103 protein-coding genes (1 of these 103 running past the window's edge) are annotated in these 115,343 nt (G+C 56.4%); 38 read left to right on the top strand and 65 right to left on the bottom strand.

The window, feature by feature from the left end:
- A protein-coding gene (locus tag AC2FH8_RS08185) for an ATP-binding protein (RefSeq protein WP_496689289.1) crosses the window boundary here: on the bottom strand, positions 1-110 show its 5' portion. Its footprint begins 1,054 nt before the window's first position; 110 of the gene's 1,164 nt are visible here — the first part of the coding sequence; it begins with the start codon at positions 108-110; its stop codon lies off the left edge, out of view.
- Between the two features lie 335 nt (positions 111-445).
- On the opposite strand from AC2FH8_RS08185, the gene speD reads away from it, so the two are divergent.
- Positions 446-847 (top strand): adenosylmethionine decarboxylase, encoded by a 402-nt coding sequence (gene speD / locus AC2FH8_RS08180; RefSeq protein ID WP_281995110.1) that lies wholly within the window; start codon positions 446-448, stop codon positions 845-847.
- On the opposite strand, the gene AC2FH8_RS08175 is transcribed toward speD, so the two are convergent.
- Genes AC2FH8_RS08175 through AC2FH8_RS08155 form a run of 5 tightly spaced genes read right to left on the bottom strand, consistent with a single transcriptional unit; the run spans position 818 to position 4,573 of the window.
- Positions 818-2,359, bottom strand: coding sequence for a polyamine aminopropyltransferase (locus AC2FH8_RS08175; protein WP_496689286.1), 1,542 nt, complete (start codon positions 2,357-2,359; stop codon positions 818-820). The two genes, speD and AC2FH8_RS08175, sit on opposite strands and share 30 nt — an antisense overlap.
- A complete protein-coding gene (locus tag AC2FH8_RS08170; RefSeq protein WP_142636390.1) occupies positions 2,356-2,580 on the bottom strand; it encodes a DUF350 domain-containing protein in 225 nt (74 codons plus the stop codon). The genes AC2FH8_RS08175 and AC2FH8_RS08170 overlap by 4 nt, the downstream gene beginning before the upstream one ends.
- Positions 2,581-2,590: 10 nt before the next feature.
- On the bottom strand, positions 2,591-2,755 hold the full coding sequence (locus AC2FH8_RS08165) for a hypothetical protein (protein WP_496689284.1): 165 nt from the start codon (positions 2,753-2,755) through the stop codon (positions 2,591-2,593).
- Position 2,756: 1 nt separating this feature from the next.
- Positions 2,757-4,058, bottom strand: coding sequence for a DUF4178 domain-containing protein (locus tag AC2FH8_RS08160; protein ID WP_496689282.1), 1,302 nt, complete (start codon positions 4,056-4,058; stop codon positions 2,757-2,759).
- Positions 4,055-4,573: a DUF4178 domain-containing protein gene (locus tag AC2FH8_RS08155; RefSeq protein WP_496689280.1), complete on the bottom strand. Its 519-nt coding sequence runs from the start codon at positions 4,571-4,573 to the stop codon at positions 4,055-4,057. Before AC2FH8_RS08155 ends, AC2FH8_RS08160 begins: the two co-directional genes overlap by 4 nt.
- 25 nt (positions 4,574-4,598) lie before the next feature.
- Here AC2FH8_RS08155 and AC2FH8_RS08150 point away from each other — a divergent pair, with 25 nt between their 5' ends.
- Positions 4,599-4,844, top strand: a complete 246-nt coding sequence (locus tag AC2FH8_RS08150; RefSeq protein WP_496689278.1) for a hypothetical protein — start codon at positions 4,599-4,601, stop codon at positions 4,842-4,844.
- Here the strand turns inward: AC2FH8_RS08150 and arcC are convergent.
- From arcC to AC2FH8_RS08125, 5 genes are read right to left on the bottom strand one after another with little or no spacing between them, the layout of a single operon-like run.
- Positions 4,841-5,773, bottom strand: coding sequence for a carbamate kinase (gene arcC / locus AC2FH8_RS08145; protein ID WP_496689276.1), 933 nt, complete (start codon positions 5,771-5,773; stop codon positions 4,841-4,843). The genes AC2FH8_RS08150 and arcC overlap by 4 nt on opposite strands.
- A gap of 3 nt (positions 5,774-5,776) precedes the next feature.
- Positions 5,777-6,778 (bottom strand): ornithine carbamoyltransferase, encoded by a 1,002-nt coding sequence (gene argF, locus AC2FH8_RS08140; RefSeq protein ID WP_281995114.1) that lies wholly within the window; start codon positions 6,776-6,778, stop codon positions 5,777-5,779.
- Between the two features lie 29 nt (positions 6,779-6,807).
- Positions 6,808-8,037 (bottom strand): arginine deiminase, encoded by a 1,230-nt coding sequence (locus AC2FH8_RS08135; protein ID WP_142636397.1) that lies wholly within the window; start codon positions 8,035-8,037, stop codon positions 6,808-6,810.
- Positions 8,034-9,371: an amino acid permease gene (locus AC2FH8_RS08130; protein WP_496689273.1), complete on the bottom strand. Its 1,338-nt coding sequence runs from the start codon at positions 9,369-9,371 to the stop codon at positions 8,034-8,036. Before AC2FH8_RS08130 ends, AC2FH8_RS08135 begins: the two co-directional genes overlap by 4 nt.
- Positions 9,372-9,380: 9 nt before the next feature.
- Positions 9,381-10,787 carry a YfcC family protein gene (locus AC2FH8_RS08125; RefSeq protein ID WP_496689271.1) on the bottom strand — a complete coding sequence of 469 codons (1,407 nt, stop codon included), beginning with the start codon at positions 10,785-10,787 and terminating at the stop codon, positions 9,381-9,383.
- 426 nt (positions 10,788-11,213) lie between these two features.
- Between AC2FH8_RS08125 and AC2FH8_RS08120 the strand changes: the two genes are divergently transcribed.
- On the top strand, positions 11,214-12,953 hold the full coding sequence (locus AC2FH8_RS08120; RefSeq protein ID WP_416383920.1) for a type I secretion system permease/ATPase: 1,740 nt from the start codon (positions 11,214-11,216) through the stop codon (positions 12,951-12,953).
- The gene (locus tag AC2FH8_RS08115; protein ID WP_281995115.1) at positions 12,953-14,269 is read left to right on the top strand and encodes an HlyD family type I secretion periplasmic adaptor subunit; all 1,317 of its coding nucleotides are present in this window, start codon (positions 12,953-12,955) and stop codon (positions 14,267-14,269) included. The genes AC2FH8_RS08120 and AC2FH8_RS08115 overlap by 1 nt, the downstream gene beginning before the upstream one ends.
- Positions 14,270-14,281: 12 nt before the next feature.
- On the opposite strand, the gene AC2FH8_RS08110 is transcribed toward AC2FH8_RS08115, so the two are convergent.
- On the bottom strand, positions 14,282-16,333 hold the full coding sequence (locus AC2FH8_RS08110; protein WP_496689268.1) for a beta-propeller fold lactonase family protein: 2,052 nt from the start codon (positions 16,331-16,333) through the stop codon (positions 14,282-14,284).
- Positions 16,334-16,545: 212 nt separating this feature from the next.
- Between AC2FH8_RS08110 and AC2FH8_RS08105 the strand changes: the two genes are divergently transcribed.
- The 5 genes from AC2FH8_RS08105 to AC2FH8_RS08085 all read left to right on the top strand — a co-directional run bounded on the left by AC2FH8_RS08105 (position 16,546) and on the right by AC2FH8_RS08085 (position 26,030).
- Positions 16,546-20,376 carry a beta strand repeat-containing protein gene (locus AC2FH8_RS08105; protein WP_496689266.1) on the top strand — a complete coding sequence of 1,277 codons (3,831 nt, stop codon included), beginning with the start codon at positions 16,546-16,548 and terminating at the stop codon, positions 20,374-20,376.
- A gap of 60 nt (positions 20,377-20,436) precedes the next feature.
- Complete coding sequence (locus AC2FH8_RS08100; protein WP_496689264.1) at positions 20,437-21,231, top strand: SapC family protein; 795 nt, start codon at positions 20,437-20,439, stop codon at positions 21,229-21,231.
- Positions 21,232-21,368: 137 nt separating this feature from the next.
- Positions 21,369-22,592, top strand: coding sequence for a TolC family protein (locus tag AC2FH8_RS08095; RefSeq protein WP_496689262.1), 1,224 nt, complete (start codon positions 21,369-21,371; stop codon positions 22,590-22,592).
- Entirely contained in the window at positions 22,589-24,736 is a 2,148-nt protein-coding gene (locus AC2FH8_RS08090; protein WP_496689260.1) for a type I secretion system permease/ATPase, read from the top strand. The genes AC2FH8_RS08095 and AC2FH8_RS08090 overlap by 4 nt, the downstream gene beginning before the upstream one ends.
- Positions 24,720-26,030 (top strand): HlyD family type I secretion periplasmic adaptor subunit, encoded by a 1,311-nt coding sequence (locus AC2FH8_RS08085; RefSeq protein WP_496689258.1) that lies wholly within the window; start codon positions 24,720-24,722, stop codon positions 26,028-26,030. The genes AC2FH8_RS08090 and AC2FH8_RS08085 overlap by 17 nt, the downstream gene beginning before the upstream one ends.
- Positions 26,031-26,107: 77 nt before the next feature.
- Here the strand turns inward: AC2FH8_RS08085 and AC2FH8_RS08080 are convergent, their stop codons facing one another.
- The 7 genes from AC2FH8_RS08080 to AC2FH8_RS08050 form a co-directional block, all read right to left on the bottom strand.
- Positions 26,108-27,874, bottom strand: coding sequence for an ABC transporter ATP-binding protein (locus tag AC2FH8_RS08080; protein ID WP_281972885.1), 1,767 nt, complete (start codon positions 27,872-27,874; stop codon positions 26,108-26,110).
- Positions 27,875-28,126: 252 nt separating this feature from the next.
- Positions 28,127-28,828 carry a response regulator transcription factor gene (locus AC2FH8_RS08075; protein ID WP_142636417.1) on the bottom strand — a complete coding sequence of 234 codons (702 nt, stop codon included), beginning with the start codon at positions 28,826-28,828 and terminating at the stop codon, positions 28,127-28,129.
- Positions 28,828-30,693, bottom strand: a complete 1,866-nt coding sequence (locus AC2FH8_RS08070) for a PAS-domain containing protein (RefSeq protein ID WP_496689255.1) — start codon at positions 30,691-30,693, stop codon at positions 28,828-28,830. Before AC2FH8_RS08070 ends, AC2FH8_RS08075 begins: the two co-directional genes overlap by 1 nt.
- A 104-nt stretch (positions 30,694-30,797) precedes the next feature.
- The gene (locus AC2FH8_RS08065) at positions 30,798-32,330 is read right to left on the bottom strand and encodes a sulfatase-like hydrolase/transferase (protein WP_281995124.1); all 1,533 of its coding nucleotides are present in this window, start codon (positions 32,328-32,330) and stop codon (positions 30,798-30,800) included.
- Positions 32,331-32,402: 72 nt separating this feature from the next.
- Positions 32,403-34,238, bottom strand: coding sequence for a carbamoyltransferase family protein (locus AC2FH8_RS08060; protein WP_142636420.1), 1,836 nt, complete (start codon positions 34,236-34,238; stop codon positions 32,403-32,405).
- 4 nt (positions 34,239-34,242) lie between these two features.
- The gene (locus AC2FH8_RS08055; RefSeq protein ID WP_142636421.1) at positions 34,243-34,392 is read right to left on the bottom strand and encodes a DUF5989 family protein; all 150 of its coding nucleotides are present in this window, start codon (positions 34,390-34,392) and stop codon (positions 34,243-34,245) included.
- Between the two features lie 16 nt (positions 34,393-34,408).
- Positions 34,409-34,813 carry an SxtJ family membrane protein gene (locus AC2FH8_RS08050; RefSeq protein WP_496689252.1) on the bottom strand — a complete coding sequence of 135 codons (405 nt, stop codon included), beginning with the start codon at positions 34,811-34,813 and terminating at the stop codon, positions 34,409-34,411.
- Between the two features lie 191 nt (positions 34,814-35,004).
- Here AC2FH8_RS08050 and AC2FH8_RS08045 point away from each other — a divergent pair, with 191 nt between their 5' ends.
- The 4 genes from AC2FH8_RS08045 to AC2FH8_RS08030 are packed head-to-tail and all read left to right on the top strand — an operon-like array spanning position 35,005 to position 38,915.
- The gene (locus tag AC2FH8_RS08045; protein ID WP_496689250.1) at positions 35,005-36,129 is read left to right on the top strand and encodes an MlaE family lipid ABC transporter permease subunit; all 1,125 of its coding nucleotides are present in this window, start codon (positions 35,005-35,007) and stop codon (positions 36,127-36,129) included.
- A 1-nt stretch (position 36,130) separates the two neighbouring features.
- Positions 36,131-36,946, top strand: coding sequence for an ABC transporter ATP-binding protein (locus AC2FH8_RS08040; RefSeq protein ID WP_281972879.1), 816 nt, complete (start codon positions 36,131-36,133; stop codon positions 36,944-36,946).
- A 5-nt stretch (positions 36,947-36,951) separates the two neighbouring features.
- Positions 36,952-38,268, top strand: a complete 1,317-nt coding sequence (locus AC2FH8_RS08035; RefSeq protein WP_271949005.1) for an MlaD family protein — start codon at positions 36,952-36,954, stop codon at positions 38,266-38,268.
- 14 nt (positions 38,269-38,282) lie between these two features.
- Positions 38,283-38,915, top strand: a complete 633-nt coding sequence (locus AC2FH8_RS08030) for an ABC-type transport auxiliary lipoprotein family protein (RefSeq protein WP_246097221.1) — start codon at positions 38,283-38,285, stop codon at positions 38,913-38,915.
- A gap of 19 nt (positions 38,916-38,934) precedes the next feature.
- On the opposite strand, the gene AC2FH8_RS08025 is transcribed toward AC2FH8_RS08030, so the two are convergent.
- The 3 genes from AC2FH8_RS08025 to AC2FH8_RS08015 form a co-directional block, all read right to left on the bottom strand.
- Positions 38,935-40,872, bottom strand: a complete 1,938-nt coding sequence (locus AC2FH8_RS08025; RefSeq protein ID WP_496689246.1) for a vWA domain-containing protein — start codon at positions 40,870-40,872, stop codon at positions 38,935-38,937.
- The gene (locus AC2FH8_RS08020) at positions 40,869-41,408 is read right to left on the bottom strand and encodes an RNA polymerase sigma factor (RefSeq protein WP_142639814.1); all 540 of its coding nucleotides are present in this window, start codon (positions 41,406-41,408) and stop codon (positions 40,869-40,871) included. Before AC2FH8_RS08020 ends, AC2FH8_RS08025 begins: the two co-directional genes overlap by 4 nt.
- A 61-nt stretch (positions 41,409-41,469) precedes the next feature.
- A complete protein-coding gene (locus tag AC2FH8_RS08015; protein WP_142639816.1) occupies positions 41,470-43,050 on the bottom strand; it encodes an FMN-binding glutamate synthase family protein in 1,581 nt (526 codons plus the stop codon).
- Between the two features lie 87 nt (positions 43,051-43,137).
- On the opposite strand from AC2FH8_RS08015, the gene AC2FH8_RS08010 reads away from it, so the two are divergent.
- Together AC2FH8_RS08010 and AC2FH8_RS08005 are read left to right on the top strand one after the other, a co-directional pair.
- A complete protein-coding gene (locus tag AC2FH8_RS08010) occupies positions 43,138-43,635 on the top strand; it encodes a fluoride efflux transporter FluC (protein ID WP_281995129.1) in 498 nt (165 codons plus the stop codon).
- A complete protein-coding gene (locus tag AC2FH8_RS08005; protein ID WP_281972876.1) occupies positions 43,632-43,994 on the top strand; it encodes a fluoride efflux transporter FluC in 363 nt (120 codons plus the stop codon). Before AC2FH8_RS08010 ends, AC2FH8_RS08005 begins: the two co-directional genes overlap by 4 nt.
- Positions 43,995-44,010: 16 nt before the next feature.
- On the opposite strand, the gene AC2FH8_RS08000 is transcribed toward AC2FH8_RS08005, so the two are convergent.
- From AC2FH8_RS08000 to AC2FH8_RS07985, 4 genes are read right to left on the bottom strand one after another with little or no spacing between them, the layout of a single operon-like run.
- Positions 44,011-44,319 (bottom strand): cytochrome o ubiquinol oxidase subunit IV, encoded by a 309-nt coding sequence (locus AC2FH8_RS08000; protein WP_496676890.1) that lies wholly within the window; start codon positions 44,317-44,319, stop codon positions 44,011-44,013.
- Positions 44,320-44,329: 10 nt separating this feature from the next.
- The gene (locus AC2FH8_RS07995; protein WP_142639822.1) at positions 44,330-44,962 is read right to left on the bottom strand and encodes a cytochrome c oxidase subunit 3; all 633 of its coding nucleotides are present in this window, start codon (positions 44,960-44,962) and stop codon (positions 44,330-44,332) included.
- A complete protein-coding gene (locus AC2FH8_RS07990; protein WP_281995131.1) occupies positions 44,959-47,049 on the bottom strand; it encodes a cbb3-type cytochrome c oxidase subunit I in 2,091 nt (696 codons plus the stop codon). Before AC2FH8_RS07990 ends, AC2FH8_RS07995 begins: the two co-directional genes overlap by 4 nt.
- The gene (locus AC2FH8_RS07985) at positions 47,046-48,008 is read right to left on the bottom strand and encodes a cytochrome ubiquinol oxidase subunit II family protein (RefSeq protein ID WP_496689242.1); all 963 of its coding nucleotides are present in this window, start codon (positions 48,006-48,008) and stop codon (positions 47,046-47,048) included. The genes AC2FH8_RS07990 and AC2FH8_RS07985 overlap by 4 nt, the downstream gene beginning before the upstream one ends.
- A gap of 183 nt (positions 48,009-48,191) precedes the next feature.
- Between AC2FH8_RS07985 and AC2FH8_RS07980 the strand changes: the two genes are divergently transcribed.
- The 8 genes from AC2FH8_RS07980 (at position 48,192) to AC2FH8_RS07945 (ending at position 59,185) form a co-directional block, all read left to right on the top strand.
- Positions 48,192-49,427 (top strand): lytic murein transglycosylase, encoded by a 1,236-nt coding sequence (locus AC2FH8_RS07980; RefSeq protein WP_496689240.1) that lies wholly within the window; start codon positions 48,192-48,194, stop codon positions 49,425-49,427.
- Positions 49,428-49,828: 401 nt separating this feature from the next.
- Entirely contained in the window at positions 49,829-51,457 is a 1,629-nt protein-coding gene (locus AC2FH8_RS07975; RefSeq protein ID WP_142639830.1) for a peptide ABC transporter substrate-binding protein, read from the top strand.
- A gap of 65 nt (positions 51,458-51,522) precedes the next feature.
- The gene (oppB, locus tag AC2FH8_RS07970) at positions 51,523-52,446 is read left to right on the top strand and encodes an oligopeptide ABC transporter permease OppB (RefSeq protein ID WP_142639832.1); all 924 of its coding nucleotides are present in this window, start codon (positions 51,523-51,525) and stop codon (positions 52,444-52,446) included.
- A 10-nt stretch (positions 52,447-52,456) separates the two neighbouring features.
- Positions 52,457-53,386 (top strand): ABC transporter permease subunit, encoded by a 930-nt coding sequence (locus AC2FH8_RS07965; RefSeq protein ID WP_142639834.1) that lies wholly within the window; start codon positions 52,457-52,459, stop codon positions 53,384-53,386.
- 1 nt (position 53,387) lies between these two features.
- Positions 53,388-55,193 (top strand): ABC transporter ATP-binding protein, encoded by a 1,806-nt coding sequence (locus AC2FH8_RS07960; RefSeq protein WP_496689237.1) that lies wholly within the window; start codon positions 53,388-53,390, stop codon positions 55,191-55,193.
- Between the two features lie 311 nt (positions 55,194-55,504).
- The gene (galU, locus tag AC2FH8_RS07955; protein WP_281995135.1) at positions 55,505-56,398 is read left to right on the top strand and encodes a UTP--glucose-1-phosphate uridylyltransferase GalU; all 894 of its coding nucleotides are present in this window, start codon (positions 55,505-55,507) and stop codon (positions 56,396-56,398) included.
- 66 nt (positions 56,399-56,464) lie between these two features.
- Positions 56,465-57,901 carry a mannose-1-phosphate guanylyltransferase/mannose-6-phosphate isomerase gene (locus AC2FH8_RS07950; protein ID WP_142639840.1) on the top strand — a complete coding sequence of 479 codons (1,437 nt, stop codon included), beginning with the start codon at positions 56,465-56,467 and terminating at the stop codon, positions 57,899-57,901.
- A 207-nt stretch (positions 57,902-58,108) separates the two neighbouring features.
- Positions 58,109-59,185, top strand: a complete 1,077-nt coding sequence (locus AC2FH8_RS07945; RefSeq protein WP_496689235.1) for a DUF2793 domain-containing protein — start codon at positions 58,109-58,111, stop codon at positions 59,183-59,185.
- Positions 59,186-59,217: 32 nt separating this feature from the next.
- On the opposite strand, the gene fcl is transcribed toward AC2FH8_RS07945, so the two are convergent.
- Together fcl and gmd are read right to left on the bottom strand one after the other, a co-directional pair.
- Positions 59,218-60,195 (bottom strand): GDP-L-fucose synthase, encoded by a 978-nt coding sequence (fcl, locus tag AC2FH8_RS07940; RefSeq protein WP_496689233.1) that lies wholly within the window; start codon positions 60,193-60,195, stop codon positions 59,218-59,220.
- Between the two features lie 10 nt (positions 60,196-60,205).
- A complete protein-coding gene (gene gmd / locus AC2FH8_RS07935; RefSeq protein WP_142639846.1) occupies positions 60,206-61,330 on the bottom strand; it encodes a GDP-mannose 4,6-dehydratase in 1,125 nt (374 codons plus the stop codon).
- Between the two features lie 160 nt (positions 61,331-61,490).
- Here gmd and AC2FH8_RS07930 point away from each other — a divergent pair, with 160 nt between their 5' ends.
- Complete coding sequence (locus AC2FH8_RS07930; protein WP_496689231.1) at positions 61,491-62,795, top strand: UDP-glucose dehydrogenase family protein; 1,305 nt, start codon at positions 61,491-61,493, stop codon at positions 62,793-62,795.
- A 59-nt stretch (positions 62,796-62,854) separates the two neighbouring features.
- Here AC2FH8_RS07930 and AC2FH8_RS07925 read toward each other — a convergent pair whose 3' ends face one another.
- The 4 genes from AC2FH8_RS07925 to AC2FH8_RS07910 form a co-directional block, all read right to left on the bottom strand.
- Positions 62,855-64,138 carry a TRAP transporter large permease gene (locus AC2FH8_RS07925; protein ID WP_496689479.1) on the bottom strand — a complete coding sequence of 428 codons (1,284 nt, stop codon included), beginning with the start codon at positions 64,136-64,138 and terminating at the stop codon, positions 62,855-62,857.
- 61 nt (positions 64,139-64,199) lie between these two features.
- The gene (locus AC2FH8_RS07920) at positions 64,200-64,736 is read right to left on the bottom strand and encodes a TRAP transporter small permease (RefSeq protein WP_271949035.1); all 537 of its coding nucleotides are present in this window, start codon (positions 64,734-64,736) and stop codon (positions 64,200-64,202) included.
- A gap of 92 nt (positions 64,737-64,828) precedes the next feature.
- Positions 64,829-65,881: a TRAP transporter substrate-binding protein gene (locus tag AC2FH8_RS07915; protein WP_496689229.1), complete on the bottom strand. Its 1,053-nt coding sequence runs from the start codon at positions 65,879-65,881 to the stop codon at positions 64,829-64,831.
- Between the two features lie 23 nt (positions 65,882-65,904).
- The gene (locus AC2FH8_RS07910) at positions 65,905-66,978 is read right to left on the bottom strand and encodes a pyridoxal-phosphate dependent enzyme (protein ID WP_496689227.1); all 1,074 of its coding nucleotides are present in this window, start codon (positions 66,976-66,978) and stop codon (positions 65,905-65,907) included.
- Positions 66,979-67,079: 101 nt separating this feature from the next.
- On the opposite strand from AC2FH8_RS07910, the gene AC2FH8_RS07905 reads away from it, so the two are divergent.
- From AC2FH8_RS07905 to AC2FH8_RS07890, 4 genes are all read left to right on the top strand, one after another.
- A complete protein-coding gene (locus AC2FH8_RS07905; protein ID WP_271949042.1) occupies positions 67,080-67,544 on the top strand; it encodes an Lrp/AsnC family transcriptional regulator in 465 nt (154 codons plus the stop codon).
- A 105-nt stretch (positions 67,545-67,649) separates the two neighbouring features.
- A complete protein-coding gene (locus tag AC2FH8_RS07900; protein ID WP_496689225.1) occupies positions 67,650-68,804 on the top strand; it encodes an amidohydrolase in 1,155 nt (384 codons plus the stop codon).
- Positions 68,801-69,964 carry a M24 family metallopeptidase gene (locus AC2FH8_RS07895; protein WP_496689223.1) on the top strand — a complete coding sequence of 388 codons (1,164 nt, stop codon included), beginning with the start codon at positions 68,801-68,803 and terminating at the stop codon, positions 69,962-69,964. Before AC2FH8_RS07900 ends, AC2FH8_RS07895 begins: the two co-directional genes overlap by 4 nt.
- A gap of 8 nt (positions 69,965-69,972) precedes the next feature.
- Complete coding sequence (locus tag AC2FH8_RS07890) at positions 69,973-70,713, top strand: maleate cis-trans isomerase family protein (RefSeq protein ID WP_142639862.1); 741 nt, start codon at positions 69,973-69,975, stop codon at positions 70,711-70,713.
- Between the two features lie 33 nt (positions 70,714-70,746).
- Here the strand turns inward: AC2FH8_RS07890 and AC2FH8_RS07885 are convergent, their stop codons facing one another.
- The 14 genes from AC2FH8_RS07885 to AC2FH8_RS07820 form a co-directional block, all read right to left on the bottom strand.
- Positions 70,747-71,508: a Phenylacetic acid catabolic protein gene (locus tag AC2FH8_RS07885; RefSeq protein WP_271949049.1), complete on the bottom strand. Its 762-nt coding sequence runs from the start codon at positions 71,506-71,508 to the stop codon at positions 70,747-70,749.
- A gap of 13 nt (positions 71,509-71,521) precedes the next feature.
- On the bottom strand, positions 71,522-72,595 hold the full coding sequence (locus AC2FH8_RS07880; RefSeq protein WP_496689221.1) for a 2Fe-2S iron-sulfur cluster-binding protein: 1,074 nt from the start codon (positions 72,593-72,595) through the stop codon (positions 71,522-71,524).
- Positions 72,596-72,608: 13 nt separating this feature from the next.
- The gene (gene paaD / locus AC2FH8_RS07875) at positions 72,609-73,070 is read right to left on the bottom strand and encodes a 1,2-phenylacetyl-CoA epoxidase subunit PaaD (protein WP_496689219.1); all 462 of its coding nucleotides are present in this window, start codon (positions 73,068-73,070) and stop codon (positions 72,609-72,611) included.
- Between the two features lie 5 nt (positions 73,071-73,075).
- Positions 73,076-73,834 (bottom strand): 1,2-phenylacetyl-CoA epoxidase subunit PaaC, encoded by a 759-nt coding sequence (gene paaC / locus AC2FH8_RS07870; protein ID WP_496689217.1) that lies wholly within the window; start codon positions 73,832-73,834, stop codon positions 73,076-73,078.
- On the bottom strand, positions 73,834-74,118 hold the full coding sequence (gene paaB / locus AC2FH8_RS07865) for a 1,2-phenylacetyl-CoA epoxidase subunit PaaB (RefSeq protein WP_142639870.1): 285 nt from the start codon (positions 74,116-74,118) through the stop codon (positions 73,834-73,836). The genes paaC and paaB overlap by 1 nt, the downstream gene beginning before the upstream one ends.
- Before the next feature lie 23 nt (positions 74,119-74,141).
- Positions 74,142-75,119 carry a 1,2-phenylacetyl-CoA epoxidase subunit PaaA gene (gene paaA, locus AC2FH8_RS07860; RefSeq protein ID WP_496689215.1) on the bottom strand — a complete coding sequence of 326 codons (978 nt, stop codon included), beginning with the start codon at positions 75,117-75,119 and terminating at the stop codon, positions 74,142-74,144.
- Between the two features lie 15 nt (positions 75,120-75,134).
- On the bottom strand, positions 75,135-76,337 hold the full coding sequence (gene pcaF, locus AC2FH8_RS07855) for a 3-oxoadipyl-CoA thiolase (RefSeq protein ID WP_282021795.1): 1,203 nt from the start codon (positions 76,335-76,337) through the stop codon (positions 75,135-75,137).
- A 202-nt stretch (positions 76,338-76,539) separates the two neighbouring features.
- The gene (locus tag AC2FH8_RS07850) at positions 76,540-77,355 is read right to left on the bottom strand and encodes a PaaX family transcriptional regulator C-terminal domain-containing protein (RefSeq protein ID WP_496689213.1); all 816 of its coding nucleotides are present in this window, start codon (positions 77,353-77,355) and stop codon (positions 76,540-76,542) included.
- 49 nt (positions 77,356-77,404) lie between these two features.
- Positions 77,405-79,435 (bottom strand): phenylacetic acid degradation bifunctional protein PaaZ, encoded by a 2,031-nt coding sequence (gene paaZ, locus AC2FH8_RS07845; RefSeq protein WP_496689211.1) that lies wholly within the window; start codon positions 79,433-79,435, stop codon positions 77,405-77,407.
- Between the two features lie 106 nt (positions 79,436-79,541).
- Positions 79,542-80,729, bottom strand: coding sequence for a cytochrome P450 (locus tag AC2FH8_RS07840; protein ID WP_496689210.1), 1,188 nt, complete (start codon positions 80,727-80,729; stop codon positions 79,542-79,544).
- A complete protein-coding gene (locus AC2FH8_RS07835) occupies positions 80,729-82,081 on the bottom strand; it encodes a TRAP transporter large permease (RefSeq protein WP_281972857.1) in 1,353 nt (450 codons plus the stop codon). The genes AC2FH8_RS07840 and AC2FH8_RS07835 overlap by 1 nt, the downstream gene beginning before the upstream one ends.
- Positions 82,078-82,584: a TRAP transporter small permease gene (locus tag AC2FH8_RS07830; RefSeq protein WP_496689208.1), complete on the bottom strand. Its 507-nt coding sequence runs from the start codon at positions 82,582-82,584 to the stop codon at positions 82,078-82,080. The genes AC2FH8_RS07835 and AC2FH8_RS07830 overlap by 4 nt, the downstream gene beginning before the upstream one ends.
- 57 nt (positions 82,585-82,641) lie before the next feature.
- The gene (locus tag AC2FH8_RS07825; protein WP_271949076.1) at positions 82,642-83,661 is read right to left on the bottom strand and encodes a TRAP transporter substrate-binding protein; all 1,020 of its coding nucleotides are present in this window, start codon (positions 83,659-83,661) and stop codon (positions 82,642-82,644) included.
- A gap of 69 nt (positions 83,662-83,730) precedes the next feature.
- A complete protein-coding gene (locus AC2FH8_RS07820) occupies positions 83,731-85,764 on the bottom strand; it encodes an FAD-dependent oxidoreductase (RefSeq protein ID WP_496689206.1) in 2,034 nt (677 codons plus the stop codon).
- 103 nt (positions 85,765-85,867) lie between these two features.
- Between AC2FH8_RS07820 and paaG the strand changes: the two genes are divergently transcribed.
- Genes paaG through AC2FH8_RS07800 form a run of 4 tightly spaced genes read left to right on the top strand, consistent with a single transcriptional unit; the run spans position 85,868 to position 89,016 of the window.
- The gene (paaG, locus tag AC2FH8_RS07815; RefSeq protein ID WP_496689204.1) at positions 85,868-86,653 is read left to right on the top strand and encodes a 2-(1,2-epoxy-1,2-dihydrophenyl)acetyl-CoA isomerase PaaG; all 786 of its coding nucleotides are present in this window, start codon (positions 85,868-85,870) and stop codon (positions 86,651-86,653) included.
- A gap of 2 nt (positions 86,654-86,655) precedes the next feature.
- A complete protein-coding gene (gene paaI, locus AC2FH8_RS07810; RefSeq protein ID WP_142639944.1) occupies positions 86,656-87,081 on the top strand; it encodes a hydroxyphenylacetyl-CoA thioesterase PaaI in 426 nt (141 codons plus the stop codon).
- A gap of 24 nt (positions 87,082-87,105) precedes the next feature.
- Entirely contained in the window at positions 87,106-88,416 is a 1,311-nt protein-coding gene (gene paaK / locus AC2FH8_RS07805) for a phenylacetate--CoA ligase PaaK (protein WP_142639891.1), read from the top strand.
- Between the two features lie 3 nt (positions 88,417-88,419).
- Entirely contained in the window at positions 88,420-89,016 is a 597-nt protein-coding gene (locus AC2FH8_RS07800; protein WP_496689202.1) for a TetR/AcrR family transcriptional regulator, read from the top strand.
- Between the two features lie 116 nt (positions 89,017-89,132).
- On the opposite strand, the gene AC2FH8_RS07795 is transcribed toward AC2FH8_RS07800, so the two are convergent.
- Positions 89,133-91,112, bottom strand: coding sequence for a bifunctional 2',3'-cyclic-nucleotide 2'-phosphodiesterase/3'-nucleotidase (locus tag AC2FH8_RS07795; RefSeq protein ID WP_496689200.1), 1,980 nt, complete (start codon positions 91,110-91,112; stop codon positions 89,133-89,135).
- Positions 91,113-91,351: 239 nt separating this feature from the next.
- Positions 91,352-92,257, bottom strand: a complete 906-nt coding sequence (locus AC2FH8_RS07790) for a LysR substrate-binding domain-containing protein (RefSeq protein ID WP_281972852.1) — start codon at positions 92,255-92,257, stop codon at positions 91,352-91,354.
- 181 nt (positions 92,258-92,438) lie between these two features.
- On the opposite strand from AC2FH8_RS07790, the gene ugpB reads away from it, so the two are divergent.
- The 5 genes from ugpB to AC2FH8_RS07765 are packed head-to-tail and all read left to right on the top strand — an operon-like array spanning position 92,439 to position 97,539.
- A complete protein-coding gene (ugpB, locus tag AC2FH8_RS07785; RefSeq protein ID WP_496689198.1) occupies positions 92,439-93,749 on the top strand; it encodes a sn-glycerol-3-phosphate ABC transporter substrate-binding protein UgpB in 1,311 nt (436 codons plus the stop codon).
- 57 nt (positions 93,750-93,806) lie between these two features.
- Complete coding sequence (gene ugpA / locus AC2FH8_RS07780; RefSeq protein ID WP_142639899.1) at positions 93,807-94,688, top strand: sn-glycerol-3-phosphate ABC transporter permease UgpA; 882 nt, start codon at positions 93,807-93,809, stop codon at positions 94,686-94,688.
- A 20-nt stretch (positions 94,689-94,708) separates the two neighbouring features.
- Positions 94,709-95,545, top strand: a complete 837-nt coding sequence (gene ugpE / locus AC2FH8_RS07775; protein WP_271949133.1) for a sn-glycerol-3-phosphate ABC transporter permease UgpE — start codon at positions 94,709-94,711, stop codon at positions 95,543-95,545.
- A gap of 3 nt (positions 95,546-95,548) precedes the next feature.
- Positions 95,549-96,604: a sn-glycerol-3-phosphate ABC transporter ATP-binding protein UgpC gene (gene ugpC / locus AC2FH8_RS07770; protein ID WP_496689196.1), complete on the top strand. Its 1,056-nt coding sequence runs from the start codon at positions 95,549-95,551 to the stop codon at positions 96,602-96,604.
- Entirely contained in the window at positions 96,604-97,539 is a 936-nt protein-coding gene (locus tag AC2FH8_RS07765; RefSeq protein WP_496689194.1) for a glycerophosphodiester phosphodiesterase family protein, read from the top strand. Before ugpC ends, AC2FH8_RS07765 begins: the two co-directional genes overlap by 1 nt.
- A gap of 111 nt (positions 97,540-97,650) precedes the next feature.
- On the opposite strand, the gene AC2FH8_RS07760 is transcribed toward AC2FH8_RS07765, so the two are convergent.
- From AC2FH8_RS07760 to AC2FH8_RS07690, 15 genes are all read right to left on the bottom strand, one after another.
- Positions 97,651-98,346 (bottom strand): RraA family protein, encoded by a 696-nt coding sequence (locus tag AC2FH8_RS07760; protein WP_496689192.1) that lies wholly within the window; start codon positions 98,344-98,346, stop codon positions 97,651-97,653.
- Complete coding sequence (locus AC2FH8_RS07755; RefSeq protein WP_496689190.1) at positions 98,343-99,038, bottom strand: alpha/beta fold hydrolase; 696 nt, start codon at positions 99,036-99,038, stop codon at positions 98,343-98,345. Before AC2FH8_RS07755 ends, AC2FH8_RS07760 begins: the two co-directional genes overlap by 4 nt.
- Complete coding sequence (locus AC2FH8_RS07750) at positions 99,035-100,159, bottom strand: cobalamin-independent methionine synthase II family protein (protein ID WP_496689188.1); 1,125 nt, start codon at positions 100,157-100,159, stop codon at positions 99,035-99,037. The genes AC2FH8_RS07755 and AC2FH8_RS07750 overlap by 4 nt, the downstream gene beginning before the upstream one ends.
- A gap of 58 nt (positions 100,160-100,217) precedes the next feature.
- Positions 100,218-101,180 (bottom strand): cupin domain-containing protein, encoded by a 963-nt coding sequence (locus AC2FH8_RS07745; protein ID WP_496689186.1) that lies wholly within the window; start codon positions 101,178-101,180, stop codon positions 100,218-100,220.
- 151 nt (positions 101,181-101,331) lie between these two features.
- On the bottom strand, positions 101,332-102,306 hold the full coding sequence (locus tag AC2FH8_RS07740) for a nuclear transport factor 2 family protein (RefSeq protein WP_496689184.1): 975 nt from the start codon (positions 102,304-102,306) through the stop codon (positions 101,332-101,334).
- A complete protein-coding gene (locus AC2FH8_RS07735) occupies positions 102,303-103,322 on the bottom strand; it encodes a LacI family DNA-binding transcriptional regulator (RefSeq protein WP_496689182.1) in 1,020 nt (339 codons plus the stop codon). The genes AC2FH8_RS07740 and AC2FH8_RS07735 overlap by 4 nt, the downstream gene beginning before the upstream one ends.
- Positions 103,322-104,089, bottom strand: coding sequence for an SDR family NAD(P)-dependent oxidoreductase (locus AC2FH8_RS07730; RefSeq protein WP_271949099.1), 768 nt, complete (start codon positions 104,087-104,089; stop codon positions 103,322-103,324). Before AC2FH8_RS07730 ends, AC2FH8_RS07735 begins: the two co-directional genes overlap by 1 nt.
- Before the next feature lies 1 nt (position 104,090).
- Positions 104,091-105,155 (bottom strand): ester cyclase, encoded by a 1,065-nt coding sequence (locus tag AC2FH8_RS07725; protein ID WP_496689180.1) that lies wholly within the window; start codon positions 105,153-105,155, stop codon positions 104,091-104,093.
- 79 nt (positions 105,156-105,234) lie between these two features.
- A complete protein-coding gene (hisD, locus tag AC2FH8_RS07720; RefSeq protein ID WP_496689178.1) occupies positions 105,235-106,575 on the bottom strand; it encodes a histidinol dehydrogenase in 1,341 nt (446 codons plus the stop codon).
- Between the two features lie 11 nt (positions 106,576-106,586).
- Complete coding sequence (locus AC2FH8_RS07715; RefSeq protein ID WP_142639920.1) at positions 106,587-107,117, bottom strand: ester cyclase; 531 nt, start codon at positions 107,115-107,117, stop codon at positions 106,587-106,589.
- Positions 107,118-107,249: 132 nt separating this feature from the next.
- Complete coding sequence (locus tag AC2FH8_RS07710; RefSeq protein ID WP_496676809.1) at positions 107,250-108,239, bottom strand: nuclear transport factor 2 family protein; 990 nt, start codon at positions 108,237-108,239, stop codon at positions 107,250-107,252.
- A 178-nt stretch (positions 108,240-108,417) separates the two neighbouring features.
- The gene (locus tag AC2FH8_RS07705) at positions 108,418-109,299 is read right to left on the bottom strand and encodes a carbohydrate ABC transporter permease (RefSeq protein WP_496676806.1); all 882 of its coding nucleotides are present in this window, start codon (positions 109,297-109,299) and stop codon (positions 108,418-108,420) included.
- 1 nt (position 109,300) lies between these two features.
- A complete protein-coding gene (locus AC2FH8_RS07700; protein WP_496689176.1) occupies positions 109,301-110,329 on the bottom strand; it encodes a carbohydrate ABC transporter permease in 1,029 nt (342 codons plus the stop codon).
- Between the two features lie 65 nt (positions 110,330-110,394).
- Positions 110,395-111,621, bottom strand: coding sequence for an ABC transporter substrate-binding protein (locus AC2FH8_RS07695; protein ID WP_271949112.1), 1,227 nt, complete (start codon positions 111,619-111,621; stop codon positions 110,395-110,397).
- A gap of 83 nt (positions 111,622-111,704) precedes the next feature.
- Complete coding sequence (locus tag AC2FH8_RS07690; RefSeq protein WP_142639930.1) at positions 111,705-112,754, bottom strand: ABC transporter ATP-binding protein; 1,050 nt, start codon at positions 112,752-112,754, stop codon at positions 111,705-111,707.
- 158 nt (positions 112,755-112,912) lie between these two features.
- Here AC2FH8_RS07690 and AC2FH8_RS07685 point away from each other — a divergent pair, with 158 nt between their 5' ends.
- Positions 112,913-113,914 carry an ester cyclase gene (locus tag AC2FH8_RS07685; RefSeq protein WP_142639932.1) on the top strand — a complete coding sequence of 334 codons (1,002 nt, stop codon included), beginning with the start codon at positions 112,913-112,915 and terminating at the stop codon, positions 113,912-113,914.
- 201 nt (positions 113,915-114,115) lie between these two features.
- Here AC2FH8_RS07685 and AC2FH8_RS07680 read toward each other — a convergent pair whose 3' ends face one another.
- Entirely contained in the window at positions 114,116-114,850 is a 735-nt protein-coding gene (locus AC2FH8_RS07680; RefSeq protein WP_496689173.1) for a DUF3726 domain-containing protein, read from the bottom strand.
- Complete coding sequence (locus AC2FH8_RS07675) at positions 114,847-115,224, bottom strand: hypothetical protein (RefSeq protein ID WP_282027217.1); 378 nt, start codon at positions 115,222-115,224, stop codon at positions 114,847-114,849. Before AC2FH8_RS07675 ends, AC2FH8_RS07680 begins: the two co-directional genes overlap by 4 nt.
- Positions 115,225-115,343 lie beyond the last annotated feature (119 nt).

Genomic DNA, 115,343 nt, shown 5'->3' with positions numbered 1-115,343 from the left:
ATATCCTGCGCGAGGGTTGTCTTCCCAACTTGCCGCGGCCCAAGCAGGACTACGCCCGCCTGGTTCTCGAGAGAGTCTTCAACTGACTTTCTATCACCGCGCTTGATCATACCTTGTATTTATTCCATTTGGTGGAAGATTTACAATGATAAAATTCCAAATTACTGTCCAGTGAAACCCTATCGTCTCGGCCCTTCACCCCAAAACCATAACACGCAAGTCTGGACCTTAGGTCGAGCATAATCGTGGAAAGCTGCGTCCCATTTGATCAAGAGAAAATTCAACCTGAGTACGTTCTTCTTTCTTAACTATTAAATTCGAAGAGTCCTCTTTGCGTCCCTCAATTTCATTTCCATTGCCCTGAAGGGCGAAGCCAACTAGGTACTTGCCGCGCACAAACCCCTAAGAATCTGCGAAAAATCAAATCGTAGAAAGGACCAGGATCATGACCATACCGGCAATCAAAAACGCTGACACAGGCACGCTGGCTGGCTCGGGAATGCATATTCTGGTCGATCATTACGGCAGCCTATACCTAACCGACGTAATGCGCATCGAAGAGGCACTGACCCGCGCGGCGCGGGAGGCTGGCGCAACGATACTGTCGGGCAAGTTCCACAAATTTGGCGGGCATGGCGGTGTGACCGGAGTGTTGTTGCTGGCAGAATCCCATATCTCGATCCACACTTGGCCGGAAAATGATTATGCCGCCATCGACATCTTCATGTGTGGCACAACGCAACCGGACAAAGCGGTCGCATATCTTGAGAAGCACCTGCGCCCTGCCCGAGTTGAAATTACGCGCGTCAACCGCGGTTTACCGGAACCAGTAGTCCCAACCGTCTAAGTAATATCCCATCAATGCGTGCGATTGCAGTGTATTAGGTTCGGCATCGACCCGGTCGGTATCACCGCCAAAAATCTGTGCCGCGCGCCAAACATCATCGTCGAGATAGCTCAACCCATCCGGCAGTTCGATTCTACGGTCGGTCAATGGTTCAAATGTAGCCAGAACAAACCCCCATTCGCCGAAGCTCGGCACGTAGCTGTGATAGGGAACCGCCTGCAGTCCCCGCCCGGGCCTTTGCGGATTGCGGCTGCTCTCGATCGTTTCGGCCACCGACCAAAAGGCCTGCCGAGCAAAGAACGGTGATCCGGCCTGGGTGACAAAGACCCCCTGCCCGCTTAGCCGTTCGGCCAGCAAGCCGTAGAATTGCTTGGTGTATAACCGGGACAAGGCGATGGATTTGGGGTCTGGCAGATCAATGATCACCACGTCGTAAATCTGGGTTTCCCGCTCCAGAAACCTCCAGGCGTCTTCGTTGACAACCGTCACGCGCGGGTCGCTGAGAGCATTGTCGTTCAGCTTGGACAGATCTGGATGGTCGCGAAACAACTGCGTCACACGCGGATCAAGATCCACCAGCGTCACGGATTGCACCTCGGGATAGCGCAGCACCTCGCGCGCGGCCATGCCGTCTCCACCCCCAAGGATCAGGATGTCACGCGCGCGTGGTGCAAGGGCCATGGCCGGATGCACAAGTGGCTCGTGATAGCGGTGTTCGTCAAGGGAATCGAACTGGATCGAATGATCCAGAAACAGGCGCACCCGGTCGCGGTACCGGGTGACGGTGATCTGCTGATACGGCGTGGCCTCGGACAGGATGACATCATCCTCGAACAGCTCAGCCTCGGTGACCGAGACCAGCCGCTCGGACTGCCACAACGCGCCCAGTGTTGCCACAAAGGCCACCGCCCAAACCGCAACCTGGACTCGCGTGGCCCATTCCCGAAATACCAGCAGGGACAGGCCTGCGACGGCGAGGTTCAGCCCTCCGAAGGCCAGGCTGGCAGACATCAACCCCAGATATGGGATTACCAGCAGTGGAAAGGCCAGCGAGGCGACCAGCGCACCGATGTAGTCGACGCTCAGCACGTTTTCGAAACGGAATTTCAGCGCCCCAATCTGTTCCAGAACGCGGGCGATTAAAGGGATTTCCATCCCCGACAGGATACCAATGGCAATCAAGGCGCCGTAAAGCGGCAAGGCCACCTGCCCCATCCACGCGTAGTTCAGAAACAGCACCGGCGCCAAAAACCCGCCGACAATGCCCAGTAGGATCTGCGCCCAGACAAATCCGGAAAACGCATCCGAGACAAAGCGCGATAGCCAGGCCCCGACCCCCATTGCTGACAGAAAGATACCAATCACCAACGAGAACTGGCGGACGGAGTCCCCCAGCAGATAACTCGAAAGAGTGGCTGCAATCAGCTCATAGATCAGACCGGCGACAGCCACCAGAAAGGTGGCCAGCAACAACCACGCGGCACGCGCCTCAACCGCGCGGGGCTGGGTCATGACAGGATGACGGCCGCGATGATGATGGACACCGCCACAAATAGCAGCCCGATCAGGATCGCCAACGCGATATTCTGATCTTTTTCAATCTCGTGCACGACCGAGAAGGGCGTCATCCAGTCGATCACCTTCCACACGACCCACATCAGCGTCACGCCCAGAAGGGTGTAAAAGATTGTGCTGATGATCTCTGCAATCTGAATTGCTGCTATATAGTCCATTGATTCCTCACTATTTTATCCGATTTGACCGATAGTACCCGCCGCCACCGCTGCCGACCCGAACCGAAGTGTCCAAGTCACGGCTTTCGGCCCAATACCCATGCCACGAGACATAACCTGTGGCAGCCACGGCCAGGGTCGAAATGACGATGAAAATGATCCTGAAAGCTGTCACTCTAATTCTCATCTACCCAATCAGTTCCCGACCACCGGGCGCGTTGATGAATCCATTTGCGCCCGAACTGGAACAGGAACAGCGCTCCAAAAACCCCGGCCAGCGCAAATGCCCAGAGACCACTGGACAGTCCGGTTTTGACACTGACCTGCAACTGGCTGAACGGCTGCCCGGGCACATGATCTGCGCCCTGTCCGTTCCAAAGCCCCTGCTCTGGCACGTCCAGTGCCAATGTGTAATCACCCGTGCGATCTGGCCGAAACGTCAGGCTCGCAAATTTGCTGCCTTCACGCCATGTGCCGTCCGAGTCGCGACCGGTGTAATATTCGATTGTTCGACCCGCCTGGAACACCGGCTCTCCGTCCGGATCAAGCATCTCGATGTCCAGATAGATCCAACTGTTTTCAACATTGCCCGAAAAGGTAACGTTCGTCAGTTGGCTATTGGCTTCAAGCGGGATTGTGATCTCGGCGGGGAAGTCGCCACGTTTTAGCGCCTGACGCTCTATCGCCCTCTCACCTGATCGTTGAGAGAAGGAGACCGCCATCACAAGACAGAGGATCGTAAACACGAATGATACGACCAGCAAAAATCTATAGTTTGGGCCCTCGATGAAAGGTTGCAGCGGATGCACCCGATGTGGGTTCAGGTTCAATGAAACCCCAAAAGCTGCTTCGGCCTGCTGTTTCGAAACATAGAACAAGCGATAGGTCTCACGCTCGGACCCAGTGGTTGAAAACCCCAGCATCGCCGTATCAGACATCGCTGAAATCGTCGTTGTCTTTTCGCCCAGTGAAGGCGTCCAGGTGAATTCGCCCTCGACATAGGTGACCGCGCTTGTGGTGGTCTCGTAATACACAAAGCGCCCATCCTCGGTCGTCACAGAGGGAGGAGATTCCGCTGTCTCAACCCACCGCTCCGACATCCAGGCCGATCCGCGATAGCGTCTGGAAAACACCAGATGCCCCGCCTCAAGCGTTAGCCAGGCATAGCCGTGAGTTGGCGAATAGAGCTGATGGTCTATCCATTGATAGACCCGTCCGCCCCAGCGCTCGGCATGTTCGATCAGACCAATTATGGTGAACTCGGCACCATACAACGACCCACTCATCCCAATCGAAAGCGGGGTTTCCGGGCGTTTCTGATCCTTGAACTGGCGTAGAGTCCGGTAGTTGTTCTGTGCATCCAGCTCGGCCCCGCAATACGAACAGATCTGCACGATCACCCGGCCACCGCCCAGTACATCCAGACCGGCGCCGCAGCAGGTGCAGTTGATCGAAAGAAGACTTGGATCTCGGGTCATGGCTGCCGCTGAACCTTCACGTCAAATGCGTCATACCACCGACCGTAGAACCAGATCGCATGACCGGGCCAGAATTCGCCGGACAACAAAGCCTCGTCCCCGGCGGAAGCGTTCACGAATTCATGGCTTTCCCCGACCTGAAGCACCTCATCGAACTGTCCGCATAGGGCGATGCATTCGGCATGTTCAACTTCGGTAACCGTGAATGTGGCCGCGTCAAAATCCAGCGTTTCGCCCAGCTTGAACGGAGGCATGAATTTCGGCGTGTACTTTCCGGTCAAGCGTTTCTGCCGAACGACATCTCCCTCATCGAGCGATATCCAGCAGGTGCGGCCATCACCATCGACACCGCAGAACTCATCCCAGAACCCCCGCCCGTAGGAATAGCGCGCATGACCAAGAATCAATGTCGACGTTCGACCCAGTTGCACTTGATCGCCTATCCCGAACAAAAGCGGTGCATCGTGCATCTCACCCTGCTGGCCCGCCGATTGAACCTGGACATCATTGATCATCAACGTCGTACCGCAGGACGCACAGGTGGCAACCTTTATCCCTTTCAGCGCAATCGGGGTTTGCGCACCGCAGTTTGGACAGTTCAAAGTCTTCATGCTTTCAAGTCGCGCAAAGAAAATGAAAGTTCAAGCCGTTATTGGTTCTGGAGAATACACGTCCGGTGCCGCCTTGCCCTTGTTGCCAGAATTCAAACAGAACCACTTAGGTGGAACTGAACATGCTGGCGGTTCTGTTAGAGGTGCCGTCAGCCCCAGCAATCATCTGAGTTAGTCGTGAAATAGGGTTTCAGCTGCGTCTTTGCTTATGGTTGTGCCCTTCCTGCCCGCAACGATATCCGCCAGATCGGCCAGTGCGCCGATGGCTGCAGATTTGCCGGTAAGCCGCGCAAACTGGGCGGCGGCCTCGACCTTTGGGCCCATCGAACCGGCGGCGAAATTGAACTTGGCCATGGCATCTGGTGAGGCGGCTTTTATGCCACGCTGAGTATCGGTACCCCAGTCCAGATAGGCACAATCAGCATCCGTTGCCGAAATGAACAAATCGGCCCCGACCTCTCGGGCCAGCAGCTCCGAGGCCAGATCCTTGTCGATCACCGCTTCTATCCCCTCCAGATAACCCGGAGAAGTATAGGCCGTGGGAATGCCCCCGCCACCGGCACAGATCACCACGGTTTGCCGTTCCAGCAGCCATTTAATCGGCCTGATTTGAAAAATCCGTTTCGGCAGCGGAGAGGCAACAACCCGTCGCCATTTGTCACCATCCGCACGAATTTGCCAGCCCTTGTCGGCGGCCAATCGTTCTGCCTCGGGTTTGTCATATACCGGACCGATGAATTTTGTGGGGTCGTCAAAGGCGGGATCCTTGGCATCGACCTCAATCATGGTCAGCAGCGTGGCCAGAGGCGTCTCGGGCGGCAGACGGTTGCCCAGCTCCTGCTCGATCATGTACCCGATCATGCCCTCGGTTTCCGCCCCAAGCACGTCCAGCGGATAGGCCTCATCCGGTTTATAGGCGTTGCCCTGTAGGGCCAGTAATCCCACCTGAGGGCCATTCCCGTGGGTCACAATCAACTCGTTCCCCTCGGCAATGGTGGCCAGCGCCTGCGCGGCGATGGCCGTGTTTTCACGCTGGTTCTCGGCGGTCAGGGCCTGACCCCGCCGCAGCAGCGCATTGCCCCCAAGGGCGACGACGATGCGCATGACTCAGGCCCCCAGAGTGGCGACCAGAACGGCCTTGATTGTGTGCATTCGGTTTTCGGCCTGTTCAAACTGAATACCGGCGGGGCTTTCGAATACCTCTTCGGTGACCTCCATTTCGGTGATGCCGAATTTCTCGTGGATGTCTTCGCCCACTTTTGTCTCGGTATTGTGGAAGGCGGGCAGGCAATGCATGAATTTGACGTTTGGATTGTTTGCCGCTGCCATTAACGCGCTGTTGACCTGATAGGGGGTCAGCTGCTTGATCCGGCTGTCCCAGACCTCTGGTGCTTCGCCCATCGAGACCCAGACATCGGTGTGGATGAAATCCACGCCATCCACGGCGGCCGCAGGATCATCGGTGATGGTCAGCGTCGCGCCGTAACGCGAGGCGGCTTCTTCCGCCGGACCGCGGAATTCGTCGGACGGCCACAGATCACGTGGGGCGGCGATGCGGACGTCCATCCCCATCATGCAGCCCGCGATCATCAGCGAATGGCCCATATTGGACCGCCCGTCGCCCACATAGGCGTATTTGATGTCATGCAGGGGCTTTTCTCCATATTCCTGCATGGTCAGCAGATCGGCCAGCATCTGGGTCGGGTGGAACTCATCGGTCAGCCCGTTATAGACCGGCACGCCCGCATTGGCGGCCAGTGTTTCCGCCAGTTCCTGCCCAAAACCGCGATATTCAATGCCGTCGAACATGCGGCCCAGCACGCGGGCAGTGTCCTTCATGCTTTCCTTATGCCCGATCTGTGACCCCGAGGGCCCAAGATAGGTGACACCGGCACCCTGATCCATCGCGGCCACTTCAAAGGCGCACATGGTCCGGGTCGAGGATTTTTCGAAGATCAGGCAGATGTTCTTGCCTTTTAGATGCTGGATTTCAGACCCCGCATATTTTGCGCGCTTCAGATCGCGCGACAGGTCCAGCAAATAACGCAGCTCGCGCTGGTCGAAATCGAGCAGTTTCAGGAAGCTGCGGCCCTTGATGTTAAATGCCATTGGTCAATCTCCTTTTTCAGTAATCGGGTTCAATAATCCACGGGGTCACGCCAGATCGGGCAGGTCATGCAATGCCCGCCGCCTCGTCCACGCCCCAGTTCCGAGCCCGAGATCGTGATCACCTCGACCCCCGCCTTGCGCAGCAGCGTGTTGGTATAGGTGTTGCGGTCATAAGCGACGACCACGCCGGGCTCTAACGCCACCACGTTGTTGCCGTCGTCCCACTGCTCGCGTTCCTGATTGAATGCGTCTCCGCCGGTCTGCACGATGTTCAGAGATTTGATCCCCAGACATTCGGCGGCCACATCGAACAGATGTTTGTCATCGCGCCGGAAGTCGATCGTGTCCTCTTTGTTTCCGGGGCGCAGGCTGATGCACTGGATGTCGTTACAGACATCAACATAGGCAGTCGCGGTCTCGCGGTCGCAATGGCTGAACACTGTATCCAGATGCATAGCCGCGCGGCTGCGGGGCATCTGACAGGCAACAACCCTCTCCGCCGCGCCTTTGGCAAACAGAGCGCGGGCAACCTGACCAACCGCCTGCGGACTGGTACGTTCGCCCATGCCGATCAACACACTGCCATTGCCCCAGGGCATGACATCACCGCCTTCGACCGTGGCCGCGCCGTGATCCTTGTCTGGGTCACCCCACCAGATCTCGAAATCTGCGTCGCGGAACTCTGGGTGGAACTTGTAGATCGCGGTCACCAACAGGGTTTCGGGGCGCCGCGCCGGCCAGTACATCGGGTTGACCGTCACTCCGCCATAGATCCAGCAACTGTTGTCACGAGTGAACTGCGTATTTGGAATCGGTGGGATCACAAAGCCCAGTGGCCCCAGATAGCTGCCGAACATACCTGAGGGTTTGAACGGCATATCTTCGACCGCGATGCCGCCGATCAGATATCTGGCCAGATCCTTGGCCGCCATCTCATCCAACCAGCCGCGCAGCTCATTCAGCATACCGACGCCCACCTGATTTTCGGTAATGCGGCGGTCCAGAACCCAATTACGGGCTCCCTTGTCCTTCAGCGTTTCTGCAAGCAGCGTCTGGAATTCTAGAACCTGAACCCCGCGATCCTCCATCTTCATGCGGAAATCGGCATGGTCAGAGCGGGCTTTGTGCACCCAAAGGACATCGTCATAAAGCAACTCTGCCGCATTGCCAGGGGTCAGGCGGGAATGGGCCAGACCCGGTTCGCAGACCATCACCTTTCGAAGTTTCCCAATCTCGGAATGTGCGCCAAATCCAGTCATGATATCTCCTTTGATGTAATCGCGCCGGACTGCCAACGCAGCCAGACATGGATGGGCAACCCAGCCAACAGCAAAAGGACGCCCCAGAAAACGACGTCTTTTCCAGCGCCGAAGATCGCCCAGAATGAATAGACAAAACCGAGACCCGCCAGCACAAAGGCCTGCGGTGGCAGGCGGGTGCGTTCTTTGCGTTTTGCGCGGATCATAATCTCGGCACCTGCGCACAGCAGGTAGGGAACCAGCGTGGATAGGGTGGCCAACAGAATGATGAATTCAAACTGTTCAGCCAGGGATCGGGTATAGTTCATAGCGATCAGAGCGCTGGCGAGCAGGCTTGAGGAGATCAGGCCAAATGTCGGCGTACCAGTCCGTGACACCCGGGCAAAACCGGCCGGGAACAACCCGTCACGCGCCGCGCCCAGTGGCACTTGCCCGGTCAGCAGCACAAATCCGTTGAGCGTGCCGAAGGTCGAAACGCAGGCCCCGACCGCGATGAATACCGCACCGCCAAACCCCCACATCACATGCGCAACATCCGCCAGCGGTGCGTTGCTTCCGGCCAGCGTGCCGGATGGTACTACCCCAAGCGCCACATAGGTCGTGGCGATATAGACCAATGCGGCAACACAGGTTCCGACAATCGTCGCAAGAGGGATCGTTTTGGTAGGGTTCCTGACATCGCCCGCCGGAACCGTTGCGGATTCGAGCCCCACAAATGCCCAAAGCGTCAACGCCGCGCAGGCCGAGATCGCCGATATGTTCGACATACCGCTGAGGTTAACCGGCCGGAAGTTTTCAGGTTGGACATGAGCCAGGCCCAGCAGGATCAGCACCAGCAGCGGGGACAGCTTCATCACCGTGGTCACCACTTGCACAATCCCGGCCTGCCGAACGCCGCGCAGATTGACCCAGGTGAGCAGCCAAATCGCACCAAGTGAGACCGCCAATCCCGCGAGCGCAGTTTCCCCGATGGCGGGTACCATAAAGCTGAGATAGCCAGCAAAGGCGACGGCAACGGCGGCATTCCCAGACCACAGCGCGATCCAATAGCCCCAAGCAATCAGGAAACCGGCAAAATCACCAAAGCCCTCGCGCGCATAAGCGTATGGCCCGCCGGTATTGGAAGACAATCGCGCCAGCCGTCCAAAGATCAGGGCCAGCACAATCGCGCCACCTGCGGTCAGAACCCATCCCGCCATCGAGATTGGCCCGAACACGGCCAGAGAAGAGGGCAGCAGGAAAATACCGGACCCGATCATATTGCCCACCACCAGCGCGGTGCACATCCAGAACCCAAGGGTTCCTTTGGGTTTAGATCGGGTGTCGGTGGGCATAATGCGACCTCATGCCAACGCGGAAAGGCTGAGCCCGGCCATGATGATGACGATCAGGATCAGTAAAAGCGGCCACATGAACCTGAGCCAGCGTTCATAGGGCACACGCCCCAGGGCAAGCCCGCCCATGACCACCGCAAAGGTGGGGTTAATCAGGTTCACCAAACCGCTGGCTGACTGATAGGCCGTCACGACCAAGGACCGTTCTACGCCGGAAAAGTCTGCTAGCGGCGCCATGATCGGCATGGTCAGAACCGCCAAGCCCGAGGATGACGGGACGAGGAAGGACAACAGCCCCTGCAAGGCGAACATCGCATTGATAAAGGCCACTTTGCCCAAACCATCCACGGCACCTTCGGCCCAATACAAAATGGTATCGGTGATGTTTCCTGCGTCCATGACCACTACGATCCCGCGCGCGATCCCGATCACCAGCGCAACCCCCAGCAAATCCCGGGCACCGTCAACGAAGGTCGAGGTGAATTCCTCTTCCCCGATCCGTGCGATCAATCCCACGATTATCGAGGACACAATGAACAGGCCGGACATCTCGGCCATCCACCAGCCTCCTGCCGCGACACCCCAGATCATCACGCCAAAGCTGGCCGCAAAGATCAAAAGGATCAGCCCATGCATACCCGTAAAGGTCGGAGCTTCACCGCCCGTGCGGCCACCTTTGAGGAAATGCGCCTCATTGCTTTCGCGCTTGTCGGCAACGAAGGACAGATCCGGATCGGCTTTGACCTTGGCTGCATATCGCATGACAAAAACCACACAAGCCAACCAGCATGCCAGCAACAGCGCAAAGCGCAGCATTATGCCATTGGTGAAGGGCACCCCCGCCGCATCCGAGGCGATGACTGTGGCAAACGGGTTAATCGTCGATCCCAGCGTGCCAACCCCCGCCCCCAGCATGATGATGGCCACACCCACTACCGCGTCATAGCGCGCGGCAATCATCACTGGGATGATCAGCGCGTAAAAAGCCAGTGACTCTTCGGCCATGCCATAGATTGTGCCCCCCGCAGCAAAGAAGGCCATCAAGATGGGGATCATCCATTTCTCGCGCCCCTTCAGACGCACCATTGCGCGCGCAATCCCGGCGTCAATCGCCCCGGTTCGCGTTACAACTCCCAAAAAACCGCCAATCACCAGCACAAAAAGTGCAACATCAATCGCCCGCGCTTCATAACTGACAGGGTCATAGAACCCCCCGATAGGGGCCAGTACGACATCATAGAACCCCTGCGGATTGGGCTCGACAACCTGATAGCTGCCCGGTACCGGAACATCGCGTCCCAGGGCTTCGTTAGCGACGCGGTCATATTGGCCAGCGGGAACAAACCAGGTTGCAATGGCGACCAGTGCTATCAACGCAAACAGAATTGTATATGCAGTTGGAAACTTGAGCTTCATGTCATCAAACTCCTAAAAGAGCTGAGATTGGGTTTCGAAACTTCCGGTCTCTTCATACAGTCTCAATATGAGATTTCTAAGGATGAATGACCCCGAGGCGACCTGAACGGTTCTACATGAACGCCATTCGCTGGCGCTGCGCATTGACCTGCATCAATAGAATTCAGGCTGACGCCGGATTCAGGTTCGTCAGTTTTTGCTTTCCTACAGATCGTAAGTTGCTCATCTGAGTGCAGCGGTTAGCACCTTGCGATCCATCGCCCCAGTCTGGCAGAAACCCGCTTGAGACTGTGGTGATCATGTTGACATATCAGCCCATTTCCCTGAACCGGTAAGTCGCACATTTGCATTAGGCTTACCAAAGGCTAATGTGCAAGAAATTAAGGCGCAAATGCCCGTATCGAACAGTAACCCAAGGCTAACAACGTGAGCTCTGAAATTCCCAGGTCCCTGCCTGCCAGACATGAGTTGCGCAAGGTGCGCAACAAGGGGCTGTCATTTCTGGCACTGGCCTTCCTGTTCAGCATCTTTGTCAACCTGCTGATGCTGACGGGGCCTTTATTCATGCTGCAGGTTTATGACCGGGTCCTTGCCTCTCGGGCGGTTGAAACCCTCACGGCGCTGTTTCTGATTGTCGCTCTATTATATAGCCTTATGGCCATGCTGGATTTTGCGCGAGGACGTATCGTTGCGCGGTTCGGAGCGAGGTTCCAGTCGCAACTGGACGAGCGGGTGTTCGAGGCAACGCTGCGAAAATCTCTTGTTCCGCAGGCCCGTGCAGCCCCAGCCACTGCCTTGCGCGACCTTGAGGCAATCCAGAACCTGTGTTCCTCACCTGTTTTGCTGGCCGTAATGGATATCCCCTGGACACCGGTTTTTCTGGCAGCAATCTTCCTATTCCACCCGATGCTTGGATGGCTTGCGGTTGCGGGTGGCGCGATCCTGATTGTCATCGCTCTGCTTAATCAGGCGCTCACTCATAGAAAGGTTGCCGCTGCACAGCAGGCCTCGGCGCGGGCAGGCTCATTCTCGGAACATGCCAGACAAGCCGCAGAAGTTGTCCGCTCGCAAGGAATGCAGCACGACATCTCGCAACGCTGGCTGACCCAGAGGACCGATGCGCTGAGACAGACCATCTCGGCCAGCGATTGGACCGGAAGCTTTACCTCATTAACCAAGTCGATGCGGCTGTTCTTGCAATCTGCCATGCTGGCATTGGGAGCTTTGCTGGTTTTAAGAAACGAACTGTCCCCTGGGGCAATGATTGCAGGGTCCATCCTGCTTGGGCGCGCATTGGCCCCGGTCGAGCAGGCGGTGGGCCAATGGGCATTGGTGGAGCGTGCGCGATCTGCGTGGATTTCACTGAACCGATTCCTGGACACCACCCCGCCCGAGCCGGACCGGACCAAATTGCCTGTACCAGATGCGCGCCTGATCGCCAAAGGACTGACCGTTGTACCACCCGGCGCCGATTTACCGACACTCAGGAACGTTTCACTGAAACTAGAACCGGGCAAAGCTTTGGGCGTGATCGGCAAAAGCGGGTCAGGAAAATCCACGCTTGCCAAGGCCCTGTTAGGATTGTGGAAACCGGCCGTTGGCGAAATCAGGCTTGGAGGCGCTACACTGGATCAATACGGGACTGATGATTTGGGCCAACACATCGGCTATCTGCCGCAGGAAGTCACTTTGTTCAACGGAACAGTGACCGAAAACATCGCCCGGATGTCCCAAAACCCGGATTCGGAAGCGGTCATCGCTGCAGCCAAGAAAGCCAAGGCTCATGACCTGATCCTGACATTGGAAAAGGGGTACGACACGTTTCTGGAAGGCAATGACAGTCAACTGTCGGGTGGCCAAAAGCAACGTATTGCTCTGGCGCGCGCTTTGTATGGAGATCCTGTCCTGCTGATCCTGGACGAGCCGAACTCGGCTCTGGATGCTGATGGCACTGAGGCATTGAACACCGCTATCCGAGAACTGAAGGCCGCGGGCAAATCAGCCATCATCATGACGCACCGACCACAGGCCATTTCGGAATGCGACGATCTTGCTGTTGTTGAAAATGGCCAGGTCGTGAAATCCGGCAGCCGCGATGAGGTGCTAAGCGCCATGGTTCAGAACGCAAATGCGATCAAAAAAGGTCTGGCACGGGTGGGTGAGTAATGCAAAAGCCCAATCATAATGATACGCGCCCTGTTTGGCGCATTACATTTCCTGCTCTGGTCGGGTTGCTCGCACTGGCTATTTTAATCGGCGGGTTGGGCTTTTGGGCGGTGCAGACCAGGCTGGCAGGCGCCATTGTATCGCAGGGCGTCATCGAAGTTCAAAGCAACCGCCAGGTAGTCGAGCATCCAGACGGTGGCGTGGTCGGCGAGATTTTTGTGCGCGACGGTGATTCCGTCACCGGCGGCGACATTCTGTTACGTCTGGATGACACGTTTCTGACCTCTGAAAAGACCATCGTTGAGGCGCAGCTGTTTGAATTACTCGTCCGAAAGGCACGGCTTCAGGCCGAACGCGATGGCACTGATCTGACTGTTTTGACATCCGCGCTGAACGACGTACAGAAACAAGAAGACATTGACCCTGAGCTGATCGCCGGCCAGCAACGCCTGTTCGAGGCACGTCTGAATACCCTAAATCAGCAGACTCAGCAGTTGAGCAAGCAACGCATTCAGATAGAAAGCGAGATCGAGGGCACCTTGGCGCAACTGGTCTCGCTGCGCCGTCAGGTCGATCTGATACAGGAGGAGCTGCAGGACCAGCAAAGCCTGCTTCAACGCGGCCTGACACAAGCCAGTCGGGTATCCGCCTTGCAACGCGAAGAAGCCAGCCTGACAGGTGAAATAGGCAGGCTCGAAGCGGCTGCCGCGCGGCTCAAAGGCCAAATCGCGGCAACCGAGATCAAGATTGTAGAACTGCAGGCGACACGCCGCGAAGAAGCAATCACCGCCCTACGCGATGCGCAATCGAAAATCGCGGAACTGTCTGAACGCAGGCTCTCGCTGGCTGTTCGTCTATCGCGGCTGGATATTAGAGCGCCGGTTTCCGGTACAGTCTATGGAAGCCAGGTATTTGCACTGCATTCGGTTGTACAGCCGGCAGAACCGATGATGTATGTCGTACCACAGGAAATTCCTCTGCTGATTGCCGCTCGCGTAGATGCGATTCATGTGGACCAAGTGTATATTGGGCAGCCCGCCCTCCTGCGATTTCCCGCCTTCAACCAACGCGAAACCCCCGAAATCGAAGGGCATGTTGTCACGATTTCTGCCGATACGTTCACTGATGAGAACACCGGACACACATTTTATCGCGCTGAAATGTTACCTGATGCCAACCAGATCGAGCGCCTGAACGGGCAACGCCTTGTACCCGGCATGCCAGTCGAAGCGATGATCAAGACGGACGAGCGATCCCCGTTTTCATATCTGATAAAACCGATGGCCGATTACTTTAACAGGGCCTTCCGGGAATAGATTCCGTCGTCTTTAAACCGCTTCGAGATTGCCCAACAGGATCGAAGTCATGTCAGTCGTGATCACTCCGTCTACCGCGACGACATCGACACCGGTTTCGTAGGTCACGTTTGAACTTGTGATCCCCGACAAATCAGCGTCTGCGTCCAGAAACACCCACTCTGCCTCATGCGCTGTGGGCAATCCGACGGCGATCTGCAAGATAGCCAGCGCATCCAGAGCGTTGATGAGGCCATCTTGATTGATATCGGCTGCAATTAGGTCTTCCGGTGCTGCCTGCCCCCATGTCGGGTCCAGTCCCACTGAAAGCCGCAAGACCTGCAATGCGTCCAAGGCCGTGATCTCGCCGGTCCCAGCCGAATAGGACTTTATGATATCCAGTTCACCGATAAATGTGCCCGAAGGCAGATCCAGATCGAACCTCCCTTCATCGTCGGCTTGGACACTAACCGTGCCGCCTCCGTCCGGGGTGAAACGTATTTCAGCGTTTGACAGACCGGGATTTGCAGCTTGTGAATCAATGGTAATATTCCCTTGAATGCCTGCCGAACTGTCCGGGTCGAGCCCGCCCAAACCGTTCAAATCCACCGGAATATGGTCTGGCCCGCCAAATCCGGCGCCAAAGACATCTGAACTGGTCAGCGGAGCACCTGACGCCGAAAACACCTGAACCACATTATCCAGATACCCGATCTGCGCACCTTGCGCGGTGGACGTAAAAGTGAGCTGTCCAGGTGAGCGCAGGAATGGATAGTCAAACAGATCCAGCCTGTCCGATCCGACTTCAAAATCGGTAATCGTTGTCATCGCGCTTCCGGTCTGCATCACAAAGATATCAGACCCGGAACCGCCGGTCATCGTAGTGGCCCCAATCCCCGCTATCAGGATGTCATCGCCGCCGCCGCCAAGTAGAGAGGCATCAAGGATGCTGCCACTGAGCATATCGTTCTGCGCGGTTCCAGTGACTGTCCCATAACCGTCCGCTACGATACCCGGGTCAGCGACCGAAAAAGTAAGCTGCGTCAACCCGGCCTCTTCTTGTGAGGCGGCAAAGATCTGAATGTCGTCCCCGACATGGGCCACGCTGAGCGATTCGACATTTTGCAGCCCGGTGCTCAACGTATCGGCAAAACTGTCCAGATAGACCAGTTGACCATCCGGTGTCAGGGTAAACAGTGTCACCCCATCATCGCCTCCCCCGGCCACGACAAACACCTGACCATTCACTTCGACCACGGCCAGGTCCTGAGCCGATTCAAAGCGGGTATTCAGTGTATCCAGCACATGATCGGTGGGTATCAACCGGCCATCACCAGACAGCTCCATGACGCTGATCGTGTTGCTTTCGCTGCCAGCAACGATGACCCAGGAATGGCCATGCGCCTGCGCAATTTCGACGGCCGTTGGGGCGCCAATGCCCAAGGTCGCGACCCCATCGCCGGAATCTGCGAGGCTCAAGGTTCCCGCGCTGCTGTCCACCAAATAGGTCGTTATCGAATTGCTGGTAGCGTCGGTTGCGACGACAAAATGATCCGACCCAGACTGAGCGGTCTGGATCGAGTCGGCCTGACCTGCAACGGCCCCTGCAAAGGTCAGTGAGCCATCTGAGCCGACCGTATAGGTCGAAATCAACCCGCTGCCCTCTTGCGCCACGGCCAGAATGTCGACCGATCCAAAGGAAACCTGCACTAAGGCCGAATAGCCACCCCCACCGCTCAGGGTCCCGGTTTCCTGTAATTCTCCGATAGATCCGTCTGGAAGGATTTCGTAGCTGACAAGGCCGGCTGCGGACCTGACATCCAGAACGATGTGATCGCCCCCCAACAGAGAAACCGTTACCCCGGAACGTCCAACTGTGCCCGAGATTGTACCACTGAAATATTCTATGTCTTGCTGCTGGGGAACCGCGCCTTCGACGAGGTGCCATACAACAATGCCCCCTCCCTGTCCGGTCAGGCTGTACAGATACGTTTCCCCGTTAAACGTTTCTAAAGCCGTATCGCCGATACCTGAAGCGAGCGCTGCGCTCCCTGTTGCAACTACTCCGCCGAACTGAAGCATCATACCAAATCACCCCACGCCAAAATCTGGCTCTTGAACAGGATGATCTGATGCCCGGTCCAATACCAAAGCGGGATTGTGGTGAAAACGAGGAGTTCGGTTTCAGTTTAACACAATTTTTTCTGGTCCGACCGCATGAACATCCGATGGGCAACACACATGAACAAAACGTCGCTGCCCATGATTTCAGCGCGGAAACAGCATGTGAGGGCAAGATGACCAAAACACCTGATATGACACGCAATCCTGCAAGTATCCGGCCCGATGCGGGTCAGCGGCAACAGATACGCAAGTGGATCGACAACAAAATGCGCCGCTGGGTCGGGCGCGGCATCGCAGGCAGCCTAAGTTCGGCCTTGCTTGCCCTTCCTGCGTTGGCACAGGCCACGACCGAAGAACTGGGCACCTTCCAATTCGCTGATGCGATTCCCGGCGTTAACAGCGCAAAGCTACTGGCAAATGGCGATGTTCTTCTCAAACTGGAAGATGGGCGCACGATTTTGGTCTCGGCAGAGAATGTTCATATCCTGGACGGCGGCTCCATCATGATTGCCGAAGATGCGGCGGCGGAAGTCGCGCAATTCGCACTGGCCGCCGAAGCCGGGGGAGCCGCAGCAGCCGCTGGCGGCGTTAGCGGCGCCGGTGCTGTTTTGGGGGGCCTTGGTCTGGCGGGTGCAGCCGCAGCAGGAGGAGGTGGCGGCGGTGGCGGTGGAGATGACGAAGCTCCGGCGCCCGCTCCAAATTTCCAGAGCCTGAACCTTGCTGGTCTGCAAGCGAACGCATTGAACAGCGCCAGCGCAAACCTGATGGCACCGACCGGAACCACAACGGTCGAGGTGACAATCGGGTCACTGACCAAGACGGCAACGCCCAATCCAGATGGCAGTTGGAGTATTTCCCTTACGGCGGTTGAGGCGGCTAGCCTTCCTCAAGGTGTGACAACAGTCACCGTTCGCAACCTGGATGGAACGGGTGAGGAAGTATCGGTCGAAACGGTAAGATTCGATGTGGACACTCTTCCACCGACGGTCAGCATTACGGGCTTTTCGGACGGGGCCATTCTGAATGCCGCCGAGCAAGCGACTGATCTTACAATCTCGGGCACTTCTGACGCCGAGAGAGGTCAAACAGTAACGGTATCTGTAAACGGGCAGACTTATGCTGGGACAGTGAATGGCGGCGGCCACTGGAGTGTTACCGTGCCGGCCACAGACCTGGCCGCCCTCCCTGACGGGGTGACCGTTTCAGTGACTGCCGATGTCGACGACCGCGCAGGAAATCCGGCGATACAGACAAGCGCAAGCTTTGACACAGACTTTAGCGCTCCAACGATCACGCTTGATCCGGTCTCTGGCGGCTCGATCGGCCTGGGGGACATTAGCTCTGATCTGGTTGTGTCCGGGTCAACGTCCGCCACAGACGGTCAGACGGTCACTGTGACGTTCGATGGCCAAGCATATATCGGCACCGTGTCAGGCGGTACTTGGAGTGTCACCATACCCAGCGGCGACCTCGGCTCGCTTTCCACCGGAATTCCAGCCACGGTAAGTGTTGTCGTAGATGATGTGGCAGGAAACCCATCGGTACCGGTCACCGCCTCGGTTCCGGTCGATCTGACGGGACCCTCGGTGAATATCGCGCCATTGTCAGTTGGCGCGGTCATCAACGCTGCCGAAACCGCCTCCGACCTGACCATCAGTGGCACAACAGGAAATGTTCAGGACGGCCAGGTGGTGACAGTCACCCTGGATGGACAAACCTACACCGGTTCAGTCAGCGGCGGCAGTTGGAGCGTCACCGTCCCTGCAAGCGATCTTGCATCGCTGGCAGATGGGGGCGATTTCACGATCACGGCGGATGTGCTTGACACAGACGGCCTATCTGCACCGCAGGCAAGTGTCCCGCTTTCGAAAGATGCCACCGCGCCGACTGTAAGCATCGACAACTTTTCCGACGGCGCTGTCATGAATGCAGCCGAACAGGGCACTGATCTGACAATCTCTGGAACAACGAACGCTGAGGATGGTCAAACCGTAACCGTTTCCATGAATGGGCAGGACTACACCGCAACCGCCTCTGGCGGTACCTGGTCGGCGACCGTCCCGGCGATAGATCTTGCTGCCCTGTCCGATGCAGCAACCGTCAATGTTACCGCAGATGTCTCGGACGCGGCTGGAAACCCTGCCCTGCAGGCCAGCGGCAGTTTCACAACGGATTTCACAGCACCGGCGGTCTCTATCACCGGGTTGTCGGATGGGGCTGTCATGAACGCCGCGGAACAAGGAACCGACCTTACAGTGTCCGGAACCTCTGATACGGCAGATGGCACGGTTGTGACCGTAGAAATCGTTCGGCAGGACGGCACAGTTGACGTCACCGGCACGGCGACCGTAACGGGCGGGTCCTGGACCTATACCGCCTCAGCCGCGGATTTGGCCGGACTTCAGGATAGCGAAACCTACGATGTCGAGGCATCTGCTTCGGATGCGGCTGGGAACACAACAGCGACATCAACCAGTTTTGACACAGACTATACAGCACCAGCGGTCACCATCGACCCTCTTTCGGTCGGGTCAGAGCTGGATGTATCCGAAAAAGATAGTGACCTGACGATCACCGGGACTACGGATGCCGCCGATGGGGAAACGGTTACAGTCACACTGAACGGGCAGTCCTATACAGGCACCGCCTCAAGTGGCACCTGGTCAGCAATCGTTCCGTCCGGTGACTTGGGAGCGTTGGCAGACAGCACAACCTTCCAGGTTTCAGCGACGGTTACGGATTCCGCCGGCAACATCTCTACCGCCGCCGCCACCCCGTTAGCCACGGATTTCCGGCCTGTCCTGACAATCAATGACACCGGAACAAACGGTGCCGTTTCATTGAATGACGCCCAAAATTCAGGAGTCGTTGTCTCTGGCACGTCAATAGGCCTTGCCGCAGGCGAGGCTGTAGATGTGACGTTGAATTCCATGTCAGTCGGAACCGCTACGGTCGGTGCCGACGGAACCTGGACACTGTTGGTAAGTGTTGCGACCTTTGCATCAGTCGAGGCGGGGGATGATCTGGACTTTGGCGCAGAGGTATCTGTGGCAGGTGGCCCTGATCCTTTGCCAGTTACGGATGAAAACACGGCCCATGAACCTGCAGCCTATGTGATCACTGAAGCCGGACAAAGTGGATCAACAGTCACATTTGAAATCTACGCAGACCCTGATACGGATCTGTCCAGCGGTCTGGCGATCACAGCCGAACTGGGTTTCGATCCCTCAGTGGTGACGTTTGACACCGGATCAGATGTCGAGAATGGGGCATTCGATTTGTTCCTGACGAACCCGGTGAGTGGATCAGCCGTCAGTTTTGCTGGCGCGGCGACCACCTATTCCGACCTGTCCCAACCCATCGTCACATTCACGATGACAGTTCTAGATGCCTCTGAACCGATTGTTCTGACGTTGACGACTCCGGATGGTGGTCCATCGGTGCTGCAGATCGGGACGTCAGGCGACGACACATTGATTGCAACCAACATCGACAACGTCATTCGTGGCCAGGACGGCGATGACACAGTGGATGTCTCAGGTGCTGGTCGGGACATTGTCGTGTTCGAGCCGGACCCAACAGCAAATGGCGTTGATACGATCACTGGCTTCACGACTGGACCCGCGACTGACACCGCTGATGCGATCATGTTCAGTGGATTGGATGTCGACAGCCTGCGCGGCGACGGAACAGGTGTGGAAACGCTTTCAGTAGGGGATGCACTAGGCGCGGACACCGGAGTGGTTGGTTTGACGACAGAGCTGAGCGATCTGACTGCTCAAACCATCGAGACCGCGGTCGAAAGCCTTACCGGCGCCGAAGCAGGTGACGAGATCTATGTCCTGGCTACGGATGGAACTGACAGTGTGCTAGTCAAGGTCGACTATTCCGCATCCGATGCGGCGACAGTCGAAACGGTGGCCCATTTCACCGGATTGGATGACCTCAGCGGGCTTACTGCTGACAATATTCTGCATACCGATCCAACCGGGGCCAGTGCCTGACGCTCGACTACACTGCCACCCTGCACGGGTGGCAGTATTCTCGATATTCAAGAGGTTGCCATGGCACAGAATGGCCTAGTTCCAATCAATTTCAACCGTCACAGTCATCAGTATTGGAAGCGTTTCACATCTTATGACTTTGCAGCTGAACGCACCGAGAGCGTGATCGTGGAAGAAGAGGTGCTCCAGATTGCAGCCACTTTTCCGATTGTGTTTCGCAGGACCGGCCCAGAAATTGAACCGATTGCTGTATATTCACTTCTTGCTGGTGAACCCTCGCCATTTGTTTCAACAGAAGGGCGTTGGCTGGCCAGCTATATTCCGTCCGAACTGCGCAGCCACCCCTTTTCGTGCCGCCGAATGGATAACGGCAGCACCTTTCAGCTGGTGGTAGATGAAGGTTCAGGCCTGTTGACCGAAGAGTGCTCTGACAATCCCTTTTTTTCAACTCCGGATACGCTCGGCACTGAATTGAAAGAAGTTCAAAACTTCTTGAAAGCGTGCGCAACCTCTCAGATTAGAACAACCGAAATTTGCAAGATGATAGACGCATTTGGGCTGTTTGAGCCCCTGAGCGGCAATTTGGAATTCGGCTCTGCACATAACTGGTTGCAAATCAACTCTGCACGCCTGGAACAGCTATCGGCAAAACGCAAATTGGAACTGGTCGAAACAAAAGGCTTACGCCTGATCTATGGCCATCAGGCTTCATTATCCAATCTCAGATGGCTTTTTCAGGCGCAAAAGCAGATTTCCCAGGCCGGTGCATCTGTAAAATACACCGAAAATTCAGAACTTACCGGTTTCATGAATGCACTCGCCCAAGCCCAAACCGATGACGTAATCTGGCCCTAATGAAGTGTGAATGACAAATGCCCACATGCGGTCGCTTTTTGAGTTTTCTGATTTCTGCTCTCTCTTTCAACATAGTATCGGCCTGTACCCAACCACCTGACATTGCCGGTGTCGAGGCTTCTTTTTCAACCGGGGCCGTGGGTTTCCGCACACATGAACCATCTCAGAAACTGACCACCAGTTCCTTTGGCAAGCGCGTACGGCACGCTGTCGAGACCAGCCCCAACCTCGCGCGATCTATGTCCGCGCTGGATGTGGCGGTAGCCAATCACGACGCGGCAAAAGGGGCCTTTCTTCCGCAGGTTTCACTTGGAATCAACGCCAGATCCGAGCGGGTAGACTCGGACACAGCCGACGTGACCCCTTATCTGCGGATCTCACAGCTCGTTTATGACGGGGGGGCCGCATCCGGTGATTTGACTGCTGCAAAAGCACGGGTTTTTGAAAGTCGCGGCGGCCAGTTATCAACAGCCTCGGCAACCGCTCTGGCTGCGATTGAGGTCTATATAGTGGTCTTGGATTTACGGAAAATCCTGGATATTTCGGTGAAAAATGTGGAAGTCCACCAACAGCTCGTTCAACAAATTTCCGAGAGGGCTGCATTAGGCGCTGGTTCGAACGCCGATGTATTGACAGCGCGGTCGCGGATGGCCGATGCACGGACGCGACTGGCGGATGCAAAAGCCAGAGTGGACCTCGCCGATGCCCGTTTTCGTGAAGTTTTTGGCAGCCCGTCAGGTGATCTGCAACCCCCAGTCAAAGCGCCGACGATCTCACAATCGGATCATAGTATCGTAACGGGAAGCCTGCAGATTCGACGTTCGGAAGCGGCCCTGCTTGCCGCCAAGGCAGAACGTGCTGCCGCTTTGGCACGCCGTCAACCCGGCGTGAATGTTTCGGCATTTGCGGATCGCGATGATAGCAATGACGCAAATTTCGGGGTCGATCTGTCCTTCAATTATGAGCTGGACTCTACTGGACAGCGCCGTGCCGCCATCACCGCGGCTGAAGCCAAAGTTCGCGAAGCGGAATTCGTTCATCAATCCCTAACGCGAGAAATACAAAGAGAGCTGGACACAATTCGCGCTGACCAAATTGCTGGAGCACAACGGCTTAGAGAGGCGCGAATAGCTGCGCAGGCGAATGCTGACAGTGTTGCAGCGGCGCGCGCGCAATTCACAATCGGACGACGCAGTCTGATCGAAATCCTAGACGCACAGCGCGACTATGTGAATGCGCAGGAGAGACTTATCCTAGCCGAACAGAACTATTTCCTGACAGATTACGCAATCCTTAGTTTGACTGGTGACATCCTGGATCTCCTTGGCATTTCAATCAGTTCCGTTGAGGGTTCTCAATGAAACAATTGACACCTGCCTTCGCAACGCCCGAGTTATCGTGCTTTGAAAAATGCCTGATGCACGCTGCGGCCCATCTTGACTGTCCAATCACGTTTGCCGGGATCCTCGCGGCCCAAACAGGCTCGAACGGAGAGCTTACAATCCGCGATTCATTGGAACTGGCACGGCGTGTTGGGGTCCAGGCGGGATACGGAAGAAGGGCTTTGTCAGCTTTTGACAACACTTTGGTTCCTGCGTTGTTGATTCTTGAAGGGGGAAGATCCGTTGTGTTTCATGGCCGAACCTCAAATGGTCGGGTTCTGATCTATGATCCGGAGGTTGGCACGGAAATAGGTCAAATTCAGCAAACCGATCTATCAGAAGTCTATACAGGGTTTGCGATCCTGCTGCGGCGCAATCACCGTGAGGATTTAGCCACGGGGCCCAGTTCTGCTTCGGGCCACTGGTTTTGGTCTGCTATGGCGGAAAATCGTTGGTCTTACACTCAGGTTGCGCTTGCGGCGGCGTTGGCAAATCTGCTTGGTCTATCTACCTCGGTCTTTATCATGGTCGTCTATGACCGTGTTTTGCCAAACGAAGCCACAGAATCTCTGATTGCTTTGACAGCAGGTGTTGGGATCGCGCTGCTTTTTGATTTCGTGCTCAAACTCCTGCGGGCAGGATTCATAGATCGGGCTGGCCAGAAAGCAGATATTTCGATGGGCCGTAGAGTCTTTGACCAGGTCCTCAACATTCGCATGAAGGCGCGCACAGGTTCGACAGGGGCCATGGCCAGCACCATTCGTGAATTTGAAACACTCCGTGAGTTTTTCACATCCGCCACCTTGGTGGCAGTCGTAGATCTACCCTTCATAGCATTGTTTGTCTTTGTCATTTACTTGGTCGGTGGCCCACTTGCACTTGTTCCAGCTCTGGCTGTGCCTGTCGTTTTGCTAGCAGGCATCATCGTGCAACCTATACTTTCTCGTCTTGCCGAGAAAAGCTTCATCGATGGTCAATCCAAGCAATCGGTTCTGGTCGAAACTGTATCCGGGTTGGAGACCATAAAAACGACAGCGGCGGCCCGGCCAATGAGGTCGCGGTGGGAGGCTGCCATACAGCTTCAGTCATCACATGGCGCGCGCAGCAGGGCAGTGACTCAATTTGCCTTGAATCTGACCGGATTTACCCAACAGGCCGCCCAGGTCCTTATCGTTTTCTACGGTGTTTTTCTTGTGATGGATGGTCAGGCAAGCATGGGCGCGCTTGTTGCTTCGGTCATGTTGACCGGGCGGGCTCTTGCGCCACTTGGGCAACTGGCACAGACCCTGACACGGGTTAATCAGGCCCGAAATGCCTATCAAAACCTTAATGCCTTAATGCAGGCCGACAGTGAACGCCCCGAAGGGCGGAGCTGGATCAGTCGCGATCGCTTTGAAGGGAGATTAACCTTCGAAAATATCCAGTTTGCTTATCCCGAAAAACACGACAACGTCTTGTCCGGTGTTTCATTCACCATCTCGCCCGGAGAGAAGGTTGCAATCCTTGGTCCGATCGGCTCGGGGAAAAGCACGGTCGCGCGGCTAATGCTTGGCTTGTACGATCCAGACGCCGGGTCTGTTCAATTGGATGGGGTCGATATCAGACAAATTGATCCAGGTGATTTGCGGCGCAATATCGGCTCTGTTCTGCAAGATATTTGGCTGTTTTCCGGGTCAATCCGCGACAATATCAAAAGCGGCGCAATCAGGCCAAGGGATGAGGACCTGATTTGGGCGGGGCAAGTCGCTGGGGTCGAGGATTTTGTCTCTCGCCATCCCGGAGGCTATGACCAAAATCTGGCAGAGCGCGGTGAGGGATTGTCAGGGGGACAACGGCAGGCCATCGCCTTGGCCAGAGCCTTGATTGGTAAACCTCCGGTTCTTCTTCTGGACGAGCCAACAAGTGCCATGGACGTCAAAACCGAAGCTGAGGTCATACAGCGGCTCAAAAAGGCGACCCCCGACACAACTATGCTGATCGTAACCCATCGAACCAGCCTATTGGAACTTGTCGATAGGGTTATCGTCATAGAGGGCGGCAAAGTACGGGTAGATGGACCAAAAAGCATACTGTCACAGCATTCCGGAAAGCAACGGAGGCATCTGAATGTCGCAGCATCATGACCTAGCCTCGCTTGCGCGGGAAATGCGAGGCGGGTCACCGGTCAGGAGTTCATTGCTTCTCTTGGTAATCCTGACTTTCCTGGCGACAGCAGCGTTTTGGGCCCATTTCACTGAACTTGATGATGTCACCCGTGTAGAAGGCCGCATCGTGCCGTCGGCGGATGTTCAGATGATTGAAGCTACGGAGTCCGGCATTCTGCAGTCATTGAATGTCCGAGAAGGCGAGGTTGTTGAAAAGGGGAAGTTGCTGATGGAGTTCGATACCACCCAAATCGACAGCAAGCTCAGCCAAGAGGAACAGCGTGCATATGGCTTGAGAGCCCGATCTCAGCGCCTGCAAGCAGAGATAGACGAGACCGAGCTGACATTTGATACGATCCTGGTCCAAGGTGCGCCGACTGTTGTTCAGTCTGAGACAGCTCTGTTTCAAGGCCGGCGATCAGAGTTGCAGGCAGAAATCTCAATTCTGATGAGCCAACGGGAACAACGGTTAAGAGAATACGAAGAAGGGCTTGTCGATACGGTGACCGCGTCCGAGACTTTGAAAGTTCTGGCCGAGGAACGGGCAATCATTACCCCCCTAGTAGAACAGCAGATGGAACCCGCCACGACACTATTGTCATTGCGACGCAGCGAGGCTGAGTGGCAAGGCCGCCGGACCAGGGCTGAAGCCGCTACCAACCGTCTGAAGACAGGATTGGAGGAAATTGATGATCGGGTTCGGGCGACACAAAGCAGGTTTCGAAGTGCGGCTTTGACCGAACTTGCATTGGCAACTGCGGAACTGGCTACTCTGGAACCATCACTGCCAGCCTTACGAAACAGAGCGGAACAGGCACAAATCAGGTCGCCGGTACGCGGCATCGTAAATCGCATTCACCGCACGACCATAGGCGGTATGGCACGGAGCGGTGAGGAACTGATCGAAATTGTACCGCTGGATGAGTCTTTGTTGGTCGAAGCCTATGTCCGCCCCGAAGACATCGCATTTCTGCACCCTGAACAGTTGGTTCGGATCAAGATTACTGCCTATGATTTTGCTCGATACGGGGCCTTGGACGGGCAAATTATCCGTATCGGGGCTGATACCGTGACGCGATCTGAGCGGGACGATGAAGAAGTTTTTGTCGTGGAAATCCGGACCAACCACTCGATGTTGGATGGGAACGGAGTAGCGGTTGAAATTATTCCCGGCATGATTGCCGATGTGGATATTCTTGCGGGCAAGAAAACCGTTTTGGACTACCTGCTGCAGCCGATTGTCAAAGTCAAAGATCAGGCTCTTCGTGAGTAGTAATTGACCGGGCCAACGCCCATTACTTCTCGATGCCGTTCAGAATCTATGTGGGGCCCCGCCCATTCGGACTGAGCTTAGGATCCCGGAAGCTTGAATTGCTGGTCAAACAGTTGGCGGAACGTCCCGTTATGTTCGATTAGCGCATCAAGGTTGCCTTGTTCGATAACTTCACCGTCTTGAACAACCATAATGGTATCTGCCTGAAGCACAGTTGAAAGCCGGTGTGCGATTACAATGGTTGTTACATTCTCGGTCAACTTGTCCAGCGCAGCCTTAACAAGCGCCTCAGATTCCGCATCCAAAGCACTGGTGGCTTCATCCAAAAGCAAAATCTCGGCATTGCGTAGAATTGCCCGCGCGATCGCCAGACGCTGTTTTTGACCTCCAGAAAGAAACGCGCCGTTTTCGCCTACCTGCGTATCGTACCCATTTGGCAGTTGTGAGATGAACACATCAGCATGGGCAGCCTTTGCGGCCTCAATCACCTCTTCATCGGTGGCACCAGGTCGCGCAAAACGAAGGTTCTCCATCACGGTTGTCGAGAACAGGAACGTGTCTTGGCCCACATAGGAGATCTTCCGGCGCAAAGAGGCAAAACTTACATCGACAAGGTTTTGGCCATCGATTTCGACCTTGCCCTGATCGGGATCATAAAACCGCATGATCAACCCAAAAATCGTGGACTTGCCACCACCGGACTGACCCACCAGAGCTGTCGTCTTGCCTGCCTCGAAGGTCAGGTTCATATCTCGGATTACTTTTTGCTCACCCTGATAGCCGAACGTCACGTTGTTTAGACGGATTTCACCCGGGCCGGATTTCAGCTTTTCAGGGTTCACGCTTTCGACCATCGGGTCTTCCTGATCGAGCAGCTCGAACATCATCCCCACTGGTACCAGGGCCGTTTCAATCACGACCCGCATTTTTGACAGGCGTTTGGCGGGTTCATAAGCCATCAAAAGGGCTGTGATGAATGACATCAGCTGACCTGCCGAAGTCGGTTCGCCGCCGGTAATATCAAGGGTACTGATGATCAGAACACCCGCAATCGCGACACCGGCCAGAAGCTCCATCAACGGGCTGGCAATCGACTGCAATCTGGAAATTGAGTTCGCCCGTTTTTCAACCGACCTGATCGCCCCATTCATACGGTCAGTCATGTTGTCTTCCAAAGCAAAGACCTTGATGACCCGAATGCCCGCAGATGTTTCCTGCAGAACCTTGATGATTTCAGACAGCGCCTTCATTTCTGACTGCATGATCGACCGCACACCTTTGAGGATGTAACGCACACTCAAAAGCGCAACGGGACCCACAAAGAAGAACAGAATTGACAGTACAGGTTCCTGGTAAATCATCACGAAGATGAGGCCGACCAATGTCAGGGCATCGCGCACGAAGCTGGTCACCATGACGTCGATAAGCCGACGCGCGGCCTGAGCGCCATGAGTTACGCGCATAAGAAGGTTGGACGATTCTGTTTCAGCAAAGAAACCAACACCGCGTTTCAGCAGCTTATTGTAAAGCCTTTCCTGTTGCACCGCGATGATCCGGTTGCCCGCACGCGCCAGAAAGATCGACTGGATATAAGAGGCGACAGCCTTACTCAAAAACAAGCCGACGACCGCTGCGGCAATCAGGTAGACTTGCGACTTCATCTCTGGCGTGGTCATCGCATTTACGATGTTCTCCATCATCCAGGCGGTTCCGGCCGTTGTTGCGGCGACAACGATCATCGCCAGCATGGCAACACCGTACAACCAACCCTGCTTCCGGAGACTTTCACTCAAAAGTCGACCGAGATGGCTGGATCGCCAGTTCGCTAAGGTCTCTTTGATCATTTTACGCTCCAAAACCTTTTCGAATTCGATATCTGATCACGTTTCAACCCAAGTTAGCCTTAGCCAAAGAACCGCGCGGTTGTGTTAGTTATGCCTGACTGTGCCGAGAATCCAGAGCCTGCCGACAGATTATCAACACGCGACCGACAATAACGGGGTGGCGACCGCAATATCTACGTTAGCGCCCCTACGTTCCGACAGCTTATGAGCCCGTTTCACACCGAATGCTAGGTGCACCCAGCTTCGTCATCATCATCGCCAGGCGACGTCGCCCAAAAAAATGTACCCTGCCCCATAGATGGTTTTAATCAATCGCGGGTTCTTGGGGTCCTCGCCCAGTTTTGTTCGCAATCGGGATATTCGCACGTCCATGGCCCGGTCAAAGCTGTCGCCCGCGCCTCCCCCGAGCGCCTCTTGCATCTGCGACCGGCTGATCAATCGTTTAGGACTATCTAGAAACAGACGTAACACCTCGGCCTCGGCGTGGCTGAACGGCGTTTCTGATCCGGAACCGTCTTCAAGAACATAGCGGTCGAAATACGCGGTCCAGCCGTTGAATTCTGCGATCTCTGACTGAGGCGCTGGTGCCCGCGATGATCGAAGCCGCGCCCGGATACGAGCGACCACTTCGGCTGGATCAAAGGGTTTGGTGATGTAATCATCCGCGCCAAGCTCCAATCCGGTGACACGATCCTGTACCTGTGCCCGCCCCGAAATAATGATGACTGCGGCACCTTGTTCCAAAGCCAGGCGATGAACAAGAGCCAAGCCGTCTGTGTCCGGCAAAGACAGGTCGACTAGACACACATCGGGCACCACTCTTTTCAACGATGCTTCAAATTCACGAGCACGGGAAAAACTTTGAGTGCGGAACCCCGCCTCTTCCAGTGTGTCGGTCAGGATACGACGTATCTCAGGCTCATCATCTAAGATGGTTACCAGCGGTTGGTTCATCATGCGGCCTCATTTCGGATTAAGGCAGTAAGCTGCGCTTGTGTGAACGGTTTGCGCAGAACTGGTGCCAAAGCCAGTGCCTGACGATGCAGCGGGTCGGAATAAGGCAGCGATGTCATTAGAATACACGGCAAGTCTGGGTTCACTTTCTGCAAAAGGTCAAGCCCCGTCTCTGGTCCTTCCAGCCGAATGTCGGACAATATCAATGCAATGTCTTCGATCTGGTTCACCAATGAAAGCGCCTCATCGGTTGAGGTCGCCTCAATCACGGTGAACCCCATCTCCACAAGCATATCACGGAAATTCCGACGAAGTTGGCTGCTGTCTTCAACCAACAGAACCAGCCCTTCCAGCGCAGGCGGCGCGGCGCGGTATGGTAACCGAAGAACCACCATGGCGCCGCTTGGTGTATTGCGCAGGCTCAGATTTCCGCCGGTCAATTTGACCGTATCGTAAACCATGGGCAAACCCAAACCCGATCCCTTATCACCCTTTGTGGTGAAGAAAGGATTGAGTGCTTTTCCAAGCGCTTCTTCCGAAAAGCCCGGCCCTGTGTCCGAGACGGAAATCTCGATCCAGGTTCCACCAATCGTATGCGCGCTGATCGTGATCTGACCTGTTTCTCCGCACGCATCTCGCGCATTCAGCACCAGATTCAGGATGGCGTCCTGCATCATCCCCTGATCCAACATAAGTGCCACATCCGGCAATGTATTCACGACCGAAAGCCCCATGCCACGCGGCAGTGACGGCGTGGCGAGAATACGCAAATCCTCGAGCAGAGCACGCATATCCGTGGCTTTGGGTTGCGGCGTTCGGTTGCCGGTCATGCCTGCTATGCGGTTCAGCAACTGCCCGCCGCGTTTAGCAGTCTGGCGCGTGGCGGCCACCAGCTTTTGTGCGCCTTCCGGCAGGTCCATTTTATCAAGCTTGGCCTGCATCCCCAGTATAATTGTCAGCAAGTTTGAGAAATCATGCGCAAGACCGCTTGTCATTTGCGCCGCCATTTCCCGGCGGCGTGTTTGTTGCAGGGCCACACGGGCTTGCGTTTCTTCAGTGATGTCAACTGACATCACATAGACACCGCCTTCGCTGTCGGGCGTGAACGAAACACGGATTCGACGTGAATCCTGACCCTCTGTGAATTCAAATACCGTGGCTTCCCCGTCGTAGGCACGGTTCAGGTTCTGTTCGATCCGCGCAAATGCGGCCGGTCCCAAAGCGTCAGAAATATGCATCCCAAGAATTTCAGAGGGACGGCCGGGCAAAACCGAACTGAGCTTGCGATTGGAATAATCGTACCGCCCATCGGCATCCAGATGCGCAATATGCGCTGGCATCATTTCGGTTGTCATCCGGGTACGGGCTTCGATTTCGGTTAACTGACGTTTTGCCTCTTCCAAAGCCGAAATGGTCGACGCTAGCTTTCTGTTGGTCGCTGCCAATTCCTCGGCCCGGGTCAACAATTCGTCCGACAATTCTTCGGAACGCGCCCGCAATAGCGCTTCGGCCTGTTTGGTATCTGTGATGTCGGTATAGACCGTTACCCATCCGCCGTTGGGCAGCGGTGCACCCTCGACCGAGATCACCTGCCCATTCGCCCTGACGCGCTCAATATAGTGCGGTTCAAATGTGAGGGCTTGACTGACCCTATGTGCGACGATGTCCTCGACATCCTGATCATGGCCATACTCGCCGATGCTCGCCAGAAAATGTATTGTGTCACGGAACAACGCACCCGGCCGGACCAGATCATCCGGAAGGTCGAACATCACCTGAAAAGGCCGGTTGCAAAGCACCAGCCGCAACTGACTGTCGTAGATCGACAACGCCTGACCGATCAGATTCAGCCCAGCTGTCGTCATTGCCTTTATCTGGTTATCTGTGATGTTCAATCTGCCCCCTCTCTGAAGCTATGCGTAACATCAGATTGATCGCAGGTGTAGCAGAGACAGGGCAACATTCCCGACTAATGCCTGAGCTTGGATTTTGGCCCCTCTTTGGTGATGGAATGCAGGGAAAGCGTATGGTCCATATTTCGCATACGGTGCCGCAGCATCTCGCGCCCCAACCTGGCCAGGTCTGTTGCGTATTCCGGGTTGCTCGCCACGTTTTCCATTTCGCCGCGACGCAGGTGGTCAAACAAAAGCGGTGGCAGGTTTGCCGCAAACTCGACCAGCGTAAAACGTTCGTCACGCAAGATGGACAGGCATGAATCGCTACTGCCCGTTCCCAATTCCTGTTGCCAAAGGGTTGGATTTTCCGGCTCGGCAAAGTCAAGCTCGCTGAAAGAAAAGCTTCGCCAATCCTTGGGTCCCTGCCCCTGCAGAAACGGCATCAAAGACCGCCCATCCATAGAATTCGGGATACTCTGGCCCACCCAATCCAAAATGGTTGGCGTGATGTCAATCGACTCGGTCGGTGCCGTCACCACGGCTCCGGCCTGCGCCTGATTGCCTGGCATCCGGACCAGTAAAGGCGTGTGATAAGCTGCGTCATAGACGGTCATCTTACCCCAGCTATGTCGATCACCCAGCATTTCACCGTGGTCAGCTGTGATTACGATCAATGTCTCATCATATTGATTGCTGTCCTTGAGAAACTGGACAACGCGGCCGATATGATAATCGACCTCTGTTGCAAGGCCCAGATAAACAGAGCGCAGCGCCTGAATATTGGCCGTGGAGGGTTGCACCTCATCAAAACCCAAAACGAAATCCGAAGCCGAATACCGAGCCATCGTTGGTCCAAAAAACGGGTGTATTGCCAGTTCATCTTCTGGGCTGACATGACCAACCGGCCGCGGCAACGCGACGGGATCGTACATATCGTTATAGGGAGCGGGTGCGACCAAAGGAGGATGAGGCCGGATATAGGTCAGATGCGCAAACCAGCTTTGGTCGCCGAAGGCCGCGATACTGTCCAGAAAAGCGTTGGTCAAAAAGGCGGTGTCGCTGTCTTCGGCGCGGTACACCGCCGGGTCGTTCAATTTGGATGGCTCACCTGAGGTTGAAACAGGTTTGTGCAGATCCCAGTATGAGTCGAACCTGTAACCTTTTTTCAGCAAGTCAGCGCGCCAGGGATAAGATTCTTCAAGCCGCATTTCCACGACCTCTTCAAACCCCTCCATGGGACGTTCGTAAGATTTCAGGATCGGGTCATTGGCATCGTAAACCCGTGGGTCAGCCGAGGTGTCGGTATACCCGTAGAGCAAGGGCAGATATCCCGCCTTACGAATCTCGGTTGCGATGTTTGGCGTGTCGTGCCGCAAAGGCGTTCCATTGCGAACCGATCTATGATTCATCGCATATTGCCCGGTCAGGATGGACGCACGCGACGGGCCACAAGGGTTAGTAACCGAGAAATGGCGCTGAAACGTGACGGCCTCGTCCATAAAAGCGCGCAAATTAGGCAAATTGACATGCTCGGCCAGCGCGCCGGTCAGACAATCTGCCCGAAGCTGGTCAATCACGACAAACAAGACATTTCCGCGCTGCCGCATTCCCTGCCCCCGATTCCACCAAATAGGTCTCAGGGGCAGACTGTGTCGCGGTTCCGCTGCTTGCGCAACAGATTAGTCCAGCTCGTATTTTGTCTCGTAATTCTCCCTAAGCGCGGGATCCTGATCTTCCTTACGCAACAGGCAGTTCCCGATGGACAGGACCTCGATATCCGTTCCCATGAAACAGCGGAACGCATCGGTGGGCGTGCACACAATCGGTTCGCCGCGCACATTGAATGAAGTGTTCACCACCAAAGAGCATCCGGTCAGTTCTTTAAACTTTGAAATCAGCGCGTGATAGGCTGGGTTGGTCTCTTGGTGAACTGTCTGGATACGGGCAGAATAATCAACATGGGTCACAGCAGGGATGTCAGATCGTTTGACGTTCAGCTTTTCAATCCCGAACAGAGCGTCTTCTTCCTCGGTCATCTTGCGCCGGATTTTTTCCTGCACATCCGCCACGATCAACATGTAAGGGCTATCGCCATCCAGCTCGAACCAATCGGCTACGTCTTCGCGCAGAACAGATGGGGCAAATGGGCGGAAACTTTCGCGATACTTGACCTTCAGGTTCAGCGTTTTCTGCATCGAAGCTGACCGTGGATCGCCCAGAATGGAGCGGGCACCCAACGCACGCGGACCGAATTCCATCCGCCCCTGAAACCAACCAACAGCCTTACCGTCAGCCAGCGCCTGCGCCGTCTGGTCAATCAACTCACCATTTTCATAGGTGGAAAACTTCGCACCGGCCGCCGCCAGTTCTTGCGCTATGTCGTCATCTTCATAACGCGGACCAAGATAGGCCCCCAGCATCTGATCACCCGAGGTCACTTGCCGCGGCTGCGCTAGCTCTTGATGCCAGGCCGCATAGGCAGCACCCAGCGCCCCGCCCGCATCACCCGCTGCGGGCTGCACCCAAACATTGTCGAAGGCGCCATCGCGAAGAATTTTGCCATTCGCGACACAGTTCAGAGCAACGCCTCCGGCCATGCAGAGGTTGCGTATACCATGCTCTTTCGCCAGGTCCCGAGTGATCCGCAGCATGATCTCTTCGGTCACGGCCTGAACCGAGGCGGCAATATCCATGTGGAACTGCGTCAGCTGGTCGGTTTCGGCTTTTCGAACCGGTTGGTCGAACAGCTCTTCCATCGCTTTGCTCGTCATGGTCAGACCAGCTGTATAATTGAAATACTTCTGGTTCAGGCGGAACGAACCGTCCTCTTTCAGGTCGACAAGATGCTCAAGGATCAGATCCTTGTATTTGGGGTCGCCATAGGGCGCCAAGCCCATGACCTTGTATTCACCAGAATTCACCTTGAACCCGGTGTAATAGGTGAATGCAGAATACAGCAGACCCAGCGAATGCGGGAAATGCAGCTCTTTCACCATGGTCAGCTCGTTACCGCGACCAATACCCACGGTGGTGGTTGCCCATTCTCCGACTCCATCGACAGTCAGCACGACCGCGTCTTCGAAGGGCGAAGGATAGAACGCACTGGCCGCGTGACTGATGTGGTGCTCGGCGAACAGCAGTTTTTCGAGATCGAATTCCGGGTCGATTTTGCGAAGCTGCTTTGCAAGCAGATCCTTGAGAAACAGCTTCTCTCGCAGCCAGACCGGCATTGCCATGCGGAAGGAATTGAACCCGCGTGGCGCCACCGCAATGTAAGTCTCGATCAACCGTTCGAATTTTAGAAACGGTTTGTCGTAGAAAACCACATTGTCGACGTCTTCAAGCGCAACCCCCGATTCGGCCAGCACGTAATTGATGGCTTCTACCGGAAATCCGGGGTCGTGTTTGCGCCGTGTAAAACGCTCTTCCTGCGCGGCCGCAACGATCTTGCCGTCGCAAAGCAACGCCGCTGCGCTGTCGTGATACAGCGCCGAAATACCTAAAATGTATGCCATGTGATCAGAACAACGTGTAGACGAAAGGTGCAATCGCCGAGCCTTGGCTCAACACGATCAATCCACCAAACACACCCAAAACGATCAGAATGGGCAACAGCCAGAATTTCTTTCTGACTTTCATAAATGACCAGAGCTCGGATACGAATGTCACGCCTGGTACTCCCTTGTTAAAATTGCTGTTTCATGCTGCCGGGCTGCTCTTCACGAACAATCCAGTAGCTATCTGATGAACTGTCCAGTTTCTGTGACAGCAGGTCTTTTCCCAACAGGCGCGTAACCAGCCCAAACGGGACAAACGTAGTGATAAACACCAAAAACATAACGATTGGGGCCACAATCGCACCCAAAAGCATGCCGAGTTTGAACCAAAGCCGGTTCGGCACCTTCAGAGTAGCGGGTGCAAAAACTGTCAAAGCCAGAATAACCCCAGCGATAACCATTGGGATCAGGCGCACCGACCCTCCGCCCCACAAGGGCCAAAGAGCGATAATTAAGAAGACAGCGGTGAAGACGTAACCAAAGCCCCGTTCGGACCCGATTTCGACTTCTACCTTCGCGTGATGATCAGACATTGAACACAACCAAAATAACCAAACAAAAAACCTGCGCAAAGAATAACACTACTGGTTGCCGAAACAAGCCTTTTGCAAGCTCACACCATCATTCTTGCGATGAATGCCATCTTGCATCGCCTGATGGCTAAATACTTGAAGCGTGACAAAAACCCGTTGCAGCACCATGCAGATTCACATCAGATACCCCCATGACCCCGCCTACATTCACAACTGACCTGGATACGGATCAGGTTCACCTGCAGATATCGGGTGATCTTCACACCCAATCGCTGGATATGGTTGAGCGTGAATTCGCGAATTTCCATCCCAACGGCGGAACGGTCATAGTTGATTTGACAGGCGTTAAGGCACTCGACACTGGCGGGGCTTGGCTGATTGCCAGCCTTGTCCGCAAGGTGAAGTCCAGCGGCGGGCAGGTCGAGCTGCACGGTGCAACCGCCGCGCATTCCGCGCTGATCGAAACGGTTTCCCGCAACATGCCGGACGAATCCGCCCCTGATCCCGGAAAGCCAGATTTTCTGGATTGGGTGGCACGTGTCGGCGAGCGTACAGTTGGTGGCTGGAAAGACAGCTTGTCGTTGCTTGAGTTTCTGGGCCTGACGCTACATCGGCTGGTCCGCACAATCTTGATACCGCGGCGTCTGCGGCGGGCTGCGCTGGTATCGCAGATGGAAGAAACCGGTTTGAAAGCGATTCCGATCGTTGCCCTTATGGGTTTTCTGATCGGCGTTGTACTAGCATTTCAGGGGGCCACGCAGCTCAAACAGTTCGGGGCCGAGATATTCGTGGTCGAATTGATCTCGATCTCTGTGCTCCGTGAGCTGGGCATTTTGTTGACGGCAATCATTGTTGCGGGTCGCTCGGGATCTGCCTTTACAGCTTCCATCGGCTCGATGAAGGTGCAAGAAGAAATAGATGCCATGCGGACGCTGGGCCTGGATCCGATCGAGGTTCTGGTCATTCCACGCGTTGTGGCGTTGCTGATCATGCTGCCAATCCTAGGGTTCATCGCCGATATCGCCGCCTTGATTGGCGGCGGACTTATGAGCTGGATCGACCTTGGAGTCAGCCCCGGAATGTTCGTGACCCGCCTCAAGGAAAACACCGGCATCTGGCAATTTGCCATCGGTATGATCAAGGCACCTTTCTTTGCGCTGGTCATCGGTATCATCGCCTGTTGGCAGGCCTTACAGGTCAAAGGATCGGCACAAAGTGTTGGGCAAAGAACCACCGCGTCCGTGGTCCAGGCGATCTTCTTGGTGATCGCGCTGGATGCCATGTTCTCGATCTTTTTCTCGGTACTGGGGGTCTGAAATGGACGGTGTAGCCCACGAACAGATGCCGATTGGCGACACCCAGCGCGAGGCGGTGATACGGGTCCGCAATCTGACCAACCGGTTCGGGCCGCAGGTCGTGCACCAGGATCTGAATTTGGATGTCTGGCGGGGCGAAGTACTGGGCATTGTCGGCGGCTCGGGCACGGGTAAATCCGTCTTGCTCCGCACCATCGTCGGCCTGAACAAACCAGCCGCGGGAAGCATCGAAGTTCTGGGCGTCGACGTCCTGAACGGCCCCGAACAAGAGAGGCGGCGCATCGAACGCCGCTGGGGCGTCGCCTTTCAGGACGGCGCGCTTTTCTCGTCGCTCACCGTGTTGCAGAATGTCGTAGCCCCCCTGCGCGAGCATACAGGAATAAGTGAAAGCCTTATGTCGGCGCTTGGCGGTCTGAAAATCAGCTTGGTCGGACTGCCGCAGCTGAGCTGTGGCAAATTCCCGTCTGAACTGTCGGGCGGGATGCGCAAACGTGCCGCTTTGGCGCGCGCGCTGGCACTGGACCCTGAGATCGTATTTCTTGATGAACCAACGGCCGGTTTGGATCCCATCGGCGCCGCTGCTTATGACGACCTGATTGGCGAACTTCAGCAAGCGCTGGGTCTGACTGTGTTTATGGTCACGCACGATCTGGATAGCCTTTATGCGATTTGCAACAGGATCGCAGTTCTTGCAGAAAAACGTGTTCTGGTTGATGGTCCGATTGAAGAGATGACCAAAGTCGATCATCCTTGGGTACAAGAATATTTCACCGGCCCCCGGGCGCGCGCAGCACAAAAAAAGGGTCAGGACAGGTAACACCCATGGAAACCCGAGCAAATTATATCCTGATCGGTGCATTCACCCTGGCTGGAATACTGGGTGCGTTTGGCTTTTTTCTATGGCTGGCCAAATTCGAGGTTTCCCGGCAATACGCCTATTACAATGTACTGTTCGACAATGTTTCCGGCCTGTCTGCGGCAGGTGGCGTCAGTTACAACGGACTGCCAGTCGGGCAGGTAATCTCCCTTAACTTGGATGACGAGCACCCATCCAAAGTGCGCGTCCGCATTGAAGTAGACGCAAGTATCCCGGTGACCGAGGATACCGTCGCCCAGTTACAATCGCTTGGGGTCACTGGGGTCAGCTATGTGGAACTGACCGGAGGTTCGGCATCGGCCAAACGACTAGAGCAGGACAGCCTTATCAAAAGCAAACGCAGCACCATCCAGTCCTTGTTCGAAGGTGCCCCTAAACTGTTGGAAAAGGCAATTACGCTGATCGAGGATATCGACAAGGTGGTGGATGACAAGAACCGCCAGCAGGTATCTCAGATTCTGGAGAACGTATCTTCGGCCACCGGAAGGCTGGACAAAACCCTTGCAGATTTCGAAAACTTGTCCTCAGATTTGGGTGGCGCAGCGAAGGAAATTTCAGCCTTCTCAAAACGCCTCGAAAAATTGGCAGACACCGCAGAAACAACACTGGAAGCCGGAACAAATACATTAAATAGCCTGAAAACCGCATCCGACACGGCTGTATCGGCCCTAGACAGCGCAAAAGATACTTTTGACGCAGCAGATCGCATCATGCAGCAGGATCTGCAGCCCTTCATCGAACGGGCCTCGACCCTGGCAGACCACCTTACGGTCCTGACCGAAGATGGGCGCGTCGCGCTAGCCACGGTTTCCGAGACCTTCGTGAACGCAAACAAAACGCTCGGCTCCGTCACTGGTGCGATGGAAACAGCAAAGGGCACTTTGACCTCAGCTGAACGCGCATTTGACTCGGCCAATGAGGTGATCAACAAAGATATCGGCGTCGTCATGGATGATGTCCGCAATGCCGCCAACCAAGTGGCGTCCACGGTGACGAAAGTGACAGACAGGCTTGATGATATTTCAGCCGACATCCTCAGCGCGTCCAAATCGGCCTCGGAACTTTTGGGAACGATCGACGGCATCGTTCAGGACAATCGCCGTCAACTGTCCGATTTCATGCGGGTTGGCCTGCCACAATTCACCCGTTTCATAGAAGAATCCCAACGACTGGTGATCAGCCTCGATCGTCTGGTGGACAAAGTTGAACGCGACCCCGCCCGTTTCCTTCTTGGGACCCAAGCATCAGAGTATCGTCAATGATCAGGCATTTGATAATGACCGCAGTTTTGGCGTCTTTGGGGGCGTGTACTGGACTGGAAACGCTGCGGCAGGCCTCAGAACCCAATGATCTCTATCTGCTGACACCCAAAAGCACGTTTTCTTCTTCGCTGCCACGCATCCAGAAACAGATCGTGGTCCAAGAGCCAACCGCGACTGCCGCGGTAAATACCGATCAAATTGCAGTTCAGCCGACACCTTTGCAAGTTCAATATCTGCCGCGTGCCAGATGGGTGGATCGAGCGCCGCTGATCGTCCAGGCGCTTTTGGTCGAAAGCTATGAAAACAGCGGACGGGTATCTGCCGTGGGTCGTTCGACCGTGGGGCTTCGTCCGGATTATGTGATTGTTCCCGATCTACGCGAGTTTCAGGGCATTGTCGTTAACCAGGATGGTGAAAGCTCGACCGTACGCGTCGAAGTCCGCATGAATATCAAGATCGTGGACGAGTTCGACGACAAAATCATCGCATCGAATTCGTTCCAAGAGAACGTAATTGCCAAAAGTAACCAGACCGAAGATCTGGTTACTGCCTTTGACGTTGCTCTGGGTAAAACCATGCGGGATGCTGTCGAATGGAGCATTCGTAGAATTAGTACCCATACAGCCAACAACCCTAGGTCATTCTAGTTACTCCCAAGCCCGGGCCTTACTCAGCCAGCGTCTGGGCCAGACGCATCAAGGTGACAGCTTCAGCCCGATATCCGAAAGAATCCTCACCTCGGGACAGCGTGGCCAGATCAATGGCATCCGCATAGGACCAGCCGCCAAGATATCCTCCGCCCCGAAGCAACTGACCAAATCCTGCAATCGCATAGGAAAAGCGGATGTCATCCGTGACTGTCCCTTGTCCGGGTAAAATAGGCTGCTCCATCAGATTGCTTTGATCTTCACCAGGAAGCTTGTAACGCATTTTGAAGAAACCAATTTCCACTGAATCATCCGATATGGATTGTTCAGCATACCGCAACGGGCCGTTTCTGATCGCATCGGAACCAACTGGCGTCACCTCGTAGATCGCCGTTACGGTGTGACCTGCTCCAATATCACCAGCATCCACTTTGTCATTTGAAAAGTCCTCGCGCTGCAGGGATCGGGTTTCATAACCGATCAGACGGTATTCAGCGATCTGTGACGGGTTGAACTCGACCTGGATTTTGACGTCGTTGGCGATGGGAAAAAGCGCCCCGGTAAGTTGATCGACCAATACTTTTTGCGCCTCAACCAGCGTATCGATATATGCCGCCTGCCCGTTTCCGTTCTGGGCCAGAGCCTGCATGGTGGCATCGTCCAGATTGCCTCGGCCAAAACCCAGAACGCTTAGGAATGTACCACTGTCGCGCTTGCGGGCGATAAAATCCTTCAGGGCATCAGGGTCTGACAGACCCACATTGAAATCGCCATCGGTGGCCAGAATTACGCGGGTCACCTCACCGTCCGCAGCCATACCTTCTGCCACTTGATAGGCTTGCTGCAACCCGGCCTGCCCCGCTGTCGAGCCACCGGCTTCGAGCCTGTCGAGGGCTGAGAGAATGGACATCTTTTCGGCTGCCGCGGTCGGTGGCAAAACCTGCCCGGCACTTCCCGCATAGGTGACGATCGAAACCTGATCTTCCGGACTGAGTTCAGACAGCATCAACCTGAAAGACTGTTTCAGCAGCGGCAATTTGTTAGCATCCTGCATTGAGCCCGATGTGTCGATCAGGAAAACCAAGTTCAATGGAGGACGGTCTTCGATCTGGGGCATGACCCCTTGGATGCCGACATGAACAAGCTGCGTCCCCTCATTCCAAGGCGTCGGTGTCACGGTGATCGTAGAACGGAACGGTTCCACCCCATCAGGCGCTGGGTAGGAATAGGGGAAATAGTTCACCATCTCTTCAACCCGCGCCGCATCCTTGGGCGGCAGATAGCCATTCATCAAAGACGACCGAACAATGGCGTAAGAGGCGGTATCTACATCAATCGAAAAAGTCGAAACAGGTTCGTCCGTCGTGATCTTCAGCGAGTTGCTGTCCGCGTTCGCGAAAGTTTCGGTATTCTGTTCCGGCGCGGGAACAGTCTCATGTTGAATGTCAAATTTCCCGACCGCCGATGCCGGCGCGCTCTGTAAAAGGTCCGCAGCCCCTAGCTGCGCAACGGCCCCCTGCCTCTTGGCGGAAGGTGCGATTGTTTCTTCAATCACAACAGGCGCCTCAACAACTGGTTCTTCGAGATTGGCCTCGGGCATATCCGCCACCAATAGGTCAGACTCCTGCCGTGCGTCGGCGCGGTCCTCGGACCAGGGCAGCGGCGCAACAACCTCGTCGCGCGTCTGCGGCAAGATCACTATCAGAGCCACAGCAGCAACTGCGGTGGTAGCGGTCAGGGCACCGCGATAAGAGAGGGCATTCAACATGGCTTTCGCTCCTTCTGTCAGGCGGGCTATGAGGCCGCGCTTGACAGTGGGACGTCGCGCAGAGGTCGATCCTTGGATATTATCGAATTTTTTTTGCGCCTGGCTCAGATTTTCAATCCGTCGCGACACATCCGGGGTCGGCGTGGCGGCGTCCATCAGCATCTTCAGCTTGTCCAGTTCATCGGTCATTGTGCCAGTTCCTCTTGCCGCAAGGCGCGCAACCGTTTGCGGATATCTGACATCCTCCAGGATACTGTCCCTTCGGAAACACCCAGCACCTCTGCAGCTTCTGCATGGGTCATCTCATCCTCGAGGGTCAGGGCCAGAGTGTCTTGCAAGTCCTGCGGCAGGGACCGCATGGCCCGTTGCAACCAATCGACAGCCTCGGCCGTTTCCTGCACCTCGGCCCGGCGCATCTGTTCCACATCCCCCCAGCCGTGGGCCGCCCGCGTGTGACGGGTCGCGCGACGGCGTGCATCCTCGGCTGCATTGACAACAACACGGTACAACCATGTCGTAAACCGGGCTTCGGCACGAAAACCTACGATCTTTGACGGCAAGGCGGCGCATATATCCTGCGTCAGATCTTCGGCCTGATCCGCGCGTCCTGTCAGTCGAAAAGCCAACCGAAAGACCCTGTCGTAGTGGCGTGCCAATAGCGTGGCAAACGCATCAGCGTCCCCTGCAGCAGCGGCCTTTGCCAGATTCTCATCCGATGTTTTCATGCGCATCACAATGGGTAAGACGAACCAAAAACATCAATCCTTGGCAATGCACACAAAAAAATCAGAAATGATGCGCCGATGCGCGATTCCAGTCCTCTGCATATTCATCCGGAAGCGGAGCCTTCAGCAAAGCGCCTTCTTCAAGATGCAAATAGAGTTCAGCATAAGAGCGATCTCTTTCATCTGCAGTACGCCGAAGGATGTCCGAAGGGTGAAGTTCGGAGACCTTTTCCTTGCCCATGGCGCCCAGCAGCTCACGAAAGCTCTCTAAAGTCGCGTCGTGATAGCGATGTACCCGTTGTCTTTTTTGCGGAACATTCACAGCGCGGCCTCGGACCGGATCCTGTGTGGCCACGCCGGACGGGCATCGGTTTGTGTTGCAGTGAAGCGCCTGAATGCATCCCACTGCAAACATCATTGCCCTTGCCGCATTACACATATCGGCCCCAAGCGCGCATTTCTCGATGATGTCATAGCCTGTGGCGACTTTGCCCGAGCAAATTATGCGGATCTTATCGCGCAAACCCACACCGCGTAGACAGTTATTCACGAAAATCAACGCCTCGTTCAAAGGCATGCCCAACCGGTTGGTGAATTCTACAGGGGCCGCGCCCGTGCCGCCTTCGGCACCATCAATGGTGATAAAATCAGGCAGGATGCCTGTTTCCAGCATGGCTTTGCATATCGCTAAGAACTCGGACGGACGACCAATGCACAACTTAAACCCAATAGGTTTGCCACCGGACATCTCGCGCAGATTCTGAACGAAATTCATCAATCCGGTAGGTCCGTCAAATGCGGAATGAATTGGCGGAGAGATCACGTCCTGATGCAGGGGAACTCCGCGTATCTGCGCAATCTCTTCATCCACCTTCGCCGCAGGCAACACCCCCCCGTGCGAGGGCTTGGCCCCTTGCGACAGCTTGATTTCAATCGCCTTGACGACCTCGTTCCTGGCTCTTTCGGTGAATTTGTCTTTGTCGAACCCGCCATCCGGTGCGCGGCATCCGAAATACCCAGTGCCAATCTGCCAGATGATATCGCCACCTTCGGCCAGATGGTGCGGCGACAGACCACCCTCACCCGTATTATGCGCAAAACCTCCATCCTTTGCCCCACCATTCAATGCTCGGATTGCATTGGCGCTGAGGGCACCAAAGCTCATCGCTGAAACGTTCAGGCGCGAGGCACTATAGGGTTGGGAACATTGCGGCCCGCCCAGCATCACCCGTTCTTCGCTTTCGGGCACATGTTTGGGCGCAAGCGAGTGATTGGCCCTGTGGTATCCAACGGTTTGGATGTCGTATTGGGTACCAAATGCCTGGGTATCAACCTGCCCTTTGGCACGGGAATAAACCAGGCTGCGAATGATGCGATTATAGGGACGGCCGTTTTCGTTGGTTTCAACAAAATATTGCCGTATCTCTGGGCTGACAAATTCCAGCATGTACCGGAAATGCCCCAGAACCGGATAGTTGTTCAGCACGTTATGCCTTGTGGTCAGGATATCATATAGCCCGACCACCGCGTATGGGATCAGGAAAAGCAGCAGCCAATGGGCCGGGGGCCAGAAAAACCCGGCCACGATTGTCAGTGGCAGGCACACGAGGCTCAACACGTAATAGAGTCTGCGTATAATCATTCGTGCTCTCCTACTGTGGCTGTTAGCTGAGTCACCGTGGTACAAATTCGCGATTGCACGCAAGCCTTTACGCCCGAAATCACGTAAATGGTGAAACTTGTGATCCGCCATGCGCAGTTGATCCCGGCCGCGCCAATCGGTATCCCGGATGGCAGGGCAACGCGGGCAGGATCATTGGCTGTGAAAAAATCGCAAACAGCATGGGCCACGGCTCTCATGTTCTGTGCCGTTTTCGCGGGTGGCGCGGCTGGGTCACTGGTCAGAGAAGCGTTGTCGCTCGGGATCTCGGGCCTGCCGATCCTGACCGAGACTTTTGGAATCAATATAGCCGCATGCTTTGTGCTTGGCTTGTTATACGCCATCCGACACCGGGTACATGCGCACGTCCTGCATCTGGGCGCGGTTGGGTTTTGTGGCGGTTTATCTACGTTTTCCTCATTTGTTGCGGAATTGGAACGTCTGGCAGAGGTCAGTTTCGGGCTTGCCCTAACCGCAGCGGGTTTGGAAATTGTGGCGGGTCTTTTTGCGGCGATTTTGGGTGAAACCTCCGGGCGTCGCTTTTCCCCGCGGAGGTCGTCAGAGTGAGCGATCTCTACCTGCATGCAATGTTTGGTTTAGGCGGCGGTCTGGGCGCGGTTCTGCGGCACTGGATCGCCATTCGAATTCGCCATGACCTGCCCGTGGCAACGCTGATCGTGAACGTCTTTGGCAGTCTGTTGCTTGGGCTTTGGGTCGGGTATCTGGGTGGACCGACGGGCGTCAGCCAGGAGGAACAGCGCCTGGTGTTCGGCTTTTGTGGCGGCTTCACCACTTTCTCCAGCTTTGCCTACCAGTCCCTGGAACTGCGGCGCGAACGTACAATCGCTACGGCGGCGGGCAATATCGTGCTGAGCCTCTTGCTGTGTTGGGGCGCGCTGTGGCTTGGGCTGATGGCGATGCGCTGATCCGGTGCAGCCCGACCTACATCGGATAGGTATGCATCCGCACCGCCAGATTCCCCATTATCCAGACCGTCCCAACAATGATGATCAATAGAACCATCGTGGAAAACAGGACTAGGTCCAGGTCCTCGCGGCTGCTGCGTCGACGGTCGATATGCAGGAAATACACCAGTTGAACAATCAACTGCGCAAGCCCCAACAAACCGATCGACAAATAAACGCCCTTGGTCTCGATCCCGAACGTATATGCAATGGTAAAGACCGCCAGTGTCAGCAGCAGCGATCCGCCATAGCCAATCACATATCGGCGGCGTTCACGTCGGTGCATTTCGCTGCGCCTATCCATAGGTCAGCCCTCCGAAATAGACGATCGTGATTATGCCGATCCAGATGAGGTCGAGAAAATGCCAGAACAGGGCCAGACGAACCACCCGTGACATCAGAACGTCGGTTAGACCAAACACACGCAGCTGAATACCCAGAACGATCAACCACAGGCACCCCGCAGCAACATGCAGCCCGTGCAGCGGCACTAGCCCGTAAAACGCTGACAGAAACCCGCTGCGCTGTGGAATGCCACCCTTTTCCGCCATAGCCAGAAAGTCACGTATCTCAAGTACCAGAAAGCTGAGGCCCAGAACCAGAGTTACCGCGAACCAAAGCACGATACGGGGCCGTGGCAGGTTGTATTTCAACGCCAGCATCGCAAGGCCCACTGTAAGGCTGCTGGTCAACAGGATCAGGGTTTGGGCAAAAATGCTGGTCAGGTCGAACAGCTCATGCGGACCGGGCCCACCCGCCTGCGCGTCGATCATGGTGATATAGATCGCGAACATCAGGCCGAAATAGACCAGATCGCTCATCAGAAAGACCCAGAACCCAAAGGTGACCACTTCGCTGGCCTTGTCGGCTCCCGGATGCCGTCGGCCCAAGTTTAGGCCCGGATAGCTGTGTGTCGGCGCGCGTTTCATGTAGTGGCCTCCAGATCGGGACGGGCTAGGCCGCGGTTCTCGGGCGCGTATTCATGATCGCGATTGACCGGAACCGATGCGCGCACAAGATCAAGCCAGGCTTCATGCTCTTTGCGGACCTGCTCGGCCGGAATAAACTCTTCGGTGTCGGTTCTGAAAGTCCAGGCGATGAAGGCCGCCAACATCGCGGCTGTCGTCGCAATAGCCAGCCACCAGATCCACCAGACCAGCGCAAACATCCAGATACCGCTGAGCACGCACAGACCGAACCCGATCGCCGTATTGCGTGGCATGAGGATATCTTCATAGGCATCAAGGGACGGATAGGCGTTGCCGCGCTCTTTTGCGGCGGCAAAATCATCCCGGTCGGTCACATGCGGAATGATTGCAAAGTTATACGGAGGCGGCGGTGCCGGAATTGACCATTCCAGCGTGCGCCCATCCCAAGGGTCGCCAACCGGCACGCGGGTTTTTTCCCGGTCTCGAATGCTGACCCACAGCTGGACAATGATCGACAGAAGCGCTGCGAGAATGACCAAAGACCCAAGCACGGCGGCGATCATATAGGGGTGAAAGCTGGGATCTTCCCAACTGTAAGATCGACGTGGCATCCCCATCAGGCCGACAAAATAAAGCGGTAGGAAGGTCAACATAAACCCAACGGTCCACAACGCGACAGATATCCGTCCCCAGCCTTCGCTCAGGCGGAAGCCAAAGGCTTTGGGGAACCAATAGTTGTATCCCGCAAGCAGGCCAAACAGGACGCCAGGCAGCAGCACATTGTGAAAATGCGCGACCAGGAACAGGGTGTTATGCACCTGATAGTCGATGGTCGGATTGGCCAGGATGACGCCCGACAACCCTCCGATCACGAACAGCATCAGGAAAGACAACCCATAGAGCATCGGGACCGAGAACCGGATACGCCCGCGAAACAGCGTGGCCATCCAATCATAGACTTTCACGCCAGTCGGTATGGCGATCAGCATGGTGGCAATCCCAAACACCGCATTGATCAGCGCGCTTTGGCCCATGGTGAAAAAGTGGTGCAGCCAGACCGTGAAGGACAGCACCGCAATCGACATCGTTGCAATCACCAAGGAGTTGTACCCGTACAGGCGCTTGGCCGAGAAGGTCGCAAAAACCTCGGAATAGATACCATAGGCGGGAAGGACCAACAGATAGACCTCGGGATGTCCGAACAGCCAGAACAGGTTGGCATAGTTCATCATGTTGCCGCCAAGGTCATTTGTGAAAAAGTGGAAATCCAAGTACCGGTCTGCGGCCAGCATCAGCGCCGCAACACCCAGCGGCGGCATGGCAAAGACAATCAGGATCGAGCTGCAGATGATCGTCCAGCAATACATCGGCAACCGCATGAACTGCATCCCCGGCGCGCGCATCTTGTAGATCGTAACGGCAAAGTTGATCCCGGTCAGAGTCGTTCCGATCCCCGATACGACGATGGCCCAAATCCAATAATCCGGCCCAACGCCGGGATTGAAGGCCGCACCGGTAAAGGGTGGGTAGGCCGTCCAGCCCCCGGTCGAGAACTCTCCGACCACCAGGGAAACCATCAGCATCATGCCCGAGGACACGGTCAGGCCTAGGCTGATCTGGTTCATCACCGGGAATGCCACGTCGCGGGCGCCGATCATCAGCGGGATCAGGAAATTGGCGGCGCCGAACACAAACGGAACGGCGACGAAGAAGATCATGATCGTGCCATGGGTACTGAAAAGCTCGGCGAAATGCTCGGCTTCCAGAAAGCCTTCGCCCGGCCCTGCGGCTTGTTGGGCGCGCATGACGACACCTTCCAGAACCCCCCGCGCCAACATCACGATGGCAAAGACGATATACATGATGCCGATCTTCTTGTGGTCGGCGCTGGTCAGCCAGTCACGCCACAGCGGCCCCCACAGACGAAACCATGTCAGCAGCCCCACAACGGCAATGGCGCCCACAATCACGATCCCAGCGGCAGCATTTGCCACGATCTCATTTGCGTTGGGCGACTGGATCAACCCGGTGATCGGAAAAGCATCCCAGTTTAGACGGCCGAAAAAACCAGTCTCGACATCGGTCATTGTGTTTTCTCCTGACCATACTCGGCAGTGCCCGGTTGCTGATCGGCAGACAAGGGTGTGGCCCCGTCATAGCGGTGCAGGATCGACTGAAACAGATCACCATCGGCTAGTGTGAAATACAGCGCATCAGTCGGCATCTGATCATTGCCCAACATGGCCTGCACCTCATCCCGATCGGTTCGCATGGCGAGGGTTCGGTATGTTTCAGCGCTCAACGGAATCCCGTTTGTCCGGACCTTTTCGGCCCAGTCGTTGAAGTCCTGGGGCTCCATGGCAATCGCTTTGAATTTCTGCTTGGTAAAGCCACGCCCGTTATATTGCGTGTTCTCGCCCTGCATCGTTTCGGGCCTATCGGCGACAAGGTGCAGTTTGGTCGTCATCCCCGGCATGGCATAGATCTGTCCGGCCAGCGCCGGGATCATAAAGGACTGCATCACCGTATCCGTTGTCAGTGTGACAGCGACCTGTTGGTTAACGGGGAGGCCCATCTCACCCACGCTGGCGATACCAAGATCGGGGTAGATGAACAGCCATTTCCAGTCGAGACCAACAACCTGCACATTCAGCGCCGGGTCTTCCCCGAACGAAGTCGCGTAGGGGTCCAGCCGATGGGTGGCTTTCCACAGATAAAACGAGAGGATGGCCACGATAACAACCGGGATACCCCACATGAGGAATTCCAACCGGGCAGAAAAATCCCATTCCGGTCGATAATCTGCCTGCCCCTCCTTTCGCCTTCGATACCGTATGGCAATCAAAGGCACCAGGATCAGAACCGGAACAACTGCGACCAATATCAGAACAGTTGCCCGTAAAAGGTGGCTTTTCTGAAGGGCGGCGACGGGTCCTTGAGGGTCCAAGAAATTGTTGCTGGCTTCGGCAACCGGCACAAAGCCAAGACCTGCTATGGCGGCAGACAGGACAACCAAGGATGCAAAAGACGGTCTGGAATATGTCACGCCTGTTCATCCTCATTTCAAAATTTATTGGGACAACTATCGGCAGAGTCCTGAATTTTCACAAGGATTTTTACACAGCTCTGCCTGTTTCCCGAGATTTGATCTTGCCACCCGGATCACAGCGGCAGAAACGCCGTTCTGGTAGGTTGACTTAAAGCAGATCGCAGGTGAGATCATAGGACAATGCGTTGGTTAATCCTTACTCTTGGACTTTGCTACCTGTCGACAAGTGCGACAGCACAGGATCGTGCGGCGACCGAGGCTCAGTTTCAGTCATGGCTGAAATACACGGTCTGGGCGCGGGCGAAATCCGAGGGTGTTTCAAAACGCACGATGAACAGGGCCTTCAACGGCGTCACGCTGAACTGGAAACTGCCAGACCTGGTTCCTCCGGGTACGGCAACAGCGGTTCCCAAGGAACAAAAGCAGGCCGAGTTCGGATCACCCGGGCGCTATTTCAACGCTGGTTCGGTTCAGGGGGCCACTTCTGTCGGACGCAAGATGGCCCGGCGCTATAACACGACACTGAAACAGGTAGAATCCGATACCGGAGTACCAGCGCGCGTCATTCTGGCGATCTGGGGCCGCGAAAGCGGATATGGGCAGGTGGCTATCCGGCATAATGCGTTTCAGGTTCTGGGCACCAAAGGTTTCATGAGCACCCGCTCAGAATATTTCACGTCAGAGCTTATCGCCGCGCTCAAGATTGCAGAGGCTGGCCACATACCGCCGGATCAAATGAAAAGCAGTTGGGCGGGTGCGCTTGGGCAACCGCAGTTCATGCCATCGAACTACCTGACTTATGCGGCCGATGGAAATGGCGACGGGCGCGCGGATATCTGGACCTCGGCCGAGGACACAATTTCATCGATCGGAAACTACCTCGACCAACATGGCTGGGTCTCGGGTCGTGATTGGGGGTTCGAAGTAACTGTCCCGTCTTCGGTTTCCTGCACCCTTGAAGGGCCGGATCAGGGCCGTCCTATTCGCGACTGGGCCGGGTTGGGGATCACCCGTGTATCTGGCAAGCCGTTTCCAAAACAAGAAATGCAGGGACAAGGGTTTTTGATGATGCCCGCCGGGCGCAATGGCCCTGCCTTCATTGTCACCCCCAATTTTTATGTCCTGAAGGAATACAACAAAAGCGATCTCTACGCCCTGTTCGTCGGCCATGTTGGGGATAGGATAGAATATGGCGTCCAGGATTTCCGCGGCCGGTGGGACAAAGTCGGCGGTCTTTACCGATCGGATATAGCAGCCATGCAGCGCGCATTGGAACAGATGGGCCATGACGTCGGCGGCGCTGACGGCCTGCCGGGCTTTCGAACACGCCGCTCTATCGGGCGCTGGCAAGAGGCCACCAATCAGTCCGCCACATGCTTTCCTCAGACTCATATGGTCCGGGCACTGACCCAATAGCGATTCGCGCCAATTTTTGGAAAGCCGCAAAAGCGGACCTTGCGTCAACGCTCAACCGCTTACTCAAGAGCTTCACAAAAATGTCAAGAAACCATAGCGTATCATTATAATATTTCCATTCTCCCGTGGAATTTTTTAGATTTCGGCCGCACCTGGCCATTTTGCACGCAAAGGCTTTAACCTTTTTTGAAATAGTGCCACGTTCTGCATCAGTGAAAGGCGACTTTCGCAACTACGTTTCCGACAGCAAACCGAAAGACTGCGACGCGGTGTTCATTGCGATCTGAAAAAGCAAAATTCGAACAAGTCCCGGTCTATCTGAGTCGGACAATCATGGTGGTCAGCGACCATCCTGAACGGATGTGCGTACCTTGCCACCACACAAATGGGAGTAGAAAGATATGAACAAATACATTCGGACATCTCTGGCGGGGCTACTGACCTCGACCATGATCACCGGCGCTGCATTTGCCGCCGGCACCCATCCCGAAACCGGCGAGGCGCTGGCGGATGATCAAACCTTCACCTATCGCGTTCTGGATGAGCACAGTTCGGTTGACCCGCAGGTTGTTGAAGACGTTACCGGTGCGGAAATTGTCCGCGACCTGTTCGAAGGCCTGATGAACCAGGACGAAGACGGCAATTTGGTGCCCGGCGTCGCAACCGGCTATACCACAAACGATACCAAGGACGTTTACACATTTACACTGCGTGATAACGCCAAATGGTCCAATGGTGATCCGGTCACGGCAGGCGATTTCGTTTTTGCATGGAAACGTGCCGTCGATCCCGCTCTGTCCTCGCCCTATGCGTGGTTCATGGAGCTGATGTCGATCGAAAATGCGGCCGAAATCATTGCTGGTGAGAAGCCCGTGGACGAACTGGGCGTAACCGCCATCGACGACCACACTCTTGAGGTCAAGCTGAGCGCAGCACTGCCTTATTTCGCGCAAATGACCACCCATTCCACCACCTTCCCTGCCCCGCAGAAGGTGATCGAAGAGTTCGGCGACGCCTGGACTAAGCCGGAAAACATCGTCTCGAACGGCGCCTATGTTCTGACCGAACACCTGCCACAGGAACGCTCGGTCCGTGAGCGCAACGAGATGTATTGGGATAACGACAATACGATTGTCGAAAAAGTCGTGGCCCTTGTCATCAACGACGAAAACGTAGCCCTGACCCGTTACCTCGCAGGCGAGCTGGACCGCACTGAAGTACCTGCTGGTCAGTTCCCGCGCCTACAGAAAGAGCACCCCGAAGAGGCCATCAGCTTCCCGCGCCTGTGCAACTATTACTATACATTCAACCTGTCTGACAGCGGACCGGAAGAATTCAAGAACCCAAATGTACGTCAAGCCCTGTCTCTTGCAGTTGACCGCGACATCATCACCAAGAACGTCAAAGCCGGTGGAGAGCCGCCCGCATATACGTTCGCACCCGAAGCAACCGCTGGGTTCACCGTCCCTGAAGTCGAAATGGCTTCGATGACGCAAGCCGAGCGTGACGAGCTGGCCAAGGAGCTGCTGGCCGAGGCCGGATTTGGCCCCGACAACCCGCTGAGCTTTGACATGGTCTACAACACATCAGAGGCCCATAAGAAAGTCGCAGTGGCACTGAGCCAGATGTGGAAACAGAAACTGGGCGTACAGGTCGAGTTGGCCAACATGGAATGGAAAGTGTTCCTGGAAGAGCGTGGCAACCAAAACTTCGATCTGGCCCGTGGCGCCTGGTGTGGCGACTATAACGAAGCCTCGACCTTCCTGGACCTGTTGCAATCGGATTCCGGCTATAACGACGGCAAGTACAACAACTCCAAGGTTGACGAATTGCTGACCCAGGCCAAGACAGCAGATGACGCAGCACCACTGTATACCGAGGTTGAGCGGATCATTGCACAAGAGACTCCGGTTATCCCGATCTATCACTATGCTGGCGTCTACATGATGGACAGCGATGTCGGCAACTGGCCGGTCAAGAACGTAGAGCAGAACTGGTACTCCAAGAACCTCTACAAGATCGCCGAATAACCTTCCTTAGACCACGCTTTGCCCCGAGGATCACCCCGGGGCAAAGCCAATAATGGGGGCATGAAATGCTTGCCTATATCATCCGGCGATTGCTGATCGCCGTTCCAACGATCCTGTTGCTGATCGTTGCCTGTTTTTTTCTGATGCACTACGCGCCCGGCGGGCCGTTTACCTCGGAACGGCCATTGCCGCCGCAGGTGCTGGCCAATATCGAGGCGCGCTATGGTCTTGACCAGCCGCTGTGGAAACAGCTTTGGGACTATCTGTACAACATTGTCGTGCATTTCGATTTCGGCCCGTCCTTCAAGTTCAAAGACCGGGACGTCAATGATATCATTTCGCAAGGCTTCCCGATCTCGCTCACTTACGGGTCATTGTCATTCCTGCTGGCGAGTGTCGTAGGTATTGGCCTTGGGATCGCCGCGGCCATCCGACACAACAGCTGGATCGACTATTTTGCCGTAGGTCTGGGGATCGCTGCGCAGGCGCTGCCGAACTTCATCATGGGCCCGATCCTGATCCTGACCTTCACTTTGTGGCTGGGATGGTTGCCGGGTGGTGGCTGGAACGGCGGTCAGTGGCAATATCTGATCATGCCGGTCATCGCATTGGCCACGTCCTATATGGGGTCGATCGCGCGGATTACCCGTTCGTCGATGCTGGAAGTTCTGAACTCGAACTTCATCCGCACGGCCCGGGCCAAGGGTTTGCCTACCAGGACCGTAATCTGGCGCCATGCGTTGAAGCCCACGCTGCTGCCGGTGGTGTCCTATCTGGGCCCGGTCTTTGTCTATGTTCTGACCGGATCGGTTTTTGTCGACATCTATTTCTCGACCGGTGGTCTGGGGCAGGCTTATGTCGGCTCGGCCCTGTCGCGTGACTATGCGGTGCTGCTGGGGGTCACGATCTTGTACGGCACGCTTACAGTGATCGTGAACCTGCTGACCGACTTGGCATATGCCTGGTTCGATCCGAAAATCCGGTACTAAGGGGCACAAAATGCTAGGAAAATCACAAAAAGCCGCCCATCTGGCCGAGGACATCACCGATTTCACGGCCGTTCAGGGGCGTTCCCTCTGGCAGGATGCGCGGATGCGGTTTGTCCGCAACAAAGCCGCAATGGCGAGCGTATTCATATTGCTGATGATCGTTCTGTTCACAATCTTCGGCCCATATTTCGCCGTTTGGAGCAATGAGGAAATCGACTGGAACGTGATGGGTGACATCCGTGGCATGGGAATGCCGTCGATCGAGACCGGGCACTTCTTTGGCGTCGACGATCTGGGGCGCGACCTTTACAGCCGGGTCATTCAGGCCACAACAACATCGTTGTTGGTGGGGCTTGTCGGGGCGGCCACCGCGTTGATTGTTGGCACCTGCTATGGCATCGCCGCCGGGTATATTGGCGGGCGCCTTGACGGCGCGATGATGCGGTTCGTCGATATCCTTCTGGCCATTCCGACAACTCTGATCATCATTCTGTTGCTTGTAGTGGCCGGTCGGTCGTTCTTTACCCTGTTCATCGCATTGGGCGCGGTTGGTTGGCTGACCATGTCACGGATCGTCAGAGGGCAGACTCTGGCCCTGAAAAACCGCGAATTCATCGAGGCCGCGCGTGCCGCCGGTGTCAGCGAATTCACCATCATGTATCGCCATATCCTGCCCAACCTGCTGGGTGTGGTAATCGTCTATGCTTCGCTTCTGGTGCCCGAGATGATCCTGACCGAAAGCTTTATCTCGTTCCTCGGACTTGGCATCTCGGAGCCCTATACCTCGCTAGGCCGTCTGATCGCTGAAGGGGCAGGCACAATGGGGTACGGAACCCTCTGGCAGCTGATGTTCCCTCTGACATTCTATGTCGCCATTATCATCACGATGTTCTTCATCGGCGATGGGCTGCGTGACGCTCTGGACCCAAAGGATCGCTGATATGAGCCTGTTCTCTGTTAAGGACCTAAGCGTCCAGTTCGACACCCCCGATGGTGTGGTCGAGGCCGTCAAAGGCATCAGCTTTGACATTAATCCGGGCGAATGCCTTGGTATTGTGGGCGAAAGCGGGTCCGGCAAAAGCCAGACTTTCATGGCCGCGATGGGGCTGTTGCCTTCAGCGGGTCGTGCAATCGGTTCGGCCACACTGAATGGCAAGGAAATCCTGAATCTGCCGATCAACAAGCTGAACCAGATCCGGGGCGATGACGTCGGCATGATCTTTCAGGATCCGCTGACCGCCCTGACCCCGCATCTGCGGATCGGGCAGCAAATGCGTGAGGTTCTGCAGGTTCACGAAGGGTTGCAGGGTTCGGCCGCTCGGGCGCGCTGTCTGGAGTGGTTGGATCGGGTCCGCATCCCCGAGGCAAACCGTCGTCTGGATCAATACCCGCACGAATTGTCGGGGGGCATGCGCCAACGTGTCATGATCGCCATGTCGATGTTGTGCAGCCCAAAGCTGCTGATCGCAGATGAGCCAACCACCGCGCTGGATGTGACGGTCCAGGCCGACATTCTGGACTTGATGGTGCACCTGCAAAAAGACGAAGGCACTGCCATTGCGCTGATCACGCATGACATGGGCGTGGTGGCACGGATGTGTGACCGCATTCAGGTCATGCGTCTGGGTCAGTTTGTTGAGGCCGGGGACACACGCGAGATCTTCCGCGCGCCGCAGCATGAATACACCCGCACCCTGCTTGAAGCGATGCCGCGCATTGATGCCGGTGACGCGCCAAAAGCTCTGGAAGAAACCGACGCACCTTTGCTTAGGGTCGATGACGTGAAGGTGCATTTCCCGATCCACGTGTCGGGCGGGTTGTTCGGGCGCAAGGTACCGCTGAAAGCTGTGGACGGCGTCAGCTTTGACATCCGCAAGGGCGAGACGCTGGGCGTTGTGGGTGAATCCGGCTGTGGCAAATCCACACTGGCGCGGGCGGTTCTGCAGCTGATCGAACCCAGCGGTGGCAATGTCAGCTGGTTGGGCCATCCGATAGTCGGGCTAAAGCGGGCCGAGCTGAACAAGTACCGCAAGGACCTGCAGATTGTGTTCCAGGATCCGCTGGCCAGCCTCGATCCGCGAATGACCATCTCGGCCTCTATCGCCGAACCGCTGAAAACCTATCGCCCGGATCTGACAGAGCGTGAGCGCAAGAAAATGGTCGGCGAAATGATGGAGCGGGTTGGCCTGCAGGCCAACATGATCAACCGCTATCCGCACGAGCTGTCCGGTGGGCAGAACCAGCGGGTCGGGATCGCGCGGGCGATGATCAACAAGCCCAAGCTGATCATTTGTGACGAGGCGGTCTCGGCTCTGGACGTGTCGATCCAGGCCCAGATCGTAGAGCTTTTGAAAGAGCTGCAGCAGGAATTCGGGCTGTCGATGATTTTCATCAGCCACGACCTGTCCGTGGTACGGACAGTGTCAAACCGGATCATGGTACTGTATCTGGGGCGCATCGTCGAATTGGGAGATGGAGGGGTGATCTGTTCGCAGCCTCTGCACCCCTATACCAAATCGCTGATCTCGGCGGTCCCGATCCCCGATCCGGATGTGGAACGGCAACGCCAGCGCCTCAAATTACCGGGAGAGCTGCCTTCGCCGATGGACCCGAAAGCGGCGCTCAGGTTCTTGCCCAGCCGGCTATCGGCCGGTCAGAACGATTATGTTCCACAGCTCAACGAGGTCGCACCGAACCATTTCGTAGCCGAGCATGATCCGCTTGAGACAATCCTGGCGAACACATAAATCCCCTGTCCCCGAGGCCGCATGAACAGCCTCGGGGACAGGTTCGGCTTTGCACGACTTCATGACGATTCTTGGCGTATTCTTGTCAATGAATGGGCGAAGGGCCGGATTGTACAACAAAACACCGGTAAATGACGGGTTTCAAAGGCATCAAACGGCGGTTCGTTTTGACTTCCCCTACCCCCGGTGGCACCTTCCTGTCAGATTTTAGACTGCGGCCGCGATGTCATTGATTGTTCTGACTGCGCAGCCTAATAGGAAACCCCGGCCTGCCCTACGCGGTCGGGCAAGAATTGAATTTGAGAGGTAACATGGTACGCAAGGTCACCAAGGCGATTTTCCCCGTTGCGGGATTGGGCACGCGTTTTCTCCCAGCGACAAAATCCGTCCCCAAAGAGATCATGACACTGGTTGACCGTCCTTTGGTTCAATACGCAATCGACGAAGCCCGCGCCGCAGGTATTACCGAATTCATCTTTGTAACTTCGCGTGGCAAATCTGCGCTGGAAGATTACTTTGATCACAACCTCGTTCTGGAACAAGAGCTCAAGGCCAAGGGCAAGGATGACCTGCTTGAAGCGCTGAATGCAACGAATATGGAAAGCGGCGCCATCGCCTATATCCGCCAGCACAAGGCGCTTGGTCTGGGCCATGCGGTCTGGTGCGCCCGCCGGCTGATCGGCGACGAGCCATTTGCCGTAATGTTGCCGGATGACGTCATTGCTGCTGATAAACCCTGTCTGCAGCAGATGGTCGAAGCCTATGAGGAAACCGGCGGCAACATGGTCGCAACGATGGAAGTGCCAAACGAAAAAACCAGTTCCTATGGCGTTCTGGATGTAGGCGAAAACGTCGGCTCCGTGGTACGCGCCAGAGGAATGGTTGAAAAGCCCAAGCCGGAAGAAGCCCCCTCGAACCTGGCCGTTATCGGTCGGTATATTCTGGGGCCGTCAGTGCTGTACAATCTCAACCAAAAGAAAACGGGCAGTGGCGGTGAGATTCAGCTGACCGATGCTATCGCAGAAGACATCTGTAACGGTGTGCCCGTGTTTGGCTATAAATTCGACGGCCAGCGATTTGATTGCGGCTCGAAAGCCGGGTTCCTCCAGGCAACTGTTGCCTTTGCGCTGGCCCGTAGCGATCTGCGTGATGACCTGAGCCAATATCTGAACGAGATAGTCGCCGCCGGGAAGGCCGCTCAATAGCGCCCGCAACCTTCAGCATGTCGTTTCTAAAGTGACAAAGTCCAAGAACCTTCGAGGCAAGCCGCAATGACCACCATCCATCCCATCATACTCTGCGGAGGGTCCGGCACCCGACTGTGGCCCCTGTCGCGCAAAAGTTACCCCAAGCAGTTCGTCCCTCTGATCGGTGATTCAAGCCTGCTTCAGGATTGTGCTGAACGAATGCAGGGACCCAAGGACGCGCCTTATGCCAAGCCGCTGATCCTTACCAATGATGCATTCCGTTTTGTGGTTCCGGAACAACTGGGCGCGATTGGCATAGATCCGGGCCCCATTCTGATCGAACCCGAAGGGCGCAACACAGCACCAGCGGTTCTGGCCGCCGCGTTGTATCTGGCCGCCAGCAACCCGGATGCGATCATGCTTGTCGCCCCATCGGACCATGTCATCCCGGACAAAGCTGCTTTTCATCAGGCAGTTACCGAAGGCGCGCGCGCGATTTCGGATCGTGGGGATCTCGTCACTTTCGGGATCACTCCGGACCGGCCGGAAACCGGCTATGGATATCTCAAGCTCAGCCATGCCCCAGATACGGGCAACACCGCAATTGCGCTGGACCGTTTTGTCGAAAAGCCTGATCTGCAGAATGCCCAAGCCATGATCGCCGATGGCAGCTATCTTTGGAATTCGGGGATATTTCTGTTCGCGGTCAAAGACATAATTGCTGCATTCAAAGAACATGCGTCCGCACTGCTGGACCCGGTCGGCAAGGCCGTCCGTGAGGCAAAGGCCGACCTCGGGTTTCTGCGCCTCGATCCCCAAGCCTGGGGCACGGTCGAGGATATCTCGATCGACTACGCGGTCATGGAGAAAGCCCGCAATCTGAGCGTTGTTCCTTACGCCTCTGGCTGGTCGGATGTCGGCAGCTGGTCGGCAGTTCAAGAGCTGAGCAATCCAGACGCCGATGGCGTTGCCACCACGGGCCAGGTTACCACCATTGACTGCCGGAACGTATTGGTGCGTTCAGAAACCCCCACGCAAGAAGTTGTTGCGATGGGTCTGGAAAACATGATTGCGGTCGCCATGCCCGATGCGGTTTTGGTGGCCAGCATGGACAAGGCTCAGGACGTCAAACAGGCGGTTGCGGCCCTGAAGGCCAAAGGCGCCAAACAAGCGGAATCGCTGCCGGTCGATCATCGCCCTTGGGGCTGGTTCGAAAGCCTGGTCATCGGGGATCGGTTCCAGGTCAAACGCATACACGTTCACCCCGGCGCCTCACTAAGCCTGCAATCTCATCACCACCGGTCTGAACACTGGATCGTTGTACAGGGCACGGCAAAAGTTACGATCGACGAAGATGTGCGCCTGATCTCTGAAAACCAGTCTGTCTACATCCCGCTCGGTGCCGTTCATCGGATGGAGAATCCGGGCAAGGTGCCGATGGTTCTGATCGAGGTCCAGACCGGGTCTTATCTGGGTGAGGACGACATCATCCGGTACGAGGATGTGTACGCCCGCAGCTAACCTTTCACGGTGATTGGTAAACTTAAGGGCAGCTTCGGCTGTCCTTTTTCGTTGAATCCAGACCTTTGGCTACGCCCCATGGAATCCTCCAAACGTTAGGAAATGATTATTCGAACGTTCGGTCAGATCAGAACGGATTCATCCTGGGCACGGCAATGTAGCGCGCAATGCAATAGTCGGACCGACAGCTACAGGAGGACGCCACCCGTGTCACAAAACTCACCCAGATTGGATTTACCTTTCCTGCAACCTTCGCAGGCCCAGAAACACGTCACCCATAACGAGGCGCTGCGTGCTCTGGACCTGATTGTCCAGCTGAGCGTAGCGTCGACAAACGCCTCGGTCCCGCCTGCGGTGCCGGAACAGGGCGAGATTCACGCGCTTGGCGCCAACCCTACCGGGGATTGGGCCGCGCAACCGGGCGCCCTTGCGGCCTGGTTGGATGACGCATGGCATTTTGTGACCCCGGGAATCGGCTGGCGGGCCTGGGATGAACAGGCCAACCGGTTTAAGATCTGGGACGGCGCAGACTGGTCCGAACCTCAGGTCGCGACCCAGAACCTGGACGGGTTGGGCATCGCAACCGGGTATGACAGCACCAATCGGCTATCGGTCCGGTCGCCTGCGACGTTGCTCAGCCATGACGGGGCGGGGCACCAGTTGAAGATCAACAAGGCAGCGGCCGGGGATACCGCCTCGCTTTTGTTCCAGTCAAACTGGGTCGGTCATGCGGAGATGGGATTGTCCGGCAACACCGGTTTTTCCATCAAAGTCTCGGCTGATGGCGGATCCTGGACCGAGGCGCTGAGCTTTGACCCAGCCACCGGAACAGCCTCAGGCTCTGCCATTCAAAACGATGCCGAAGACATCACCGCAGGTCGCCTGATGCGGGCCGACTATGGCTACTGCCCCGGAAACCTGCTGGGCTCTGTGTCAGAAACCGCCGGGGTGCCAACCGGCGCGGTCGTCGAACGCGGATCAACCGCCAATGGCGAATACGTCCGGTTTGCGGATGGTACACAAATCTGCACGGGCGTTCTGACGGCCACCGATTGCGTGAACGCCGAAGGATCGCTGTATTCCAGCGCCGAGACCACCTGGAGCTTTCCCGCAGCCTTTGCGTCCGGAACCTCACCCTCGGTCGGTGGCAGTGGCGGCGCGACAAGCCGGTTTATAGGTTTGGGCGCGGCCACTGAAACACAAGTGCCCTTTAAGGTTCTATCGGCATCCTCGGACACAAGCAGCCTGTCCCCAACGGTAATCGCAACCGGTCGCTGGTTCTGAGCTTTAGACCGTCCGGAGCTATGCCCAGGCGGTCATTTGGCGCGCAAATCGGTGTCTGCCTGATCCAGGAACCACGCATAGGTCTCGCGGATACCGTCTTCGAGACCGACGCGTGCGCGCCACCCCATATCGGCCAGTCGGGACACATCCATCAACTTGCGCAGTGTCCCGTCAGGCTTGCTGACATCCTGAGTGATCTTACCCGTGAATCCGGTTGTTCCGGCCACCAGGGCCGCCAGCTCAGCGATTGAGATATCTTCGCCGCATCCCACATTGATATGGCTCAGCATCGGCTGGGTATTCGCATCGTAGATATCGCGCGGTAAGTCGAGCACAAACAAGGACGCCTCGGCCATATCATCGACATGCAAAAACTCGCGCCGCGGTTTTCCTGTGCCCCAGATCACCACTTCTTCCAGCCCGTCGCGCTGTGCCTCGTGGAATCTGCGGATCAGGGCCGGCAGGACATGGCTGTTTTCGGGGTGAAAATTGTCTCCGGGTCCGTAAAGATTGGTTGGCATAACCGACCGGTAATCGACGCCATGTTGGCGATTATAGCTTTCACACAGCTTGATCCCGGCGATCTTTGCAACGGCATAGGGTTCGTTGGTGGGTTCCAGCACGCCGGTCAGCAAAGCGTCTTCACGCATGGGCTGAGGCACAGCCCGTGGGTAAATGCACGAGCTGCCCAGTTGCAGCAAATGCTTTACCCCCGCTGCAAAAGCCTGATGGATCACGTTGCATTCAATCATCAGGTTTTCGTAAATGAAATCTGCGGGGTAGGTGTTATTTGCGTGAATCCCACCAACCTTGGCCGCGGCTAGGATCACCATATCCGGACGCTCAGTCTGCATAAAATCACGCACGGCGGGTTGGTCGGTCAGATCCAGTTCGGAATGCCTGCGCGTGATCAACTCCAGCGCTTCGCCTTCGTCCTTGCGGTTTTGCAAACGGCGCAGGATTGCGCCGCCAACCATACCACGATGCCCGGCAACATAGATCTTACGCATGAGGGCCTCCTCAGCCGTTTTCCAGGCTCATTGGCAGCTCAAACCCGTGCTCTTTCAAAAGCGCGTGACGTTTGGCCGTCTTCAGGTCTTCGGTCACCATCTCAGCGCACATTTCCTGCACGGTCAGTTCTGGTACCCAACCCAGTTTGTTCTTGGCGTTTGAGGGATCGCCCAGAAGGGTTTCGACCTCGGCCGGGCGAAAATATTGTGGGTCTATCCGCATTACGACGTCACCGGGTTTCAATCCCGGGGCTTTGTCCCCCTCGATCGAGACGACAGTCGCGGTTTCGTCAACGCCTGACCCGGTGAATTCCAGTGAAACGCCAAGCTCGGCTGCCGACCATTCAATGAACTGACGTACCGAATACTGAACCCCGGTCGCAATCACGAAATCCTCGGGATTGTCCTGCTGCAGCATCAGCCATTGCATCCGCACATAGTCCTTCGCGTGACCCCAATCCCGCAGACTGTCGATATTGCCCATGTACAGGCAACTTTCCAATCCTTGCGCAATATTTGCCAAACCGCGTGTGATCTTGCGGGTAACAAAAGTTTCGCCCCGGCGCGGGCTTTCGTGGTTAAACAGGATCCCGTTGCAGGCATACATGCCATAGGCCTCACGGTAATTGACCGTGATCCAGTAAGAATAGAGTTTGGCAACCGCATAAGGTGACCGTGGGTGGAACGGGGTGGTTTCGCGTTGCGGGGTCTCTTGCACCAGACCGTAGAGTTCCGAGGTCGAGGCCTGATAGAAGCGTGTCTTTTTCTCGAGCCCGAGAAAACGTATCGCTTCCAGCAAACGCAAAGTACCAATGGCATCCACATCCGCAGTGTATTCCGGGGATTCAAAACTGACGGCCACATGGGACTGTGCGCCTAGGTTATAGACCTCGTCCGGCTGCACTTCGCGAATGATTCGCGTCAGGTTAGACGTATCGCTCAGATCTCCATAGTGCAGGTGCAGTTTGGGATTGGGAACGTGTGGATCCTGATAGATGTGATCGATGCGTTGCGTGTTGAATGAGGACGCCCTACGCTTAATGCCGTGAACTTCATAACCTTTTTCCAACAAAAACTCGGCCAGATACGATCCGTCTTGTCCGGTAATCCCGGTGATTAATGCCGTTTTTGTCATAGTTCCGCCCTACGAAAACAAATGTGTATGATTGCCGACCCAAAAACAGCAAGAATCCCCGGAATGCAACCCAAGCACGCTGACAGGCATTGAAACCGGCGGAACTTTCTTCGAATGTGTGCGCGCCAAAGGCGGTATTTGTTAAGAAGGGTATTTTAGTATGCGTATTGCGATGATCGGAACCGGCTATGTAGGTTTGGTGTCCGGGGTATGTTTTTCCGATTTCGGCCATGATGTCATTTGCGTCGACAAGGCCGAACAGAAAATTGAGATGCTGCAGGCTGGCGAAGTCCCGATATATGAGCCCGGGCTTGACGTCCTGATGGCCAAAAACGTAGCCGCTGGTCGGCTCAGCTTTTCCACGGACCTGGCCGCAGCAGTGGATGGTGCGGATGCTGTTTTTATTGCCGTGGGCACGCCCACGCGTCGCGGGGACGGTCACGCCGATCTGACTTATGTGATGGCCGCCGCAGAAGAAATTGCGCATGCGATTACGTGCTACACTGTGGTGGTAACCAAATCGACCGTTCCAGTTGGCACCAATCGCAAGGTGCATCAGGTCATTTCTGCCGCCAACCCGAAGGCCGAATTCGACGTCGCCTCGAACCCTGAATTCCTGCGCGAAGGGGCCGCCATTGATGATTTCATGCGCCCGGATCGTGTGGTTGTCGGCGTTGAATCAGACCGCGCCGCCGATGTAATGGCGGAAATATACCGCCCGCTTTACCTGCGGGACTTCCCGATCCTGACCACTGATCTGGAAAGCGCAGAGATGATCAAATACGCCGCTAACGCGTTTCTTGCGACCAAGATCACCTTTATAAATGAGATCGCAGGCCTGTGCGAACGTGTTGGCGGCGACGTGAAAGAGGTCGCCCGAGGCATCGGTCTGGATGGGCGCATTGGCAATAAATTCCTACATGCAGGTCCGGGATATGGCGGATCGTGCTTTCCAAAAGACACCGCCGCTCTGGCCCGGATCGGTCAGGAACATGCCCACCCGATGCAGATCACCGAAACCGTCATCCGGGTGAATGACGAGGTCAAGAAACGGATGATCCAGAAAATCCGAGATGTCTGCGACGACAGTTTCAATGGAAAAACGATCGCTGTTCTGGGCGTGACCTTCAAACCCAATACCGACGATATGCGTGATGCGCCCTCGTTAACTATCGTGCCTGCACTGATCGGTGGTGGGGCAACGGTGCGGGTTGTCGACCCTCAGGGGCGTTCCGAAGGTGAGGCCCTGCTGCCCGGCGTCGAATGGTGCGAAGACCCCTATGCTGCTGCTGCTGATGCGGATGTCGTTGTGCTGTTGACCGAATGGAACGAGTTCCGTGCGCTCAATCTGAGCGAACTAGCTGGCACGATGAAATCCCCCCGAATGGTCGATCTGCGCAATATCTATTCCGAACCCGCCGTCAAGAAATCCGGCTTCGATAGTTACGTCGGTATTGGGCGCTGATCTTCGGATCAAGTTTGGATGGCCGATTCAAAACAACCGGCCATCCGTCATTCATTTTGTCAAAACGCCGCCAGATCCCTGAGGAACAGCGCGATACCTGGGAAGTAGATCAGCATAGCCGTCATCAGCGCCAGGATCGCGAAGAACGGCAAAGTGCCCCGGATCACCTCAAGATAAGGTCTGTTGAAAATCGCGATTGCGGTGAAGATATCGCAGCCAAACGGCGGTGTTGCTGATCCGATGGCCATCTGCAGCGTCACCATAACCCCGACAAGAACCGGATCAATCCCCGAGGCATCCACGATCGGAACGAAGATTGGCGTAAGGATGACAAGCACGACCAGCGAGTCGACGAACATACATCCCACGAAGAAGCACAGCGCTATGATGAACAGGATGTATTCCTGCGACGCGCCTTCCAGGTTCAGCGGCTCTAACAGGCCCTGTGGAATCTGTTCGAAGGAAATATACCAGGAAAACGCCTGACCGATCCCGACAAGGATGAACACAACCGCCGTAATCAATCCTGTGCTGAGAGCGGAATCCAAAACGTCGTTGAGTTTCAGTTCCCTATAAATCACGCATTCGACGATCAGCGCATAAAGCACCGAAAACGAGGCTGCTTCGGTCGGGGTCACTGCGCCGGTGTAGATACCGCCGACGATCAGGACCGGGAAACCAAGCGGCAGTATGGCCTTGCGAAACGCTGCGCGCCGCTCGGCACCTGATTTCTTTGGCACCCGCGCGATCAGATCGCCCTGCAGGACGCTGTAGAAATAGCAATAGACCGAAAACATCAGCGCCAGAACAACGCCCGGACCAATTCCTGCAATGAACAGCTCGCCCACGCTGGTATTGGCCAGCGTGCCGTACAGGATCATCCCGATGCTTGGAGGGATGAGGAAGGCGATGTCGCTGGCATTGATGATCAACGCCATGACAAAACTGTCCTTGTAACCGGCCTTCAGCAGCTTTGGCCGCATGATCTGACCAATCGAAACCACGGTCGCCTGAGTCGAACCCGAAACCGAGCCGAACAATGTGCAACTGATGCAGGCCGTGATCGGCAATCCGGCCCGGCGGTGACCGACAAAGGCTTCGATCAGCCCCAGCAGATTATTGGCCGTATGACCTCTCGCCATGATATCGGCGGCGAATATGAACATCGGCACAGCGATCAGCGCGTTTGGCGAAATGCCGGTGACCATCTGCTGGATGATGACGCCAGTATCGCTTTGCGAGAAATGAACAAGGCCAATCAGCGTGGCAACCGCTAGCGGAACAACCATCGGGTAGCTGAGGAACAGCAGAACCACCATCACCATGACCAGAGCAAAGGTGATGACATAGATATCCAGCTCACCAGCTATGACATCGCCAAGGAAATCAAGGAATCCGGGCATCTCAGACTCCTACATCCACTGCGTCATTGTCCTCGACCTCGTACGAGTGCCAGATGCCGACATGAGTGACATTCATGATGAATGCGATCAGATATTGCAGGCTGGCCATAAACAGGCCGACCGGGATCACAGAGTAGATGATATAGACCGGAAACTGCAGCGCCGGGCTCAGACGGTTCAGCTCTTTGATCTCAAGCACGTAGAACACGGACTTGTAGGCCAAAAAGGCCAGCAGCATGCTGGTCGTGATCGAAATCAGCGTCAGGATCACTTTCTTGGACCGACGGGACAGCGTGTCATAAACCGCCGTCATCCGAATGTTCCGACCTTTCCGAACCGCATAGGCAAATCCAAAAAAGGTCACGCTGACAATCAGAAACTGGTTCAGCTCTTCCGAGAAGAACAGGCTTTTGCCAAAGGCGTAGCGGCCAATGGCGTTAGCGGTCGAATTCACCATCATCAACAATATGGCCAGAATGATAACGAATTTCTCGATGAACTCGGTGCCCCTACTCAGGGCGACCAATGCGCTTTTCATGATTTTCCCTCCCTCGGTCCGCCAGTCAGCGTTCCGTAAATGAAAGACGCGACGTCTGAATGAGACGCCGCGCCTTTCAGTGATGTCAGCTTTTATTGCGACGCATTGCTCACCTCGTTAAGCAGGCCGTCGAGGATCTTCTGGGCTTGCGCGCGCGCCGCAGGTTTCTCGGCGTCGTCATAGGCGTTTTCGACCACATCGAAGAATGTTTCATGCAATGTGGCGCTTTGGGCTTCAAAGACAGCGCGCTCGTCCTCGGTCAGGACAATGACCTGCAGATCGGGGCGCTCTGCCTTGATCTTTTCCATGTTTTCCAAGTTGATCTTGATCTGATAGTCATGCGCGGCCTGCTCACCCTTGGCGATAGCGTTCTTGACCATTTCCTGCTGATCTGCAGGCAGGCCGTTGAACCAATCGCTGTTGGTGGAAACAGTGCCGACGTAAGGAAGCTGACCCGGGAAGATTAGGTAATCCTGAACCTCATGCCACTTGGCGTTGTAGATGAAATAGATCGGGTTCACCATGCCATCGACGGTCTTCAACTGCAGCGCGCCATAGACCTCGCCCCAGGACAAAGGCGTCGGGTTGGCGCCAAACGCCTTGAAGGTTTCCACCGGAATGGTCGAAGTGAAGGTACGGATTTTCTGGCCTTCAAAATCCGCCGGGCTGCGGATCGCCTTGTTGGCACCCCAGGCCATGTCACCTTCCGAGATCATGGTGAGCAGCTTCAGGTTCACCTTCTCGAATTTCTCGCTGAGGTCTTCATAGATGGTCGGGCTGGTGGTCAGAACTTCGCGGATCACGTCGATATCACCGCCCAGAACATAGGGCAGATCAAGAACCTGCGCCTCGGGCACATAAGACCCCAGGTGACCGGTCCCCACCGATACGAACTGGACCGTACCCTTAGATGTCAGCTCGACAATATCGTTCTCGGTACCCAACTGACCATAGTAGTAGATGCGCACTTTGATGTCGCCATCAGACTGCTCTTTGACACTTTCGGCGAAGGCCTGTGCAAAGATATCCTGTACGTCGCCTTTGTCCTCTTCCGAGGCGAATTTCCAGGTGTCCGCAAAGGCAGCAGTCGACAGACCTGCCGCGAAAACCGCCGAGGTTATCAGCTTGCTAAAAATGGATGTCATTCTGTTAGTCCTTTCTTGCCCGCTCATGCGAGCCCTTCTGAGATGATGACAAGAGGACGTAAATCCTGCGTCCTCGCCTGCTGGTTGGCTCTCTTGCACAGGGCGCCGTAACCGGCCGCGCCTGACGGCGTGGTCGCGATTCCAAGTGCTGTGACAGCTTCTGCGGCTGCCTGGCCTTCTTCTTCGGAAAGGGTTTCGTAGCTCACGCCGCAGCGCTCGAGCACATCCCAGGCCACGATCGACGGTGCCTTGCAGTCAAGCCGACCCATATTCGAATCCGGCCCATCGCTGCGGGTGGCCCGTCCGGCCAAGTGACTGGCCCGCAAACAGGACGCAGCGCCGGGTTCGACAACGATCAGTTCAGGCTGTTCCGCCCAGTTCAGACGGATCATATGCGACATTGCGGCGGCCAACCCACCGACACCGGCCTGCAGATAGACATGCGTAGGCCACTGCCCCGAAGCCTCGAACCGGGCGCGCAACTCTTCGGCGATGACGCAATAGCCCTCCATCACCAGTTTCGGAATCTCGGTGTAACCAGGCCAGGTTCCGTCGGCCAAAAGCGTGGCACCGGTGGTTTTGGCGTCAGCAATAGCGGCGGCGACGCTTTCGTCATAAACATCGCCCGAACGGACAACCTCGGCACCGAAGGTTCTAAGACGGTCGCCGAACCCTTGTGGTACGGTCTGCGCCAGATGAATTCGCGCCTTTGCACCCATCGCCCGCGCCCCAGCCGCAACGCCCATTCCGTGGTTGCCTGCACTTGCGCAGACGAATGTGTGGCCAGATGCGAATTCTCGAAAAGCGGCATCCTTCATCCGCGTGAGGGAGAGCGTTTCACCGGTATTCTCGAGCCATGCATCCTCGAGAAGGCGTGCAACCGCATAGGGCGCCCCCAAAGCTTTGAACGCGCCAAGCCCCATACGCTCTGTCTCGTTCTTGACCAGAATGCTCTGACCATCAGGCCCCGTGATTTCAATCAGCGGCGATACAGCGTAGGTCTCTTGCCCCTGAAAAAACTCCTGCGCACGGACGAAATCCGGGGCGAAGCTTAGGTCGTCGGTCGCTGTCATGTATTTTTCATCCGCTTTTTCCATGTGCAGAGATTGTGCATGACCGACCTATTTCTATTTATCGTATTTGACCCTAATCTCGATAATATGTTTCAAACCTGCCTCTTCCATCGCGAGGATTTTTCATGAACCAACAACTTGATGATGCAGACACGATAATCCTCAGAACCCTGCAAAGGGATTGTCGAATCGGGCTGGAACAGCTGGCGCAAGAATGCAGTCTTTCTGTTCCCTCGGTGCAGCGGCGGCTCAAGCGGTTGCGAGATTCCGGGCTGATCCTGAAAGAGGTCGCGGTGCTCAACCCGTCGCGCTTTGACTATAAGATGACCTTCATTGTTCTGGTCGAACTTGACCGGGAATCGCTTCAGCAACTCGATCTGTTCCGAAAACGCGCCAGGAACGAGCCGCAAGTTCAGCAATGCTATTATGTGACCGGTGATGCCGACTTTGTTCTTATCTGCGTCGCGCAGGACATGGAGGATTTCGAGGACCTGACCCATCGCTTGTTTTTCGATAACTCGAACGTCCGCAGATTTCGCACATCCGTCGCGATGGACCGTACAAAGATTGGTCTGGAACTTCCGATCTGAACTTGGCGCTTTTGTGCAATTTTTTCTGCTTTAGGGCCGGAAATTTGATGCGAAACACGCAGCCCTATCCTGTAGAACCGATGCAACTCACACGCGGATGAAGAAATGAGCGATTTAGAAAACCGTATGATCGCGCTTCGGCGGGATTTGCACAGGCACCCGGAACTGGGCTTTCAAGAGAAGCGAACTAAGTCGGTTGTCGCTGAACGGCTGCGCGCCCTTGGGATCGAAGTGCACGAAGGCGCAGGCGTTGTCGGTGTGCTTCGATCCGGCGGTGGCAACAAAGCCATTGGCCTGCGTGCTGACATGGATGCGCTTCCAATCACCGAAACCTCGTCCCATGACTATGTCTCTACCTCACCCGGTGTGATGCATGCTTGTGGCCACGATGGACATACAACCATGCTGCTTGGGGCGGCAGAGCGTCTGGCGAAAGAACCTACCTTTGACGGTACGGTTGTTTTTCTATTCCAGCCAAACGAAGAGCACGGCCTGGGCGCGCGCGCGATGATCGACGACGGTGTGCTAGAGCAATTTCCGGTCGAAGAAATCTATGCAATCCACAATTTGCCAGGCGCTCCAACCGGTCAGATTTCGACCCGCACCGGTATTATCTGTAACAGTGAAACCCTGTTCGAGATCACGGTTAAAGGCCAGGGCGGTCATGCCTCGATGCCACAAACCGGCGTTGATGCAATTACCGTAGGGTCCGAGATTGTAGTGGCATTGCAGACCGTGGTGGCACGAAAGCTTGCGCCCGCCTCTGGCGCGGTAGTGTCCGTGACCGAATTCCTGACGGACGGCCAGCGAAATGTCTTGCCGGGCAACGTCACTCTCAAAGGAGATTTCCGCGCCAGATCGCCCGAGGACCGCAGCGCCATCGAAGGGTTCATGCGCCAGATCGCCGAGGGGATTGCGGCGGCGCATGGCATTCAGGCCTCGGTCAGCTTTGACACGCAGTTCGTCGAGACCATCAACGCTGCCAGCCCGGCCCAAGCGGTCTATCGTGCCGCCGAGGCCGCTGGGTGTGACCTGATCAAGGATCGGCAGCCGATGAGTTTTTCAGAGGATTTCGCCCAGTTTTCGACCGCCGTACCAGGATGTTTCCTTTTGCTGGGCAATGGCGAGACCGGGCCACATGGCCAACCGCTTCATGCTTCTGACTATGATTTCAATGATGAACTGCTGCCGATCGGAGCTGAATTCTGGGTCCGATTGGTTCAGGACCGGTTGCCCCTGCGAAAGGATCAAAAGTCATGAACGCCCCACGACGTGGTTTTGACCAACAAGAATTCGCAACGCGTACCGCAGCGGCGCAGACAAAGATGGCCGAAACCGGTATGGCGGGCATATTGCTGACAACTGAACCGGATGTGCGCTATTTCAGCGGGTTCCACACGCTGTTTTGGCAAAGCCCGACCCGCCCATGGTTCCTGTTCATCCCGGCATCCGGCAAGCCCATCGCAATCATCCCTGAGATCGGCGCAGACCTTATGCGGCGAACCTGGGTCACAGATATCCGCACCTGGGGCGCACCTGCACCAAAGGATGACGGTATCGGGCTGTTGACCGATCTGCTGGCGCCGCTTGCCAGCCGCGGCGAGACTGTCGGCCTGATGAAGGGCCACGAAACCCATTTACGGATGCCGCTTGGCGATTATGAGCGGCTGTTGGTGGGCCTGAATGGGCTAAAGATCACTGACGCGACCGAGATCGTCCGGGGCTTGCGAATGGTGAAATCCGAGGCCGAGATCGAAAAACTCACCTATATCTGCGCCATCGGGTCGCGCACATTTGAGCAGGTGCCCGAAATCGCCCGCGAAGGGCAGCCGCTTGAGGATGTGTTCCGCTCCTTTCGGCGCGAAGGGCTGGCGCAGGGTGCCGATGATGTTCCGTATTTGGTCGGCGGTGCGGATACGGGCGGCTATCACGACGTCATCTCGCCCCCGTCCCGCCGACCACTGGCGCGCGGCGATGTGCTGATGCTCGACACCGGTTCCAACTGGGACGGGTATTTTTGCGACTTCGATCGGAATTGGGCCATTGGCCGCGCCGATGACGCCTCACGCCATGCATATGATGTTCTTTGGCGTGCGACTGAGGCCGGGATGGCCGCAGCTCGCCCCGGAGCGACTTGCCGAGAATTGTTTCAAGCGATGCAGAAGGTGATCACGGAGCTCGACGATCAGGGTGGTGACGTCGGCAGGCTGGGTCATGGGCTTGGCATGCAGCTGACCGAATGGCCCTCGCACACCAGTTGGGATACAACCGAGATCGCCGAAAATATGGTACTGACCCTTGAACCATCGCTTGGCTATGGCGACGGTCGGGTCATGGTGCACGAAGAGAACATCGTCATACGTGCAAGTGGGGCGGAGCTTTTGACCAAACGCGCCGCGCCTGAACTACCAATCATCTGAGGCCAATCATGAAGCTTGATTTCGAAACAGACGAAGGCATTGGCACCCGCGCCAATCTGGGTGTGATTGTTCTTGAGACTGACGAGACGTTAGAGAACGAATTCTCTCGGATCATGTGCCTAGCTGGTGTCGCGCTCTATCACAGCCGGATTCCGATGGTGCCCGAAATCCGACCCGACACATTGGCACGGATGGAACAGGACTTGCCTGCGACGGCACGGCTTTTGCCACCATCGCTCAGCTTTGATGCAATCGGATTTGGCTGTACCTCGGCCTCGACCGTGATCGGGTCCGAGAATGTGGCCAAGGTGATAAAGACGGTCTGCCCGGATGCACGTGTGACAGATCCGTTGGCGGCAATCATCGCTGCCGGTCAGCATTTAGGAGCCCGACGATTGGGCTTCGTCACCCCCTATATTCCCGAAGTTTCCGCTGGGATGCGCACAAAGCTGGAACAGGCCGGTTTCGAAATCGCAGGTTTCGGGTCGTTCGAGGAAGGAAATGATCGCGTTGTTGCGCGGATCACAGAAGGGTCGATCCTTGACGCTATTGAAAAGGTCGCGGCTCAAGCGCCCTGCGATGCTGTCATTGTCTCTTGCACGAACCTGCGATGCCTTGACGTCATTGTTCAGGCAGAAGAAAAGATCGGGATTCCAGTCATTTCCAGTAATCAGGCGCTTGCCTGGCATATGCTTCGATTGGCCGGCATTGAGGACCTCAACCCTCAGTTCGGACGGCTCTTTGGATAGAGCGAGAAGGGTGTCCGCCTAGGGCGCTTTCGTTCAAGCAGGCGATTTGAGGCCAAGCGTTGCCAGAGTTGCAGCCATTGTCTGGCCCCAACGGTCCTGCAATGCGCTGTTTGTGTTGCGACGCAGGCCCATTGATTTCAACAGCTCGAACCGTTTCGGGTCATCGCCGCCGAAGGACACCGCAACCCGAGGCCACCAGTAAGTGACCGAGTTCTGCATGTCGTCCGCCGCACCGTTCTCGATCAGTTTGACCGCCCCTTCCAACGCCAGCTCGCCATGATGTGCCTCGACCGGGGCGATGGATCGGAAGGCTTCGGCCAGAGGCTGATACGAGATGGTGGAATACTCGGCCAGTTGTTCGGCCACCGCGCGGCTCATCAGCAGGTTCATGACCACAGCGTCTGTCCAGCCGGACAGCGGATAGTTGAACACCGCCAGACGCATGTCATGCTCGGACCGGGTGGCCCCTATATCCGCATCTCGCGACAAGCGCATGGTCCAAGGATGGTGATTGGCATAGCGTTCGGTATCTGCGCCAAATTCGCCCATGATGCTGAGAACACAATTTGCGTGGTCTGACTTTTCCAGCACGATCTTTGCGGCGGCGATCCGTTCCTTGATCCCCGGCCCCTGATTGATGATGTCGGCAAACCCGGCAGCCCCAGCCAGTTCGCTGTCGACAAATGTCGCCATCAGCTTCATCAGCTCGGCCCGATAGCGAGGCGGCACGTTCGATGGGTTGGTCAGAACACCGCCTGCGGCCAGATAGCTGTCGAGTGTCATTGAATCGGACATATCTGCCCCCTTTCTACCGGTCGTAATCGACGACCACGCGGTCTGTTACCGGATAGGCCTGGCAGCTTAGCACATAGCCTTTTTCCACTTCGTAATCTTCCAGCGCGTGATTGGCGAGCATCTCGACCTCACCTTCAAGCACCTTGCAGCGGCAGGTCGAACAGACACCCGCCTTGCAGGCAAACGGGGCATCCATAGCGTTTGCCAGGGCCGCCTCAAGGATGGATTGGTCCTTGGGTATGGTCACGGTCTGAGTGGATCCATCCAGCGTGATCGACGCGCTGCTTTGATTGCCCTGCGTACCCGTTTCTGCCGAAACGGGCTTAGCCTTGGCCCGTCCGGGCTGGGCGCTGGCGAACAGTTCAAACTTGATCTGGCTGTCATCCAGTCCGTGTTCGCGCAATGCGGCGGCAATGCCCAGCATCATCGGTTCCGGGCCGCAGATAAATGCGGTGTCGACATGGTCGATATCGACCCAATGTTTGAACAGCTGCGCGCATTTTTCCTGGGTCACCAAACCGGTGAACAGCTCGATCTCTTGTGAATCCGTCTCAAGAACGTGGATCACGTTGAGGCGACCCATATAGAGGTTCTTGAGGTCTTCGAGATCCTCGCGGAACATGATCGTGTTGATGCCCTTATTGGCATAGATAAGGGTAAAGCGTGATTGCGGTTCCTGTGCGAGGGTCGTTTTGAGGATCGACAGCACCGGCGTAATCCCCGAGCCCCCTGCAAAGCCCAGATATTGCTTTTCCGCACCCGCATCTATCGGAGTATGAAAGCTGCCCATCGGCGGCATGGCCTCGACGATGTCGCCGATATTCAGTTCAGTATTCGCCCATCCGGAAAAGGCGCCGCCTTCAACGCGTTTGATGCCAACCTGCAGCACGCCTTCATCCTTGCCCGCGCAGATCGAGTAGGACCGGCGCAGTTCTTCGCCCTCAAATTCGCGACGAAATGTCAGATATTGACCGGCGGTGAAATCGAACTGATCTGCAGTGCCGTTCACAGGTTCCAGTGTCACCACCACCGCATCGCGAGTGGTTTTGTGGATATCTGTGACTTTCAGGTCGTGGAAACGTGCCATCCGGTGGTCCTCCTCAGATGCACTTGAAATAGTCAAATGGTTCCAGGCAGTCGGTGCATCGCCAATGCGCCTTGCAAGGCGTCGAACCGAACTGGCTGACCTTCTCGACCGCTTTGCTGCCGCAGCGTGGACAGCGATCCGGGCCGCCTGCCGGTTGCGGCGGGGCAATGCCAAAGTCTTCCAACCGGGCGCGGCCCTTTTCGCTGAGCCAGTCGGTGGTCCAGGCCGGGGCGATGCTGGTTTCGATCTGCACGTCACTGATCCCGCGATCGTGCAAGGCGGTTTCGATATCCAGGCTGATAATGGATGTTGCCGGACAGCCGGAATAGGTTGGAGTGACCGTCACCTTCAACGTCTCGTCCTGCCACTGCACATCGCGCACAATGCCAAGATCGACCACCGAAATCACCGGAATTTCAGGGTCAGGAACAGCATCCAGCCATTCCCAGATTTGTTTGGTCGATGCCCGATCCATCGGCGTTACCAGCTTGCTTCGGGATAGGCGCGTTGCAGCCACTGCATCTGTGTCAACAGATGACCCAGATGTTCCGTATGCATCCGCCCGTCACGCCCACCTTTATGGGCAAACGCGCCTTCCGGGATCGTCAAGGTCGCCTCGGACAGGATCCGCTGCACTAAAGCGTCAAACTCCGCGCGCAGATCCGCGGGGTTCGGCGCAATGCCCGCCGCGACCATCTCGACGTCAACTTCGTCGCTGGTGAACATCTCACCGACATACGGCCACAGGTAGTCCAGAGCCGACTGCATCCGGGCGTGGCTTTCCGCTGTTCCGTCCCCCAGACCAACCACCGTGTCGCCCGAGCGTTCCAGGTGATATGCCACCTCTTTGCTGGCTTTCGCGGCAATGGCCGCGACACGGTCATCCGTAGAGTTGAGCAAGCGTCCCAGCATGATGGAATGCCATGCATCGAACAGGAACTGGCGCATCAGGGTCCGGCCAAAATCCCCATTGGGAACCTCGACCAGCAGCACATTGCGGAAATCCCAGGCATCGCGCAGGAAGGCCAGATCGTCAGCGGTTTTGCCGCCTTGGATTTCCCCCGCCAGACCCAACCACATCTGAGTCTGCCCGATCAGGTCCAAGGCCGTGTTGGCCAGTGCGATATCCTCTTCCAGCACCGGCGCATGGCCGCACCATTCACTGACGCGATGGCCAAGGACCAGGTCGTTATCGCCCATCCGTAGAAGGAATTGTACAAATGCCGCGTCCCGGTCCATCACATGGCCCCCACTTCATCGGGGATGTCGAAAAAGGTCGGGTGACGATAGACCTTGCTTTCGCTGGGCTCGTATAATGGGCCCTTGTCGCTGGGCGAGGAGGCCGAGATATTATTCGCCTCGACCACCCAGATCGACACACCTTCGTTGCGGCGGGTATAGACATCGCGCGCGTTCTTGATGGCCATCTCCGCGTCAGGGGCATGCAACGAGCCGACGTGACGGTGACTCATACCATGCTGACCGCGGATAAAGACTTCCCACAAGGGCCATTCGTTTTTCATCGGGTTTCCTCCTCAGGGTCGACTTATTCGGCAGCCACTGTGCCAGAGCGTTTCTTTTCGGCATGGGCCATCAGCCCGTCGCGCACCCATTTGCCGTCGTCCCAAGCTTGGTTTCGGGCGGCCAGCCGGTCGGTGTTGCAGGGGCCATTGCCACTGATGACATCGAAGAACTCAGACCAGTCGGGTTCTGAGAAATCATAATGGCCGCGATCGTCGTTCCAATTCAGCTTTGGGTCAGGGATGGTCAGGCCCAGATACTCGGCCTGTGGCACAGTCTGATCGACGAATTTCTGACGCAGCTCGTCATTGGTGTTCATCTTAATCTTCCATTTCATCGACTGCGTCGAATGCACCGAGTCCTTGTCGGACGGTCCAAACATCATCAGCGATGGGTACCAAAAGCGGTTCAAAGCGTCCTGCGCCATTCGTTTCTGGTCCGGCGTGCCTTCGGCCATCTTGCGGATGGCGTCATAGCCCTGACGCTGATGAAAGCTCTCTTCTTTGCAGATGCGGATCATGGCGCGTGAATAGGGACCGTAAGACGTGCGCTGCAACGGCACCTGGTTCATGATCGCGGCGCCATCCACCAGCCAGCCAACGGCACCAACATCAGCCCAGTTCAGGGTGGGATAGTTGAAGATGGACGAGTATTTCATGCGCCCGTCCAGCAGCATTTCGGTGATCTCATCCCGGCTGACACCCAGTGTTTCGGCGGCGCAGTAAAGGTACAGACCATGCCCGGCCTCGTCCTGAACTTTTGCCAACAGGATCGCCTTGCGTTCCAGTGTGGGTGCCCGTGTGATCCAGTTCGCCTCGGGCAGTTGCCCAACGATTTCGGAATGGGCGTGCTGGCCGATCTGGCGGATCAGCGTCTTGCGATAGCCTTCGGGCATCCAATCCTTGGGTTCGATCTTTTCGTCAGCGTCTATGCGCGACTGAAAGGCAGCAAGCTTTGCAGGATCTTCCTGTGTCGCCTCGGACTTAACCATCTGAGCATACATGTCCCGTCATCTCCCCTATACGCGTTCAAGAATAAGCGCTGCGCCCTGACCGACGCCGACACACATGGTGCACAGCGCGTATCGCCCGCCCGTGCGCCGCAACTGATAGGCCGCGGTCATAACCAACCTTGCGCCGGACATGCCCAACGGGTGGCCAATGGCAATCGCGCCCCCATTCGGGTTCACCTGTGGCGCGTCGTCTGGCAGACCCAGTTCGCGCAGTGTCGCCAGACCCTGGGACGCGAAGGCCTCATTCAACTCTATCACGTCCATTTGCTCGATGCTCAGCCCGGCGCGAGCCAAAACTTTGCGGCTAGCCGGAACCGGGCCAATGCCCATGACACGCGGCTCAACCCCTGCGACAGACATGCCCACGACCCGGGCCATCGGGGTCAGGCCGTTCTTTGACGCTGCCGCCTCATTGGCCATCAAAATGGCCGCAGCGCCGTCATTGACGCCCGAGGCGTTGCCAGCGGTCACCGTCTTATCCGGCCCGTTGACACCTTTAAGACCGGACAGTTTGTCCACGGTCACATCCGGGCGCGGATGTTCATCCGTATCGACAATGATCGGATCGCCCTTGCGTTGCGGGATCGTGACCGGGGTGATTTCATCCCGGAACAGACCTGCCTCGTGCGCGGCGGCCCATCGGGCCTGACTGCGCGCCGCAAAAGCATCTTGGTCATCGCGGCTGATACCAAAGTCTTCGGCCACATTGTCGGCCGTTTGCGGCATCGAGTCGATGCCATAGGCCTGTTTCATCTTCGGGTTCACAAAGCGCCAACCGATTGTGGTGTCATAGACCGCATTGCTGCGGGTAAAGGCCGAGGTCGCCTTGGGCATCACAAAGGGCGCGCGCGACATGCTTTCGACACCGCCGGCCACAGCCAGATCATAATCGCCCGCCTTGATGCCCCGCGCTGCCATTCCAACCGCATCCATTCCACTGGCGCACAATCGGTTCACTGTTGTTCCAGGCACATCAACCGGCAATCCAGCCAACAAGGCCGCCATCCGCGCCACATTGCGGTTGCTTTCACCCGCCTGATTGGCATCGCCATAGATCACATCATCAACGCTGGCCCAATCAACCTGCGGGTTGCGCTCTTTCAGGGCGGCCAATGGAATCGCGGCCAGATCATCTGTCCTGACTGACGACAAAGCCCCCCCATATCGCCCAATCGGAGTGCGCGTCGCGTCGCAAATGAATGCGTCCATCACTTAATTCTCCTGTAGGTGCTGATCCGTATCATTGACCGCATGGTCGGTTTTTAGGGCGTCCATCGATTCGAGGCAAGCTTAATGTTACGAGTTCTTTTTCTTTTTTAGCTTTTCTGTAACATTTGGCGCGAGAGAAACGCCGCAATAATCGCCGAATGACCAGCATCGGGCGGATCAGATAGGTGACGCTAAAGAAAACCTAGCTGTCCAGCTCGGCTTCCAAGGATTCCAAATCAGGGCGCGGCAGTTTTTCCAACAACTGAGATACAGCCGCCCGGCATGTAGGGCCTTTCCAGTCAGCGGGCAGAAACGCTGCAGGAAAGGCGGGATGGCGCAGAACAATACGGCGCCAATTATGCACGATCAGGACACGCAGAATGGCCGTCTTCATCGGGTCGCCCGCCCCCTCAGATGGCATCTCTTGGTCGATGATCTGTGTCGATCTCAAGAACTGATCATAGGCGGTTTTCAACGCCTCTGGCCCGCAGAGATCCCGAAGCCAGCCAGGAACAGAGATAGCGCTGCTTTCCACGCCCATCAGCTCTTCAAGACCCGCCGGAACCTGACCCGGAGCCATCGACGTTGCGGGATTGAGAGAGATGTAGTCCCCAGTCAGCATCAGGTCAGCCAATTCTTTGCGCGATGAGTCCGAATTGCTGGCGATAAGTACATGCCAGAGGCCGGGTTCCGGCGCTTCCTTGGCATAGATACGCGGTGCGGCGGTCACACTCTGATGACGGCCAAACGCGGTCAGGCGGTGAAAGCTGCTGCGCCCTTTGCGGGTGCTTTCAATCCAGCCATCCTTGCGCAGCCGATGCAGGGCAACACGCGTGGCTTCGGCCTTGATCCCGGCAAGGCTGGTCAGTGCGGTGATCACCGCACCACTTATCTGATCTGTTTCTTCCTGCGCCAGATCACCGAATATCGTCACCAGCACGGACCACACCCGTTGCGTACCCTCAGCGGTCAGATGGCTAACGCAGGTTTCAAACCAATCGGGGGCTGAATCTTTCATGCAGCAAGTATAATCGGGCCAGATCGAATTACCATCCGGCCCAAGAATCTTAGTAGGCCACCATGGTCAGCAGCTCATATTCGGCCACAGGCTCATCATCTTGCTGGGTCAGGGTGACATGCCAGCGCACCTCGCCATATTCATCATTGCGGCGGGTTTTCTTTTTAACCGTCAGGCGCACCTTGATGCTGTCGCCTGCCTCTACCGGTTTCATAAAGCGCAGGTTATCGAGCCCAGTATTGGCCAGGACCGGCCCCTCGTTCGGTTCCACAAAAAGACCCGCCGCGAATGACAGCAAAAGATATCCATGCGCGACCCGGCCCGGAAAGAACGGGTTACGCTCAGCTGCGGCCTGATCCATATGGGCATAGAAGGTGTCGCCGGTGAATTCGGCGAAATGTTCAATGTCTTCCATGGTCACGGTCCGCGGTGCGGTGTGGATCGTCTCACCAATGGCCAGATCGTGATAGCGGCGTGTAAATGGATGGGCTGGCGCATTGATCTCGGCTGCACCCGGCACCCATCTCTCGCCAATAGCTGTCAATATGTCCGGCGATCCTTGAATCGCCGTACGTTGCATATAATGCATCACACCGCGTACACCGCCCATTTCCTCGCCACCGCCAGCACGGCCGGGACCGCCATGGACCATATGCGGTAAAGGAGAGCCATGGCCTGTGGATTCTTTCATCGAGTCTCGGTTGTTGAAATAGAGCCGCCCATGATAGGCCCCTGCCCCCATAACAAATTTGCGGGCAACATCAGCATCATGTGTGATGACTGAGGCCACCAGAGACCCCTGCCCTCTGTTCGCCAGCTCAATCGCGTGGTCGGTATCGCGATAGCCCATGATTGTACTGACGGGCCCAAAGGCTTCGGTATCATGCACACGTAGCGCGGCATCGGGATCGCTGCAATGGAACAGCATCGGTGGCAGAAAGGCGCCCTTATCTGCATCGGCCCCATCGACCACGAAGTCGTCCGGGTTGCCAAAGACGCACTCGGCCTCGTGCCCTATAATCACGGCCTTCTCCAAAACATCGCGCTTCTGACTGGCCGAGACCAGCGCACCCATTCGGGTGGTTTCCAGTTTCGGATCCCCGATGGTGGTCTTTGCCAAACGCGCGGACAGCGCCTCAATCACGGCCTGCACATGCGGCTCGGGCGCGATGATCCTGCGGATGGCAGTGCATTTCTGACCCGCCTTGGTGGTCATCTCGCGCTGAACCTCTTTGACGAACAGATCGAATTCGGGCGTTCCCGGCGCGGCATCAGGGCCCAGGACCGAGCAGTTCAAGCTGTCCTGCTCCGCCACGAACCGGACCGAATTCTCCAGGATTACGGGGTTCGCGCGCAGCTTCAGCGCCGTATCCGCCGAGCCTGTAAAGCTGACCACATCCTGCATGGTCAGGCGATCGAGCATGTCGCCCAGCCCGCCTGACACCAGTTGCAATGCACCGTTGGGCAATATGCCCGACTCGAGCATCAGCCGAACGCACAGCTCGGTCACATAGCAGGAATTTGTGGCCGGTTTGACGATAGCCGGAACCCCCGCCAGAAGAGTCGGAGCCAGCTTTTCCAGCATGCCCCAGACCGGAAAGTTGAAAGCGTTGATATGGATCGCAACACCTTTCAACGGGGTGCAGATATGTTGCCCCAGAAAGGTGCCATTGCGCGAAAGCTGCTCGACCTCGCCGTCGAGATAGACATGCCCGTCCGGCATCTCGCGCCGCCCTTTTGAGGCAAAGACGAACATCGTGCCAATACCGCCGTCAATGTCGATCAGATGATCCGCCTGGGTTGCGCCGGTATTGAAGGACAGATCGTACATCGCCTGCTTGTGCTTGCCCAGATGAACAGACAGCGCCTTGAGCATCTTGGCCCGCTGGTGAAACGTCATCTTACGCAGCGCAGGACCACCAACATTGCGCGCATGATCCAGCATTCCCTGAACGTCCAAGGCGTTGTTTCCGGCTGTTGCGATCACCTCTCCCGTCACCGCGCTTGCGATGTTGCGGGCACCTGCCCCCGGCGCAATCCACTCGCCCGCAGCAAAACTGGAAATCTGTTGGATCGTCATAGGTTTCTCCTTACTCGCGGCAGGGCTAGCGCGCGGGGCATTTGCGATATCTTATTATTAACCGTACGGTCGGTCAATAAATTTCAGAACAAGCAGCACGGCTAGTTCAAACCTGCGCGGGCAGGTGGGCGAACCCCCGAAACCGGATACGCCCCCCACGCTGAGCACTTTCCGTGATCTGGTAATCAGGGAACCGGTTCAAAAACCGGCTAACGGCAACCCGACCTTCCATCCGGGCCAAGGTCAAACCAACGCAAGTATGCGGCCCGCCCGCAAACGCGTGGTGCTTGTTGGGACGGCGATCCAACATCATGTCATCGGGGAAATCAAATTGTCGCGGATCGCGGTTGGCCGCGCCGATGCAAAGATGCAGATCGGTTCCTGCTGGAATGACATGTCCGTGAAATTCCACCTCTTCAGTGGTCAGGCGATTGCCGAACTGGTTCGGGCTTTCCAGACGCAAAAACTCGTCCACTGCGGTAGAAATCAGGTCTGGATTAACCAACAGCTCGGTCCGCTTATCCCTGTGGCGGTCCAACAGATCCAAAGCGTTGCCTATCAGGTTTGTCGTGGTCTCATGCCCGGCATTCAGAATGAAGATGCAGTTCTGGTACAGTTCAACCTCGGTCAGGCCGCCCTCGGTGTCATCCTGTATCAACCGGGTCAATACATCGGTCTCCGGGTTGCCCGGATTGGCCCTGCGGTCGTCGATGATATCGCGCAGAAAGGCTTTGAACTCGCGGACTGCGCGGTTGCCCCAATCTTCCTGCTCGGGCGTCAGCTGCGGTTCCAACGCCCCGAGAATGGCCAAGGACCACTCACGCAACGGCTCGCGCTCGGACCGAGGGATGCCCAGCAGGTTGCCGATGATTTCGATCGGGATCGCCCCGGCAAAATCCTCGATCAATTCAACTGTGCCCTTGGCCTGCATTTGATCCAACAGCGCGTCGACAAGTTCGATCAGACCCGGCTCCATCTGCGCCAAAGCGCGCGGGTTCATCGCGCCGACCATCACCTTGCGGACACGCGAGTGCAAGGGCGGATCATTGAACACAAGACTGGTGGTGTGATGTTCAAACAATGGGCTATCCACCCCGTATTTGGGGCCAAACACGGCCTTCTTGTCCGAAATGAATCGCGTTGTGTCCCGATAGATGATGTCCAGATCCTGATGTCGTGACAGGATCACCGACCCATCGGGTTGCAGGCAGACGGGCGTATCTTCACGCAGCGCCCTATAGGTAGGATAGGGATCATCGTGGAACCCGTCAGGCAGCTTGGTCAGCGCAAACATCAGTGGCCCATCGCCCCCATCTGTTCCGGCAGAACCAGCACAAGCCAGGGCACCAGAACGATCAGGGCCAGCCGAAAGATATCTGCGATCCAGAACGGTGTTACCCCCCTGAAGATCGTCCCAGTCGACACATCCCCGACCACACCCTTCAGAATGAACACGTTCAGCCCCACGGGCGGGGTGATCAGGCTGATTTCGGTGACGACGACCACAACAATGCCGAACCAGATCGGGTCATATCCCAGCGATGTGACCAGAGGAAAAAAGATCGGCACGGTCAGCAGTAGCATCGACAGGGATTCAAAAACACACCCCAAAATGATGTAGATGCCAAGGATCATCAGGATCACCACAAAGGGCGCAACGTCATACGCTGTGACCATGGCGATCAGCGCTTCGGGCAAACCGGCGAGGTTGATGAAGTTCGAAAATATCTGCGCCCCGATCAGGACCGAGAACAGGGCCGCAGCGGTCGCGGTGGTTTCCTTCAAAACCTCGAATGTTGAACCCAGGCTAAGCCCGCCGCGCGACAAGGCAATCAAAAAGGCGCCCATGGCCCCCATCCCTGCCGCCTCGGTCGGGCTGAAGGTCAGGTTCAGCGGTTGAAAATCGAAGGCACCATAAAGCCCGCCAATGACCAGAAAGAACAGCAGCAACACGGCCCAGACCGAGCGCAAGGCCCTCAGGCGCTCGACCCAACCGTGGCGTTCGCCTGCCGGTCCCGCCTCTGGTTTGCGCCAGACGGTCCAGCGCACCGCGAGAAGATAAAAAAGAATGCCAAGCACACCGGGGATAATGCCCGCAACAAACAGTTTGCCAATCGAGGTTTCCGTCAGCAGGCCATAAATGACCAGGATCACCGAGGGCGGGATCAGGATGCCAAGCGTGCCACCCGCTGCAATCGACGCAGTCGAAAGCTCATCCGCATAACCATACCGGCGCATTTCCGGCATCGCGACCTTGGACATGGTGGCCGCGGTCGCCAGAGACGATCCGCAAATTGCCGAGAACCCGCCGCAGGCCGCGACAGTCGCCATGGCGATGCCGCCCCGGAAATGGCCGAGAAATGCATTGGATACCGCATAAAGCTCGCGCGCGAGCCCGCCTTTGTTCACGAACAGGCCCATCAGGATGAACAGAGGCACCACCGACAATCCGTAATCCTGTGCCGTATCGGTGATCTGGCGACCCACCATCGACATCGCCGCCTTCAAGCCGCGCTCCGAAAAGATGCTGCCGCCACGTTCGTAGGCGAACCCAAGCGTACCAACCAGACCCATCGCGAAGACGATAGGCAGACGCACCAGTACAAGCACCAGAACAAGGGCAAAACCGATAAGTGCGGCGGTCATTGAGAGGTCTCCGACAAGGATTGGGGGGAGAAGATAGTAATTAGGCCCGTGACAATCATCGCCATGGCCGTGATCGCAGTGAACCCGGCGATGAACCAGCCGACATAGAATACCGGGATCGATAGGTATTCAGTCACATCACCATAGTCCCGTGCGCGCTCGGCAAGAATCCAGACGCGTTTGATCGGCCAGATGAGCATCACGCCCGACACAATATATACAACAGCGTCACGTGCTCGGCTCAGCCGCAAGCGGGAAAATACTCCGTCCGTCAGGTCGACGGCGATCTGACCCTTTCCGGCTGAGATCATCGGCAGAACCGAAAACACCATGATCGCCATGAGAATACGTGTCAGCTCAGTCGCTGCCTCAATCGGGGCGTTCAAGACAGACCGCAGTATGACGTCAAAAAAGGTCATCACCATCAGGATGAACAGCGCGATACAGGCCAGCAGCGTCGGAGCGATGCTGACGCGACGCGCAAAAGTCACGAGAGATTGCATGATTGGGTCCCGGCTGGTGAATATGGCTGGCGAAGAGACCCCGCCAGCCGGACTGCGTTACTGGGCAGCCATTTCATTTACGATCATGTCATAGGCCGCCTGTGCGTCAACACCGGTGCCGTTGACCTCGTCAATCACCTTGGCGCGGACATCAACGGCGATCGCGTTGAACTTTTCCAGATCTTCCGCCGAGGCCGCGTTGATTGCGTTGCCCTCAGTGGCTTCGGTCGCCTCGCGGCCGATCCCGTCGATCTCGTCCCAGATCTTGCCGATTTCGCGGCTCAGCGGTTCACCGAACACATTCTCCTCCAGCGCCTGTTGCAGCTCAGGGGGCAGGTCGGCAAACGTTTCTTCGTTCATGATAAAGGCGAACGACCCGCGATACAGACCGCCCGGAACTTCGTAAACGTTCTGGGCAACCTCGGTCAGCTTAAAACCCTTGCGGGATTCAAACGGCATGACAACGCCATCGGCTGCTTTCGAAGCAAGGGTTTCATAGACCTTCGGTGCAGGCACCTGGATGCCGGTCGCGCCAAGCGCTGTGCCGACGTCACCGCCAACCCCACCCGGGATACGGACCTTGAGGCCCGACACTTCATCCAGCGTGGTCACCGCGCTGCTGGAATGCAGCTGCGCCGGACCATGGGTATGCAGGGCGATCACTTTCACGCCGCGATGCTCGTCCGCGGCCTTGAGATGCGCGTCATAGGTGCGCCAATATGCAACCGATGCGGCCTCCGCCGAGCCTTCATATCCGGGCAGTTCTATCATCTTTGTGGTGACAAAGCGCCCCGGCTGGTAGCCGTGGAAAATGATCGAGGCATCCGCCGCGCCATCCATGATCAGATCCATCTGTGCTGGTGGCGGCGCGATGCCCAACTTCAGTTCGGCGGTGACCTGACCGTCTGTGGCCTCTTCAACCATTTCCACGAATTTTGGCCACATCTTCGCGTTGATACCGTGGGTCGGCGGTGCCCAGCTGGATATGGTCAGCGTATAATCTGCGGCCAGCGCCACGGTGCCCGAAACGGCCAAGGCGGCTGAGGCCAATAGCGTGCTCAAACTGTTGAATTTCATGGTTTTGTCTCCTCCCTCTGAAACATACATTGAATCTGCGTTAATAGTCCGTTTTGTAACCATCAATAGTCATGGTGATGTGGTCTGCCTCGCAATCCTCCAAGACCCGGGGCTTTCAGAGGCGACGGTCTCCATTATTTCCCGCGACAGCTGCGCCCCAATTTCATCTCGATAGTTCATCGGCCCCCCGCGCCAGCGCGGGAATCCGTAGCCATGGATCTGGACCATATCCACGGCCATCGCGTTTTCGGCGATACCCTCTTCGATGATCAATGCGCCCTCATTCGCAAGTACCGCCATCAAGCGCGACGAAATCTCGGTGCTCGCAAACGCGCGCCGGGTGATGCCATGTTCAGCCGAGTTGGCTTCGATCAAAGCCTCGACCTGTGTATCACGGATCGGCGTACGGTCGCCGTCATCATAACTATACCAGCCTTTTCCGGACCGCTGCCCGAAACGCTCCATCTCGCAAAGCTGGTCGGCCACAGAGACATAGCGCTCATCCGGTGGGCGTGTTGCGGCATTGCGCTTGCGATTGGCCCATGAGATCTGAAGACCGGTCAGATCCTGCAATTCGTACGGACCCATGGGCATACCAAAGTCGCGCATGGCCTGATCCACTTGATAAGGCAGCGCACCATCTGCCAGAAGATAATCAGCCTCGCGCCGATAGGCGGCCAGCATGCGATTGCCGATAAAGCCATCGCAAATACCTGATAGGACCGCCACTTTGCCCAGCTTTTTGCCAAACGCAAATCCGGTGGCGATGACCTCTGGGTCCGAATGCCCGGTATGTACGATTTCAAGCAGTTTCATGACATGGGCTGGGCTGAAGAAATGTAGACCTATACAGCGGGCCGGACTGTCGATACCGGCGAAAATCTGGTTTGGATCCAGATAAGATGTGTTGGTGGCAAGAATTGCGTTTGTGTCCATATGCCGGGTGAGTTCCGCGAAAACCTGCTGTTTGACAGATATGTCCTCAAACACCGCCTCAATGGCCAGTTGCGCATCCCGTGCGTCGGCATAGCTGTCAACGGCGCGAAAGGCGCTCAGACGGCTCTGCATCTGCGCCTCAGTCAGCTTTCCCCGTTTGGCAGCGCCTTCGAGCAGACCCTTAACACGCCCAAAGGCCGCCGCGGCGGCTTCGGCGTTCTGCTCAATCAACGTGACAGAAAACCCCCCATTCAGGGCGGCGGTTGCAATCCCGGCCCCCATCAGACCGCCGCCGACCACCGCGATACGGCTGATGTCGCGCGGGGTTACGCCTCTGATCAAAGAAGGTTTGGACACGCTCCGTTCGGCAAAGAAAGCATGGCGAAGGGCTCGGCTTTCGGCACCTTGGCGCAGGGCCAAATGGCGGACGCGCTCTTTTGGCAAGGCATCGGCAAAGGGTTCGGTCGCCCACCCCAATGCCGTCAGATTTTCCAGCGGAGACTGCTGACCCTTTGACCGTTTCAAAAGTTCCGCGCGCGAAACCTCGATCAGGTCCGGTGCAAAGCTGGTGAGGCTACGCTGACTGACTGGCACTGGTCGCTGCGGCAGTTCGGCCGCAAAGGCCTCAACGGCAGCCTCAGGCTGTTCAGCGACAAGATCAAGGCCACCCAGCCCTAGTAACGTTTCTGCAGTCAGGATCTCTCCCCGGCAGGCCATGTCAATCGCGGCCTCCATCCCCACAAGACGGGGAATACGCTGGGTGCCCCCTGCCCCGGGGATCAGGCCGACATTGACCTCTGGCAGACCAAATCTGGTGCCCGACGCGGCAATGCGCCAAGCGCAAGCCATGGCAATCTCGAACCCGCCGCCCAGAACAGTACCGTGCATGCAGGCGATAAAGGGAACTTCACTGTCTTCGATCATCTGTACTACGTCAGGCAGATGTGGCTCAACCGGTGGGGCGTCGAACTCAGACATATCGCCACCGGCAACAAAGGTTTTACCCGCACATCGCAGGACAGCCACGCGCGCGCCTTTGATGGCACCTACCGCGTCGGCCAACCCCTGACGCACCGCAGCGGATGTCGCGTTCACTGGCGGATTGTTGATCGTTACCCAGGCAACGTCACCCTTCCGCTCAACGCTCACCATCGGCGATTTTGCCATAACCCATCCCTTTGATTTGCTCAGATTCGGCTTGCGTTTATATATTGACCAACCGTTCGGTTAATGCAATCATAAAGTTGAAACGATACCGGCCGAGGCAGTGATGAGCGATACGATTCTTGTAGAAAATCACGGGAACTGGGTCGAGATTACGTTGAACCGTCCAGACAAGCTGAATTCGTTCAACGAAGACATGCATCATGCGCTTCAGGCTGCCTTGAATTCCGCGCGCGATACAGGCGCGCGGGCAGTGCTGCTGACGGGCGCCGGGCGTGGCTTTTGTGCCGGCCAGGACCTTGGCGACCGCGATCCGTCGAAAATGGACGGGCCGCCGGATCTGGGCAAGACCGTCCGCAGTTTCTATGCCCCTTTGGTGCGGCTGATCCGGTCGCTGAACTTCCCTATCATCTGCGCGGTGAATGGTGTCGCTGCCGGCGCCGGGGCCAATCTGGCACTGGCCTGCGACATGGTTCTGGCAGCGGAAAGCGCGAAATTCATCCAGAGCTTTTCTAAGGTCGGCCTGATACCGGACACTGGCGGCAGCTGGCACCTGCCCCGCCTTTTGGGCGAGGCGCGCGCCAAAGGGCTGGCCTTTACCGCACACCCCCTGCCCGCCAAACAGGCCGAAGACTGGGGCCTGATCTGGAAAGCCATACCCGACGATCAGCTATTAGCAGAGGCTCGTACGCTGGCTGATCAACTGGCCAATGGCCCGACCCTTGGGTTGGGCAAGACCAAACACTGTATCCAAGCAGCGGCGACGACCTCTTTGTCTGATCATCTGGAACTCGAGGCTGATGCGATGAAAATCTGCGGCGAAAGCGCGGATTATGCCGAGGGCGTGTCCAGCTTTCTTGAAAAGCGCGCGCCCAATTTTCAGGGTAAATGACGATGACACCAAAGGAACGTGCCAGCAAATCAGCCGCTGCGATGTGGGCGAGTGACGAAGCCAGCAAATGGTTTGGCATGGAGCTTGTCGAAGTGGACGAAGGCTGCGCAGTTCTGGCGCTGACCGTCGTTGCGCATCACTGTAATGGGCACGGCATGTGCCATGGCGGCGTGACCCATGCCCTGGCCGACAGCGCCTTCGCCTTTGCCTGCAACAGCCGTAATCACGCGACCGTTGGCCAGCACACGATGATGAGCTATCTCGCCCCCGGCAAGCTGGGGGATCGCCTGACGGCCACCGCGACCGAGGTCTCGGTTACGGGTCGCAGCGGCATCTATGACGTGCGCGTCACCAATCAAGACAGCAACGTGGTCGCCGAATTCCGCGGCATGTCCCGCGCGATTGGTGGCACGAATTTTCAAGAATAGCTTCGCGACCGAAGGAGTAACGCGATGGAGGACCTGTCCCCTAACAAAGCTGACCTGGACCCGATCGAGATCGCCTCGGTTGACGAAATCCGCGCCACTCAGTTGGAGCGTCTGAAATGGTCCCTGCGTCACGCTTACGAAAACGTGCCGATATACACCCAGCGCTTCGACGATGCCGGCGTGCATCCAGATGACCTGCAACAGTTATCTGACCTTTCGAAATTTCCCTTCACCTACAAGAACGACCTGCGTGACAACTACCCGTTCGGCATGTTCGCCGTGCCGCGCAGCCAATTGGTTCGGCTGCACGCCTCATCCGGGACAACCGGCAAGCCAACCGTTGTGGGCTATACCAAAGGCGATATCGACAACTGGGCCGATCTGGGTGCTCGGTCGCTGCGGGCCGCAGGTCTGCGCAAGGGCGATATCGTGCATAACGCTTATGGCTATGGCCTGTTCACCGGGGGTCTGGGCGCGCATTACGGCATCGAACGTCTAGAGGCGACCGTGGTTCCGATGGGTGGCGGGCAAACCGAAAAACAAGTTGGTTTAATCACAGATTTTCAACCCGATGGGATCATGGTGACCCCATCCTACATGCTCAACATCCTCGAACAATTTCATAAGGTGGGCCTTGATCCGCGCGAAAGCTCTCTGAAGGTTGGTATCTTCGGCGCGGAGCCCTGGACCGACGCGATGCGCTCGGAAATCGAGGCTGCATTCGACATGCACGCGGTCGACATCTATGGCCTGTCGGAAATCATGGGGCCCGGCGTTGCCAGCGAATGCGTCGAAACCAAGGATGGCCCTGTGATCTGGGAAGATCACTTTCTGCCAGAAATCATCGACCCCGCCACCGGCGAAGTACTGCCCGACGGTGAAACTGGTGAGCTGGTCTTTACCACCCTGACCAAAGAAGGGCTGCCGATGATCCGCTATCGCACGCGCGATCTGACCTGCCTGCTGCCCGGAACGGCCCGTTCCATGCGTCGCATGGCCAAGATCACCGGCCGCAGCGACGACATGATGATCCTGCGCGGCGTCAATGTCTTTCCCAGCCAGATCGAGGAACAGGTCATGGCGACCGGAGGCCTTGCGCCTTATTACCAGGTCGAGCTGTATAAATCCGGCCGGATGGATGCCATGCGGGTCTTTGTCGAAGCCTCTCCGGGATCTACCGATGAAATGTCCAAGACGGCGGCCGCCCGAATGCTGACCAAACGCATCAAGGACATCGTTGGAGTTTCAACTGAAATTGTTGTAGGTGAGCCGGGCGACGTCGAACGCTCTCAGGGCAAGGCGAAGCGCGTCATCGACAACCGCGATAAGGATTAAGCCTTGGCCCGGACAATCGCAAAAGACCACGACCAAAAGCGGGAACAAATCCTGAAAACGGCAGCCAAAGTGTTTGCCGACCAGGGGTTTGATCGCGCCTCGATGACCCTTTTGGCCAATGAGTGCGGAATCTCCAAGGCGAACATTTACCACTATTACGACAGTAAGGATGCCATCCTGTATGACATCCTCGAAACCTATCTGCGCGAGCTGCGCGACCGCATTTGCGAGGTCGATTTGGCGGGTCTTACACCCGAGCAAAAGCTGCGAAAGACCGTGCGTGAGATCCTGTTCGCTTATCAGGGTGCGGATGATGAACATCGGGTGCAGATCAGTGGCATGAACGCCCTGCGCGACGATCAGCAAAAGCTCTTACGAGGGTATCAGCTGGATCTAGTGAATTTCGTCCGGGACATCCTGAAAGACCTGTCTCCGGACTCGTTTGGCGATGACAAGGACAAGCTGCGCGGTGCCACGATGTCAGTTTTTGGCATGCTGAACTGGTATTATATGTGGAACACAGGCGCAGGCACCAAAGCACGTGAGGATTACGCTGATCTGGTCAGCACCCTAACGCTCCACGGAATACGCAAACTCTAGACCCAGGACGGGCCGCTTCGCAGGACAGTTGCCTAACAGAATAATTTTGGCTCACCCCCCAATTCTGATCCATACCATTGGGTCAGAAATAGGGGGATAAGCCTGCTTTCAATCTGTTACAGCTGGATGCGGAAGGCCGCAAAGCCATCTGCGCCCTCACCGGCATCCTCGATCGAAACACCTTTGACGTCACTCATATAGTCACGCGCCTTCGGGCCTGTTTCGAACAGGACCGTGGTGCCGTCCAGCGGCGCAAACGACCAGTTGGCATCTGCTTTGGGATCAATCGTGCCCTGTTCGACGATATAGCGGACAATCACGTCGCGGTTGGTGTCCGGCGCTTCGAACACAACCGTGTCGCCCATCGCGCCGGGGAAAGATCCGCCACCGGACGCTCGGTAATTGTTGGTGGCGATAATGAACTCCATGTCATCCGTGACCGGAGAACCATTGAAGGCAAGGTCCACGATCCGGGCCGCGCCAGGGTTGACCTCTTCACCCTTGGGTCCAAACCGCGATGGCTGGGACAGGTCGATCTGATAGGTGACACCGTCCATCACGTCGAAATTATAGGACGGAAACTCTGGGTTCAGCAGGACCGCGTCGCTTGCGCCCGGTTCGACCTGATTAAACATTCCGGCAGACCGCTCCAGCCAACCTCGGACCTGCGCTCCGTTCACCCGTACGGCGCGCACGGTGTTGGGATAAAGGTAAAGGTCGGCCACGTTCTTGATTGCCACGTCACCCACCGGGACATCGGTGTAATACTCGGGGCCACCACGACCGCCGGCTTTGAAAGGCGCCGCGGCTGACAAAATGGGCAGGCCTTCGTGTTCCGTGCCCTTCATCATCTCTTCGACGTACCATTTCTGCGCTATCGACACGATCTGAACGGACGGGTCATCTGCTACCAGCGCAAAATAGCTGTGCAGCGGGGCCGACGTCTTGCCGACCGCTCTGCGCACATAGGCCAGGGTTTCGTCATGGTCTTTCGCGACCGAGGCCAGCACGGCCTGATCGTCCTCGACCAGCGCCGTGATCGAGCGATCTTCGTTGCGAACCGAAATCGGGCGCGCCTCAGACGTTGTGGTCACCACACGCCACTCGTTCCCATCGCGCTCCAGCAGCAGGTCCAGAAGGCCAAGATGTGATCCCCAGAACCCGCCCATGACGGCGGGTTTGCCCATCAACGTCCCTTTTGCAACGTCAATACCGGGACGGTCGGCAAATGTCTCGGACGGGAAAACAAGGTGGTTGTGACCGGTCACCAGCGCGTCAATCCCGTCAACACCGGCCAGCACAACCGAGGCGTTTTCCATACCGTCGGAATGGTCGGCATCGCCAATCCCCGAATGCGAAAGCGCGATGATCAAGTCGCAGCCCTGCTCTTTCATCTCAGGCACATAGGCCTGCGCTGTCTCGACAATGTCGCGGGCCTGCACGTTGCCTTCGAGATGCTTGCGGTCCCAGTTCATGACCTGCGGCGGCGTAAACCCAATGACGCCGACCTTGATCGGGTGTTTGCTGCCATCGCCCATTTCAATCTGGCGGTCGAGAATCGCATAGGGTTTGACCAGCGTTTTATCCTCACGCGGGTTTGCCCCCTGTTCCTTTGCGACGTTGGCCAGTACAATCGGGAAATCCGCGCCAGCAAGCGCCTTTTCCAAAAAGTCCAAACCGTAGTTGAATTCGTGATTGCCCAATGTGGCGGCGTCATAACCGACTGTGTTGAAGGCGGTGATAATCGGGTGGCTGTCGCCCTCTTTCATCCCCCGCTCATAGGCGATGTAATCGCCCATTGGGTTGCCCTGCAGATAGTCTCCGTTATCGACCAGCAGAGAATTCGTCGCCTCGGACCGGATGCCGTTGATGATCGAAGCGGTGCGGGAGAGGCCTACCGTGTCGCGAGGCTTGTCGGCGTAATAATCATAAGGGAAGACATGCACATGAATGTCCGTCGTCTCCATTATCCGTAAATGCGCCTGATTATTGGCAGCCGCCGCAGAAAAAGGGTGAAGTGTAATGGCCGCGGCGCTGGCGGTGGTGGTCGCAAGGAACTGACGGCGGGACATCAAGCTGGGGTTGGAAAATGGCATGTGACACCTTTCATTTTCGTTTGTCGACGCGACTTGTGCAGGCCCTGCGAAACAGTGGTGTGACACTGGCTGGCAGGTCCTGCCACGCGTCGAACTGGGCATGAACCAAGTCAGTTTGCCCACAAGTTTCAGGGCGCGTAAAGCAATCCCGGGGTCTCAATTCGATTTTTGTAAAATTTTGCCAATGCCCAAAGCCGCGTTCAGGCAATCAATCGGGCAACGCTTTCTGCTGTATCCAGCTAAGGATCGGCGATGAAAGGTCCAAGGCTGTCGCTGAACTGTTCTATGAATTCCAGCGTGACCAGCGATGGTTGCTTCAAAACCGGTCGCACCAGCGACAGCGTATGAGGCAGAAATGGCCTGAAAGACCGATAGCTCAACCCCCTGTTCTGATATTGTACTGCGTCCAGTTCGCTAACGACAGACACCCCAACGCCCTTCACCACCAATTCGCAAGCGGCCGTGAATTGCCGAACCTCGATATGCGAGTTCAGTTCGACATTCGAGTTTTGAAATGCACGCGACAGGCGCGCGAAAAAGTCGCTGTCGCGCCGGGTGTGGATGATCTTCTGATCGGCAATATCTGCCGGTGTCACGGTCGAAAGGTCTTCCAGCGCATGGCCTGCGGGAAAGACGCAAACTGTGCGGATATCAATATGGGTGCTTTCGACAGCCGGGTGGCCATTAAACCCATCTGTGATTCCGAAATCATATTGCTCGCCGATCATCCACTCCAGGATGCGCTCGGGCCGATCCGGCTCTATCGTCATGGTGACGCCAGGCCGGTCGCTCAGAAATCCGGCTACAACATCTGGTAAGTGACTGGTGGCGAAGCCAGGAAGGCAGGCGACGCGAATATGCCCGGCTTTGCGTTGCGTGATGTCCTGACTGACATCCGAGATCTGCCGCATCAATTCCAGCACGCGCTCTACGCTGGGTTGCAGATAGCGGACCTCTTGCGTCGGAACCAATCGACCTTCGCGGCGGTCGAACAGTTGAAACCCAAGCGATTTTTCCAAATCTGAAAGCAACCTGCTGACCGCAGGCTGGCTGACCCCCAGATCAAAAGCGGCGGCAGTGACCGAGCCATTGACGGTCACCGCCATAAGTGCCTCAAGCTGCCTAATTCTCAGGGTTTGGCTCATGGAGCGTCCTGTTTTTGCTGCAAACCTCGGTCAATTCATAACATCGTATTATATTTTTTGCCAGAAAATCAGGCTTGAATTATATTTCTGTGACGTTAACGTCGTGAAATCGTCATGTGTGCCGATTACGCGTAGCGCTCGGTATTCAACGAAGCATCGCCTTTGATGCATGGGAGGAATCATGAAAACGAAATTGCTTGGCGCTCTTGCCGTATCAACAGCCTTGTCCCCGATCGCGGCAATGGCGCAAACCGAAGTTCAGTTCTGGCATGCCTTTACCGGCCGCCTAGGTGAGCTTGTGAAAGCTCAGGTTGAAGAATTCAACGCCAGCCAGGATGAATATGTCGTGGTTGAAAGCCACAAGGGCAACTATTCGGAAACCCTGAATGCAGGCATCGCCGCCTTCCGCGCCGGTGAACAACCGCAGATCCTGATGGTATTCGAGGTTGGCACCGCAACTATGATGTCGGCCCAGGGCGCGATCAAACCGGTCTATGAGGTGATGGCTGAAAGCGGTGCGTCATTTGATCCGGACGCCTATATCGGCTCGGTCAAAGGGTATTATACGACCACGGATGGCGACATGCTGTCCCTGCCCTTCAACTCGTCAACACCGGTTCTTTGGGTCAACCGCAATGCGTTCGAAGCGGCGGGCGTTGATCCTGACACCGATCTGTCGACCTGGGAAAAGGTCGGGGAAACGCTGGAGCAGCTTAAGGCCGGTGGTGAAGATTGCCCGTTGGTCACTGCATGGCAAAGCTGGATTCATCTTGAGAACCTGTCAGCCTATCACGACGTCCCCTTCGCCTCGCAGGATAACGGCTTTGCCGGTCTGGATACCGAGCTGATGCTGAACGGTCCGGCCCAGGTTGCGCACCTGACCGCGATGGGTGACTGGGCCAAGGACGGCAAGTTCATCTACACGGGCCGCCGCAACGAAGGTGGCGCGAACTTCCGGTCCGGCGAATGCGCCCTGTTCACCGAAAGCTCGGCGGGATACGCCGGAATCAAAGCCGAAGCCGAGTTTGATTTCGACGTGCGCCCACTGCCCTATTGGGAAGCTGTCACGGCCGAGCCGCAGAACACCATCATCGGTGGTGCCTCACTGTGGGTCATGGAAGGTCATGAGGCCGATGAATACAAAGGCGTCGGCGAGTTCCTCAGCTTCCTGTCCTCGTCTGACGTTCAGGCGGCCTGGCACCAGAACACCGGCTATTTGCCCATCACTACTGAGGCAGGTCAGGCGACCCGAGCGTCTGGTTTCTATGACGAAAACCCGGGCACTGACATCGCCGTCATCCAGATGACCGCGAAAGAGCCGACGGCAAACTCGAAAGGTCTGCGTCTGGGATCATTCGACCAGATCCGTGGCATCATCGACGAAGAGCTTGAGGCCATCTGGGCCGGTGAAAAGACCGCCCAAGAGGCGATGGACAGTGCGAAGGAACGCGGCGACGCGCTGCTGCGCCGGTTCGAATCCGCCAATCAATAAGTCGTAATCTGATGCGGGCCTCGTTGGGCCCGCATTCTACTCTGGTGGGCCAATAGAATGGAAAAACGCGTCATTTTTCGCGGCTGGCTGCTGCCGCTTGCGCTGATCGCCCCGCAGGTCATCATTTCCGCCGTCTTCTTTTTCTATCCTGCTGGTCAGGCCGTATGGCAATCGTTGTTCATTCCCGACCCGTTCGGGCTGTCGTCTCAGTTCGTCGGACTGGGCAATTTCGAATTCCTGCTGAGCGATAAATACTACCGCGCCTCATTCGTGACGACGGCGGTGTTTTCTACTCTTGTGACCCTGTGCTCGATGATCCCGGCCTTGTTCCTGGCAGTCATCGCAGATCGACTGATCAAGGGCTCGGGCGTGTATCGGACCTTGTTGATCTGGCCCTACGCCGTTGCCCCCGCGGTGGCGGGTGTGCTGTGGCTGTTCATGTTCAACACCCGCGTTGGTGTGGTCGCATGGTATCTGGGCCAGCTCGGCTATGACTGGAACCACGTCCTGAACGATGCCGAAGCCATGGGGCTGGTCGTTGTCGCCTCGGCCTGGGGACGCATCAGCTATAACTTTCTGTTCTTCTTTGCGGCGCTGCAATCCGTGCCCCGCTCGGTCATCGAAGCGGCGGCGATTGATGGGGCCCATTTTTGGCGCCGGTTCTTTACCATCGTACTGCCGCTTTTGTCGCCGACCGCGTTCTTCCTGCTGGTCGTGAACATTGTCTATGCCTTCTTTGAAACTTTCGGCGTGATCCACACGATCACCGGAGGGGGTCCGCAACAAGCCACAACCATCCTGGTCTACAAAGTCTTTTCCGATGGGTTTGTGGGCCAAGATCTGGGGTCGTCTTCGGCCCAGTCGGTCATCCTGCTGGTGGTTGTCGGCCTGCTGACAGTGATCCAGTTCAAATATGTTGAGAAGAGGGTGCATTACTGATGGCGGCCCAACAACATGGAATGGTCGAGAAACGTGGTGCGGGCCTGTGGCTGACCCATGCGTTTATGATCCTTGGCGTTCTGGTCATTTTCTTCCCGATCTGGCTGGCCTTTGTGGCCTCGACCGTTACTCAGGCCGACATAATCTCGCCCCCGATGCCGGTTGTGCCAGGTGATCAGTTCTGGGTGAATTACAAGGCGGCCCTGTTCTCAGGCGTGAACGTCCCGGTCGCAACGATGCTGTTCAACAGCCTGGTGATGGCGATTGGCATTGCCGTGGGCAAGATCGTCATCTCGCTCCTGTCAGCCTTTGCCATCGTCTACTTCCGCTTTCCCGGGCGGAACACGTTTTTCTGGCTGATCTTCCTGACCCTGATGCTGCCGGTTGAGGTGCGGATTGTCCCTACCTTCGAGGTGGTGGCCGGGTTTGGTATGCTCAACAGCTATTCGGGGCTGATCTTTCCGCTGATCGCCTCGGCCACTGCCACGTTCCTGTTCCGCCAGTTCTTTCTGACCATCCCGGACGAACTGGCCGAGGCCGCGCGGGTGGATGGCGCCCGCCCGATGCGGTTCTTCGTTGATATCGTGATCCCGATGAGCCGAACCAACATCGCGGCCCTGTTCGTGATCCTGTTCATCTATGGGTGGAATCAATATCTCTGGCCGCTGCTGATCACGACCGACCCCGAGATGAACACCATCGTGATGGGCATCAAACAGATGTTCCCCTCGGGCGATGATTTTGCCCATTGGCCGACGATCATGGCGACCTCGATCCTGGCAATGATCCCACCGGTCCTTGTGGTGGTGTCGATGCAAAAGCTTTTTGTCCGCGGCCTTGTCGATAGCGAGAAATAAGAAATGGCAACAGTATCCCTTGAGAACGTCAAAAAGAGCTTTGGCCCGACGGACGTCATTCATGGCATCGACGTCGATATCGCGGATGGCGAGTTTATCGTGATCGTGGGCCCCTCCGGCTGCGGCAAATCCACTTTGCTGCGGATGGTGGCCGGGCTTGAGACTGTGACATCCGGCGAAATCCGGATTGGCGAAGAGCGCGCCAATGACAAGGAGCCGATGGACCGGGACATTGCGATGGTGTTCCAGAACTATGCTCTGTACCCTCATATGTCGGTACGCCAGAACATGGGTTATGGTCTGAAAATCGCCGGATTGCCCAAGGCTCAGATTGACCAGAAGGTGACCGAGGCCGCTAAGCTGTTGCAGCTTGAGCCGCTGCTTGACCGCAAGCCTCGTCAGCTTTCAGGCGGTCAACGCCAAAGGGTTGCCATGGGCCGCGCTATTGTCCGTGAACCTGCCGTGTTCCTGTTTGATGAACCGCTCTCAAACCTGGATGCAAAGCTGCGTGTCCAGATGCGCCTGGAAATCCGCGAACTGCAAGAAAAGCTGGGTATCACCTCGCTATACGTGACCCATGATCAGGTCGAGGCCATGACCATGGCCGACAGAATGATCGTGATGAACGGTGGTGTTGCCGAACAGATCGGCACCCCGCTTGAGGTCTATGAGACGCCGCGGACGCTGTTCGCTGCGCAATTCATCGGCAGCCCGGCGATGAATACCTTTGATGCAGAGCGACAGGGCGGAAAGATCAGGATCAAAGATACCGAGATTGGCCCATCAGGCGGGCCCGATGGCCTGTTCAAATTGGGCATACGGCCAGAGCATCTGTTCTTTGATGAAAACGGGCCCTTTGATGTCGTAGTTCAGATATCCGAACCGCTGGGGGCGAATACTTTGCTGCACGGTCAGGTGTCAGGCTCTGGCGCGGCAATCACGATCAGCCTTCCGGGTGTTCATCCGATCGAAGGCCGTCATCCCAGTATGCGTTTTTCTGTTGCGCCAGAGCATATGCATCTGTTTGACCCTACCTCTGGCATAAGGCTCGAGGGCTGATGCCTTTCCCTCAGGTCGAGGCGTTTCGCGGCGGTAAAAACCTGATCCGTGTAGTAGGGCACCGGGGGGCACGCGGCGTCCTGCCCGAAAACAGCATGATCGGTTTCGATTTTACGCTGTCCATCGGGGTTCCACTTCTTGAGTTTGACGTGGTGCTGACGGCGGATGATGTACCTGTCATAACCCATAACCATCGGCTGCACGCGCCGACCTTTCGGGATGCCAGCGGTCAGTTTTTGACCGGAAAAGAACCCAAAGTCTCGTCCCTGTCCTTCGACCAGATTCAACAGTTCGAAATCGGGCGCTTGGACGGACACTCGGATTATGGTCGACGGTTCCCCGATCAGGCCCAACTGGACGGCGTTCGCGTGCCAAAGCTGCAGGACCTGCTGGATCTGATCAATCGGCCGGAATACGGCAAAGCCAATCTGATGCTCGAACTGAAATCTGATCCGGATCTGGCCCATGACGCGGCCTATCTGGACCGCTTTGTCGAACGCGTGGTACAGCAGGTTCGGGCCGCTGGCCTATCCGATCGCGTGTTGCTGCACAGCTTTGACTGGACCCTGTTGGAAGTCTGTCAGCGGCAGGCACCTGACATGCCGTCATCTTACCTGACGCAGCTTCCCGAAAATGCCGATGACCTTGGCGAGGATTCCTCCAAGGCCGTTTGTCCGGACTTTCGAGGCCAAAGCGAAAAAATCCCGCAAATGGTCAAGCAAGCGGGCGGCGCGCTTTGGTGTCCGTATTTCGCAGATGTGATTTCTGAGGACGTCGCGCTTGCCAAAGAACTTGGGCTTTGCGTAGCCGTATGGACGGTCAATGAACCGGCGGATATCAGCAGGATGATTGATCTGGGTGTCGATGCCATCGTCTCGGACTATCCTGGACGGGTTCAAAGGCATCTGTCGGATTTGGGCATGAGATGGGTGTGATCCAGCCGTGATTTCCGACACAATCGCCATCGCTAGTGACGGGCCAATTCAGGATCACATCGGCTCGCTGCCGGGTTAGTCTATGGCTGGGCCGCGCGGTTGTTGCCGCATTTACGTGCGCGAGGCTTCGAACGCCGCCCATGCTTGTTCAAAGGCCTCAAAATCGAACTCTGACGCGCGTGCTGGGCCAAGAATAAGCTTTTCGGTTTCAAGCAATTTGCGGATCGCCTGTTCCAGGCTGTCCACCACTTCGGGCGGGATCACCAAAGCGCCGTGCCGGTCCGCATGCACCAGGTCCCCGTCCTTGATCGAGAGGCTGAAGATGGTAACCGGAGTGCCCACCTCTTTGACATGCACGAACCCGTGGCTTGGACCGACCGAGCCCGCCACAACCGGAAACCCATCCGGCAAATCGCCCAGATCCCGCATCACGCCGTTGGTCAACGCACCGCTGATGCCAAACCCTTTGTGGACCGTGGTATTGATCTCACCCCAGTAAGCACCGATGCAGTCCGGGAAATCCAGATCTTCGACAACCGTGACAGCCGGGCCTGTGCCCGTTGCCATATGCCGGTAGTAATCCATCCGGCGCTGACGGATCACTTCGGGAGGGTCGTCGGGAGGGTTCACCGCCGCGATCTTTGCCGTTCTGGCATAACCGACCATTGCCCCCGCATCGGGATCCGAGCACAGCATTGTGCCCCGCGTGAAATTTTCGAACCCACGCTTGCCTTGCGCCACTTCAATCGCATTGCAGACGGTGGGGGTGTCGACGGATTTCAAAAGATCCAGCAAGGGTTTTTTCATAGTGCCTCCAGCCAACGGCACAGAGCCGCTGTCGTCCGTTCGGGTTGTTCAAGTGTAGGCAAATGCCCCGCCTGCTCGATGACCTCGAAACGGCTATTCGTGAGAAGTTCATGCATCAAGGCGTGTCGCGAAACCGGGCACAGAGCATCATCTTTCCCGCACAGGATCAGGGCCTGCCCGGTATAACCGCGCAAGGTATCGCTTTGGTCGGGGCGATCTCGCAGTGCTTTGGACTGGTTAATAAAAACATCCGATCCAAGACCCAAGGCCATATCCATGCACAGGTTCAGAATTGCCTCGCGGTTCGGGCCATCGGTCAGGTAGTTTGGTTTCATCTCCTCGGCCATGATCCGGCCCAAGCCCCCACTGGACACAGAGGCGATTTGTGGACCACGCCTGGCTTTGACGTCATCCCGTTCGGCCATGTGGTTGGTATCCATCAGCGCCACGCTGACGACGCGCTGCGGTTGCTGCCGGATTATTTCCATCGCAACGATGCCACCCATGGACAGACCCGCAAGGACAAAGCGCGGGGGCGCATAAGACAACACTTCGGCGGCCAAAGCCTGCACCGTGTCATGCCCCCCAATCGGCGCATAGAGGACAGGATTGCTGCTCGAAAGCGCCGCGATCTGCGGGGCAAAAAGCCGGGCATCGCACATCATGCCGGGCAACATTACAAGTGGCTTCATGTGACCAATGCAGCCCCGTCGGCCAGAGAACCAAGCTTGGCAAAGGCGATATCAGGATCAACCGCACCAAATCCGGCAAAAGTGCCAAATCCGCAATCCGAGCCCGCGATCACTCTTTCGCGGCCGACAATATTCGAAAACCGTTCAATACGTTGGGCGACCAGTTCCGGATGTTCGACAAAATTTGTCGTGGTGTCGACAACGCCAGGTACAAGCACTTTGTCCTCTGGTATTTCGGCTTTGCGGTCACGGAACACCGTCCATTCATGCGCATGACGGGGGTTCGAGGTTTCGAACAGGACATAGCGGGATTTGGTCGACATCAGCGTGCCGAACACTTTGTCCATTCCAATGTCGCAACAATGCGGTCCTTCGTAATTGCCCCAGCAAATATGGACGCGCACCTTGTCAGCGGGAACGTCCTGCAATGCGTGGTTCAGGGCCTCAACATGCAAATTGGCGACTTTGACAAATTCTTCGTCCGAAAGGTCAGAGAACAGCATATGGCGAGACAAGGCCAGGTCGGGGCAATCCAGCTGTAGATCCAGACCGGCCCCCACAATGGTTTCGTACTCTTGCTTCATCGCATCGGCGAGTGCAGCCAGATAGGCTTCACGCGTGGGGTAGAAATCATTTTGCAGAAACAGAGAGATGACACCCGGGCTGGCCGCGTTCATAAAACCACGCTCGACATCATGCGTGGCCATGGCGGCCTTGAGGTTGTCGATGTCTTTTTGCAGTTCACCTTGCCCTTTTGACCGCACCTCACCCACACACATTGGGCGCGCATATTGTGGCGTACCGCCATCATCAGCCAGGCGTTTCAGGAAGCCGGGAAACATCTTCAGATCCGCTGGCGCGTTGCGCGGGCTGTCCCCGTCAAAGCCGGTATAGCGGTCTTTGACATAGGTGGCGTATGAGATCTTCGACGTCTCGCCATCTGATACGATATCGACCCCGGCTTCGACCTGTTTGCGCACTGTCTCGGACACGGCCGAGGTCATACAGGCATCAAACGCAGCCGCGTCAAATGGCTCTGCACGCTCGCGCGCAAAGATGAAATCCACGACCTCCTGACTACGCGGAAGGCTCCCTACATGTGTGGTTGAAATGCGGGTCATTCCTTCTTCTCCCTCTGCAAGTCTAATCTGCGCCGCCCGGAAGGCAGCGCAGTTTGTTTCATGCACCTGTCCAAGTTGTACCGGCCGGATCTTCGGTTGCGGTAACGCGATAGAGCCCCGCGTCACCGGTCATCGAAGGCGTGACGCCATAGCTTTCGCCGGGCAGAACCAGTGCGGTATCCCCATTTGTCAGGGTTGTTTCGACATCCTCAATCGTAATCCGCCAGTGGCCACTGGCCGGCATCAAGACCACAGGCTTTTCGGCTTTGACCGGATCAGACACGCACGAGCCGCGACCAAGGAAATCAACCTCGAAACCCGGCTTGTCTTTGATCAGGCCGTTTTCACCGATCACAACGGCAGGCTTGTTTGATGACAGCGCCATCAAATCCCAATAGCGGGCCACGTAATTGCCAATCACATTTTCGACGGGGACCTCGGGATAGGCTTTCAACTGCTCTTCAGTCAGCAAGGGCATGGGCTGTACGTTATGCGGCAGCGTTTCCCCTTTTTTGCTGTCGTAAAGAACCCCATTGTTTCCCAGCATCAAGCCATGGGCCTGCGCATCCTGAATAACCTGCGGCGCCCAGGTGACCCCGCCCCCGGCATCGTCACCACCAAGGACCGCCATGATCATCCCATAGTCCTGCCCCACATTTTCAAACCCGCGGAAGATACCGGTCGGGATGTTGAAGATGTCTCCTTCTTCGGCAATGAACTCACCAGCCGATCCGTATCTGCCCCAGAAGAACCGCCAACGGCCTTTGGCGACAAAGAACACTTCGGCCGTGGTGTGGCTATGCAGAGAGTTCCGGCATCTCGGCGGTTGGCCTGCGGCACCGATATTGAAACCAATCTTGTCGGTGATGTGGACATGCTGGTCGGGGCTTTCAGATACGCCCCCGCCGATGATGGTGAAGTTTTCCTTTTGATCTGACCCCGGAGTATGGGCGTCGATGAACGCGGTTTTACAGGGTTTCAAATCGCCATAACGGACGATGCGGCTTTGGATGGTACTCATTTCTGTCTTCCTTTTGGTTGGAGTTCGCTGCGGTCAAACTCCGAAACCAGGCGGGCGGTTGTTCAGTCGCTGGGCACGCAGGCTGGCCCGGTGGGCGTGAAAACGCCGCAGGGCCTGCCCAGCCTCCAGATTTGAGAGACGATGCGACATTTTACAGATCACCGGTTTTCAAAAGGATCTGTTTCCAGACCGACGTTTCATCAAACAGAGTGTATTCACGGCGCAGGCCCCAGGGGCCGAATTCGGCGTGGCTAATACCCAGCACAAAGACCTCGGCCCCCGTCGGCGTGCCGAACACACCCCATCCATCATGCTTGCCATGCAGCGACCAGCGGATCGCGGCGCGGGGCGGCATCATTGGGTCATCGCGACCGATCTGATGTTGAATTTTGAACTCGGCATTCGGGAAAGAGGCGCGAAGCCCCATCCAAAAGCGATCGACCGGAGCCCAGCTGTGACCAGTCGTGCCGCGCGGATATTCCGATTGCACGGCGCGGTCATACTCGGCACTGATCACGCTCAGGTCTGCAGACATGACCCGGTTCAGAATGTCGGCGTATTTCTGACCCCATTCATTATCATTACCACGCCCTTTGTAAGGTCCAGGCTGATCATTCGCCGGCGTGTAAGGCTGGGCGCAAGCCTCCGGGCCGCCTTCGCGGGCAATCAGCTCGCGGGCATATTCTTTTGGGTCCCAACCCATCTGTTGGACAATCGCACCCTGGTCGCGGATCAGCCATTCATCGTTGATCTGGTTGTTGATGGCGTGACAGTCAGCAAGGATACGGTAGACCAGCTTTTTCCCGGTAGCCTTCCCATAGACACCGTCGCCCAGATGGGTCGCAGTCGACAAAAGCCTGTGCGAGGACAGCATGCCATCTTCCGGTGTGCCGGACCAAATCACATCCTCACCCAGCAATGTGCGGTCGGGGAACTCGGCAAGCGTTGCCATGGTAGCGGCAATGACGCCCTGATTGCCAACGACAACTGACCCCGGGGATCGAACCACGATATCGGGCGCATAGTAATGGTGCAGCGTGGCAATGCCCCGATCTTCCCAGATTTCTTTTGTGATCCCAATAATATAGTCAGGAAAATCTTTGAATTTCGGGTCAAATCCCTTCATGTCTTCCATCCTTCAGGTATACGTGCAGAACCGCGAACAATCAGCGGTCCATCTATTTCCAATCGGTGCGGACCAACATCGGGCCCTTCGATTTTGCTCAGCAAAATGTCCACGGTTTCGGCAACCATACGGTTTGCAGGCTGTCGTACAGTGGTCAGGCTATAGGTTGGCCATGCCGCAACGGCCACATCGTCATATCCGACAACCGAAACATCTTCGGGAATCCCTAGGCCCAACTCGAATCTGAGGGTGTCCATCACTGCAATAGCCATGTGGTCATTGGCTACAAAAACGGCGTCGGGCGGGTCCGAGGCAAACATCTCCAACGTTGCCGCCCGCGACTGTTCGCTGGTGAAGTTCCCAACGCCGCGCGCATGCAGTTCCGCCCCCGCATCATGCAAGGCGGCCCTGAAACCTGCTTCGCGGTCGCGCTGGGTCGACGCGCCTTCCCAACCGGCGATGTACCCGATCTTTTTATGCCCCCCGGCCAAAAGGAATTCGGCAGCCTTGCGCCCACCCGCGATATTGTCCGAGGTGACCGCCGACATGGCCGGGTCGTCCTGAACCCGGTTAAACAGCACCATCGGCACACCGGCAGCCAGACAACGATCCGACAGATCCGACGACAAAGCCACCGAAGCCGCGATAATCCCATCAACCTGAAAATCCAGTATTTCTTCGATCACGTTGTCTATGTTGCCGGCTTGATGCGACGCCATGAAGACCAGCACGTGGTAGCCGCGCTCTTGCAACTTGTTTGTCAGCTTTTCCAACGCTTCAGGATAGAACTGATTGTTCAGATAGGCGACCACAAGTCCAATGATCCGGCTTTTGCCCGAGACCACCGCACGCGCCAGAAAATTTGGCCGATATCCCAGCTCATCCGCTGCCTTGCGCACTTTCGCGACCGTTTTTTGTGAGGCAGATGCACCAGGCGTAAAGACCCGGCTAACGGCGGATTGGCTGACCCCGGCCAGCCGGGCAACGTCCAACGATGTAACCTTCTGAGTAACCATCAGTCTGCCGTCCAGCCTCCGTCCACCAACATTGCTGTTCCTGTAACCAAAGCCGACGCCTCTGATGCCAGGTACACTACCGCGCCCATAATATCCTCAATCTCTCCCGGGCGGCCCAGCTTGATCTTGTCCAAAATCCAGGCCCGTTTGGTCGGGTCCGCGAATGTAGGCCGGGACAAATCCGTCAGGATGAAAGTCGGGCAAATCGTGTTGACACGGATCTTTGCGGGCCCGAATTCCAGCGCCATCGCCTTGGTAAAGCCCTCGACCGCAAACTTGGAGGCGCAATAGACCGCGCGTTCCTGCCCGCCGACATGGCCCATCTGGCTTGAGATATTTATCAGCGATCCGGGACGCCCGGCCTCAAGCAACCCTTTGGCAACGGCTTGGGTTAGGAAATAGGCCCCCCGGACATTGACGTTCATGACCAAGTCAAAATCTTCGGGCACCGTTTCGACCGCCTTGCTATGACGTGCAAACCCTGCCGAGTTCAAAAGGATGTCAAACGGCCCGTTTTCGGCGACAGCCGCGGCAGTTCCTGCGACATCGGTGACATCCATCTCAAGCACCTTGGCAGACCATCCCCTGGCAGTCATCTGATCGGCTATCTCTTGTAACGCACTTGCGCGGCGCGCCGCCAATGTGACCTCGGCCCCATGTTCTGCCAGCGCTACGGCGCAGGCCAGACCTATGCCCGACGATGCCCCGGCGACTAGCGCACGTTTGCCACCTAGACTAAAACTGGGGGTGCTGGGAAAATTGAGCATATCAGACCTCGCCGACTGGGTATGGAATTTCACCCGCGACACGCGCTTTGTTGAATTCGCGCAGGCGGGCAAAGACATCTACGCCCAGTTGCCGGTACACGTCCAGCAGGTCGACCAACACCCAGTTCTCCCGGATCAGGCCATCTTCCAATCGCCAAAAATCCAACGATCTCATAGTGATGGGCTGGCCAGAAGGGGCGATACCCATCCAGCCGTCATGAGTGATGGTCTGGATCATGTCCGGCCAGCCGGTAACAGCTGCATAATCACCGTCACCAAAGAAATGAAAGGTGATCTCGTCGGCGTATTTGCCTCGGTCCGGCATGCCACCCAGGAAAGGGATCTGGTGCCAGTTGCGAAACCCTGCAATGCCGCGCCCGGTGCCGATCCCAGCGGGGCCGTACCAGTTCATGCGCGGATGCCAGAACCTTTCCATCTCCATCACTTCGGGGCCACCCTGACTGGGATGCTTTTCCAGATGTTCAAGCATGGAAACGATATGGTCGCAGGAGGCCTTCGATTTTGCCTCATCCCAGGGGCCCCGCACGATACCGTCCAGCGTCGCCGGGCCGGGAATACAGAACTCCTGCCCCAAAGACGGGGCCATCGGCCAGGCCTTCGCCTGCATCATCACTTCGGGAATGTCCCAGAGTGCCTGGATTTCGACAACTTTGCGATTTTCAAAGCGGTAGAATTCGTGGAACCGCATATGGGTCAGATGCCCGGTCGGCGGGATGTCCAACCAAGGGGCGACGAAGGTGCCTACGTAGTGGCCGCCACAGCAGACCCAATCATCACCATGTTGCGTCGGCCCGCCCATCACAATCCAATCCCGGCGTTCCAGATCGGGCATGGATTTCAAAAGCGGTGTGTAGCAGGCATCATAGAGTTCCTGCGGCCCGGTCAGGTCGCCGAATGGATGGGGCATGTGGATGACGGCATCGGGCGCAATCTCCGCCTGCAGTGCAGCTCGGACGCCGGTTTCGTCAAAGTTATACATGGCTTCGCGCAATGGCGCGATCAGGGCCTTATGGGTAGAATGTGTGTCCATTGCGAAATCTCGCATTGTGTTATCTGCTTTTCTTTCAAAACCCGTGGTGCCCGGGCAAACCCCAAGCGCAAGTTCTGCAGCAATGACCTCACTCTTATGAGGACGCGTCTGCAGCCTCGCGATAAGCCGCACCTTCGCCGTAAGGTACGTTGATGCCCCCATAACGCCGGACGCGAATATTGCATTGCTCGGCATGGCCGACAAAGCCTTCCAACATACACAGGCGTGAGCCGTATTCGCCGATCATTGCCGCAGCCTCGTCAGTAACAACCTTCTGGTAGCTGTGAGTTTTCATGAACTTGCCGACCCACAAGCCGCCGGTATAACGTCCGGCCTTTTTGGTCGGCAGCGTGTGGTTCGTGCCGATCACCTTATCACCGTTTGCAACATTGGTCCGCGCCCCAAGAAACAGCGCGCCATAGCTGGTCATGTTTTCCAGGAACCAGTCGTCACGGTCGGTCATCACCTGCACATGCTCAGAGGCGATATCATCGGCAACTTGCAGCATTTCGTCATAAGTGTCGCAGACAATGACTTCCCCATACTCCTCCCAGCTGACTTTTGCGGTTCCGGCGGTAGGCAGGATACCGAGGATACGGTCGATCTCGCTCAGCGTTTCTTCGGCCAACTTGCGCGAGTTGGTGACCAGAACACAGGGGCTGTTGTAGCCATGCTCGGCCTGCCCCAACAAGTCGGTCGCACAAAGTTCGGCATCGGCAGCGGTTTCGTCGGCAATGACCATCGTCTCGGTCGGGCCCGCAAAAAGGTCGATGCCAACGCGACCAAAGAGCTGCCGTTTGGCTTCTGCCACAAAGGCATTCCCGGGGCCGACCAGCATGTGGACCGGATCAATGGTTTCCGTACCGATCGCCATGGCACCAATCGCTTGGATACCACCCATGACATAGATCTCATGCGCCCCACCCAGATACATGGCAGCGATCACGGCCGCATTGGGCTTGCCCTGAAACGGTGGCGTACAGGCGATGATGCGAGGCACACCGGCCACTTTAGCGGTCGCAACCGACATATGCGCCGACGCAACCATCGGGAATTTACCGCCAGGAACATAACAGCCAACAGACTGCACCGGGATGTTCTTGTGGCCGAGGATGACCCCCGGCAAGGTTTCAACCTCGATATCCAGCATTGAGTCGCGCTGCGCCTGGGCGAAGTTTATCACCTGTTTCTGAGCGAACTTGATGTCGGCGAGCTCGCGTTCGGTCAATGAGGCAATCAGCTCGTCGATCTGTTCCTGGCTCAGGCGGAAACTTTCCGGCGAGTAATTGTCAAACTTTTCCGACAGATCGCGCACCGCCGCATCACCGCGAGTTTCGATGTCTTTCAGCGTCGCTTCAACGACAGTGCGGGTTTTGGCGTCATCTTCGGCCCGGTCGGCCTCGGGTTTGCCGCTTTTCAGATATTCGATAGCCATTGTCCTAATCCTCAATTTTCGGGCCGGGGCGGAATTTCTTCTCCCCGGTCAAATGTTTCCCACCCTTTGCCCTGGAACAGATCGACTCCAAGCTGCGAGGCGACATGGGCAAAATCGACATTCACCCAGTTGTCGACGATCTTGCCGTCGACAACTTTCCAGAAATCCATGTAACGGATCTCGACGCGCTTGCCGGTGGGCGCAATCCCCAGAAATTCGCCAGAATGGGTTGCTTCCTGGCGGCCAAAAGCTGCCGCCCACTCGCCCATATAAAGCCGGGCCTCGTCGATGCAGGTCTTGTCGGAAAACGCAGCCTGGAACGGGCGTTGCCAGTTTTCCTGGAATTCCTTCAGGCCCGTCTTGGTGCCGCAACCCTGGTTGCCAAGCCAGCGGAACCCTTCGGCGAAGAATTCGCCGATGTCTTCGATACGGTGGTCGTTCAAACCATCGACCATCCCCTCGATCACGGCGCGGGTCTCGTCGGTTTTGCTCATGTCCGTGTCACGTGTCAGCACGGCCTGTTCGGGGCGGGAGCCCTTCATGTTTCTCTTCCTTTTATGGTTACCAAGGGGTCTTCTGTGTGGAGGGCGAGGATTAATCCGCCGTCAGAAAATCCCTTGGCATCCGGTTGAGCGCCGGATGGCGCGCAACGGCGTTATGTCTGGCAGAGCAGCTCATGCAGCCTGCTCGGCGATTTCAGCAAAGAGGTCATAGCCCAGTTGCAACAGCACATGCGGGACATCGACAAAAACCCAGTTTTCGACCAGCAGATCGTCCTCGCGGCGCCACCAGTCGCAGACCCGCATGAAGACGCGTTTGCCACTTGCGGACTGGCCGAGGAAAGGTTTCACCTGGACGCCAGTTAACGAGGGCCAACCGCCCGAGCATACGTAGTTACCTTCGCCATAGCGGGTGAAATGCGCCGTCATACCGTTGCCCGCAGTGCCGCCGGACCAGCCTTCAAAGGTGGCTTCGAAAGGCACCTGGAAGCTGGCAAAACTCTCGATCCCGACGAAAGAACCGAAGGCGCCGGGGCCGTACCAGACCATGTTGTCATGCCAGTAGGGGCGCCAAGCCTCGTTCTCGGTAGCAAGCCCGGCCAGCATTTCTGTGACCATATGATAGCTCTTGGCACCCTCGGCAGGATCCTGCGGAGTGGTCAAGATGCCATCATGGCTGGCAGGGCCCTGAATCATGCCGGTGAAGCCGCGGGTCTTGCCCGGGCTGTCGGGGATCGGCCATTGTCCAGCGGCCAGCATCAGCTCTGGAATATCGAGGAAGATATAGCTTTCCACCGCCTTGCCGTCCTGCATCCGGTGGAACTCGCCAAAGCGCAGATAGGCAAGCTCGCCTGTGGCCCGGATGCCAAGCCAGTCGCGCGAGAACCGACCAACGAAATAGCCGGTGGCGCTGATCCAGTCCTGCCCGTCAAATTCGCCGGCCATGACGATGTCATCGCGCCGAAAAAGCCCGTCGAAGGCAGCGGCGAGCGGGGCGATGACGTGATCGTGCAGCCCGAGGCCGCCCGCGACCTCATTGAAGGGATGCACCACGTTGACATGTGCACCGGGGGCGAAGAAAGCGTCAAATGCCGGCCGGAAGTTGCCAGGATGGCGTTGTGCTTCGGTGAATCTCAGAAAGGGTTTACGGTCGAGGTTTTTCATCTTCTCTGTCTCAATGGGGTCTGTTCGGGGCGTGTTCGGAGAAGCGCCCCGCAAGGTCCCGCGCGCATCAAAGCAAATGGAATTCGTCCCGGCCGCCGGGTCCTGCGCGCAGCCACATTCAGTCTGGCAGTATGCGCATGGGCAGATACGGACTGAGGATGAGTGCGTCCCATCAGAGTTAGCCTTTCACAGCCCCGGCCGTCAGACCGCCCACAATCTGTCGCTGGAAGAACATGACCAGAATGAACAGTGGAACTGTGGCTGAAACCACAGCCGCAACCGCGAACATCACGTTACCTTCGGTCTGCGTTGTACCAAGAAACGCGGCAATGGCAGGCACCATCGTGCGGTTACTTTCGGACAGAAGCATCGCCCCGACGGCAAAATCGTTATAGGCCAGCAGGAACGAGAACAGCCCGGTGGTGATCACCCCTGGCCACATCACCGGAATGATCACCCGACGAAATGCCTGGAACTGGTTGCATCCGTCGACCTTGGCACTTTCATCCAGCTCGCTTGGGATGTTCTTAAAGAAAGAATGCAGCATCCACAGAGTGAACGGCTGGTTTATCGCCACAAGCACGATGATCGTGGTTGGAAGGATCCCCCAGATGTTCCATTCGAAGAAAGGCAGCAAATATCCCGAGACCAGCGTAATCGGTGGCATAGCCCGGAAGATAAGTGCCGTGATCAATAGCCAGAACGTATAGTTGTAGGTCGACCGAGACAGGGCATAGCCCCCCAGCGTTCCGATTGTGAGCGAGATGGTGACAACAAAGAAACAGATGATCCCCGTGTTGAGAACATTCCGCCAAAATTCTTCCTGTATCCAGGCGCCCTCGTACCCTGTGGTTGTGAAGGGCGAGCCATAGACGGCTTCGGTCCGTGCTCCGGTGATGGCATTGGTCCAGTCGGCGATCGAAAAGAAATCCAACTCTACCTTGAACGAACCCCAGACCGTCCAGAGGAACGGGAAAGCGGCCAGAACGAACCATAGGATCACAAATAAGGACGTGGCGATCCGGAGACTTCTAGGCATTCTTTGTGCGCGGCTGGCCATATTATCTTGCTCCTTTGAAGTCGCGCCAGGTGCGGACAAGCACCGGTGACAGCAGAATGGCGACTCCGATTATCGTGATCACAGAGGTCGCGGCCGCGGAAGAAAGCTGCCGGGTTTCACCGCCTAAGTCGTTGAAGATGAATGTACTAAGGGATTGTGCGTGCGCACCTGCGCTGAACCCGATTATCGGTTCAAACACCTTGAAGTTGTCCATCAACTGAATCAACGCAACAAATGTGACCAGTGGCATGAGATGAGGAACGACCACGAACTTAACCTGTTGCCAGCGGGTTGCCCCGTCTATCTGGGCGGCCTCGATTTGATCCTGGGGCAATGTTTGCAACCCCGCATAGAACACGACAAATGCAAATGGAGCGGCGTGCCAAACTCCATAAGCCATCAGCGCCACCCACATCAGCCCGGTTGAGGCCTTCAGGCTAAAATCCGGATCCCCGGCCAGATATACTAGGGCGTTGCCGATGACCCCGCGGCTGTCAATCATCCAGAACAGGATAAGCGAGCCAATCAACGGAGTGACGATCATCGGCAGAAGCGAAAAGAAGATCAGCAGCCCTTTGAGATTTCGGTGCAGGGAGTTGATTGCCAGCGCAATCACCAGCCCCAAAATGATTGTGAGCGGCGTCACAACAAACGTGAAGGTCAGCGTAAAAGCCATTGCCCTGTAAAAGGGCAAATTACCGATCTTTGAGAAGAAACCGCCCCAGGTTTCATTCGCAGCCCAGATCTGTCCAATTTCCTGGATCGCCAGGTGGCCACGGTCCAGGTAAATGTCCAATCCGACAAATCGGCCCAGTGGTTTCTCGGCGCGAAGGGCGGTTGTTGCCTCTTGATCAATCGTGGTCTCTGTCGTGCAGCCGATCAGGGGGGTGCAGCTTTCGACCTCTAACAAAACGGCCGGATGAGGCGCGAAAATGGATTGGGTCACCACCGAGACTATCGGCATCGCGATGAACAGCAGCATCGCAAGCCCGGTGGGCAGGAAGAACCACAGGAAGGTCTTATGGCGCATGTCGCAATCCCCACGTGAATTGGTTTGTGCGGGCGGCCCTTACAGACGCCCGCACGAGTCAGGCCCTACTGGAGGAAACCTTGTTCGATGGCAGCGGCGCGATATGCGGCTTCGACATCGGCCAGCGCCTGCTCAGCGCTTTCCTTGCCTTGCATGAAGTCTGAAAGTTCATTGCCTAGCGCGCTGTGCATCAGGCCCATGTAAGGCAACATCGGATAAGGCGGTGTGCCCATTTTGGCCGCCTCAAACACGCCTTCGGCGTCCGCACCAGGCTCGTAGCCTTCGATCAACCATACCGCCAGCGGCGTGGTTTCATCGTTCAGCATGTCAGGACGGATACCGTGTTTCATCGCGATGAACGTAGCCTCGGCTTCTTCATCCGAGATGTTCTTGCCGACGGTCCAGCCGTCCCACCACAGGGTCGATGCAGGCGTCGACCCGCCGCCGACTGTCAGTGGTGCGCCGATCGCATGACCGTCGATCACTTCCTGAAGCACGCCTTCGGTCGTGGTTTGCTGCGATGCGCGTGAACCCCACATATTCATGATTGCAACGTTACCAGCACGGTATTCGGCATTAGTGGCATTGGAATCGTGGGTCAGGAAGTCGGGGTTCATGTATTCCGACAAAGCCTTCATCATGTTCAGCGCATTGACACCAGCCTCAGAATTCACGTTGGGCTCGGCTGTTCCGGCTTTGAAGTGGCTGCCGCCATAGCCAAGAAAAATGTTGTTGAATTCCTGTGCCAGATTCCAACCCGACGCATAGGCGCCGCCAACCGGGTTTTGCATGATGCCCTGCTCGCGAATGGCTTTGGCCGCTTCGAGCAATTCTTCATAGGTTGTCGGCACTTCGACACCGGCCTGTTCCAACACGTCCTTGCGATACATCAGGTGCTGAGCATTCGCCATGAACGCCACGGCCATAATGTCATCACCAATCTTGATCAACTGACCTGGCTGCAGGTCCTGACCATGCTGTTCCACCAGATCGTTGAGCGGCCGAATAACATCTTCGTTCATCAACGCCACGATCGAGCTGTTGGCGATGATGGCACTGGTGTATTCAGACGGGTTTCCGGACAGACCAGCCACGTTGATGGTCTGGTGCTCGGAGGTCAGGTTTGAATCGACCGATGCGCCTGTGCATTCTTTCGCGCCGGTTGCGACGGCCTGAATGGCCGCAAATTCGTTACCAACGATATTCACGCGCCCGCTAATTTCACAGGCATAACCTGCGCTGGCGGCAAAGGCGGCCAAGGACCCAGCCAATGCAATTTTCTTCAGAAACATTTGTATTCCTCCCTAGGTAGATGGGTGCATCTTCGAAGTCTGCACCTGCGTTAAACCCGGCAATGCGGGTTTGGATTTTCTGTTCAGCGCTCCAAACGCGTTCCGGTTTGCGCATCAAACAAGTGGCAGTGATCGGTGTGGATATGGATTGAAACCTGATCATCGATTTCAGCGCGATAGGTTTTGTCGGCTTTGACCGAAACCAGCGCGCCACCGATCCGAACCGAGACCATCGTGCTGTCGCCCAAAAGCTCCTGCGTGTAGATGGGCCCGTTAATCTCGCCGCCGCTTTCCACGACATTGGCGTCCTCGGCGCGAAAGCCCAGCGTAATCGGGCCGTCCGACGCATTCAGCCCATGCACCTCAGTGTTCTGAGCCCGAAACACCCCATCCTGAACCTGACCATCGATAAGGTTCATTGCCGGATTGCCAATAAAGCTGGCCACAAAAGTGTTTGCGGGTGCATCGTAAATATCGGTCGGAGAGCCAACCTGCTGCACGATACCCTGCTTCATGATCACCACACGATCTGCAAGAGTCATCGCTTCGATCTGGTCATGAGTCACGTAGATCGTGGTCACGGCAAGCTCGTGGCTGAGGTTCTTGATCTGCGCGCGCGTCGAAACACGCAGCTTGGCGTCAAGGTTTGACAGCGGTTCGTCCATCAGAAAGACATTTGGCTCGCGAACAATGGCGCGGGCCAAAGCGACGCGCTGACGCTGGCCGCCCGACAGCTCTGCCGGTTTGCGATGCAGAAAGTCATCCAGTTCGACCATGGCCGAAGCGCGGCGCACTTTTTCGTCATGTGTGGAAGGGTCGATGCCGCGCACCTTCAGCGGGAACCGGATATTCTCATAAACATTCATGTTCGGATAGAGCGCGTAGGACTGAAACACCATGGCAACATCGCGGTCCTTGGGCTCCATGTCATTGACACGCTCGCCATCTATCAGAATGTCGCCCTCGCTGGCGTCTTCCAAACCCGCAATCATGCGCATGGTCGTCGTCTTGCCACAGCCTGATGGGCCAAGAAGAACCAGAAACTCTTTATCGGCAATAGTCAGGTCGAAATTATCCACCCCCACAAACGATCCCCAACGTTTCCCAACACTGCGAAGTTGAATTTCGGCCATTCTGTCCTCCCATGTGCACTTGTCGTGCATACGTTTGCAAGAGCATAGACATCTGATGGAACATCAGGCAAGCTTTTTTTGCATGCGTTTGCAAATCTACGTTTCACTATACAGAAAACCTGTGCTCAATTCCTGGTAAAGCACTGAAAGAAAAGAATATGCCTTACGAAGCCGAGAAAAATATTGTTCTGGATCTTTATGAAGCTCTGAGCCGAGCTGAAGAATCAGCGGTCCCTGACGTGATCTCGAAATATTGCGCCGATGACTATCTGTGGCGCGGATTCCATCCCTTTGACGAACTGCATGGCCCCAGTGACGTAGGTGCCCAGTTCTGGCTTCCGCTGAAACAAAGCCTGACCCGAATGCAGCGCCGTATGGACGTATTCATGGCCGGAGAAAACGAGATGGACGGTTTCACCTCGGTCTGGGTTGTATCAATGGGCCATCTCATGGGGCTGTTCGACAAAGATTGGCTAGGTATCTCGCCAAACGGCAAAATGACATTTCTGCGCTATTGCGAATTCAACAAGGTCGAAAACGGAAAAATCACTGAAACGGCGATGTATTTCGACATACCTCATTTCATGATGCAGGCCGGATTGCAGCCGTTCCCGCCTCAGACAGCCGCGCAGCTCGTGCAGCCGGGGCCCATGACCCATGACGGCCTGATGGTCGGTCCGCAACCTGCGGCGGAAGGAGAGCGGACTCTGGCGGCCATCAACTCTATGATCTCCGATCTGGGCCAATGGAACAGCGGCCTCAGCCTTGAGGACGAACTACGGCGCACATGGTCCGAAGACATGATCTGGTGGGGGCCATCCGGGATCGGGGCGACCTACACGATCGAACGCTACGCCCAACAGCATGCAGGCCCTTTCCGTGCTGGTTTCACTGACCGGTCGAAAACCAAACACATATGCCGCCTGGCAGAGGGTCACTATGGCGGTTTTTTTGGCTGGCCGAACTTCACAGCCCGTCCAACTGGCGGGTTCATGGGAATGCCTGCAACTGACAAAGCCGGTGAATTTCGGGTGATAGATATCTATCGGCGAGACGGGGATAAGTTGGCCGAGAACTGGATATTCATCGACCTTTTGCATTTCTGGAAACAGCAGGGTGTGGACATCCTTGCCAGAATGTCCGAGCTACCGCGAACATAACCGGCAGGATTGACGCACATCAGACCTTGGCTCTGTGCACTACCCCTGGCTCATGGCGCGCAGGGTCAAAAGGTTCTTTGGCGACCCAGCGCCGATTCACCGGGAATACATGCTGAACGAGTTCCGGTCCGACGCCGCCCCAATCGGGGCGGCATTTTTTTTGTTTGCAAACGGAGCAAGCGCTGGCTCATATCCCAAGCCTCACATGGGCCCGGCGCCTGAGCGGGATTGCGTATCTGAGCGAACGAGAATGGGCCAAGCGGCGGCGTTCAGGGCGTCCCATTGGCCGGGGTCAACCTCAATCCCCTGTTCCAAAGCTTGGTTATAGTTGGCTGCTAGCTGCGCCGCCGAAATTTCAAACCGCTGAAGTTCGGGTTGCTCCACCTGACGTGTCACCGCGTCCGCCAGCAATGCAGGCTGATTTGTGCAGATGATAGTGACGGTCGAGATTTCTTTTCTGTCATCTGCATTATCCAATCGCCAGTAATGCGGGAAAGTCGCGCCGCTTTCAAAGCTCGCTCCGTGTGATCCAACCTGATCTTTCCGATAGGCTGAGATATACACGCCCAACTGCGCGACCATCGACAGGCTTCGCAGGATTAGACCAGGATAGCGGCAGTTGGCCAGTTCGATGATCGCAAAGCCCGACTTGTTGGCCTTGGAGTGCATCAGATAGGCCGCCAATGAGCCGTGCTCGCAGACATCCGCGCCACCTGCATCAAGAACGGCGATGTCGCCATTTTCGAACACCAACCGCGGAGTCGCTCCACCCTTGGGGGCCCGTGGTGGCAGGCTGATACGGTCGAACCCGCTCAGACCCGCCATTTGCAACCAAGTGACCAATTGGCCAGCGACCTCATAGTCACCGATCTCGTGCCCGGCTCCTTCGTAGGCGCGGGACAGCGCGGTGATCATTTCGTTACGGGATACTTTCATGCCTGTGCCTCCTCAATCTGCGGTTTCAGTGGCAGGAACCAGCTTTCATAGGTCTGGCCGATGTCATCAATCAGCGGTGCCCCCTGATACATTGTGTTACGTAGCCATAGCTTCGAACGAGGGTCGAACTTGCTGACGCCAAAGAAGGCAAGCTTGCAGCGCAACAGGTCCATGGGGCGCACGTTCCGGTCCGCAAGGTTGGCTCGGATTTCGGCGTATTTGTGCCTGCTCATGGTTTGGATGCGGCGCACGATGCTTTTCAGAGCTGGGCGGCGCAACAGGAAATGAATGACGTCACTGCCTGGATGCTCTTCAAGGTCTTCCAACAACACGTCATAGCAGGCGCGAACACGGCACCCGATGGGCAGCGGCATTTGTTTCTCAATCCCCGGATCAGCACCGGCAAAACCCAGTGCTGAGCCTCCCCAACTGAACTGGTCCCCCTTTATGTTTAGGAAACGGAGGACCTAGAATGGCAAACAAGAGACCGAAG

Source organism: Ruegeria sp. CDSC025 (genome assembly GCF_059610805.1).
The sequence above is the reverse complement of the archived record's forward strand: the minus strand, read 5'-3'. Positions and strand labels throughout refer to the sequence as shown.

What these genes read in the sequence shown, in the direction of transcription:
- AC2FH8_RS07730 (WP_271949099.1), bottom strand. Translation starts at nt 104,089, where the DNA reads ATGCTCAATTTTCCCAGCACCCCCAGTTTTAGTCTAGGTGGCAAACGT.
- AC2FH8_RS08135 (WP_142636397.1), bottom strand. Translation starts at nt 8,037, where the DNA reads ATGACTGGATTTGGCGCACATTCCGAGATTGGGAAACTTCGAAAGGTG.
- AC2FH8_RS08065 (WP_281995124.1), bottom strand. Translation starts at nt 32,330, where the DNA reads ATGCGGCAGCGCGGAAATGTCTTGTTTGTCGTGATTGACCAGCTTCGG.
- AC2FH8_RS08060 (WP_142636420.1), bottom strand. Translation starts at nt 34,238, where the DNA reads ATGGCATACATTTTAGGTATTTCGGCGCTGTATCACGACAGCGCAGCG.
- paaK (WP_142639891.1), top strand. Translation starts at nt 87,106, where the DNA reads ATGGAGGACCTGTCCCCTAACAAAGCTGACCTGGACCCGATCGAGATC.
- AC2FH8_RS07695 (WP_271949112.1), bottom strand. Translation starts at nt 111,621, where the DNA reads ATGTTTCTGAAGAAAATTGCATTGGCTGGGTCCTTGGCCGCCTTTGCC.
- AC2FH8_RS07930 (WP_496689231.1), top strand. Translation starts at nt 61,491, where the DNA reads ATGCGTATTGCGATGATCGGAACCGGCTATGTAGGTTTGGTGTCCGGG.
- AC2FH8_RS08020 (WP_142639814.1), bottom strand. Translation starts at nt 41,408, where the DNA reads ATGAAAACATCGGATGAGAATCTGGCAAAGGCCGCTGCTGCAGGGGAC.
- AC2FH8_RS07830 (WP_496689208.1), bottom strand. Translation starts at nt 82,584, where the DNA reads ATGCAATCTCTCGTGACTTTTGCGCGTCGCGTCAGCATCGCTCCGACG.
- ugpC (WP_496689196.1), top strand. Translation starts at nt 95,549, where the DNA reads ATGGCAACAGTATCCCTTGAGAACGTCAAAAAGAGCTTTGGCCCGACG.
- paaB (WP_142639870.1), bottom strand. Translation starts at nt 74,118, where the DNA reads ATGAAAAACGAATGGCCCTTGTGGGAAGTCTTTATCCGCGGTCAGCAT.
- argF (WP_281995114.1), bottom strand. Translation starts at nt 6,778, where the DNA reads ATGGCATTTAACATCAAGGGCCGCAGCTTCCTGAAACTGCTCGATTTC.
- AC2FH8_RS07920 (WP_271949035.1), bottom strand. Translation starts at nt 64,736, where the DNA reads ATGAAAAGCGCATTGGTCGCCCTGAGTAGGGGCACCGAGTTCATCGAG.
- AC2FH8_RS08130 (WP_496689273.1), bottom strand. Translation starts at nt 9,371, where the DNA reads ATGCCCACCGACACCCGATCTAAACCCAAAGGAACCCTTGGGTTCTGG.
- AC2FH8_RS08155 (WP_496689280.1), bottom strand. Translation starts at nt 4,573, where the DNA reads ATGATCAATGATGTCCAGGTTCAATCGGCGGGCCAGCAGGGTGAGATG.
- pcaF (WP_282021795.1), bottom strand. Translation starts at nt 76,337, where the DNA reads ATGGACGCATTCATTTGCGACGCGACGCGCACTCCGATTGGGCGATAT.
- galU (WP_281995135.1), top strand. Translation starts at nt 55,505, where the DNA reads ATGGTACGCAAGGTCACCAAGGCGATTTTCCCCGTTGCGGGATTGGGC.
- AC2FH8_RS07820 (WP_496689206.1), bottom strand. Translation starts at nt 85,764, where the DNA reads ATGGCAAAATCGCCGATGGTGAGCGTTGAGCGGAAGGGTGACGTTGCC.
- AC2FH8_RS08035 (WP_271949005.1), top strand. Translation starts at nt 36,952, where the DNA reads ATGGAAACCCGAGCAAATTATATCCTGATCGGTGCATTCACCCTGGCT.
- AC2FH8_RS08175 (WP_496689286.1), bottom strand. Translation starts at nt 2,359, where the DNA reads ATGACCCAGCCCCGCGCGGTTGAGGCGCGTGCCGCGTGGTTGTTGCTG.
- paaG (WP_496689204.1), top strand. Translation starts at nt 85,868, where the DNA reads ATGAGCGATACGATTCTTGTAGAAAATCACGGGAACTGGGTCGAGATT.
- AC2FH8_RS07745 (WP_496689186.1), bottom strand. Translation starts at nt 101,180, where the DNA reads ATGAGTACCATCCAAAGCCGCATCGTCCGTTATGGCGATTTGAAACCC.
- AC2FH8_RS07975 (WP_142639830.1), top strand. Translation starts at nt 49,829, where the DNA reads ATGAACAAATACATTCGGACATCTCTGGCGGGGCTACTGACCTCGACC.
- AC2FH8_RS08030 (WP_246097221.1), top strand. Translation starts at nt 38,283, where the DNA reads ATGACCGCAGTTTTGGCGTCTTTGGGGGCGTGTACTGGACTGGAAACG.
- paaA (WP_496689215.1), bottom strand. Translation starts at nt 75,119, where the DNA reads ATGTATGCTCAGATGGTTAAGTCCGAGGCGACACAGGAAGATCCTGCA.
- AC2FH8_RS07965 (WP_142639834.1), top strand. Translation starts at nt 52,457, where the DNA reads ATGCTAGGAAAATCACAAAAAGCCGCCCATCTGGCCGAGGACATCACC.
- ugpE (WP_271949133.1), top strand. Translation starts at nt 94,709, where the DNA reads ATGGTCGAGAAACGTGGTGCGGGCCTGTGGCTGACCCATGCGTTTATG.
- AC2FH8_RS07990 (WP_281995131.1), bottom strand. Translation starts at nt 47,049, where the DNA reads ATGACCGATGTCGAGACTGGTTTTTTCGGCCGTCTAAACTGGGATGCT.
- fcl (WP_496689233.1), bottom strand. Translation starts at nt 60,195, where the DNA reads ATGCGTAAGATCTATGTTGCCGGGCATCGTGGTATGGTTGGCGGCGCA.
- oppB (WP_142639832.1), top strand. Translation starts at nt 51,523, where the DNA reads ATGCTTGCCTATATCATCCGGCGATTGCTGATCGCCGTTCCAACGATC.
- AC2FH8_RS07765 (WP_496689194.1), top strand. Translation starts at nt 96,604, where the DNA reads ATGCCTTTCCCTCAGGTCGAGGCGTTTCGCGGCGGTAAAAACCTGATC.
- AC2FH8_RS07915 (WP_496689229.1), bottom strand. Translation starts at nt 65,881, where the DNA reads ATGACATCCATTTTTAGCAAGCTGATAACCTCGGCGGTTTTCGCGGCA.
- gmd (WP_142639846.1), bottom strand. Translation starts at nt 61,330, where the DNA reads ATGACAAAAACGGCATTAATCACCGGGATTACCGGACAAGACGGATCG.
- AC2FH8_RS07735 (WP_496689182.1), bottom strand. Translation starts at nt 103,322, where the DNA reads ATGGTTACTCAGAAGGTTACATCGTTGGACGTTGCCCGGCTGGCCGGG.
- AC2FH8_RS08100 (WP_496689264.1), top strand. Translation starts at nt 20,437, where the DNA reads ATGGCACAGAATGGCCTAGTTCCAATCAATTTCAACCGTCACAGTCAT.
- AC2FH8_RS07675 (WP_282027217.1), bottom strand. Translation starts at nt 115,224, where the DNA reads ATGCCGCTGCCCATCGGGTGCCGTGTTCGCGCCTGCTATGACGTGTTG.
- AC2FH8_RS08105 (WP_496689266.1), top strand. Translation starts at nt 16,546, where the DNA reads ATGACCAAAACACCTGATATGACACGCAATCCTGCAAGTATCCGGCCC.
- AC2FH8_RS08115 (WP_281995115.1), top strand. Translation starts at nt 12,953, where the DNA reads ATGCAAAAGCCCAATCATAATGATACGCGCCCTGTTTGGCGCATTACA.
- paaD (WP_496689219.1), bottom strand. Translation starts at nt 73,070, where the DNA reads ATGGATCGGGCATCGACCAAACAAATCTGGGAATGGCTGGATGCTGTT.
- AC2FH8_RS07825 (WP_271949076.1), bottom strand. Translation starts at nt 83,661, where the DNA reads ATGAAATTCAACAGTTTGAGCACGCTATTGGCCTCAGCCGCCTTGGCC.
- AC2FH8_RS07760 (WP_496689192.1), bottom strand. Translation starts at nt 98,346, where the DNA reads ATGAAAAAACCCTTGCTGGATCTTTTGAAATCCGTCGACACCCCCACC.
- paaC (WP_496689217.1), bottom strand. Translation starts at nt 73,834, where the DNA reads ATGGACCGGGACGCGGCATTTGTACAATTCCTTCTACGGATGGGCGAT.
- AC2FH8_RS07980 (WP_496689240.1), top strand. Translation starts at nt 48,192, where the DNA reads ATGCGTTGGTTAATCCTTACTCTTGGACTTTGCTACCTGTCGACAAGT.
- AC2FH8_RS07715 (WP_142639920.1), bottom strand. Translation starts at nt 107,117, where the DNA reads ATGAAGGGCTCCCGCCCCGAACAGGCCGTGCTGACACGTGACACGGAC.
- AC2FH8_RS07835 (WP_281972857.1), bottom strand. Translation starts at nt 82,081, where the DNA reads ATGACCGCCGCACTTATCGGTTTTGCCCTTGTTCTGGTGCTTGTACTG.
- AC2FH8_RS07895 (WP_496689223.1), top strand. Translation starts at nt 68,801, where the DNA reads ATGAACGCCCCACGACGTGGTTTTGACCAACAAGAATTCGCAACGCGT.
- AC2FH8_RS07700 (WP_496689176.1), bottom strand. Translation starts at nt 110,329, where the DNA reads ATGCGCCATAAGACCTTCCTGTGGTTCTTCCTGCCCACCGGGCTTGCG.
- AC2FH8_RS08080 (WP_281972885.1), bottom strand. Translation starts at nt 27,874, where the DNA reads ATGATCAAAGAGACCTTAGCGAACTGGCGATCCAGCCATCTCGGTCGA.
- AC2FH8_RS08010 (WP_281995129.1), top strand. Translation starts at nt 43,138, where the DNA reads ATGGTGAAACTTGTGATCCGCCATGCGCAGTTGATCCCGGCCGCGCCA.
- AC2FH8_RS07960 (WP_496689237.1), top strand. Translation starts at nt 53,388, where the DNA reads ATGAGCCTGTTCTCTGTTAAGGACCTAAGCGTCCAGTTCGACACCCCC.
- AC2FH8_RS08110 (WP_496689268.1), bottom strand. Translation starts at nt 16,333, where the DNA reads ATGATGCTTCAGTTCGGCGGAGTAGTTGCAACAGGGAGCGCAGCGCTC.
- AC2FH8_RS07910 (WP_496689227.1), bottom strand. Translation starts at nt 66,978, where the DNA reads ATGGAAAAAGCGGATGAAAAATACATGACAGCGACCGACGACCTAAGC.
- AC2FH8_RS07790 (WP_281972852.1), bottom strand. Translation starts at nt 92,257, where the DNA reads ATGAGCCAAACCCTGAGAATTAGGCAGCTTGAGGCACTTATGGCGGTG.
- AC2FH8_RS08160 (WP_496689282.1), bottom strand. Translation starts at nt 4,058, where the DNA reads ATGACCCGAGATCCAAGTCTTCTTTCGATCAACTGCACCTGCTGCGGC.
- AC2FH8_RS07690 (WP_142639930.1), bottom strand. Translation starts at nt 112,754, where the DNA reads ATGGCCGAAATTCAACTTCGCAGTGTTGGGAAACGTTGGGGATCGTTT.
- ugpA (WP_142639899.1), top strand. Translation starts at nt 93,807, where the DNA reads ATGGAAAAACGCGTCATTTTTCGCGGCTGGCTGCTGCCGCTTGCGCTG.
- AC2FH8_RS08050 (WP_496689252.1), bottom strand. Translation starts at nt 34,813, where the DNA reads ATGTCTGATCATCACGCGAAGGTAGAAGTCGAAATCGGGTCCGAACGG.
- AC2FH8_RS07710 (WP_496676809.1), bottom strand. Translation starts at nt 108,239, where the DNA reads ATGAAAAACCTCGACCGTAAACCCTTTCTGAGATTCACCGAAGCACAA.
- hisD (WP_496689178.1), bottom strand. Translation starts at nt 106,575, where the DNA reads ATGGCTATCGAATATCTGAAAAGCGGCAAACCCGAGGCCGACCGGGCC.
- speD (WP_281995110.1), top strand. Translation starts at nt 446, where the DNA reads ATGACCATACCGGCAATCAAAAACGCTGACACAGGCACGCTGGCTGGC.
- AC2FH8_RS08085 (WP_496689258.1), top strand. Translation starts at nt 24,720, where the DNA reads ATGTCGCAGCATCATGACCTAGCCTCGCTTGCGCGGGAAATGCGAGGC.
- AC2FH8_RS07725 (WP_496689180.1), bottom strand. Translation starts at nt 105,155, where the DNA reads ATGCGAGATTTCGCAATGGACACACATTCTACCCATAAGGCCCTGATC.
- paaZ (WP_496689211.1), bottom strand. Translation starts at nt 79,435, where the DNA reads ATGACGATCCAACAGATTTCCAGTTTTGCTGCGGGCGAGTGGATTGCG.
- AC2FH8_RS07995 (WP_142639822.1), bottom strand. Translation starts at nt 44,962, where the DNA reads ATGAAACGCGCGCCGACACACAGCTATCCGGGCCTAAACTTGGGCCGA.
- AC2FH8_RS07880 (WP_496689221.1), bottom strand. Translation starts at nt 72,595, where the DNA reads ATGGCACGTTTCCACGACCTGAAAGTCACAGATATCCACAAAACCACT.
- AC2FH8_RS08125 (WP_496689271.1), bottom strand. Translation starts at nt 10,787, where the DNA reads ATGAAGCTCAAGTTTCCAACTGCATATACAATTCTGTTTGCGTTGATA.
- AC2FH8_RS07705 (WP_496676806.1), bottom strand. Translation starts at nt 109,299, where the DNA reads ATGGCCAGCCGCGCACAAAGAATGCCTAGAAGTCTCCGGATCGCCACG.
- ugpB (WP_496689198.1), top strand. Translation starts at nt 92,439, where the DNA reads ATGAAAACGAAATTGCTTGGCGCTCTTGCCGTATCAACAGCCTTGTCC.
- AC2FH8_RS08040 (WP_281972879.1), top strand. Translation starts at nt 36,131, where the DNA reads ATGGACGGTGTAGCCCACGAACAGATGCCGATTGGCGACACCCAGCGC.
- AC2FH8_RS08070 (WP_496689255.1), bottom strand. Translation starts at nt 30,693, where the DNA reads ATGACGACAGCTGGGCTGAATCTGATCGGTCAGGCGTTGTCGATCTAC.
- AC2FH8_RS08075 (WP_142636417.1), bottom strand. Translation starts at nt 28,828, where the DNA reads ATGAACCAACCGCTGGTAACCATCTTAGATGATGAGCCTGAGATACGT.
- AC2FH8_RS07685 (WP_142639932.1), top strand. Translation starts at nt 112,913, where the DNA reads ATGCCTTACGAAGCCGAGAAAAATATTGTTCTGGATCTTTATGAAGCT.
- paaI (WP_142639944.1), top strand. Translation starts at nt 86,656, where the DNA reads ATGACACCAAAGGAACGTGCCAGCAAATCAGCCGCTGCGATGTGGGCG.
- AC2FH8_RS07795 (WP_496689200.1), bottom strand. Translation starts at nt 91,112, where the DNA reads ATGCCATTTTCCAACCCCAGCTTGATGTCCCGCCGTCAGTTCCTTGCG.
- AC2FH8_RS07890 (WP_142639862.1), top strand. Translation starts at nt 69,973, where the DNA reads ATGAAGCTTGATTTCGAAACAGACGAAGGCATTGGCACCCGCGCCAAT.
- AC2FH8_RS08090 (WP_496689260.1), top strand. Translation starts at nt 22,589, where the DNA reads ATGAAACAATTGACACCTGCCTTCGCAACGCCCGAGTTATCGTGCTTT.
- AC2FH8_RS08015 (WP_142639816.1), bottom strand. Translation starts at nt 43,050, where the DNA reads ATGATTATACGCAGACTCTATTACGTGTTGAGCCTCGTGTGCCTGCCA.
- AC2FH8_RS07750 (WP_496689188.1), bottom strand. Translation starts at nt 100,159, where the DNA reads ATGACCCGCATTTCAACCACACATGTAGGGAGCCTTCCGCGTAGTCAG.
- AC2FH8_RS08045 (WP_496689250.1), top strand. Translation starts at nt 35,005, where the DNA reads ATGACCCCGCCTACATTCACAACTGACCTGGATACGGATCAGGTTCAC.
- AC2FH8_RS07900 (WP_496689225.1), top strand. Translation starts at nt 67,650, where the DNA reads ATGAGCGATTTAGAAAACCGTATGATCGCGCTTCGGCGGGATTTGCAC.
- AC2FH8_RS07680 (WP_496689173.1), bottom strand. Translation starts at nt 114,850, where the DNA reads ATGAAAGTATCCCGTAACGAAATGATCACCGCGCTGTCCCGCGCCTAC.
- AC2FH8_RS07950 (WP_142639840.1), top strand. Translation starts at nt 56,465, where the DNA reads ATGACCACCATCCATCCCATCATACTCTGCGGAGGGTCCGGCACCCGA.
- AC2FH8_RS07905 (WP_271949042.1), top strand. Translation starts at nt 67,080, where the DNA reads ATGAACCAACAACTTGATGATGCAGACACGATAATCCTCAGAACCCTG.
- AC2FH8_RS08000 (WP_496676890.1), bottom strand. Translation starts at nt 44,319, where the DNA reads ATGCACCGACGTGAACGCCGCCGATATGTGATTGGCTATGGCGGATCG.
- AC2FH8_RS08170 (WP_142636390.1), bottom strand. Translation starts at nt 2,580, where the DNA reads ATGGACTATATAGCAGCAATTCAGATTGCAGAGATCATCAGCACAATC.
- AC2FH8_RS07885 (WP_271949049.1), bottom strand. Translation starts at nt 71,508, where the DNA reads ATGTCCGATTCAATGACACTCGACAGCTATCTGGCCGCAGGCGGTGTT.
- AC2FH8_RS07740 (WP_496689184.1), bottom strand. Translation starts at nt 102,306, where the DNA reads ATGAAGGGATTTGACCCGAAATTCAAAGATTTTCCTGACTATATTATT.
- AC2FH8_RS08025 (WP_496689246.1), bottom strand. Translation starts at nt 40,872, where the DNA reads ATGACCGATGAACTGGACAAGCTGAAGATGCTGATGGACGCCGCCACG.
- AC2FH8_RS07840 (WP_496689210.1), bottom strand. Translation starts at nt 80,729, where the DNA reads ATGTTTGCGCTGACCAAGCTGCCTGACGGGTTCCACGATGATCCCTAT.
- AC2FH8_RS07850 (WP_496689213.1), bottom strand. Translation starts at nt 77,355, where the DNA reads ATGAAAGATTCAGCCCCCGATTGGTTTGAAACCTGCGTTAGCCATCTG.
- arcC (WP_496689276.1), bottom strand. Translation starts at nt 5,773, where the DNA reads ATGCGCATCGTCGTCGCCCTTGGGGGCAATGCGCTGCTGCGGCGGGGT.
- AC2FH8_RS07755 (WP_496689190.1), bottom strand. Translation starts at nt 99,038, where the DNA reads ATGAAGCCACTTGTAATGTTGCCCGGCATGATGTGCGATGCCCGGCTT.